This is a genomic window from Amycolatopsis sp. WQ 127309 (assembly GCF_023023025.1).
GTDB lineage: Bacteria > Actinomycetota > Actinomycetes > Mycobacteriales > Pseudonocardiaceae > Amycolatopsis.
In genome coordinates this window covers 9,715,040-9,830,382 of record NZ_CP095481.1, presented here as the reverse complement: position 1 = coordinate 9,830,382, position 115,343 = coordinate 9,715,040, and the positions used below count along the sequence as shown (strand labels likewise).

The 115,343-nt window shown below is 72.0% G+C and carries 85 protein-coding genes and 2 pseudogenes (2 of these 87 running past the window's edge); 48 read left to right on the top strand and 39 right to left on the bottom strand.

Translation table 11 applies throughout. The annotated features are described in order from the left end of the window. The 7 genes from MUY22_RS43170 to MUY22_RS43140 form a co-directional block, all read right to left on the bottom strand. A protein-coding gene (locus MUY22_RS43170; RefSeq protein ID WP_247053286.1) for an amino acid adenylation domain-containing protein crosses the window boundary here: on the bottom strand, window positions 1-2,491 show its 5' portion. Its footprint begins 2,006 nt before the window's first position; only the first 2,491 of its 4,497 coding nucleotides appear in the window; it begins with the start codon at window positions 2,489-2,491; its stop codon lies off the left edge, out of view. A gap of 1 nt (window position 2,492) precedes the next feature. After that, a complete protein-coding gene (locus tag MUY22_RS43165; protein WP_247053284.1) occupies window positions 2,493-7,448 on the bottom strand; it encodes a non-ribosomal peptide synthetase in 4,956 nt (1,651 codons plus the stop codon). A 728-nt stretch (window positions 7,449-8,176) separates the two neighbouring features. Then, on the bottom strand, window positions 8,177-9,007 hold the full coding sequence (locus MUY22_RS43160; RefSeq protein ID WP_247053282.1) for a class II fructose-bisphosphate aldolase: 831 nt from the start codon (window positions 9,005-9,007) through the stop codon (window positions 8,177-8,179). Then, window positions 9,004-9,957, bottom strand: coding sequence for a 1-phosphofructokinase family hexose kinase (locus tag MUY22_RS43155; RefSeq protein WP_247053280.1), 954 nt, complete (start codon window positions 9,955-9,957; stop codon window positions 9,004-9,006). The genes MUY22_RS43160 and MUY22_RS43155 overlap by 4 nt, the downstream gene beginning before the upstream one ends. Continuing rightward, complete coding sequence (locus MUY22_RS43150; protein WP_247053278.1) at window positions 9,954-10,901, bottom strand: DMT family transporter; 948 nt, start codon at window positions 10,899-10,901, stop codon at window positions 9,954-9,956. Before MUY22_RS43150 ends, MUY22_RS43155 begins: the two co-directional genes overlap by 4 nt. Then, window positions 10,898-11,857, bottom strand: coding sequence for an N-acetylglucosamine kinase (locus MUY22_RS43145; protein WP_247053276.1), 960 nt, complete (start codon window positions 11,855-11,857; stop codon window positions 10,898-10,900). The genes MUY22_RS43150 and MUY22_RS43145 overlap by 4 nt, the downstream gene beginning before the upstream one ends. Before the next feature lie 15 nt (window positions 11,858-11,872). Then, complete coding sequence (locus MUY22_RS43140) at window positions 11,873-13,003, bottom strand: SIS domain-containing protein (protein ID WP_247064401.1); 1,131 nt, start codon at window positions 13,001-13,003, stop codon at window positions 11,873-11,875. 432 nt (window positions 13,004-13,435) lie between these two features. Here MUY22_RS43140 and MUY22_RS43135 point away from each other — a divergent pair, with 432 nt between their 5' ends. From MUY22_RS43135 to MUY22_RS43120, 4 genes are all read left to right on the top strand, one after another. Next, window positions 13,436-14,251, top strand: a complete 816-nt coding sequence (locus MUY22_RS43135; protein WP_247053274.1) for a DeoR/GlpR family DNA-binding transcription regulator — start codon at window positions 13,436-13,438, stop codon at window positions 14,249-14,251. Window positions 14,252-14,347: 96 nt separating this feature from the next. Beyond that, window positions 14,348-14,581 (top strand): hypothetical protein, encoded by a 234-nt coding sequence (locus MUY22_RS43130; protein WP_247053272.1) that lies wholly within the window; start codon window positions 14,348-14,350, stop codon window positions 14,579-14,581. A gap of 510 nt (window positions 14,582-15,091) precedes the next feature. Then, complete coding sequence (locus tag MUY22_RS43125) at window positions 15,092-15,409, top strand: hypothetical protein (RefSeq protein ID WP_247053270.1); 318 nt, start codon at window positions 15,092-15,094, stop codon at window positions 15,407-15,409. Between the two features lie 87 nt (window positions 15,410-15,496). Continuing rightward, window positions 15,497-15,856 (top strand): hypothetical protein, encoded by a 360-nt coding sequence (locus tag MUY22_RS43120; RefSeq protein ID WP_247053268.1) that lies wholly within the window; start codon window positions 15,497-15,499, stop codon window positions 15,854-15,856. A gap of 205 nt (window positions 15,857-16,061) precedes the next feature. Here MUY22_RS43120 and MUY22_RS43115 read toward each other — a convergent pair whose 3' ends face one another. Next, window positions 16,062-16,619 (bottom strand): alpha/beta hydrolase, encoded by a 558-nt coding sequence (locus MUY22_RS43115; protein ID WP_247053266.1) that lies wholly within the window; start codon window positions 16,617-16,619, stop codon window positions 16,062-16,064. Between MUY22_RS43115 and MUY22_RS43110 the strand changes: the two genes are divergently transcribed. The 4 genes from MUY22_RS43110 (at window position 16,612) to MUY22_RS43095 (ending at window position 18,816) form a co-directional block, all read left to right on the top strand. Beyond that, complete coding sequence (locus tag MUY22_RS43110) at window positions 16,612-17,007, top strand: hypothetical protein (RefSeq protein WP_247053264.1); 396 nt, start codon at window positions 16,612-16,614, stop codon at window positions 17,005-17,007. The two genes, MUY22_RS43115 and MUY22_RS43110, sit on opposite strands and share 8 nt — an antisense overlap. Before the next feature lie 55 nt (window positions 17,008-17,062). Further along, the gene (locus MUY22_RS43105; protein ID WP_247053262.1) at window positions 17,063-17,476 is read left to right on the top strand and encodes a MarR family winged helix-turn-helix transcriptional regulator; all 414 of its coding nucleotides are present in this window, start codon (window positions 17,063-17,065) and stop codon (window positions 17,474-17,476) included. Window positions 17,477-18,055: 579 nt separating this feature from the next. Further along, window positions 18,056-18,463, top strand: a complete 408-nt coding sequence (locus MUY22_RS43100; RefSeq protein WP_247053260.1) for a hypothetical protein — start codon at window positions 18,056-18,058, stop codon at window positions 18,461-18,463. Beyond that, the gene (locus tag MUY22_RS43095) at window positions 18,460-18,816 is read left to right on the top strand and encodes a hypothetical protein (RefSeq protein ID WP_247053258.1); all 357 of its coding nucleotides are present in this window, start codon (window positions 18,460-18,462) and stop codon (window positions 18,814-18,816) included. The genes MUY22_RS43100 and MUY22_RS43095 overlap by 4 nt, the downstream gene beginning before the upstream one ends. On the opposite strand, the gene MUY22_RS49880 is transcribed toward MUY22_RS43095, so the two are convergent. From MUY22_RS49880 to MUY22_RS43085, 3 genes are all read right to left on the bottom strand, one after another. Beyond that, complete coding sequence (locus tag MUY22_RS49880; RefSeq protein WP_371827711.1) at window positions 18,800-19,030, bottom strand: hypothetical protein; 231 nt, start codon at window positions 19,028-19,030, stop codon at window positions 18,800-18,802. The genes MUY22_RS43095 and MUY22_RS49880 overlap by 17 nt on opposite strands. Before the next feature lie 252 nt (window positions 19,031-19,282). Next, a complete protein-coding gene (locus MUY22_RS43090; RefSeq protein ID WP_247053257.1) occupies window positions 19,283-19,546 on the bottom strand; it encodes a hypothetical protein in 264 nt (87 codons plus the stop codon). A 559-nt stretch (window positions 19,547-20,105) separates the two neighbouring features. Further along, window positions 20,106-20,885 carry a hypothetical protein gene (locus MUY22_RS43085; protein ID WP_247053254.1) on the bottom strand — a complete coding sequence of 260 codons (780 nt, stop codon included), beginning with the start codon at window positions 20,883-20,885 and terminating at the stop codon, window positions 20,106-20,108. Between the two features lie 435 nt (window positions 20,886-21,320). On the opposite strand from MUY22_RS43085, the gene MUY22_RS43080 reads away from it, so the two are divergent. The 4 genes from MUY22_RS43080 (at window position 21,321) to MUY22_RS43065 (ending at window position 26,049) form a co-directional block, all read left to right on the top strand. Further along, window positions 21,321-22,535 (top strand): CdaR family transcriptional regulator, encoded by a 1,215-nt coding sequence (locus tag MUY22_RS43080; RefSeq protein ID WP_247053248.1) that lies wholly within the window; start codon window positions 21,321-21,323, stop codon window positions 22,533-22,535. A gap of 153 nt (window positions 22,536-22,688) precedes the next feature. After that, window positions 22,689-25,019 carry a molybdopterin cofactor-binding domain-containing protein gene (locus MUY22_RS43075; RefSeq protein ID WP_247053246.1) on the top strand — a complete coding sequence of 777 codons (2,331 nt, stop codon included), beginning with the start codon at window positions 22,689-22,691 and terminating at the stop codon, window positions 25,017-25,019. A 9-nt stretch (window positions 25,020-25,028) separates the two neighbouring features. Next, window positions 25,029-25,505 (top strand): (2Fe-2S)-binding protein, encoded by a 477-nt coding sequence (locus MUY22_RS43070; protein ID WP_247053244.1) that lies wholly within the window; start codon window positions 25,029-25,031, stop codon window positions 25,503-25,505. 145 nt (window positions 25,506-25,650) lie between these two features. Then, the gene (locus tag MUY22_RS43065) at window positions 25,651-26,049 is read left to right on the top strand and encodes a molybdopterin-binding protein (protein ID WP_247064398.1); all 399 of its coding nucleotides are present in this window, start codon (window positions 25,651-25,653) and stop codon (window positions 26,047-26,049) included. A gap of 93 nt (window positions 26,050-26,142) precedes the next feature. Here the strand turns inward: MUY22_RS43065 and MUY22_RS43060 are convergent, their stop codons facing one another. Both MUY22_RS43060 and MUY22_RS43055 read right to left on the bottom strand, forming a co-directional pair. After that, a complete protein-coding gene (locus MUY22_RS43060; RefSeq protein WP_247053242.1) occupies window positions 26,143-29,076 on the bottom strand; it encodes an arabinosyltransferase domain-containing protein in 2,934 nt (977 codons plus the stop codon). A 154-nt stretch (window positions 29,077-29,230) separates the two neighbouring features. Continuing rightward, complete coding sequence (locus tag MUY22_RS43055; RefSeq protein WP_247053240.1) at window positions 29,231-29,860, bottom strand: TetR family transcriptional regulator; 630 nt, start codon at window positions 29,858-29,860, stop codon at window positions 29,231-29,233. 475 nt (window positions 29,861-30,335) lie between these two features. On the opposite strand from MUY22_RS43055, the gene MUY22_RS43050 reads away from it, so the two are divergent. Then, window positions 30,336-30,923 (top strand): TetR/AcrR family transcriptional regulator, encoded by a 588-nt coding sequence (locus MUY22_RS43050; protein WP_247053238.1) that lies wholly within the window; start codon window positions 30,336-30,338, stop codon window positions 30,921-30,923. A 310-nt stretch (window positions 30,924-31,233) separates the two neighbouring features. On the opposite strand, the gene MUY22_RS43045 is transcribed toward MUY22_RS43050, so the two are convergent. The 7 genes and pseudogenes from MUY22_RS43045 to MUY22_RS43015 form a co-directional block, all read right to left on the bottom strand. Continuing rightward, window positions 31,234-31,530: a hypothetical protein gene (locus MUY22_RS43045; RefSeq protein WP_247053235.1), complete on the bottom strand. Its 297-nt coding sequence runs from the start codon at window positions 31,528-31,530 to the stop codon at window positions 31,234-31,236. 242 nt (window positions 31,531-31,772) lie between these two features. After that, on the bottom strand, window positions 31,773-32,150 hold the full coding sequence (locus tag MUY22_RS43040; RefSeq protein WP_247053233.1) for a darcynin family protein: 378 nt from the start codon (window positions 32,148-32,150) through the stop codon (window positions 31,773-31,775). Window positions 32,151-32,363: 213 nt separating this feature from the next. Beyond that, on the bottom strand, window positions 32,364-33,854 hold the full coding sequence (locus MUY22_RS43035) for an MFS transporter (RefSeq protein ID WP_247053231.1): 1,491 nt from the start codon (window positions 33,852-33,854) through the stop codon (window positions 32,364-32,366). A 90-nt stretch (window positions 33,855-33,944) separates the two neighbouring features. Next, window positions 33,945-34,139, bottom strand: a pseudogene (locus tag MUY22_RS43030) (SIP domain-containing protein); the annotation flags it as partial. 280 nt (window positions 34,140-34,419) lie between these two features. After that, entirely contained in the window at window positions 34,420-35,313 is an 894-nt protein-coding gene (locus tag MUY22_RS43025) for an SDR family oxidoreductase (protein WP_247053229.1), read from the bottom strand. Window positions 35,314-35,414: 101 nt separating this feature from the next. Next, window positions 35,415-36,407 carry a DUF3500 domain-containing protein gene (locus MUY22_RS43020; RefSeq protein ID WP_247053227.1) on the bottom strand — a complete coding sequence of 331 codons (993 nt, stop codon included), beginning with the start codon at window positions 36,405-36,407 and terminating at the stop codon, window positions 35,415-35,417. 298 nt (window positions 36,408-36,705) lie between these two features. Continuing rightward, a complete protein-coding gene (locus MUY22_RS43015; RefSeq protein WP_247053225.1) occupies window positions 36,706-37,455 on the bottom strand; it encodes an SDR family oxidoreductase in 750 nt (249 codons plus the stop codon). A gap of 88 nt (window positions 37,456-37,543) precedes the next feature. Between MUY22_RS43015 and MUY22_RS43010 the strand changes: the two genes are divergently transcribed. Continuing rightward, on the top strand, window positions 37,544-38,149 hold the full coding sequence (locus tag MUY22_RS43010) for a TetR/AcrR family transcriptional regulator (RefSeq protein ID WP_247053223.1): 606 nt from the start codon (window positions 37,544-37,546) through the stop codon (window positions 38,147-38,149). 25 nt (window positions 38,150-38,174) lie between these two features. Here the strand turns inward: MUY22_RS43010 and MUY22_RS43005 are convergent, their stop codons facing one another. Further along, on the bottom strand, window positions 38,175-39,137 hold the full coding sequence (locus MUY22_RS43005) for an alcohol dehydrogenase catalytic domain-containing protein (protein WP_247053221.1): 963 nt from the start codon (window positions 39,135-39,137) through the stop codon (window positions 38,175-38,177). A gap of 958 nt (window positions 39,138-40,095) precedes the next feature. Between MUY22_RS43005 and MUY22_RS43000 the strand changes: the two genes are divergently transcribed. From MUY22_RS43000 to MUY22_RS42935, 14 genes are read left to right on the top strand one after another with little or no spacing between them, the layout of a single operon-like run. Continuing rightward, complete coding sequence (locus MUY22_RS43000; protein ID WP_247053219.1) at window positions 40,096-41,853, top strand: non-ribosomal peptide synthetase; 1,758 nt, start codon at window positions 40,096-40,098, stop codon at window positions 41,851-41,853. After that, window positions 41,850-43,088, top strand: coding sequence for a cytochrome P450 (locus MUY22_RS42995; protein ID WP_247053217.1), 1,239 nt, complete (start codon window positions 41,850-41,852; stop codon window positions 43,086-43,088). Before MUY22_RS43000 ends, MUY22_RS42995 begins: the two co-directional genes overlap by 4 nt. Window positions 43,089-43,129: 41 nt before the next feature. Next, window positions 43,130-43,897 (top strand): thioesterase II family protein, encoded by a 768-nt coding sequence (locus tag MUY22_RS42990; RefSeq protein WP_247053215.1) that lies wholly within the window; start codon window positions 43,130-43,132, stop codon window positions 43,895-43,897. Continuing rightward, window positions 43,894-45,111, top strand: coding sequence for an MFS transporter (locus tag MUY22_RS42985; RefSeq protein ID WP_247053213.1), 1,218 nt, complete (start codon window positions 43,894-43,896; stop codon window positions 45,109-45,111). The genes MUY22_RS42990 and MUY22_RS42985 overlap by 4 nt, the downstream gene beginning before the upstream one ends. Window positions 45,112-45,145: 34 nt before the next feature. Continuing rightward, the gene (locus MUY22_RS42980) at window positions 45,146-50,506 is read left to right on the top strand and encodes a condensation domain-containing protein (RefSeq protein WP_247053211.1); all 5,361 of its coding nucleotides are present in this window, start codon (window positions 45,146-45,148) and stop codon (window positions 50,504-50,506) included. Continuing rightward, window positions 50,503-51,960, top strand: coding sequence for a M28 family peptidase (locus MUY22_RS42975; protein WP_247053209.1), 1,458 nt, complete (start codon window positions 50,503-50,505; stop codon window positions 51,958-51,960). Before MUY22_RS42980 ends, MUY22_RS42975 begins: the two co-directional genes overlap by 4 nt. Beyond that, window positions 51,941-53,038, top strand: coding sequence for a 3-oxoacyl-ACP synthase III family protein (locus tag MUY22_RS42970; RefSeq protein WP_247053207.1), 1,098 nt, complete (start codon window positions 51,941-51,943; stop codon window positions 53,036-53,038). The genes MUY22_RS42975 and MUY22_RS42970 overlap by 20 nt, the downstream gene beginning before the upstream one ends. A gap of 24 nt (window positions 53,039-53,062) precedes the next feature. Beyond that, a complete protein-coding gene (locus tag MUY22_RS42965) occupies window positions 53,063-54,937 on the top strand; it encodes an HAD family hydrolase (protein WP_247053205.1) in 1,875 nt (624 codons plus the stop codon). Then, complete coding sequence (locus MUY22_RS42960) at window positions 54,930-55,193, top strand: acyl carrier protein (RefSeq protein WP_247053203.1); 264 nt, start codon at window positions 54,930-54,932, stop codon at window positions 55,191-55,193. Before MUY22_RS42965 ends, MUY22_RS42960 begins: the two co-directional genes overlap by 8 nt. Before the next feature lie 29 nt (window positions 55,194-55,222). After that, window positions 55,223-57,019 (top strand): non-ribosomal peptide synthetase, encoded by a 1,797-nt coding sequence (locus MUY22_RS42955; RefSeq protein ID WP_247053202.1) that lies wholly within the window; start codon window positions 55,223-55,225, stop codon window positions 57,017-57,019. A 17-nt stretch (window positions 57,020-57,036) separates the two neighbouring features. Continuing rightward, window positions 57,037-57,222, top strand: coding sequence for an MbtH family NRPS accessory protein (locus MUY22_RS42950; RefSeq protein WP_247053200.1), 186 nt, complete (start codon window positions 57,037-57,039; stop codon window positions 57,220-57,222). Then, window positions 57,219-58,013, top strand: a complete 795-nt coding sequence (locus tag MUY22_RS42945; RefSeq protein WP_247053197.1) for a thioesterase II family protein — start codon at window positions 57,219-57,221, stop codon at window positions 58,011-58,013. The genes MUY22_RS42950 and MUY22_RS42945 overlap by 4 nt, the downstream gene beginning before the upstream one ends. Next, window positions 58,010-59,287 carry an acetyl-CoA carboxylase biotin carboxylase subunit family protein gene (locus tag MUY22_RS42940; RefSeq protein WP_247053174.1) on the top strand — a complete coding sequence of 426 codons (1,278 nt, stop codon included), beginning with the start codon at window positions 58,010-58,012 and terminating at the stop codon, window positions 59,285-59,287. The genes MUY22_RS42945 and MUY22_RS42940 overlap by 4 nt, the downstream gene beginning before the upstream one ends. After that, complete coding sequence (locus MUY22_RS42935; protein ID WP_247053172.1) at window positions 59,281-60,828, top strand: condensation domain-containing protein; 1,548 nt, start codon at window positions 59,281-59,283, stop codon at window positions 60,826-60,828. Before MUY22_RS42940 ends, MUY22_RS42935 begins: the two co-directional genes overlap by 7 nt. An 866-nt stretch (window positions 60,829-61,694) precedes the next feature. Here MUY22_RS42935 and MUY22_RS42930 read toward each other — a convergent pair. Together MUY22_RS42930 and MUY22_RS42925 are read right to left on the bottom strand one after the other, a co-directional pair. Beyond that, window positions 61,695-61,883, bottom strand: coding sequence for a hypothetical protein (locus MUY22_RS42930; protein WP_247053170.1), 189 nt, complete (start codon window positions 61,881-61,883; stop codon window positions 61,695-61,697). 356 nt (window positions 61,884-62,239) lie between these two features. Next, a complete protein-coding gene (locus MUY22_RS42925) occupies window positions 62,240-62,713 on the bottom strand; it encodes a MarR family winged helix-turn-helix transcriptional regulator (protein WP_247053168.1) in 474 nt (157 codons plus the stop codon). Window positions 62,714-62,797: 84 nt separating this feature from the next. Here MUY22_RS42925 and MUY22_RS42920 point away from each other — a divergent pair, with 84 nt between their 5' ends. From MUY22_RS42920 to MUY22_RS42900, 5 genes are all read left to right on the top strand, one after another. Further along, complete coding sequence (locus MUY22_RS42920) at window positions 62,798-64,036, top strand: FAD-dependent monooxygenase (protein WP_247053166.1); 1,239 nt, start codon at window positions 62,798-62,800, stop codon at window positions 64,034-64,036. A 577-nt stretch (window positions 64,037-64,613) separates the two neighbouring features. After that, the gene (locus MUY22_RS42915; protein WP_247053164.1) at window positions 64,614-65,075 is read left to right on the top strand and encodes a DUF4383 domain-containing protein; all 462 of its coding nucleotides are present in this window, start codon (window positions 64,614-64,616) and stop codon (window positions 65,073-65,075) included. 135 nt (window positions 65,076-65,210) lie between these two features. After that, complete coding sequence (locus MUY22_RS42910; protein ID WP_247053162.1) at window positions 65,211-65,618, top strand: SRPBCC family protein; 408 nt, start codon at window positions 65,211-65,213, stop codon at window positions 65,616-65,618. Between the two features lie 502 nt (window positions 65,619-66,120). Continuing rightward, window positions 66,121-66,513 (top strand): hypothetical protein, encoded by a 393-nt coding sequence (locus tag MUY22_RS42905; RefSeq protein WP_247053160.1) that lies wholly within the window; start codon window positions 66,121-66,123, stop codon window positions 66,511-66,513. 281 nt (window positions 66,514-66,794) lie between these two features. Beyond that, the gene (locus MUY22_RS42900) at window positions 66,795-66,983 is read left to right on the top strand and encodes a hypothetical protein (protein ID WP_247053158.1); all 189 of its coding nucleotides are present in this window, start codon (window positions 66,795-66,797) and stop codon (window positions 66,981-66,983) included. On the opposite strand, the gene MUY22_RS49875 is transcribed toward MUY22_RS42900, so the two are convergent. Next, window positions 66,977-67,366, bottom strand: a complete 390-nt coding sequence (locus tag MUY22_RS49875; protein WP_371827540.1) for a DUF4383 domain-containing protein — start codon at window positions 67,364-67,366, stop codon at window positions 66,977-66,979. The two genes, MUY22_RS42900 and MUY22_RS49875, sit on opposite strands and share 7 nt — an antisense overlap. Window positions 67,367-67,646: 280 nt before the next feature. Between MUY22_RS49875 and MUY22_RS42885 the strand changes: the two genes are divergently transcribed. Continuing rightward, a complete protein-coding gene (locus MUY22_RS42885) occupies window positions 67,647-68,366 on the top strand; it encodes a G1 family glutamic endopeptidase (protein WP_247053156.1) in 720 nt (239 codons plus the stop codon). Window positions 68,367-68,444: 78 nt separating this feature from the next. Here the strand turns inward: MUY22_RS42885 and MUY22_RS42880 are convergent, their stop codons facing one another. Further along, entirely contained in the window at window positions 68,445-68,852 is a 408-nt protein-coding gene (locus tag MUY22_RS42880) for a hypothetical protein (RefSeq protein WP_247053154.1), read from the bottom strand. 90 nt (window positions 68,853-68,942) lie between these two features. Beyond that, complete coding sequence (locus tag MUY22_RS42875; protein ID WP_247053152.1) at window positions 68,943-70,085, bottom strand: epoxide hydrolase family protein; 1,143 nt, start codon at window positions 70,083-70,085, stop codon at window positions 68,943-68,945. Window positions 70,086-70,148: 63 nt separating this feature from the next. Between MUY22_RS42875 and MUY22_RS42870 the strand changes: the two genes are divergently transcribed. Next, window positions 70,149-71,120, top strand: a complete 972-nt coding sequence (locus MUY22_RS42870) for a YafY family protein (RefSeq protein ID WP_247053150.1) — start codon at window positions 70,149-70,151, stop codon at window positions 71,118-71,120. A 114-nt stretch (window positions 71,121-71,234) separates the two neighbouring features. Here MUY22_RS42870 and MUY22_RS42865 read toward each other — a convergent pair whose 3' ends face one another. The 6 genes from MUY22_RS42865 to MUY22_RS42840 form a co-directional block, all read right to left on the bottom strand. Continuing rightward, complete coding sequence (locus MUY22_RS42865) at window positions 71,235-73,127, bottom strand: hypothetical protein (RefSeq protein ID WP_247053148.1); 1,893 nt, start codon at window positions 73,125-73,127, stop codon at window positions 71,235-71,237. Then, window positions 73,124-74,242, bottom strand: a complete 1,119-nt coding sequence (locus MUY22_RS42860; protein ID WP_247053146.1) for a VWA domain-containing protein — start codon at window positions 74,240-74,242, stop codon at window positions 73,124-73,126. Before MUY22_RS42860 ends, MUY22_RS42865 begins: the two co-directional genes overlap by 4 nt. Then, complete coding sequence (locus MUY22_RS42855; protein ID WP_247053144.1) at window positions 74,239-76,518, bottom strand: DUF5682 family protein; 2,280 nt, start codon at window positions 76,516-76,518, stop codon at window positions 74,239-74,241. Before MUY22_RS42855 ends, MUY22_RS42860 begins: the two co-directional genes overlap by 4 nt. Next, complete coding sequence (locus tag MUY22_RS42850; protein WP_247053142.1) at window positions 76,518-77,606, bottom strand: AAA family ATPase; 1,089 nt, start codon at window positions 77,604-77,606, stop codon at window positions 76,518-76,520. The genes MUY22_RS42855 and MUY22_RS42850 overlap by 1 nt, the downstream gene beginning before the upstream one ends. Continuing rightward, window positions 77,603-81,208 carry a DUF4132 domain-containing protein gene (locus MUY22_RS42845; protein ID WP_247053140.1) on the bottom strand — a complete coding sequence of 1,202 codons (3,606 nt, stop codon included), beginning with the start codon at window positions 81,206-81,208 and terminating at the stop codon, window positions 77,603-77,605. Before MUY22_RS42845 ends, MUY22_RS42850 begins: the two co-directional genes overlap by 4 nt. Before the next feature lie 271 nt (window positions 81,209-81,479). Further along, complete coding sequence (locus MUY22_RS42840; RefSeq protein ID WP_247053138.1) at window positions 81,480-81,623, bottom strand: hypothetical protein; 144 nt, start codon at window positions 81,621-81,623, stop codon at window positions 81,480-81,482. 322 nt (window positions 81,624-81,945) lie between these two features. Between MUY22_RS42840 and MUY22_RS42835 the strand changes: the two genes are divergently transcribed. The 3 genes from MUY22_RS42835 (at window position 81,946) to MUY22_RS42825 (ending at window position 83,186) form a co-directional block, all read left to right on the top strand. After that, window positions 81,946-82,542: a hypothetical protein gene (locus tag MUY22_RS42835; RefSeq protein WP_247053136.1), complete on the top strand. Its 597-nt coding sequence runs from the start codon at window positions 81,946-81,948 to the stop codon at window positions 82,540-82,542. A 79-nt stretch (window positions 82,543-82,621) separates the two neighbouring features. Then, entirely contained in the window at window positions 82,622-82,795 is a 174-nt protein-coding gene (locus MUY22_RS42830) for a hypothetical protein (RefSeq protein WP_247053134.1), read from the top strand. Window positions 82,796-82,835: 40 nt separating this feature from the next. After that, a complete protein-coding gene (locus MUY22_RS42825; protein WP_247053132.1) occupies window positions 82,836-83,186 on the top strand; it encodes a VOC family protein in 351 nt (116 codons plus the stop codon). On the opposite strand, the gene MUY22_RS42820 is transcribed toward MUY22_RS42825, so the two are convergent. Continuing rightward, window positions 83,164-83,337 carry a hypothetical protein gene (locus tag MUY22_RS42820; RefSeq protein ID WP_247053130.1) on the bottom strand — a complete coding sequence of 58 codons (174 nt, stop codon included), beginning with the start codon at window positions 83,335-83,337 and terminating at the stop codon, window positions 83,164-83,166. The two genes, MUY22_RS42825 and MUY22_RS42820, sit on opposite strands and share 23 nt — an antisense overlap. 497 nt (window positions 83,338-83,834) lie before the next feature. Between MUY22_RS42820 and MUY22_RS42815 the strand changes: the two genes are divergently transcribed. Continuing rightward, window positions 83,835-90,503 carry a LamG domain-containing protein gene (locus MUY22_RS42815; protein WP_247053128.1) on the top strand — a complete coding sequence of 2,223 codons (6,669 nt, stop codon included), beginning with the start codon at window positions 83,835-83,837 and terminating at the stop codon, window positions 90,501-90,503. A gap of 32 nt (window positions 90,504-90,535) precedes the next feature. Then, window positions 90,536-96,328 carry an RHS repeat-associated core domain-containing protein gene (locus MUY22_RS42810; RefSeq protein WP_247053126.1) on the top strand — a complete coding sequence of 1,931 codons (5,793 nt, stop codon included), beginning with the start codon at window positions 90,536-90,538 and terminating at the stop codon, window positions 96,326-96,328. A gap of 56 nt (window positions 96,329-96,384) precedes the next feature. Here the strand turns inward: MUY22_RS42810 and MUY22_RS42805 are convergent, their stop codons facing one another. The 6 genes from MUY22_RS42805 to MUY22_RS42780 form a co-directional block, all read right to left on the bottom strand. Beyond that, complete coding sequence (locus MUY22_RS42805; protein WP_247053124.1) at window positions 96,385-96,678, bottom strand: DUF1330 domain-containing protein; 294 nt, start codon at window positions 96,676-96,678, stop codon at window positions 96,385-96,387. 25 nt (window positions 96,679-96,703) lie between these two features. Then, window positions 96,704-98,104, bottom strand: coding sequence for an MFS transporter (locus MUY22_RS42800; protein WP_247053122.1), 1,401 nt, complete (start codon window positions 98,102-98,104; stop codon window positions 96,704-96,706). Continuing rightward, the gene (locus tag MUY22_RS42795; RefSeq protein WP_247053119.1) at window positions 98,101-98,559 is read right to left on the bottom strand and encodes a MarR family winged helix-turn-helix transcriptional regulator; all 459 of its coding nucleotides are present in this window, start codon (window positions 98,557-98,559) and stop codon (window positions 98,101-98,103) included. Before MUY22_RS42795 ends, MUY22_RS42800 begins: the two co-directional genes overlap by 4 nt. An 18-nt stretch (window positions 98,560-98,577) precedes the next feature. After that, window positions 98,578-99,351 carry a PIG-L deacetylase family protein gene (locus MUY22_RS42790; RefSeq protein ID WP_247053117.1) on the bottom strand — a complete coding sequence of 258 codons (774 nt, stop codon included), beginning with the start codon at window positions 99,349-99,351 and terminating at the stop codon, window positions 98,578-98,580. A gap of 208 nt (window positions 99,352-99,559) precedes the next feature. Next, a complete protein-coding gene (locus MUY22_RS42785) occupies window positions 99,560-100,543 on the bottom strand; it encodes a hypothetical protein (RefSeq protein ID WP_247053115.1) in 984 nt (327 codons plus the stop codon). Window positions 100,544-100,640: 97 nt separating this feature from the next. Next, window positions 100,641-101,537 carry an alpha/beta hydrolase gene (locus MUY22_RS42780; protein ID WP_247053113.1) on the bottom strand — a complete coding sequence of 299 codons (897 nt, stop codon included), beginning with the start codon at window positions 101,535-101,537 and terminating at the stop codon, window positions 100,641-100,643. A 45-nt stretch (window positions 101,538-101,582) separates the two neighbouring features. Here MUY22_RS42780 and MUY22_RS42775 point away from each other — a divergent pair, with 45 nt between their 5' ends. The 8 genes and pseudogenes from MUY22_RS42775 to MUY22_RS42740 form a co-directional block, all read left to right on the top strand. Beyond that, the gene (locus MUY22_RS42775; protein WP_247053110.1) at window positions 101,583-102,059 is read left to right on the top strand and encodes a MarR family winged helix-turn-helix transcriptional regulator; all 477 of its coding nucleotides are present in this window, start codon (window positions 101,583-101,585) and stop codon (window positions 102,057-102,059) included. Between the two features lie 143 nt (window positions 102,060-102,202). After that, window positions 102,203-102,436, top strand: a pseudogene (locus MUY22_RS42770) (GNAT family N-acetyltransferase); the annotation flags it as partial. 321 nt (window positions 102,437-102,757) lie between these two features. Beyond that, window positions 102,758-103,594: an alpha/beta fold hydrolase gene (locus MUY22_RS42765; protein WP_247053108.1), complete on the top strand. Its 837-nt coding sequence runs from the start codon at window positions 102,758-102,760 to the stop codon at window positions 103,592-103,594. Beyond that, the gene (locus MUY22_RS42760; protein WP_247053106.1) at window positions 103,587-104,159 is read left to right on the top strand and encodes a TetR/AcrR family transcriptional regulator; all 573 of its coding nucleotides are present in this window, start codon (window positions 103,587-103,589) and stop codon (window positions 104,157-104,159) included. The genes MUY22_RS42765 and MUY22_RS42760 overlap by 8 nt, the downstream gene beginning before the upstream one ends. A gap of 33 nt (window positions 104,160-104,192) precedes the next feature. Beyond that, entirely contained in the window at window positions 104,193-105,413 is a 1,221-nt protein-coding gene (locus tag MUY22_RS42755) for a low temperature requirement protein A (protein ID WP_247053103.1), read from the top strand. Window positions 105,414-105,496: 83 nt separating this feature from the next. Next, window positions 105,497-107,011: a glycosyltransferase family 39 protein gene (locus MUY22_RS42750; protein ID WP_247053102.1), complete on the top strand. Its 1,515-nt coding sequence runs from the start codon at window positions 105,497-105,499 to the stop codon at window positions 107,009-107,011. Window positions 107,012-107,080: 69 nt separating this feature from the next. After that, complete coding sequence (locus MUY22_RS42745) at window positions 107,081-108,259, top strand: cytochrome P450 (RefSeq protein ID WP_247053100.1); 1,179 nt, start codon at window positions 107,081-107,083, stop codon at window positions 108,257-108,259. A gap of 74 nt (window positions 108,260-108,333) precedes the next feature. Further along, window positions 108,334-115,343, top strand: the 5' end (the start) of a protein-coding gene (locus MUY22_RS42740) for a type I polyketide synthase (RefSeq protein WP_256475021.1). The gene runs 19,897 nt beyond the window's last position; the window shows 7,010 of its 26,907 coding nt (coding positions 1-7,010); the start codon lies at window positions 108,334-108,336; its stop codon lies off the right edge, out of view.

The following is a 115,343-nucleotide window of genomic DNA, read 5'->3' as shown; positions in this document are numbered from 1 at the left end:
AATCGTCACCGGCGACGGGGCTGCTGACGAACCGCCGGGCGGTCAGCCCGGGGTTGCGCACGTACCCGTTGGCGACGCCCGCGCCGCCGACGACCATCTCCCCGGTGATCCCGATCGGTGCCGGCTTCCCGGCCGGGGTGAGCACGGCGACCGACAGGTGCGGCAGCGGCCGGCCGATCACACCGGCGGGGAAGTCCGCGGGGCTGCCGATGTCGTGCCGGGTCACGTGCACGGTGGTCTCGGTGATGCCGTACATGTTGCACAGCCGGGCGTCCGGCGCGTCGGCGTGCCGGAACCAGCCGGCGACGTGGTGCGGGCGCAGGGCCTCGCCGCCGAGCACCACGAGCCTGAGGTCCGGCAGCGCCCGCGGCCGCTCGGCCAGCGCGGCCGTGAGCTGCCCCAGGGCCGAGGGGGTCTGGCTGAGCACGGTGACCCGCTCGTCGGCCAGCAGCCGGGCGAACTCGCCCGGCGTACGACTGACGGCGAACGGCACCAGCACCGCGCGGGCCCCGTGCAGCAGCGCGCCCCACAGCTCCCAGACCGAGAAGTCGAAGGCGTAGGAGTGGAACACGGTCCAGACGTCGTCGGCGCCGAGCCGGAACTCCGGTGACGTCGCGTCGAACAGCGACGCCACATTGTGGTGCGTCACCTCGACGCCCTTCGGACGCCCGGTGGAGCCGGAGGTGTAGATGACGTAGGCCGGATCGTGCGCGGAGACGGGGACGCCGGGGTCGCCGGCCGGCTCCGCGGCCGCGGCCGCCCGCAGGTCCTCGTCGGACAGGACGAGCCGGACCCCGGCGTCGGCGAAGACCAGGTCCGCTCGTTCGGCCGGGTCGACGGTGTTCACCGGCACGTAGGCGGCGCCGGCTTTGAGCACCCCGAGCACGGCCTCGACCTGCGCCGTGGACGGTTCGAGGCGCAGCCCCACCCGTTCGCCCGGTTCGACGCCGAGCGCGCGCAGCCGGTGCGCGACCCGGTTCGCTCCGGCGTCGAGCTGGGCGTAGGTCAGCGAGTCGCCGTTCGCGGAGACGGCGGTGCGCTCGGGGTAGCGGGCCGCGACCCGCTCGAAGCGGGTGTGCAGCGGCACCGTCGCCCGGGCCGGAGCGGGGGCGACGGGGTCGACGATCGCGCGGTCGGCGGCGGTGAGCAGGTCGGCGGCGCCGATCGGCGCGCGCGGGTCCCGGGTGACGGCGTCGAGCAGCAGCAGCCACCGCTGCACGGTGCGGCCGATCGTGGCTTCGTCGAACAGGGCCGTGTCGTACTCGACGTCCACCCCGAGTCCGGTGCCGCGGTCCGACACCGACCAGATGAGGTCGAACTTGGCCGTCGCGGTGTCCAGGGACAAGCGCGTGCCGCGCACCGGTCCGAGGACGATCTCCTCGTGCGCGGTGCGCTCGTCGTGCATCCCGAACACGACCTGCGCCAGCGGTGAGTGGTCGGCCGGCCGGTCGGCGAGCACGGCGTCCACAATGGACTCGAAGGGCACGTCCTGGTGGTCGAGGTCGTCCAGCACGGCGTGGTTGACCCGGCGGACCAGGTCCTGGAACGCCGGGTCACCGCCGGCGTCCACGCGCAGCGGGAGCATGTTCACGAAGTAGCCGATCAGGTCTTCCCACTCGAAGCGGTCCCGGCCCGCGACCGGGCTGCCGATCACGAGGTCCTCCTGCCCGGTGTCGTGTCGCAGCAGGGCGGCGAAGGCGGCGAGCAGGACCACGTACGTGGTGGTGCCTTCGGCGATCGCCAGTGCGCGTACCCGGGCCGCGACCGGTGCCGGCACGTCGGCGGACGAGGTGGCGCCGGCGAACGTCCGCATCGTCGGGCGCGGCCGGTCGGCGGGCAGTTCCAGGACGGTCGGCGCCCCGTCGAGCCGGTCGCGCCACCGATCCAGCCCGGCTTTCGCCTCCGGGGCCGCGACGAGGTCCCGCTGCCGGCCGGCGTAGTCGAGGTACTGCGCCACCGGTGGCCGCGGGAGCACCCCGGTCGCCGCGGCGGTGTAGAACGTGCTCAGCTCACGCTCGAAGACCGTGGTCGACAGTTCGTCGAACACGATGTGGTGGAACACCACCAGCAGGGTCGCTTCCCCGGGCTGCTCGCGCACGAGCGCCGCGCGCAGCAGCGGGCCGCGGTCGAGGTCGAATCCCTGCTGCGTCACGCTTTCCAGGCGCGCGGCCGCCGCGGCCGCGGGGTCGGGTTCCGCGCTGACGTCGTACTCCCGGATCGGCACGGGCACCGCCGGGTGCACCACTTGGCGCGGTTCGCCCGACGCGCCGGAGAAGGTGGTCCGGAGGGCTTCGTGCCGCTGCACCACGGTGTCGAGGCACCGCTGCAGCAGGCCGACGTCGAGCGGTCCGCGCAACCGCAGGGCCCAGGGGATGTTGTAGGTCGCCGTGCCCGGGGCGAAGCTGTCGAGGAACCACAGCGAGCGCTGGCCCGAGGACAGCGGGCCGGTGGTGGCGCCGGCCTTCGTCACGGGTGTCCACGTGCCGGTCATCTCAGCCCACCTCCGTGGTGATCTCGGCGACCGCGCGGACCCAGTCGGCCTCGTCCATCGCCGGCAGCGCGCGGATCGCGCGTGCCCGCTCGTCGATCACCGAGGCCGGGCCGGCTTGTTCCCGCAACCGGCGGGCCTGCTGGCTGATCGTCCGGGATTCGAAGTAGGTCCGGATGGGCAGCTCGGTGTGCAGCGCGAACGTGATCCGCGCCCGGGCCCGCAACGTGTTCAGCGAGTGCGCGCCGGAGGCGAACAGGTCCTGCTCGTGACCCAGTTCGGGCAGGTCCAGCACGAGCGACCAGATCCCGGCGAGGACGTCTTCCACGGCGTGGTCGCTCTCCGGCGCGGGAACCGCCGCGGCCGTCGCGGGGCCGGCGCGCAGGGCCGCGCGGTCCACCTTGCCGTTGGTGGTCAAGGGCAGCGCGTCCAGCACCGACCAGCGGGTGGGCACCATGTGGTCGGGAAGGACGCGACGTACGTGCGTGCTGAGCTCCTCGTCGGCCGGTGCGGGGCCCGGGGTGAGCACGACGTGGGCCCGCACCCGGTGGTCGTGCACCGTCGCGGCCGCCCGCGCGACCCGGGGGTGGCGCTCGAGCACCGCCTCGATCTCTCCCAGCTCGACGCGCTGGCCGCGGATCTTGACCTGGTCGTCGTGCCGGCCGACGAACTCGAGTTCGCCGTCGTCGCGGTGGCGCACGATGTCGCCGGTGCGGTAGAGCCTTCCGCCCGACCGCGAGAACGGGTCCGGAACGAACCGGTCCGCCGTGAGGGCGGGCTGACCCAGGTAGCCCAGCGCCAGACCGGCGCCGCCGATGTGCAGCTCGCCCTCGGTACCGATCGGCACGGGGTGGCCGTCAGCGCCGAGCACGTGGAGCTGGACGTTGTCGATGGGCCGGCCGATCGGTGTCGCGCGGGCGTCGCCGGGCAGGGGACGGCACTCCCAGGCGCTGACGTCGATCGCCGATTCCGTGGGGCCGTAGAGGTTGTGCAGCTCGCCGGGGACCCGGGCGAGGAAGTCGTTGACCAGGGCCGGCGGCAGGGCCTCGCCACTGCAGATCGTGCGGCGCAGCGACCGGCACTCGCGGAGGTCCTCCTGGTCGAGGAAGGCCGCCAGCATCGACGGGACGAAGTGGACGGTCGTGACACCGTGCTCCACGACCACGTCGCGCAGGTAGGCGGGGTCGCGGTGCCCGCCGGGGCGCGCCAGCACCAGCTTCGCCCCGGTGAGCAGCGGCCAGAAGAACTCCCACACCGAGACGTCGAACCCCGCCGACGTCTTCTGCAGGACCACGTCGTCGGGGCCGAGCCGGAAGCGGCGCTGCATCCAGTTCAGCCGGTTGCAGATCGCGCGGTGCTGGGTCACCACGGCTTTCGGCCGGCCGGTGGACCCGGAGGTGAAGATCACGTAGGCCGGATCGAGCGGCCCGGCCGCGGCGAAGGGTTCCCCGCCGGGCTCACCGTGGGGTGCGTCGTCCAGGGACAGTGCGGTGACCCCGGCGGGTACCAGGTCCGCGAACGCTTTCTGGCACAGGACGACGGGGGCGTCGACGTCGGTGACCATCATGCTGATCCGGTCCGGCGGGTACTCGGGGTCCAGCGGCACGTAGGCGCCACCTGCCTTGAGGACCGCCAGCAGCGCCACGACCAGCTCCGGGGACCGGCGCGCGAGCACGCCGACCACCGTTCCCGGCGTCACGCCGTGCTCGCGCAGCCGCCGCGCCAGGTCGTCCGTCGCCGAGTCGAGGGCGCCGCGGGTCAGGACCCGGTCGCCGGCGACCACGGCGACGGTCTCCGGTTCGCGGCGCAGGGCCGCGCGCACCAGTTCGTGCAGCGTGGTGTTGCGGGGGAAGTCCGCCGCGGTGTCGTTCCACCGGTCCGTCCCGGCGTCTCGTGCTGGGGCTGTCATGGTGTCCCTCCTCGTGTCCGCGCGCGGCGCGGCGTCCCGTGGTGCGGTCACGCGGCCCAGCAACGACGTCCAGTCGTCGACGACGGCCCGCGCGGCGTCCCGGTCGAACAGGTCGGAGCTGAACTCCACGACCCCGTCGAGCTCGTCGCCGTGGTCGGTCACCTGCCAGCCGAGGTCGAACTTCGCGGTGCCGGTGGGCACGAGCTCGCGGGTCCCGGTCACCGGCCCGAGCCGGATGTCGCGGTGTTCGTGGGTGTGCATCTCGAACGCGATCCGCACGAGCGGTTCGCGGTTGCCCTCGTGGTTCTGCACGGCGCGTTCGACGACGTCGAAAGGCACGTCCTGGTGGCCGAAGTCGGGCAGGACGGTGGCGCGTACCCGCTGCAGCAGGGTCCGGAAGCCGGGGTTCCCGCTCAGGTCGAACCGCAGGGCGATCAGGTTGACGAAGTAGCCGATCAGGCCGTCGAAGCCCGCCGGGCGGCCGGTGACGGGCGTGCCGATCACGAGGTCCTCCCGCCGGGCGCGCTCGCCCAGCACGACGGCGCAGGCCGTGGCCAGCACCAGGAACGTCGTGACCCCCTCGGCGCGGGCCAAGGCCCGCACCCGCCGGGTGGTGCCGGCGTCGACGACGAAGGCGACGGTGTCACCTCGGTAGCTCTGATCCGCCGGGTGGCGCAGGTCCGGGCCGAGGTCGGGGGCCGGGGCCGGACCGGTGAGCCGCCGTCGCCAGTAGGCGACGTCGTCGTGGAACGCCGCGGTCTCCGCTTTGTCCGCCCGCAGCTCGATGAAGTCCTGGTACCGCCGGGAGAGCGGGGGCGGCTCGGGTGTCCGGCCGCCGGTGCCCGCGGCGTAGAACTCCGCCAGCTCGGCCTCGAACACCGCGAGCGACAGCTCGTCCCACACGATGTGGTGGACGACGACCAGCAGGTCGGACTCCTCGTCGCCGCGCCGCAGGAGTGCGGTCCGCACCAGCGGCCCTCGAGCCAGGTCGAAGGGCGCGCGGGCGGCACTGCGGATGATTCCGGCGGCCGCGTCCCCGGGGGCCTCCCGCAGGTCGTGCTGGTCCAGCGCGACCCGCAGCTCCGGCAGTTCGCTCCGGCGCGGTTCGCCCCAGGAGTCGGGGAACACCGTGCGGAGCGGGGCGTGGCGGCGCACGACCGCGTTGAGGGACTCTTCCAGCACCGCGGGGTCGACCGGTCCGCGGAGGTGAAAGCACCACGGCACGTTGTAGACGGGGCTGTCCGGAGCCCAGCGATCCAGGAACCACAACGACTCCTGGCCACTGGACAGCAGGTGCTTCCGGTCCGGGGTCCGGGCTTCGGGCACCGGACCGGCGGCGGGCGGGGACACCTGGTCCAGCTCCGCCGCGAGATCCGCGAGCGTCGCCGCGGAGAACACGGCCTGCGCGGGCACGTCGGCGCCGTACTTCTCGGTCAGGCGCGCGATCGTGGTCAGCGCCCCGAGCGAATCCCCGCCCAGGGTGAAGAAGTTGTCACCGGGGCCCACGTGCTCGACGTCCAGGACCTCGCGCCAGACGGCGGCGAGCTGTGCTTCGGTCGCGGTCAGCTCGCCCGGGGTGGCCGGGCTCGGCTCGTGGACGAGCGGGGGCAACGCACTGCGGTCGAGCTTCCCGTCCGCGGTGAGCGGGAGCGCGTCGAGGAGGTGGATCCGGGGAACCTGCGGCGGGGGCAGCTTCTTCTGGGCATACGCCAGCAGTTCCGCGGCGTCGCACTCCGGTGCGACGACGTGGGCGACGAGCGCGACGCCGCCGCCCGGCGTGGCGCGGCCGAGCACGGCGCAGGACCGCACGGCCGGATGGCGTTCCAGGACGTGCGCGGTTCGCGCGGGTTCGACCCGGAAGCCGCGGATCTTGAGCTGGTCGTCGATCCGGCCCAGGAACACGAGGTCACCGGCGGGGGAGCGGCGGACGAGGTCTCCCGTGCGGTACATCCGCGCGTGGCCGGTGCCGGAGAACGGGTCCGGCACGAACGCGGTGCCGGTCGCCTCGGGCGCGCCGTGGTACCCGTCCGCCAGCAGCGGGCCACCGACGCACAGTTCGCCCGGCTCGCCGTCGGGTACCCGACGGAGGTGTTCGTCCACCACGTGGAGCGAGCGCTCGCCGCACGCCGAGCCGATCGGGACCTCCGTCGCGTCCTCCGGGAAGGCGTCCGGCACGCGGTAGGTCGTCGTCGTGATCGTGCATTCGGTGGGCCCGTAGGCGTTGAGGAGCGGAACGTGCGGCAGTTTCTCCTGCCAGACCCGCACCGAGCGGGGGGACATCCGTTCGCTGCCCGAGATCATCACCCGGAGCCCGGAACACGCGGCGACGTCCCCGGGGCGCAGTGCGAGCGCGAAGGCGTTCCAGTACCCGGCCGGCAGGTTCGCCACGGTCACCTGGTGCCGCGCCAGCTGGGCGGCGAGGTCGGCGAATCCCGGCGGCGTCGCGTCCCGGAGGACGACGGCCGCACCGACGCTCAGGGGCAGCAGGGCCTGCTCGATCGACACGTCCACGTGCGGCGCGGCGAACCACAGCACCCGATCGCCGGGGACCACGCCGAACCGTTCCCGGATCGACGACAGGTGGGCGGCCAACGCGGTTCGCGAGATCCGGACCCCTTTCGGCGTCCCGGTGGTTCCCGAGGTGTGCACCGTGTAGGCGATGTCCCCGGTACCCGGCGAATTGTGTGGAGGAGGCGCCGGTTCGGGCAATTCGTCCAGTTTCAGTGCGCCGTGCTCGTCGTCGCGGACGATCAGGCGGGCGCCGATGTCGCGGCAGATCTCCGCGTTGACGCCGGCCGGTGCCATCGGATCCAGCGGAACGTGGTTGAGGCCTTTCTTCAGGCAGGTGATCAGGGTGATCAGCGCGTTCTCGCGTTCGTCGCACGAAACCACTATCGCCTCACCGGCGTCAACGTGACGGCGGTCCAGTTCGCGAGCGAGAAGTTCACATCTGTCGTCCAGTTCGCCGTAGGTGAGAATGCGATCCCCGGCTACGACGGCCGTCGAGTGTGAAGGCTGCTTTGACAGCAACGTGCTCAAGTTCACGGGCATGCCGAATGGTCCCCTTGTGAATGAAGAGTCGACCGGATCTTCGGTGCAGGCGCACGCCAACGCGCGGGCCAGGAGATGCGTAGACCTGGCTCGCTGGTCGGAGCGTCCGTGCCGTTCCGCGGTGCATGGAGTGGAATGGCCGGCGCGGGGTCAAGCAACGAGTACTTGTCGGACTATGACGTTTTGGTGAACCGTCGGTTTACCTGAATTCCATGTCCCATTTCCACCTGGAACGATGGTTGTCGCATTGGCGGTTCGACCGCGGCGGTTTTCATGATCACGCTTCAACCGATGCTACCCACGAGATGATCGAGGTGCCACTTGAACTCTGTACATCACTCGAACAGACTCCCGCTGTTTGCGCGACGACGGGTCCGCCGTCTGCACTACTCTCGGTCATGACTCCGGAACTCATCGCCGGATGGAAATAATCGAACGCGCGGCGGGCGATCGAGAACGTGCCGCTCGTTACGCGAGGGAAATCGTGGGACACGGTCGGGGTTTTGCGAGACAGGCGCCGGGGAATTGTCACCCGGCCTCCGGCCTCTGATCCTGCCGGGATCCGCCTCGACTGTCGGAAGGTGCCGTTCGCGATCTGCCGCTGCCTGACGTCTCGCCAACCGAATCATGTCGGGGGAGGATGCTCGACCGCCTGATTTCCGTCCCCGCACGATGGTGCAGCGCGGCCACCTGGCTGAGGCGCCACGGCCGCCGAGCCGCGGCCTGGGTCAGCGAGCCGGGAGTTCGAGGAGCCTGGTGACCTCGTCGCGCATCCGGTCACGTCCGGGGGAGAGGTACTTGCGCGGGTCGGTCAGCTCGGCGCGTGCTTCGAGCGTGGCGCGGACCGCGCCGGTGAGCACCTGGTTGAGGCGGGTGCCGATGTTGACCTTGGTGATGCCGGCGGCGACGGCGTTCCGGATGCCGTCGTCGGGGACGCCCGACGACCCGTGCAGGACCAGCGGCACCGGGACGGCGTCGGCCAGCTTGGCGATGAGTTCGTTGTCCAGCACGGCGTCGCGCCCGGCCATCGCGTGCGAAGAGCCGACGGCGACCGCGAGCGAGTCGACGCCGGTCGTGGCGGTGAACGAGGCGGCTTCGCCGGGATCGGTGCGGACGCCGGGTGCGTGCGCGCCGTCTTTGCCGCCGATCGCGCCGAGTTCGGCTTCCACCCAGCAGTCCGCCGCGTGGCACCGCTGGGTGACGGCGCGGGTTCGGGCGACGTTGTCGTCGTAGGTCTGCGTCGCGGCGTCGAACATGATCGACGGGATGCCCAGCGCCAGGGCTTCGTCGACGAGGGCTTCGTCTTCGATGTGGTCCAGGTGGACCAGGACCGGGACCGTCGCCGCGGCGGCCAGGTGCAGGCACGCGCTGCCGAACGGTTCGAGCGAGCCGTGGTAGCGGATGGCGTTCTGGGAGATCTGCAGGATGACCGGGAGGCCGGCTTGTTCCGCGCCGGCGACGATCGCTTCGGCGTGTTCCAGGAGGATCGCGTTGAACGCCCCCACCGCCCGGTTCCCGGCGCGCAGCCCGGCGAAGACGCTCGCGCCGTCCGTCTTCACACCGACTCCTTCGTGGTGAGGGCGACCAACCAGGTGGCCCGTGCTTCGAGATCGACTTCTCCCGCGACCGGGCGCAAGACAGCGGCCGCAGCGGTCGCGACGACGTCGGCCAGCGCGGTGGGCCAGTCCACTCCCGACACTTCCCCGGCTGCGGCGAGGTGCCGCGCCAGCGCCGCCGCGGCCGCGTCCCCGGCCCCGGTGGGGTTTCCGGTGACCCGGGTGAAGGGCCGGACGCTCCAGTCGCCGCCCGGGGTCACGGCGACGGCGCCTTCTTCGCCGAGGGTGGCCACTAGCGCGGCTGCGCCGTCGCGAACGAGGTGCCGGCCGGCCGCGACGACGTCGCCGGGGGAGCGGACGGGGGCGCCGAGCAGCTCGCCGAGCTCGTCGCGGTTGGGCATCAGCACGGCCCCGGCCGTCGCGACCGCGCGCAGGGCCGGGCCGGAGACGTCGGCGATGACCGGGACACCGACCGCGGTGGCGAGCGCCACCAGCCGAGCGGGGACGTCGGCGTCGAGGCCTGGCGGGACGCTGCCTGAGACGACCACCGCGCCCGCGCCGGTCACCAGTTCGGTGCGCAGGACCCGCTGGATGCCGATCTCGGCGCCGGCCGCCGCGGCTGGGCCGTGTTCCTGCAGGCTCGTCGTGGTGCCGTCGTCCTCGACCACCGCGACGGTCCGGCGCACCGAGTCCAGTGCCGGGACCAGGCGGTGGGGCAGGCCGAGCCGGTCGAGGCCGGCGCGGAACTCGTCCGGCTCCAGGATCTGCGTCAGCCCGAGCACGAGGCTGTCGCTGCCCAGGCTTCGCGCGACGGCGGCGACGTTCACGCCCTTGCCGCCGGCGCGGATGCGCACGCCCGGCACGCGGACGGTCTCGCCGATCTCCAGCCGCGGGACCCGGTAGGTGACGTCGATGGCCGGGTTCAGTGTGACGGTCAGGATCCGTGCGCTCACGTGGCACGCTCGCGCGGCTCGGCGGCGGTGGTCGGCAGCGGCTCGGGCAACGGCTCTTCACCGCTCTTTTCCGTGCTGTAGACCATGAGCGACGACCCGATCAGGGCCAGCACGATCCCGGCGATCTGGAACACCGTCGGCAGAGCCTGGAACAGGATGAGCGACAGGACGATGGTGAGGACCGGCGCGAGGGCGTTGGTGATCGGCGCGACGATCGTGGCCTTGCCGCGGCTCATGGCCATCACGAGGAAGAGCGCGCCGACGGCGTTGAGCAGCTGGGTGACGCCGGTCAACGCGGGCGCCTGCCACGGGAACGACAGGGGCAGGCCACCCATCATGACGAGCGCGACCGGGATCAGCAGGAGGCCGCTGATCGTCATCCAGCCGAAGGTCGTGGCGTCGTTGACCCCGACGACCGCGGCTTTGCGCATGAAGTACGCCTGCACGCCCCAGGCGATGCAGACCAGGATTGCCAGCCAGAGGTAGGTGCCGTTCGTGTCGGTGGCGTCGCCGGAGGAGACCGAGAACAGGACGATCGCGACGAGGGCGAGTGCGACGCCGACCCAGCTGAGTGCGGTGAGCCGTTCGCGCAGGGCCGCGAACGCCATCAGGACGGTGATGGCCGGTGAGAGCGCGACGATCGGGAAGATGATGTAGGCCGGGCCGATGGTGAGGGCCTTGAACAGCACCAGCTGGCCGCCGGCGCCGGTCAGGCCGATCAGCAGGCCGTAGACCGCGGCGATCGGGCGGCGATCGATCTTCTGGCCCCGCAAGGAGAAGTAAGCGGGGATGAGCATGGTGATCGACCAGATCACGTAGACCATCGGGTCGGGGTACTTGTACAGCGACGTCGGCAGGCTGGAGATCGCGCCCCAGACGCCCCAGAACAGCACCAGGAGCCCGGCGTAGGGGATCCAGCCGGCGCGTCGGATCGGTGTGGTCATGACAACCTCTCGAGGGTCGGACCGGCGGAGATCCGCCCGGGTGCGATGGTGTGGCCGGCCAGCCGGGCGGCGTAGACGGCGGCGCCGACGTGCGGCGGCAGCAAGGGCTCGCGCAGGTCGTAGGCGTGCGAGCCGAGCAGGAGCGCTTCGCGGAACGACGCCAGGACGTGCGCCGAGGTGAACATGCCGCCGGAGTAGGAGACCGGGACGGCCTGCGCCGGGCCGAATCCCAGGGCGCGGGCTCCGGCTTCGACGTGGAGGGCGAGTTCCCGCCCGGCGTCGGCGAGGATGCCGGTGGCCGTGGGGTCGCCCGCATCGGCGGCGCGAGTGACGACCTTGCTGAGGCCGGCGATCTTCCCTCGGTCGCCGTGCCAGCGGTTCATCACGACGTCGATGGCGTCGAGGTCGGTGCTCAGTGCGAGCTCGCGGCGCATCTCCCCGGCCAGTGCGCTTTCGGGCCGGCGGCCGTCGGCCATCCGGCTGAAGGCGCCGAGGCCCTGGACCGCCACCCAGTAGCCGGAGCCTTCGTCGCCGAACAGCTCGCTCCAGCCGCCGGCTCGCCAGTGCTGCCCGGCGTGCTCCCCGTAGGCGATCGAGCCGGTGCCGGCGACGACGTTGATCCCGTCGACACCGCCGAGGGAGGCCGCCCAGCCGCAGATCATGTCGTTGCCGCACGTGTAGCCGACCTCGCCCAGGATGCGCCGGGGCAGCTCGTCGAGCACCGGCACGTCGCCGCTGATCTCGCCGTAGCAGGGGATGCCGAAGAACGCGTACGCGAGATCCGGGACGCTGGTGCCCGCGACGTCACACACTTCGTCGATGCCCTGGCGGAGCAGCGGTTCGACGATGTCGATTCCCTGGGCCAGGTAGTAGATCCCGGCCGTCCGGGCTTCGGCGAGGACGGTGCCGTCCGCGTCGATGAGGCAGAAGGCGGTCTTGGTCCCTCCGCCGTCCACACCGAGAAACATGGCTCAGCCCTCCGCGGGGTTCGGGAACGCGTGGATGACGACGCCCCGGACGACGCGGTTGACCTCGCCGCCGGGGAAGGGGTTGTCGGGTGGCAGGCCGCGGGCCAGTGCGCACGCCAGGGCGATCGACTGTGCCGGGATCGCGGCGACGATCGCGCGCGCGGCGTCCGGAAGTCCGGCGATACCGGGGATCGGCCACGTCCGGGCGTCACCCGATTCGCTTTCCGCGCCGATGACCAGCACGCGGTCCGAGCCGAGGGAAGCGACCAGTTCCCGCGTGATGTCGTCGTCGTAGGCGCGGGTGTAGGGATCGCCGGACGGGAAGACGACCGCGATGGTCTCCTCGTCGAGGACGGACTTGGGGCCGTGGCGGAAGCCCAGCGGGGTGTCGGCCACCGCGACCACCCGGCCGGCGGTCAGTTCGAGGCACTTGAGCGCGGCTTCGTGCGCCAAGCCCTTGAACGCCCCGGAACCGAGGTAGACCAGCCGGGCCGGTTCGGTGGCCGCGATCGCGGCGGCGCGGTGCTCGGCGGTGTCGAGCAGGGTGGCGGCCGCGTCCGCCGCGGTTTCGACGTCGACGTCCACGCCGAAGGCCAGCAAAGTGGCCAGGACCATGCCGGTGAACGACGAGGTCATGGCGAACCCGCGGTCGTTGAGGGCGTCGGGAAGCGCGATCACGACGCCGTTCTTGGTGTCCGACCACTGCCGGGCGAGCGCGCCCGAGGCGTTGCAGGTGACGACGACGTGGTGCAGGGCCGGGGCGAGGCGGCCCAGCAGGTCCGCCGCCGCGACGGATTCGGGGCTGTCACCGCTGCGGGCGAACGACACCAGCAGTACGGGACGGTCGGCGACGACGACCGAGCGCGGGTCGGCGACGATGTCCGTCGTCGCGATCGGCTCGACCGGCCGGCCCAGGTGCCGGGCCAGGTCCGGCGCCAGCACCTCGCCGGCGAACGCCGAGGTGCCCGCCCCGGTCAGCACGACCCGGGCGCGGGGGTCGGCCAGAGCCTCGCCGAGCAGCCGGTCGATGCCGGACCGCGCCTCGGCCACCGTCCGCGCCACTTGTCGCCAAGCATCGGGCTGCTGCCGGATCTCGCCGGCCGTGCGGCTGCGGCCCGGCTGCTTCTCCTGCACTGACAAGGACATCACCTTTCGACGTCGAGGCCGGTTCCGGCGGAACACGAGGTGGATGTGACGTCGAGAGTTCGAGCGTCACGAAGAGAGGGTGTGCGACGACGATTCGGAAAGCGCTTCCCGGTTCCTGTCCGATCGGCGGGTCCCCTGTTGGTACGTCGCGGGTGCGTGGCAAGCAAGCATTCGCGGTCAAATGAACATCGCGCATGTTCGTTTGCGGGTGCGAACCCGAGTGACGCTCGTCGCGTCGAAGATCGACCGGGACCCCATTCCGCCGGCTGATCGATTGATCGCTTCAGCACCTGACCTGGACCTCCGCCGCGCGGCAACCCGGGTGTCCTGTGTGGACGTTGAGCGGACCGGTGCGGGGGTGCTGGGTTCCGCGGTTCTTGGTGCTCGAATTTGTTCGAAACGGCCGTAGAATGTGCAGGCATGAGCCTTTCTGACGTCGCCGTTCCCCTGGTGAACGAGCGTCCACGAGGTCGGACTTCCCGCTCCGAGCGGATGTCGGAGATCCTGCGCGAACTGAGCGAGACGGGCTCGCTGCACGTCGGTGACCTGGCGCGCCGGTTCGGCGTCTCCGAGGCCACGCTGCGCCGGGACCTGACCGCGCTGGAAGACCAGCGGCTGCTCACCCGGACGCACGGCGGTGCGCTGGCCCAAGGTGTTGCGTACGAGTTGCCGGTGCGCTACCGGGAGGGGCGATCGCGCGACGCGAAACGCGCGATCGCGCGGGAAGCGGTCCGCCGGCTGCCCGCGGGGCCGCACGTCATCGGGCTGACCGGCGGCAGCACCACGGGGGAGCTGGCGAAGGAACTGCCCGACCGCCTGGACCTCACGGTGGTGACCAACGCGCTGAACACGGCGATGGACATCGTGCTGCGCCCGCGGGTGAAGCTGGTGGTCGTCGGCGGGGTGTCGCGGCCGCGGTCCTACGAGCTGGTCGGGCCGTGGGCGGAGCAGGTGCTGGCGTCGATCAACATCGGCACGGCCTTCATCGGCGTCGACGGGATCGACGCGGAGGGCGGCATCACCACGCACGACGAGAACGAGGCGCGGACGAACCGCGCCATGCTCAGCCGCGCGCAGCGGGTGGTGGTCGTGGCCGACGGCAGCAAGCTGGGCCGGCGCACGCTGGCCCGGATCGCCGACATCGGCGAAGTCCACGAGCTCATCACGGATGCGTCGGCCGGCCAGGAGAACGTCGCGGTGCTGCGTGCCGCGGGGGTGCGCGTGACAGTGGTTTGAGCCCAGGGCTGATTCGGCGCCGTGACACTCCGGCTGCGTGGTCCATTGGTCGCCACCACCCTCACTGCCACCACCCTTACCGCTGCCGCGCTCACGGTGGCCGGTCTGCCGGCGACGGCGGGGTCGTCGTCGGCCGCGGTGAGGCTCCCGCCGCTCGCCGCGGGCTTCGACTATGGGACCCCGTTCGGGAACCACGTGGTCGACATCGAGTGCGGCAACTCCGGGCTGAGCAAGGCGTGCGGGTCGTGGAAGGGCAAGATCAGCGTCGTCCAGCGTGACAAGCAGGTCGTCCCGGCCGACCAGGGCGGCTGCAACCGCAAGACCTGCTGACGACGGGATCCGGTGCCGCCTGGGGGTACGGCGCCCGAAATCGGCTCGCCCGGTCCGGAACCCAGAACTCCGTACGGGCGGCGGAGCGGTCGGCCTCTCCGGTCGCCGAGCGGCCGCCGAGCCGCGGCGATCGTCCTCGAAAGCGAGAAACCCGCCCGTGCCGTCCTCCGGCGGCGCCGGCCGGTAGCTGCCGACCGGAATACGCCGGATGCGGGCGTGCCGCGCACTGGCGCGGTGAACTCGATGGGCGCGCGTCCGTCCGGTTGGCGAAGAACTGGATCTTCTTCGAGCGGGTGTCACTGCGCGTGGTAGGCATAACACCTCTGGGAGAAGGCCGAAGAGGAGTGGTCGAGACCCTTCACGGCCGATGGTCACACGCTGGATGCGAAAGCCTTCGGTGTTGATATCCGGGCTTGGATGCGTGTCAATCGATCATTTTCTAAATTCGGACGTTGGTGATTGACGACTAGATGAGAAATCGCTTTCATGATGGCGATTCGGAGACCGCCGATGACCGACCATGATCCGCTCGCCTACGAGGTGACGTATTCCCTCCGGCTCAACGAGATCGCGGCGACCACCGCCGAGGTCGTGCTGCACCCGGACGAGGTGCGCCCCATCGACATCGAGGTCACCGGACCGTGTCCCGCGTGCGGGGGTGCGACCGTCCACATCGAACCCGTGGAGTTCGTGCGCGGCGCAGCATCGGACGGGGCACTGGACATCGAGGTGATCTGCGCTTGCGCGTTCTCGCACGAGGACGCTCCGGACGGCAAGACGGGCTGCGGCCGCTCCTGGCGGCTCACGGTGGAATGGGACGGCGCATGACGGTCAAAGTGCGGCCCGGTCAGCACCGCGCTGACCCGGTGGCGCGCCGAACGGCTGCAGGAACTCCGGCGCACGGAACTGGAGCACGTGCGTAAGCAGGGGGAGCAGTGGCGGACCGGCCTGGCCGGCTTCGTCACCGTGATCCTGACGGTGTCGCTGGTGTCGGGGCGCACCCCGCTCACCGGACACCGCACGGGCACCCAGATAGCCATCGGGGTGCTGATGCTCGCCGCCGTCGTGGCCACCGCGGCCGGCATCTTCCTCGCCACCCGCGCCGCGAACGGCTTCCCGTCCCGCCCCCGGCGGCTCACCGCGGAGGACCTGATCCTCGACGACCGGCTCGCCGCCCGCCGCGTAGCCCACGACCTCCGCACCGCGGTCCTGGTCTCCGGGGCCGGGCTCCTGCTCATCACCGTCGCAGCCGCAGTTGTCTGGTTCGGCCCCTAGCCGGTCGCCGGAGGAGCGTACGGCGAAGGAATCCGCCCTGGTCGAGGCGGAGCGGGTTCGGCGACCTCGTCCCGGTCCGACCTGGTGCCGGCAAGCGCGCCGTCAGCCTGCGTGGCCACCGGCTCGGCCTGGACCTCTGCTACAAGCTCGACGGCAGCGGCGTCGGCGAGTCGAAAAACCGGATGTGCACGAACCCCGAACCGGCTCAGAGGTGATCGGTGTAGAAAGCGGCGAGTCGGTCGACGGCGGCGTCGACGTATTCGGGGACGTCGTACATCTCGTAGTGGCCGGCGCCGTCGATCACCATCAGGTCAATGGGGTTGGGTGCCAGTTTCCAGAGCTTCATCCCGGCTTCGTAGGAGCCGGTGGTGCCGAGGCGGCCGGCGAGGACGACCTGCAGGGGCTGGGTCATGAGCTCGTCGACCAGGTGGAAGGGGTCGTAGCCCAGCAGCAGCGCGTCGCCGCGGGAGAGACGGCGGTTGGTCGAGTTCTCGTGGCGGCCGCGTTCGGTGCGGTAGAAGGTGATCGCCTGGGTGGTGTCGAGGTCGGTGATCCCGGCGGCTCGTGCGTCGTCGAGGGTGTCGGGCAGCCAGGTGTCGCGGTTCACGTGACCGGTGCGGTTCTCGGCGGTGCGCGCGGCGGCCATGGCGTCCAGCGCGGCCGCCGGGCCGTCGGGCTGGAAGCTGCGGAACGCGGCGCCGATGTCGCTCGGGACGACGGTGCCGACCGCCTTGATGCGGTGGTCGGTGCGGGCGGTGTGCACGGTAGCCACCACCGGCGCAGATGCCGAGGACGCCGATGCGGTTTGGGTCGATGCCGGGCGTCGTGTCGAGCGCGTCGATGGCGTAGGAGATGTCTTCGCCGCGGCGGTAGGGATCTTCGAGATCGCGGGGATCGCCACCGCTCGCCCCTTGGTGGGCGGGGTCGAACACGAGCGCGGCGATGCCCCGGGCGGCGAGGCGGGAGGCGTAGTTCGCGCCGATCTGTTCCTTGACGCTGCTGCCGGGGGTGGCGAGTACCACCGCGCGCAGCGGCTCGCGGCCGGCGTCGTCGGGCAGGTGCAGGTCGGCCGCGAGCTCGATCGGCCCGCGGGGGATCGTCAGGTGCTGGCGCACTCGGTGACCACCTTTCGCGTAGAGTTCGTTCGATGACCTTGCTAGTACGAAACTGAACTAGTTCCGAACTGTACCATCTGAGGAGAGCCGCGTGCCGGTCGACGCCGCCCAGCTGTGGACGCTGAACCACCGCCTGCTGACCGTCGTGCTGGACGCCTGCAGCGGCGAGTTCGGCGCGCTCGGGCTCGATCCCAAGGAGTTCTTCGTGCTCGCCGAGGTCCCGGCGTCGCCGTACCCGGCCGAGCTGGCGACGGCGCTGGTGATCCCGAAGGCGAGCGTGACGGTGTACGTGCGCAACCTCGTCGCGAAGGGGTTCATGCGCCGCGAAATCGACGACGCGGACCTGCGGCGCCACCGGCTCGTCCTGACCTCCGACGGGGAAGCGGCCCGCACCCGCGCGCTCGCGGCACTGGCGGCGGAGTTCGACCGCCGGCTGGCGAAGATCGCGCCGGGTGACCGCGCCGAGCTGCAGCGGATCCTGCTGGAGCTGCTCGGCTCGGCCTGAGGTTGAGACTGCCGGACCTCCGGTTGATCGGTGCTTGACGTTCGACCGATCTGTGACTGTGTAGCGAAGCATCACCGCGCTGCGATCGTAGAAGGCCCCGCCGGTGCTGGCTGGGAGGTCACCACACCGACGAGCAGATGCAGATGATCGAGCGCTGAGCCAGCCGGGCCGGGAAGCTGCTCAGAGTCGCGAGGGTGCTGACCGCCACGGCGCGGCCCTGTCACTGGCCGCGCGGCGCAACCGGGCCGCCGGAGTCATCGCGGGAGCGGCTGAAGTGGCGTCCGGCCTCTGTGCCCGCTTCGGTGTCTACGCGGCCGGGGTCGAGTCGACGAGGGATCCGAAGTACGTCGTCGTGCCCCAGCGAGAACGTCTGGCGCGTCGCGCGCAGGAGCAGGAATGGTCACTTCCGAGGTGGTCGGGACACAATCTTCGTGACACCACTTCCGATTCGCGTTTCGAACAAGGGTTCGGCGGGCATGAATCGCAACAGCGGGTGTCGACAAGGTCAGGGTCGGGAATCGTCGTTCCGATCTGAAGGCCGGTGACCATCTGGCCACGCCAGGTGGCGGCCCGATCGCCGTGAAGGCTGTGCATCGCTACACTGCCACCAACCGGACCTACAACCTGACCATCGAAGGCGTCCACACATACTATGTACTAGTCGGCAACACCCCGATCCTCGTTCATAACGATGGCGACGATGGCGAAACCCTGAGTCGTGACGATCTGAGTCCGGAGCAGCTGAGGAACTTGAAACGCTACGAGAAGAAATTGCCGGCTGGTGCTGAGCCAACGGTGATCACCCGTGGTGCCAATGGTGCAGTTCAGTTCGAGGCGAAGGTGCCTGGGCGAGTGCCAGGTTCGCATGCCAACTACACGAAGACGGTTGACGCTTCAGGTGGCACGATCGGATACTTGAAGACAACGGTTGTTCCTGATGGATCCGTCGCTCACGTCAAGGACAAGATGACAGGAGGCTGTCCGTGAACGCTCGAGATCGGGCCGTGGCTCTTCTGGATATCCTTGAACTGCGCAAATCAGTTTCTGATGCTGTTCGTGAATTATCGCGTTTCGGTTTTGACGGCGAAGAAGATCTCGTCACGTTGACGCCCGCGCACGTGATCGGACTTCTTCGGGAATACCTGTCCGGTGCGCTTACGGAGAAAGACGTCGAAGTATGGGCAGAGGCGCTTGCTGGGCGGGATGACGTCGGACTGCTGGAAGGGTATGAGAATCTCTTGAAGCAGGTTCTGTTCGAGCTTTCCACGCCTGAGATTAATGAGCCAATAGATTTCGAAATGGCGCGACGATGGGCGGAACGCATCAGCACCCTCCCGTAGGGTGCCGTGTTGCTGTGGAGGAAGTATTCGGTCGACTGTTGTCAACCGGGTGAGGCGGTACCGGGACTGGCGGCGGGTGAGGACGGTCATTGACCGCGCATCTGTCGTAGGTGTAGCGGACTACCCGGTTCCGGGCGTCCGTGGTGGTGAGCAGTCGGCTGGCTGCGTCGTGGGTGAAGGTCGTCTTCCCCGTGTCCGGGTCGGTCGACGAGATCTTGCGGTCTTTCAGGCAGGCCGCGCCGGTCGATCGGGCACACCGACAGCTCGACCTGGCCGTAGATCGTCGCTCCCCACCGCAGCTGGATCACCCCGACGCCGGCCCGGACGACGGGCGGGGCCGCCACGAGCGGCAAGCGGCGCCGTTGGACGTGACCTTCGGTGACCTGCGCTTCGGTCGAGGGGGTCGATCAGCGCCCACCTGCCGCCGCGGCCGGGCTGGCTCCCGCAGTGCCGGCACACTTGTGCGCTACCGGTCATGACCAGATCTGACCAGTTCCCGTCCGAGGACGTCTGCAACATCCGGGTCGGCCCCTGCGACGTAGACGAACATGACCGACGACGCCACACCATCGACTTCGTCACCCGAGCCACCGCCGCCCGTCGCAGCTGACCGGCCGGGACGGTTGCCGGAACTGTCGCCGAGGACGATGTGGCTGACCGCGGCCGTGATCGCGGTTCTGACCATGGCCGCGGTCGTGGCGCTGTGGTGGCCGGCGACCGCCGGACTCACCGGTCACAAACTCGTATCCAACCGGCTCGATGCACTCAAGATCGGACTGAGTATCGGGCTGGGCAGCGGCGGCGTCGTTGCGTTGTACCTGTCTTGGCGACGCCAGCATTCCACCGAAGCCGACCTCGACAACCGTGAGCGCACCCCTCGCCCACCAGCAGGAGGTCCACGCGGCCACGCTGGCTTACCAAGGACCGGGTGCTAGCGGCACCGAGTACGACGCCGCCCAGCGGCGGCCGAACGAGCGGCCGCCTGGGGCCGGGGCGGACGGCGCGCGCGAGGACCGGCCGCTCCGGGCTCACCGCTGCAGGTGGTGCTTCGGCCTGGTGGTGTTTCGGTGGCCGGCCCGGGTGTGCGGCGGCGCGCCGGACTGCGTCGCTGGCTTGAGCGCGGCCGGGTGCGGGTTGTACACCGGCTCAGTCCGGACGTCGACGAGCGTGCGGCCACGGCTCTGGCTCGGCCGGCTCGTCGGCGAGCTGAGGGTGGTGGCCTGGTGTCACGTCCCTGCTGGCCGGCTTCCCCGCGATCGGGTAACCCCGGGGCCACCTGCGCCTTCCCGCTACCACCTGGTGACCGCGAGGACCACGCCGTCGTCGCGTTCCTCGGTCACCCTGGCGAACGCGACGCCGCCTTCGGAGGTCGAGGCGCAGAACGCCGTGCCCGTGGTGCTCTCGACGGCGGGGACCGCCGCGCCGTCCAGTGCTTCGCCGCACTCCTCCGCGCTTGGCGTGCCGCTGCCGGTCCACTCGGCGAGCCCGCCGCGGAGGGGCGTGACCAGGTACCTGGTCGAGTACCTGCTGTTGTCCAGCCAGACGTCCGCCGCGGGGTCGCCCGCTCTCGCCTGCCGTCCGGCGTCCAGGTCCGCCGCCTGCGCCTTGAGCAGGATGATCCGGCGTTGCGAGCCGGGCGAGGCCGCGGTCGTCGAAGCGGGCGGGGACGTTGTCGGGGAAGGTGGTTTCCTGGACGGCGGCGTCTCGGAGGGCGGAGTGGTCGAAACGGGCGGCGTCGCCGCGGCGGTCGTCGAAACAGACGTGGTTTCGGTGGAGCCACCGCCGGATCCCCGCAGGTGCACCGCACCCCAGATCGCCACACCGACGCCGACGAGAGCGGCCAGCACCACCACCCCGCGGCGCACACCCAGCAGGCCGGGCACGGCCAGGCCCGCCGTCAGCGCCGTGGCGACCCCCAGCAGGATCGAGTTCTTCGGCCAGTCCTCGCCGGGGACGAGCGAGACCACGACCGTCACCACCGCCAGCACGTCCGCGAGCGTCCCCAGCCAACCCTTGACCGGCTGCGCGCGCGACCCGGGGTTCGTGGTCCTCCCGCGCGGATTTGTCACCGCTGCTCCTTCGGTGTGCCTGTCATGGTCACCGGCGGGAGTCGACGTCGATCACCCCGGTGTTACGAACCGGGGTGTTCTGCCGGAAGCCGCTGAGAGGGCCATCCGGCGGCGGTGGGTTGCCCCGCCTGAAGACGCCTGTCGCGCTCGTGCTTTCCGCTGTGCTCACCGTTTCCCTCGCCGCGCAGGCGACGAGCCGCCGGCACCTTGGAACGCGCCAACAACTCCAACGGTCTCGGATTCGGGCAGTGGGAGCGGCGCGACGCACTGGCACTGGCCGCTACAACAAGCGGCGAGCCATCATCGTCTGATCTCGGCGGTAATCCGGCTGGTCTAACCGCGCTGTGTTTGCGCTGGCCAACATCCTGATGTAGACCGATCCGCGCGGCCATCGGCTCCGAATCTCCGGGCGCGGGGCGACGACGGTGGGTGTGGATGACTGACGTGCGGGCGGACAACGGCGACACGGCGCGGTCGCTCGCGGCCAGCGTGCTGGGCGGGCTCGACGAGCTGACCGACGGCCTGGTCTCCGTGATCGGCGACCAGAACCCGGGCTACCGCCTGGTCGACGTCGTGCCGCGGGACGACCTGTGGCACTCGTGCCACGACAACCTCCGGCGCGTGCTCCAGCTCATCGGTCACGCCGGCGACGCCGAAGACTTCTACGACGCGGCCCGCGCCACCGGGCGTCGCCGCGCCGAGCAGCAGCTGCCGCTCGACGACGTGCTGCGCTCCTTCCGGCTCGGTGGGCGCCTGGTCTGGCAGGCCCTGACCGACCAAGCCCGGGCCACCGGAGAGGTGAACAACGAGGCCATGCTCGACCTCGCGACCCGGGTGTGGGAGGTCGTCGACGCGATCTCGGCCCAGGTCGCCCAGGCCTATCACGCGGCCGAGCGCAGCCTGGTCCGCGCGGACGAGCAACGCCGCGCCTCCCTGTGGGAGGGCCTGCTGCAAGGGCGGGCTGCCGACGCCGGGTTCGCCTACGAGGCCGGCCGGACCCTCCGCCTGCCGATCTCCGGGCGCTACGTGGTCGTCGCGGCGGCCGGACCCGGCGACGCCGATGCCGGCTTCGCCGAACCCCTGGGGAGCGCGCTGGAGGATCTCGGGTCACCGTCGGCCTGGCAGTCGCGTGCCGACGTCCTCGTCGGCCTGGTGGCGCTACCCGGTCGCGACGTCGCCGGCGTGGTCGCGGCCGTCGGCTCGGTGCTGGCCGTGCCGGCCGGGGTGTCCCTGGTCGTCGACGGCCTGGCCGCGGTGCACGCGGCCTATCGCCAGGCGGTCCTGGCGATGCGGACGGTGCCGCCGGGCCGGTCCGAGGTCGTGTGCCTGGCCGAACGGCTGCCCGAGGCGCTGTTGCTCAGTTCGCCGGAATTGACCGATTCGCTGCTGCAGAACTGGCTGCGCGGCCTGCTCGACCTGGGCGGGGACGAACGCGGCCTGCTGCTGGAGACCCTGTCGACCTGGGTGGGCACCGGCGGGTCGGCGACGCGCTCGGCACAGATCCTGCACTGCCACCGCAACACGGTGCTCAACCGGATCCACCGGATCGAAGGGCTGATCGAGCAACGCCTGACCGGTGGCGACCTTTCCTTGGAGCTGGCTCTCGTGGTCCGCGCACTGCCGTTCCTCCCGCCACCGCGCGTGCCCTGACAAGCACCGGCTGTGCACCGTGCACAACGACGCTAGGCCAAACGTAGGCAGCCAGGGCATTCTTTCAGCGGCGTGATCTATGCAACACTCCGGCTCGGCGGCGTCCAGCCCCGCACTTCTCCGACACCGTCGTTCGAGAGGAACCAGCCGCTCATGGCCCACCACGTCCCCGCCGAGCAGCCACCCGAACCCGAACCGCGCACCCTCGGTCGCCGCCGCTTTCTCGGCTTCGTGCTCGCCGCGCCGACGCTCGCCGTCGCCGCGCAGATCGGCGTCGCCGAACTCGCGCCGGGCCAGGCCGAAGCGTCGATCCCGTCGCTGCCGCAGCCCGAGGACATCTTCGACCTCGGCGACCTGCAGAACGTCGCCGCCCTCCCGACCTCGGGCCTGATCACCGTCGGTGTCGGCACCGACGGGCGCGCGTCCTTCGCCGTCCCGCGGGCCGAGGTCGGGCAAGGGATGACCACCGCGGTCGCGATGATGATCGCCGAAGAGCTCGACCTGCCACTGGACCAGATCGACGTCACCCTCGCCGACGCGCGGCCCGAGCTGCTGATGAACCAGCTCACCGGCGGCTCCAACTCGATGCGCAGCATCTACACCCCGGTCCGCACGGCCGCGGCGATCGCCCGCCGGCGGCTGCTCGCCGCAGCGGCCGCGCAGTGGGGCGTACCGGTGTCGCAGCTGACCACGGCGGCCGGGACGGTCCGGCACTCCAGCGGCCGCCAGGCGAGCTACGGCTCCCTGTCGAAGGCCGCGGCGTCCGCGACGACGATCAGCGTGGTCGCCACCTTGAAGGCGCGCTCGGAGTTCAAGGTCCTCGGCACACCGCAGAACCGGCTCGACGCCCACGCTTCGGTCACCGGGACCAAGCAGTTCACCCTCGACATCGACGTCCCGAACGCGCTGCCGACCATGGTGGCCCGGCCACCGACGATCAACGGCACGCCGCGGACGATCGCCAACGCCGCGCAGGTCAAGGCGATGCCCGGGATCACCGACGTCGTCGCGATCGCGCACGGCGTCGCGGTGCGCGGCCGGACCTTCGGTCAGTGCATCGACGCGATCCGCGCGCTGAAGGTCACCTGGGGACCCGGCACAGTGGACGGCGAATCCGACGCGACCGTGTTCAAGAAGCTCAAGGCCGCGCAGCTGCCGATGGCCGTGCCCGGCCTGCTCGACCAGTACATCGACGCGGAGTTCACCTTCGCCGCCGCCAGCAACAGCCCGCTCGAGACCGGCGCCGCGATCGCCGACGTCCGGCCGGACCGCGCGGAGATCTGGTCGTGCCTGAAGGTGCCGATCGTCGCGCAGGAGGACATCGCCAAGCAGCTGGGCCTGCCCCAGGACGCGGTCAAGGTGCACGTGACCCAGGGTGGCGGCTCGTTCGGCCGGCACCTGTTCCACGACGCGGCCGCCGAAGCGGCGGAGGCGTCGCAGAAGATGGGCAAGCCGGTCAAGCTGATGTGGTCGCGCACCGACGACTTCCGCCAGGGCCGCATCCACCCGATGTGCGTGACGCGGGTGCGCGCGACGTACCTGCTGGGCAACGTGATCAGCTTCGAGCAGCGGCACACCAGTGTGCAGACCGAGTTCAGCCACGGGCTGGGGGAGATGCTGACGGCGTTCGCGTCCCGGCTGCCGATCGCCGGCAACCTGAGCTTCGCCGAGTCGATCTTCCTGCTGAGCCAGTCCTCGCCCTACAACTTCGGTGTGACCACCCAGCTGCTCAACGAGATCCCGCTGAAGTTCAACACCGGCAGCATGCGCAACATCTACTCGCCCAACGTCGTCACGGCCGAGGAGCTGGTCGTCGACCAGCTGGCGAAGAAGTTCGGCAAGGACCCCGTCGCGTTCCGCCGCGAGTTCCTCAAGGACACCCGGCTGCGCGCGGTCCTGGACAAGGCCGCGCAGGTCGGCAACTGGGGCCGCGCGATGCCGGCCGGCACGGCGCAGGGCATCGCGTTGCACGCCGAGTACCGCGGCGCGATCGCCGTGCTGGTGGAGATCGACTGCCGGCCCGAGACGGTCAACCGCGAGATCCCCGACGCGGTCACCGGGCCGCGGGTGACGAAGGCGCTCGTGGTCGTCGACCCGGGCTTCGCGATCAACCCGCGTGGCCTGGAAGCGCAGATGATCGGCGGCCTCAACGACGGCATCGCGATGTGCCTGACCTCGAGCGTGCACATCAAGGACGGCATCCCGCTGGAAGGCAGCTGGGACAACTACTTCTACACCCGGGAGTGGAACACCCCGCCCGAGACGCAGGTCGTCGTCATGCCGAACACCTCGGCCAATCCGAGCGGCGCCGGTGAGCTCGCGGTGGCGCCGTCGTTCGCCGCGGTGGCGTGCGCCTACGCCCGGGCCGTCGGCAAGATGCCGACCTCGTTCCCGGTCAACCACGGCACGCTCAGCTTCGAGCCGCTGCCGTTGCAGCCGTCCACCCCGCCCTCGCCCACCGACGGTCTCGACCACGCCTTCTAGGAGCCAGCCGTGCCTCAACACACCTTCAAGGTCAACGGCCGGCAGGTCACCGTCGACGCCGACGACGACCTCCGGCTCCTCTGGGTCCTGCGCGACCTGCTCGGGATCACCGGCCCCAAGTACGGTTGCGGCCTCGACGTCTGCAAGGCGTGCACCAGCCACATCAACGGGAAAGCGTTCAACCCCTGCTCGGTGCGGGTCGCCGACATCAAGGACACCGACGAGATCACCACGATCGAAGGACTGCCCGCGACGGTCGGCAAGGACCTGCACCCCATGCAGGAGGCGTGGCTGCAGCTGGACGTCGCCCAGTGCGGGTACTGCCAGCCGGGTCAGATCATGGCCGCCGTGGCGAAGGTCAAGCAGGCGACCGCCGCGGGGCACGCGATCACCGATGCCGACCTCGACGAGATCCGCAACATCTGCCGGTGCGGCACCTACGCCAGGATTCGGGAGGCGATCCAGGCGGGGGCGGAGAACATGTAGCCCGCACTCCCCGGATTCCCGGCCACCGTTCACTCATCGACCAGCTCAAGTGGACGGACGGGAATGCCGACCCGGCCTGCGGTGGATCATGCGGCGACACTGGAATGACCCAGTGTCGCCGGCATTCGGCGCTTATGCTTCCCCGGTGCCGCACTACCGGATTTCCGAGGCCGCGAGGCTGCTGGGCGTCAGCGACGACACGATCCGTCGTCACATCGACGCGGGGAGCCTCACCGCGGTCAAGGACCGGGTCAACCGGTACGTGATCGACGGTGAGGAACTGGCCGAGTTCGCTCGCCGACAGGGTGAATCCGCTCCCGACCCGACCTCCGTCGGGAGTTCCGCCCGCAACCGCCTGGTCGGGCTGGTCACCTCGATCGTCGTCGACAAGGTCATGGCGCAGGTCGAGATCCAGTGCGGCCGGGACCGTGTGGTCTCGCTGATGAGCGCCGAGGCGGTGAAGGAACTCGGTCTCGAGCCCGGTTCCCTGGCTGTCGCGGTGGTCAAAGCGACCACGGTGATCGTCGAAACTCCGAACGCCTGATCGCTGTGAGCCACTTGTCCGGTCGGCCTGCCTGGCGGTGGCCTTCGACGTGGCAGCGCGGTGTCGGTCTTGCAAGCGTCGCCTCCCGGCGGCTCAGAATGTCCGCCAGCCCATCACCGTGTGGCTTTCGCGGCTCAGCCGGTAGGCGGCGTCGGCGTACGGGCGGTCGAGGCGGTACACCGTCCGCATCGGAGTGGCCGGTTCGGTGTCGAGCCGGGTGTACAGCCTGGTGATCGTCGAGACGCGGTTCTGCGCGCCGAGGATCCCGCCGACTTCCGGGCTCCACGAACCGCCCGCGGTGGCGCTGTGCTCGCTGCCGTCCGGGCCGAACCCGAACCCGACGGCGTAGGAGATCGGCGCCACGACGCCGTTCGCGATGACCGGCTGGCCCTGGCAGGGGTAGAGCCAGTTCAGCTGCCAGTCGACGAGCGTGTGCCCGTCGCGCGGGAGGAAGTCGCCGACCGGGACGACGTCGCGCACCGTGGGCATCGCGAACGACAGCCAGTCCCGCGTCACCTTCGCGGTCAGCCGGAAGGCCGTGGTGCCCGCGGGGAGGGCCGTGCCGTCGCTGATCGCCACGTCCCGCCAGGACAGGCTGTCCTCCGGCGCGGCGAAGTCCGAGCGGGCGACCACGCGGTACCCGCCGCCGGACGCGTTCGCGAACTCGGCGGTGAGGGTGTTGCCCGCACCGGTCACGCCGCTCACGGTCGTCATGAGCTGCTTGTCCGCCGACAGGTCGGCGGGCAGCCGCAACCACGGCGTGGTCATGCCGGCCGGGCCGTCGGCCAGGCTGCCGTAGACCTCGGCCGTCGCGGGGCCCGGCTCGGGCGGGCTGCCCGGCGCCCGGACGTCCCGGTCGAAGCCGTCGGTGGCCGGCGCGCCCGCCAGCACCGCGACCGGACGCGCGGAGCCCGGGTCGGCGGCCCGCAGCACCCGCGCCTCCCCGCAGCGGCGGGCGAGCGGGTCCGCGACGGCGTCCGCCCACGGCGACCACGAATCCCGGGTCCGCACCGTGGCGAGCGCGAACCCGCCGACGAGGAAAGCCAGCTCTCCCACCAGGAAGCAGACGGCGATCGCCCGGGCGAGGTGGATCGCGGTGAAGGCGTCCCGGCGGGGGACGAGCGTGACGACGACGGCTCCGGCGAGCACCACGGCCGGCGCCACCGCACCCGGCAGCGGTTCGCCGGCCAGCGGGACGCCGGGCAGCACGTCGTCGGCCCACGTGTTGCGGCCCTGGGCGGCCAGCCAGATCCAGCCGCCCGACCCGGCCAGGAGCAGGGAGCCGACCACGAAGGCCAGCCGGCGGGTGCCGAGGTAGCGCCGGGCCAAGTCCGGCGCCGACAGGGCCAAGTGGCTGAGGAAGATCGTCGCGACGCCGGCGAACGCCCCGAAGTGCCACGGCCACTTCGACGGGGTGCACACCAGCAGCGCGAGCCCCAGCGTGCAGGTCCACCCGGTCAGCCACAGCGGCCGGGGCAACGGCCGTCGCCGCTGCCGGGCGCGGACGCACAGCAGCACGAAGAACGGCACGACCAGCAGGAGCAGCAGCGCCGGCGCGCGCAGCGCGAAGTTGCCGGTGGACTGGTCGCCCAGCAGCAGCCGGTACCGGTCCAGCTCGTCGCCGAGCGGGTCCGGGGGACCGGTGTCGAGGCCGCCGCCGAAGGACGAACTGCCGCGCAGGAAGTCGTTCAGCGAGCCGTCGGCGAACCCCGCGACGGCGGCGATCGCCGCGCACGACACCACGCACAGCACCGCGGCGACCGCGTCCGTCGTCGAACGCGCGGTCCTGCGGACCAGCCGCGCCGCCGATTTCGCCCCGAGCGCCAGGGGGAGCAGCACGAGGACGCCGGCGGTGTGCGCGATGAGCCCGAGGGACGCCGCGCCGACGGCGAGCCCGAGGTACCCGACCCGTTGCCGGCGGCGGGCGAGCAGCACGGCGCAGACGGTGATCGTCAGGCAGGCCGAGACCGAAGCCTCCTGGCGGGTGCCGAGGCCGAACGGCAGCCACCAGGCGAGGAACAGCAGCACCGGGACCAGCAGGCGCTTCCCCACGGCGACCGGGCCGACCGCGCCGCGGACCCCCAGCCACGTGATGATCCCGAACACCAGCGACGGCACCCGCTGGAGCACGGGAGCCGTGCCGAGTTCGGACCACCACGCGTAGAGCTGCAACAGCCACGTGAACGGGACGTAGGAGTTGTTGTGGTACATGTAGTAATTGCCGAAGTAACCCGCGTGTTCCCGGTTGAGCGCCATCGCGTACATCCAGCCGTCGTCGCTCGTCCGCGGCGCGAGGAACAGCCACGCGAGCAGCGTGACGCCGACGACGACGTCCGCGGCGCGGGGGCGGAAGCGCTTCCGCCGGCCGGGCCGCCGGTACAGCACGATCAGGCAGCCCGCGCACACCAGCAGCCCGGCCACCACGGCCGCCAGGAGCACGAGCTTCACCGGCGTCGGCGCGGAGGCGAACCGGTCGTCGACCCGCACGGTGACGTCGAGGTCCCGGCCGGGCAGCGTGGTGATCGCCGTGATCAACGCGTCCACGTCCGGCAGCGCCGACGTGCCCAGCGTCCGCCCGTCCTTGGTGTAGAACAGCTTCTGGCCCTCGGTGCGGATCCGGTACTGGCAGGGTCGCGCCGTGATCGGTTCGCGGAAGACGACGGCCGGGCCGAGGAACGCCGTGAGGGAGCCGTTTTCGGCGGTAACCCGCAGCCCCTCGGCGGCCGTGGGCTGGTCGGGATCGGTGGTGGCGAGCAGGACGTGCGACGCCCGATCGGCGTCGGCGGCGGCCGCTGCGTCCACGGTGGCGCAGGAGAAACCGGCCGTCAGCCCGAGCGGCTTGCCGGCTTCGAGCGCGAGCAGAGTGGACTGCGGCGCGGCGGGATCCACCGGCCAGGACACCGAAGGATCGTCGACCGCGACCGGCGCCAGCGGCAGTGCGAGCGCACACAGGACGGTCAGGATTCCGGCGCCTACGGCCAGCGTTCTCAGCCGGCGCCGCGGTGGCCGGGTGGGCGGCTCCGCCATCGGTGTTGTCGTACGCGGTTCGAGAACTGCGGGCGAGTGAACGATGACGTCTCCTCGGCTGCATCAAGGGATACTCACCCACGATGCAGGCCCGGGGACTGGGAAAACACCAGACAGTCAGGTAGCCGGGCCGGCGCTGATCAGCCAGATGTGTTCACAGGTCGCCGCGGCCGCGTGCAGCCAGCAGAGCGCACGGGCCAGCGCCGGTGCCTGGTCCGGTCCGGTTCCGCAGCTCGCCGATCTCCGGCACGGTCAACGACAGGTCGATCGCCGTGCGCATGACCAGGCCGTGCTCGGTCCACAGTTCGACCGTGCGCCGCACGGCCGCGGCGATGGCCTCGCGCGGCTCACCGCACTCCGCGGCGACCCGCGAGCGTTCCCACAGGTGCCCGACGGTCCGGGCGACGAGCGCCGTGACGACTTCTTGCTTGGAGCCGAAGTAGAAGTACAGCGCGCCGCGGGTGATGCCGGCGCCCTGGGCGGTCGTGCGGGAGAGCGGCTCCCACGCGCGGATCTCCTCGTCCACGGCGGTGCGCGCGGCGGCGACCAAGCGCAGCGCGTCCGAGCCCAGGACGAGGTGGGCCGGTGGCCGGTCGGCCGCCGCGATGCGCACGACGGCGTCACCGGCCTCGGCCGGGTTGCCCAGCTGGTTACCGCCGGCCTTACGCCGCGCTTCGCGGATGGGGGTGAACAGCTCGTCGTAGTCGTCGACGGTCCGCGTGGCGCGGGACATGGACCGGCCGGCCCAGTCGGTGCGGAAGGAGCCGGGCTCGATCGCCGTCACGTGGATCCCAAACTGCGCGACCTTCTTGCGCAGCGCTTCGAGAATGCCCTCCAGGGCGAACCTTGCTGCCGCAGTAGGCGGACATGCCGGGCACGGCCATCAGGTGCCCCCGGCGGCTATGACGCTGCTCGATTCGAGCTGCATTTCGTTGACGAAGCCGGCCGCGCCCTGGGCTCAGGCGACCCGGCGCAGCGGCGACCACGAGGTCACCTAGGCCCTGCGGTCGCTGACCGCGACGGTCAAGGGGTAGCAGGCCTGAGCAAAGGGTGACCAGGTGTCGAAAACGTAGCGAAGGGAGCATGGCGCCATCGGCGAGCGCGACCGGAAATCCGGCGGCCGGCAGGCCCGGCAGACGCTGTGCGCTGCACACCTTCGGCGGAGTCGATCATGGCCAGACCCTCATCGTTATCGATGCAGTATGTCTCGTTATGAGAGCAGTGGATATCGGCCCACCGTGCATCGATACAATGGTGGAATGACCGACGAACCCAGCGCGAGCAAGGCGGGGCGGCCGCGCAGTGAGGCCGCTCGGACAGCGGTGTTGCACGCGGTGGACGACATGCTGGTCGACATCGGCTACGCCGCGATGACGATGAAGGGCATCGCGGAGCGGGCCGGGGTCGGTCGGCAGACAGTGTATCGGTGGTGGTCCAACAAGGCCGAGATCCTGCTCGAAGCCAGCGCCACCGATGCGACCCAGGAGCTCGGCAGCGCTCCGACCGGTGCTCCGGTGACCGACGTCGTCGCGCACCTCAGCGCGCTGACCGCGTTTCTCCTGCACTCCCCGGCGGGCCTCGCCTACCGGGCACTGATAGGAGAATCACAGCACGACTCAACCGTCCGCGACCTCGTCGCCGCAGCCGACCTGCTGAGCCGCCCGACCCAGCTGCTACTGGACCGCCTCCGCCCAGCCGCCCCCGGAATGCCGCCGAGACGCCTCGCCGCGGCTCAGCTCAACGGCCCCGTACTCGGCACTATCCTGGAATGCGGGCGACCGCTGAGCGACAGCGACCTGACCGAACACGCACGCTCACTGCTTTTCAGCTGGCGGGTCGAAAACTGAGCGGTTCGGTCACGCGCCCAACGCAGCGCAATCAGGATGACAACGTGCCCGCGGCAGATCCGGCACCCGCGATCCAGGCGGTGACGGATTCCCCAAGGCGCGTGTTGCCCGGCGGAGTGCCTGCCGGCAGCCACTGCGGCTCGGCTCGGGGCCATGGTGCACGACTGCCGACGGGCTTTCCCGGACCGAACCCGACTTTCGGCCGATGTCTCAAGAGGCCTTGACGGTCCGGGGGACGCATCCGTCGCCCTCTCGCGCCGAGGCCTCGGCCGCGGGTGCAGGTGTCCAGCTCACCCGCTGCAGGCCTCGGTTACGGCATCAGCCATCGGGATGTCAACGCTCCCGTGAAGCTCAGGCTTCCGTTGCGTCCGTCGTCGTTCACGGACGGCGCCGGCCGCACGACGACGCCGCGCACGCCCTGGTCGGCCAAGCCCAGCACAATGGTCAGGGTCCCGATGCGCGACGTGCCCGCCGAGCTTTCGTCCGGCTGGTCGTGCTCGATCGCCGGCCGTCCCGGCCGGATCCCATGCGCCCGGCAGGCAATCACGAACGGCCGGCCGGTGCCGGCGAACTCGCTTCGTTCACCAGTGGTGAGATCAAATCTCATCACTGATGGCAGTACCTCTTCCCGCAATGGACGACCAGCTGAGTCTTTGGGCGCGCGATCCTGGACCGGAGGCCGTGACCCGAGCGGCTTGGTGTGCTGACCATGGTCTGGCTCAGGGCGATCGACGCCGCGGCCGCCGGGATTGATCGGCCGCCGCTGGCCCGCTGCGGTTCGAGTTCCCGGTCCGTTGTGCGCATCGGGCCGCGCGCGGGGGTGGCGGCCGTGTGCGCGGCCCGTGGCGGTCAGGTGTTGATCGAGGTCACCACATCGGTGCTGTAGTGCTTGGCGTAGCCGTTCTCGACGCCGACGAGGATCTCCACGATCTCGAAGTAGTGGTCCCAGAATAACGTTTCTCGCAGCGCTTCGATCACCAGTTGAAAGGCTTCGTGGTCGCGAGCCTCCCAGACCCAGATGTCGGTCACCCGTGCGGTGTAGAACTCTGTGTCGTAGAAGGTCGAACGGACGCCCTTGACCTTCTTGAGCGCGGGCGTGACGTGCTCCTCGAACGCAGCGATCCGGTCGGCGACGGTCAGGTCCAGCCATGCACGGGTGGTTTTCACCAGAATGAAACCGGTGGCGGTGGCCTCGAATCCGTTCTCGGGCTGATTGGTTTTGGCCATGGCTTATCCTCTCTATTTACTACTTCGATTTATACGGTCGGGTTCCGGGGGCGAAATGCCGGCAGCGCACTCCATTATGGACACTCCATGATGGAGCCGCAGGGACCGGTGACGGCGCCGTTTGCCGACCATGTCCACGATGGTGATCCGCTCGTAGCCATCCGGTCGTCAGGCCGGCGATAGCCGGAGTAGTTCGGCGCTTCTCGTCTTCGTTCACTCGACCGAGTGAGGCGAGCGGCGGATGGCGAGCGCAACTACGATCGCCCCGGCGGTCAGTGTGATCGCCGCTCCGACTTGCAAGGCGGTGCTGCCACCGGTGACGAAGGCGTCGGTGATCCGGCTGCGTTGAGCCGGCGCCGCACGCACTGCTTCGATCACTGTGCGGGGCACCGGGGTCATTGCCTGCAACGCACTGGGCAAGTGCCTGGAAAAGACGGCCACGGTGATCGTGCCGACGACCGCGATGCCGAGTGCGCTGCCAAGCTCACGCGTCGCCGACTGCAACCCACCCGCGACCCCGGCCTGTTCCGGTGGTAGTCCGGCGGTCAGCTCCGTGGTCAGCGTCGGCAGCGAGAGCGCGAAGCCGATCCCCAGCACCACGAGCCAGAGCGCGTAGACGACGAAGGACTGCTTGGTGGCGAAGGAAAGCCCGAACAACCCCGCGCTGATGGCGAGGAAGCCGGCCGCGAGGGTGGCCGGGATACCGATCCGGGCGACAATCCGTGGTATGAACCGGGAGCAGACGAGGATCGGGATGGCCAGCGGCAACGTGGCGAACCCGGCGCCCAGCACCGAGAAACCGCGACCGTACTGCAGCAGCGAGGCGTTGAGGTAGAACAGTCCGAAGCTGCCGAACCACGTCACCAGCATGCCGAGACTCGCGCTGGTCAGCAGAGGCGCACGGAACAGGCGCGGATCCAGCAGCGGGTGCTTGACGCGCAGTTCGACCAGGACCCAGGCAACGGCGAGCACGACGGCGAGCCCGAAAACGGTCAGCACAACCGGGTTGAGCCAGCCTTTCTCGGGGGCTTCGATGATACCTGCCAGCAAGGAGACCGAGGCGGCCACCAGCAGCAAGGTGCCCGCCGGGTCGAGGCTGCGGAAGGTGCGCTCGCTCGCCCTCGCAGTCACCGCGATCGCCACGGCGCACACCAGCGCGAGGGGCACCACGCTCCAGAACAGGGTCTGCCAGTCGCCGCTGTCGAGCAGCGCACCACCTGCGGTGTTGCCCAGGATGCCACCCATTCCGGAGATGGCGCCCCAGACCGCCAGCGCACCACGGCGGCGTTCCGGGCGGGTCGCGTGTACCAGCACGCCGACGCAGTTCGGCAGGACCAGCGCGGCGCCGAGCCCGGAAACGACCCGGCCGGAGAGCATGGCCGGGATGCTCGTGGAGAGCGCTGAAACGGCCGCGCCGCCGGCGAACAGCACGAGTCCGCTCATCAGTGCGCCCTTGCGCCCCAGCCGATCACCGATCGCGCCGCCGGGAATCACCAGGCAGGCGAAGATGATGACGTAGGTGTCGACGATCCACAGCAGTTCCGAGGAGTCGGGATGCAGGCTGCTGCCCGCCAGCAACGGCACGGCCAGGTTGATCGCGGCGACGAAGCCGACCACCAGGATCGTGCACAGGCAAACGACTATGAGGACCAGGCTCTCGCGGCGGCGGGTGTCGGCCGCGGGCTCGGTGGTCTGGGCAATCATGCGTGTTCTTCCCTGGTCGAGTGACGGGCGCCGCTACTGGCGCGGCCAAGGCGCCAGCAACCGGACAGTTCGAAGGCATTGCGGTCGTAACTAGGCGACGATGCTGGACTCGGCCGTTGCCCGGACGTAGGTACTGTCACGGGTGACTGGGGTCGCTTCGGTAAGCGCGGGCAGTTCGCGCCGGGCCGCGGCCGGAGCCGGTACGAAGGCGTCGATCCGCGCTTCGCGCGGGGCCTTCTCCAACCACCGTTCCAACGCGGGCAACCTGGTCTCATCGGCCGCGAGCGCGTACCGCCGGTAGCCCGACGGGTATGTGGTGAAGCCGCGCGTGCCTTGGACGCGGAACTGATGCGGACAGTCCGCGTTTGCCCGGTGCGGGCAGTACGGCCTCGCCGTTTTCCTGCGGCACCACCATCTTCACGTGAGTGGCCGTGGTCGTCGGCGCGACAGGGAACCCGGTTTCGGGCTCGTGGACGGCGAACACGAACCGCCGCATGGTCGTCCGTCCAGGTGTCGCCGGCACTTGGCCGGCGCCGGCGACACCGAAGTGGGTACGAATGGCTTGTCAGTCGGTGTAGGCACCGGAGGTGATGTCCTCGACCAGATCGGGACCGGTCGGCTTCCATGACAGCTGCTCCCGAGTGGCGTCGCTGGACGCACTCATCGTCAGGCCGAAGAAGTTCGCGATGAAGCCGAAGTGCTCTCCGGCCTTGTCCGCCTCGATCGAGGTCACCGGCACGTCGAGGGACTTGCCGATCGCCTCGGCGATCTCCTTGGTGGAGATGGCCTGCTCGGCCACCGCGTGCATGCGGGTGCCCGCCGGGGCGTTTTCCAGGCCGAGGCGGATCAGCTGCGCAGCGTCGCCGACGTGCACGGCCGACCACTGAACGCTTCCGTCACCGATGTACCCGGACACGCCGCGCTCCTTGGCGGCTCGAGTGAGGAAGTTGACGAAGCCCCAGTCGCCCTTGCCGTGCACGCTGGGCGCGAAGCGGACCACCACCGTACGAACGCCCCGGGACACCGCATCCAAGGCGAGGTTTTCCGAGCCGCCACGGTCGGAGCCGGGGCCAACTGCGGGGGAGGCGTCGCTTTCCAGTACCGGCCGGCCCTCGGGGAAGCCGGAAAGGCCGTTGGCGATCACGAATGGCTTCGAAGAACCCTCCAGTGCCTCCAGCATCGCCTCGACCGCTGCTCGCTCGGCCCTGTCGGTGCCCTCCGAGTCGGCCCAATCGTGCTTGTTGGCCAGGTGCACGACGCCGTCCGCCGCTGCGGCGGCCGCGCGGAGGGAGTCGAGGTCGTCGAGGTCGCCGCGGTGTACCTGGGCGCCCTTGGCGGTCAGCTTCGCCGCGGACTCCTCCGAGCGGGCGAGCCCGAGCACCTCGTGGCCGGACCGGAGGAGTTCGTCGACCGTGGCGGAGCCGATCCAGCCGGTGGAACCTGTCACGAAGACGCGCATCGCACGTTCTCCTATCTGCCCTGCGGGCTGTTCGTGGACCGAAACCCGCTATTACGAGTCAAGGTGTACTGAAACTGTAGCACGATAACGGTTCAGCGTGTCTAGAAACTCTGGTGTGGGAAGTCACGTCCTCCGTAGTCGGTCAGCCGGTCCCGCCAGACGGAGTGGGGATGCGGTGTCGTGAGCACGATCCCCTCGTGCATGGACAGCTCGATCCAGACTCGCGGGCCGTCAATGCGGGCATAATCGCCTGGGCGTGTGATCTTCGGCTTGCCGGCGAAGGCGAGGTGGGTCTCCTCGATCGCGCCGGCGTAGTCCGCCAGGATCTCCGCGGCGTCCCTGTCGGACGTGTCTCGCACCCACTCGGCCATCGCGGCAATCAGCAGTTTCCGTTGTGCTGCAGACAGATCGGCCCCCGTGATTCCTTTCGAGGTCGTCGGGAACCGGTGGTCGTCGCCCGGGCCGAGCACTACGTCCGGCCAGGAACCGCGCAGCCTTGCCTGCTCGAGCTGTGGCTTGGTCAACGAGTGCAGAAGCTCCGCGATCGCCGTGCACTTGCGGGTCATCGGGGTGTGTCGGCGACCGTCGAACTCGAACGACGGGAACGGCTCGATGCCACGGAAGGACGGGGTCGCACCGACCAGCTTGCCGTGGTGGTAGGAGTTGGAAACGGCCAGGTGGTGGCCGCCGAACTGCAACTGCCAGGCGCCGGCGTTCGAAGGTTTGCCCAGGTACGCGACGAAGAAGTTGCCGCGGCCGTAGTGGTCGCCCGCGCCGATGGCGTGCAGGTAGTCGTCCGCGGCCAGGTGCTGGCTGAGCTGGTCGAAGCCCTGCTCGCGGCCCTTGCCCAGGGCTGCTGCCAGCAGGTCGTCCAGCGCTCGCCATTGGGATTTGTCGAGCTTGCGCGTCGGCAAGCCGATCCGCTTGTGGCGCTTGCCGAGGTAGCCCTGCGGAAAGTTGGACCAGGTGGCCGCGGCGGCCGCGGAGTAGGGCTGCTGCAGCTTGTCGCGCTTGCCTGGCTCGAGGGTGGCTGCGAACGCGTGTGCGAAGCCGGCGACCTCGTTGCCGGGAGGTGGGTAGTTAGAAGACACCATGTCTCGCAATGTACCCTAATACGAGGCACGGTGTCTAGAAAATGGTCCTCCGGCCACCGCCGACGCACTCGCGCACTGCCGTCGGCGGTGACGCGCACGAGGGCGTCGGTGGGCAGCTTGATGGCGGAATCCGGCACGTTGTCGACGCGGACATCGCCCGCGCTGTACATGAGGGTCGCGCGCATTGCTGTGAAGGGGGATCACCCTTGCCGTGCTCGATTCGGGTCGCATGTGGACGGTCAAGGGATGCGGGTGTGCCTCGTCCGACGCGGCAACCCGCGCGGACGAGGCGCCCCGCTCACGCCGCGAGTCCCCCGTCGATGTTGAAGGTCGCGCCCGTGATGTAGCCGGCCTCCGGACCGGCCAGGAAGGCGACCAGTGCGGCGACCTCCTCGGTCGTGCCGTAGCGGCCGAGGGCGCCGCGGGCCTTGAGCAGGTCGGCCAGCTCGCCCTCGTCGGGGTTCATGTCGGTGGTGATCGGGCCCGGCTGGACCACGTTGACGGTGATGCCCCGCGCCCCCAGGTCGCGGGCGGCGCCCTTGGAGTAGGCGGTGACGGCTGCCTTGGTCGCGGAGTACTCGGCGAACCCGGGGAACATGATCGAGCCGGTGGCGGTGGAGGTGGAGATGTTGACGATCCGTCCGTGGTCGGCCATGACGGCCGCGGCGGAGCGGACGGCGTTGCGCACGCCTCGGTAGTTGATGTCGATCTGCCGGTCGGAGGTCTCCAGGTCGAGACCGCCGGGGCCGACCGGGCCGGTGTGGGTGACGCCGGCGCTGTTCACGAGGACGTCGAGCCGGCCCAGTTCGCCGGCGACCTGCCGGACGGCGGCGTCGACCGCGGCCGGGTCGGCCTGGTCCGCCCGCAGGACCAGGGCCTTGCGACCGAGATCGGCGATCTCCTTGGCGACAGTGTTGGCCGCCTCCTCGGCCGCGGTGTAGGTGATGGCGACATCGGCGCCCTCACGGGCGAGGCGGAGTGCGATGGCCGCGCCGATGCCGCGTGATCCGCCGGTGATGAGGGCGACCTTGGTGTCGAACGTTCCCATATGCCTGTCTTCCTGCGTCGAGTTAGTTATGTACCGTGCGGTATTGAATCATCATGACAGGTTTCGTACCGCGAGGTACAGTTGGGGTATGGCCAGGCCTCGTGAGTTCGACATCGACACCGCCCTCGACCGTGCGGTCGACGTGTTCTGGGAACACGGCTACGAGGGCGCGTCGCTGGCGCAGCTGACCGAGGCGATGGGTATCAACAAGCCGTCGATGTACGCCGCCTTCGGCGACAAGCGTCAGCTGTTCGAGAAGGCGGTGCAGCGCTACATCGCCGGCGGCCCGGCGTGGGAGATGGAGGCTTTCGCGCTGCCCACGGCGCGCGAGGCCGTCACGACCTTCCTGCACCGCACCGTCGACGTGGTCGCGAGCGACGACCACCCGCACGGCTGCCTCGTCGTGCAGGGCATCGGCAAGTGCTCGCCGGACAACCGGCCGATGCGCGACTACGTCGCCCAGCAGCGCGCCAACGCCGTCGAGTTCATCCGTGAGCGCTTCGAGCGAGCCGTGGCCGAGGGGGATCCGACGATGAACGCCGACCCGGAGACGCTGGCGCTGTACACGGCCGGCCTCAGTGAGGGAATCGCGGTACGGGCCAACGACGGCATCCCGGCCGAGAAGCTGCACCGCATGGTGGACCTCGCGGTCCGGGGGGTGTTCGCCCAGCCCGTCGCGAACGCCGCGCGGTGACGCCCGCGCGGCGTTCGGCCGCCGGTCAGGGAATGAGAACCGGAGCCGGGCCCGTGGAGCGCGACTCGACATCACGATGGGCCCGCACCACGTCCGCGAGGGGATACCTGCGGACTTCGCGCGCGCCGAACACACCCTTGCGCAGCACGCCGAAAACCTCGTCGGCGGCATCGAGCAGGGCCTCGCGGCCGGGCAGATGATCCCCGGTCGAGGATCGGGTGACGTGCACGCCCGCCGCTTTGGTCCTGAGCAGGGACGCGTCGATCTCCCCTGACGCGCTGCCCGCCAGGTCGAGCCGGCCACCCTTGTCCAGTACGCCCGCCACTTCGTCGAAGACCGCTTGTCCGACCAGGTCGTAGACGATGTCCACGGGCCGCGCCTCGTGGGCCACCAGTCGCGCCAGGTCGCCCGTGCCCGCCACGGCGACGTTCCCCAGCCCTCGGGCATTGAGCGTCGCGACCTGCTCGGGGCGAGCCACCACGGCGATGACCGTCGCGCCGAGATCCGACGCCCAGTAAGCCAGCAGCGAGCCGACACCACCCGTGGCCCCGGTGACCACGGCCAGGGTTCCCGGTCCGACGGGGTGGACGCGCCGCACCCGTGCCCACGCGGTGAGCCCCTTGGCCAGCACGGACGCGGCGACGTCGGACGGGATGTCGTCGGGAACGGGAACGAGCTGCGCCTCCGCGATCAGCCGGACCTCCCGGTAGGCACCGGGCGCGAAGTAGTAGCCGACGCGCTCGCCCGGCGCCACCGAGGTGACACCGGGCCCGACGGCGTCGACCGTCCCCGCCGCCTCGACACCGATCACGGCGGGCAGGGGGCGAACCGGAAACGCCCCGTTCCGGAAGTACGTGTCGACGTAGTTCAGCCCGATGGCCTCCTGCCGGAGCCGGACCTGACCGGGTCCCGGGGCTCCGACGTTTTCGCTCTCCAGCCGCAGGACCTCCGCATCGCCCTGGTGGTACATGCGCACAACGTCACTCACGGCCTTCTCCTTGCCACGCCTGGAACCTCCAGGTTATGTACCTGACGGTATAGAATTCGCCCGGCAAGTTCTGTACCGAGAGGTAAGGATCACACCTGTCGACGTGGCCAGATGTGAACGACAGCCTGGGACTAGCTTCGCGTGCGCGGAGACGACAGCATCGTGCTCTTGCCCACGCCGCCCATGTCGGGATCGAGCGGCGCGCCCCGGGTCACGGACGCGTCCGCGGCGCCATGGGTCACTCCTGCGGATCCGGAGCTTCCGCCTGCGCGATCCCGGGATGGGCCTGCCGTCCACGACCAGGTGCGACAACACATCCAGGCGCGTGGCCTCGGGATGATGCGTCGCGATGACCATCAGGTCGGCCATCGCCTGAGGTAGAGAGCCGGCCCTGGGTGACTGCGCCAAAGGAACGGCACGGGCGGGGGTGGTCGGTGAATGCGGCCGGGCTCCGGTTGGCCGTGGTGGGTGCGCGGTGGACTGTTACCAGGGCAACGGCGGACGGGGATACGCCGTGTGAAGACGTCGCCGTCCGCTGAGTGAAAGTGGTTCATTCCGATGATTGACGGCAAATCTTCGGGGACCGTTGCTCGTGGGTGTGTCAAATTCTTTTACCAATCCGGCTCTCCATTGCTCGCAATACTGTGACGGTGGAGCTCGCAATGCAACATGACCGCCCGCGTGAGGCGGCGGCACGGTCACACGGTCGGACTAGTCTTGGTGGGCAATTTTCCGGTAGTCTTCCGGTGACAACGAACTTTGGGGGTTCATCGAACTATTCGCGAAGCCGCGGCAGAGCTCTGGGGAGCCCTGTGGGGGTGGCGCAGGTGCGCCGCCTCAGGGGAACAGTCGCTCTGGACCGTGTGCTTCGCCTTGACGTCATCACTGTGAGGACATCTCGTCGGACAGTCGCGCCCAGATTAATGGCGCCGTCTTGGGATGGGCTGAAAGGAGTGTAATGAGTGACGCCTTTGTTGAGCATTCCACTACTATTGTTTCCCGGTTCACCGAGGTCGCCCGGCTTTCGCCGGAACGGATAGCGCTTGCCGCCGGAGAGGGTGAACTCACCTACGCCGCTCTCGACGACCGGTCCGATCGGCTCGCCGCCGCATTGGTCGCCACCGGGGTGCAATCCGGGGACGTGGTGGCCGTCGAAGCCGGTCGCGGAATCGCGACGATCGTGGCTCTGCTGTCGATTCTGAAGGCCGGCGCGGCCTATCTCGCGCTGGATTCGCGGTATCCGGCGCGGCACCGGGAACTCCTCCTCGGGGACGCGGGCGTGAAGGTGCTCCTCGTCCCGGACGACCGGGCGATGGTGCTCCCGGCGGGCGTGCGGGCCGTGCGTTCGGACGTCGAGCACCCCGCCCTCGGCTTCCTCCGGCCCGAGGTGCGCGCCGAAGACGTCGCTTACCTCGCTTACACGTCGGGGTCGACGGGGGTGCCGAAGGGCGTGTGCGTGCCGCACCGGGCGGTCGGCCGGCTGGTCGTGGGCGCGGACTTCCTCCCGATCGGCCCCGACGACGTCTTCCTGCACTTCGCCCCCGCCGCGTTCGACGCCTCGACGTTGGAGATCTGGGGCCCGCTCCTCAACGGCGCCCGTCTGGTGCTCGCCCCGCCGCACGACCTGCCGGTGACCGAGCTGACGAAGTTCGCCGGGCAGCACGGGGTCACCATCCTGTGGCTGACCGCGGGATTGTTCCACCAGGCCGTCGAGACGGGGCTGGACGACCTGCGCGGCCTGCGGTACCTCATCGCCGGCGGCGACGTCGTGTCGCCGGCCCACGTGCGGCGGGCGCTGGCGGCGCTGCCGGGAACCAGCGTGGTCAACGGCTACGGGCCCACCGAGAACACCACCTTCACCTGCTGCCACCGGGTGACCGGGCCGACGTACGATTCGGTGCCCATCGGGCGGCCGATCCGCGGTACCGGCGTGCACGTGCTCGACGAGAACCTCACCCCGGTACCGGACGGGACGATCGGCGAGCTGTACGCCACCGGTGCCGGCCTCGCGCACGGGTACTGGGGGAGTCCGGCGCTGACCGCCGAACGCTTCCTGCCCGACACCGTGAGCGGTGCGCCGGGGCAGCGGATGTACCGCACCGGTGACCTCGTCCGGCGCCGCCCGGACGGTGTCCTGCTCTACCACGGCCGCACCGACCAGCAGGTCAAAGTGCGGGGTTTCCGGATCGAGCTCGGTGCGGTCGAAGCCGCGCTGGCCGAGGTGCCCGGTGTCGCCGACGCGGTCGCCGTAGTGGAGGCCGGGAGCAGGCTGGTGGCCTGGGTCGTCGCCACCCCCGGCACCCGCCTGTCCACTTTGGACATCCGGCGACAGCTCGGGGACGTCCTGCCGGCCTACGCCCTGCCCGCGCGCATCCGGCTGGCGGCCGAGCTGCCGTTGACGGCGAACGGCAAGGTCGACCGGAGTGCGCTGGCGAGCGAGACATCCGCGGACCGGCCGGAGCTCAGCGCCGAGTACCGGGCGCCCGACGGCGAGGTGGCGCAGGCGGTGGCAACGGTGTGGATCGACCACCTCGGCGTCGCCGGCATCGGCGCCGACGACGACTTCTTCGAGCTCGGCGGCCACTCGCTGCTCGGGGTGCGGATCATCGGCGAGCTCGCGGGCCGGTTCGGCGTCGAGGTCTCACCGATGGACTTCTACCTCGAGCCGACCCCGGCCGGTCTTGCGCAGGTCATCGAGAAAGCGCTATCAGCGTGAGGATCAGCGCCGGCCTGGGCGCGTTCCCCGTCGCCAAACTGTCCACTGTGGATCTGTTCGACGCGGATTTCTTCGCCGAGGGCGATCCGCACCCGGTGTGGGCGGCGATGCGCGCGCGGGCGCCGTTGCACCGCCAGGTCCTGCCGGACGGCCGGTCCTTCCGGTCGGTCACCCGCTTCCACGACGCCTGCCGGGTGCTCGGGGACCACCGGGTGTTCACCTCGGAGCGGGGCAGCGTGCTGACCCAGCTCGGGGTCGACGACATCTCCGCCGGACGGATGCTGGTCTCGACCGACCCGCCGCGTCACGGCGAATTGCGCCGCCCGCTCAACGCCCGGTTGTCGGCCCGCACGCTCGCCGCGTGGGACGACCGGATCCGCCGGGCCGTGCTGCGATTCCTGGAGCCGGCTCTCGACGGCGGCGAATGGGACGTCGCCGAACGGGCCTACGAACTGCCGATGACGGTGGCCGGGTCGCTGCTGGGCATCCCCGAGAGCGACTGGGGCGAGCTGGTGCGCTGGACGGCGATGGCGGCCGCACCGGACGACACCCGGTTCCGGGTCCGCAGCAGCGGCGCGACCCTCGCGATCGCCCACCACCAGCTGTTCGAGTACTTCGGCGCGCAGGTCAAACTCCGCCGGGACGACGACCAGGCGCGGACCGACCTGATCGGCCACCTGATGACCATGACGGCGGGCGGCGCCCCGCTCACCGACGAGGAGGTCGTCTACAACTGCTACAGCATCCTGCTCGGCGCCAACGCGACCACACCGCACACAGTCTCGGGAACGATCCTCGCGCTCGCCGAGCACGAGGGCCAGCTGCGCCGCGTCCTCGACGATCCGGGCCTGGCCCCGCAGCTCGTCGAGGAAGGGCTCCGCTGGACTTCGGCGGCGAACAGCTTCCTCCGGTACGCGGTCGCCGACACCGAGCTGAGCGGGGGCCGGGTCGAGGCGGGCGAGGCCGTCGCGGTCTGGATCGGGTCCGCGAACCGGGACGAGTCCGTGTTCGCCGATCCCTACCGGTTCGACGTCACCCGCACGGACAACCGGCACATCGCCTTCGGCCACGGCCCGCACTACTGCCTCGGCGCCACGCTGGCCCGCCTGACCTTCCGGATCCTCTTCGACGAGTTCTTCCGGCGGTTCGGCACCATTGAGGTGACCGGACCACCGCGGCATCTGGCCTCGGTGTTCATCGCGGGCCTCACCAGCCTTCCCGTCCGCACCAGGTGACACACCACCGAACCCCTTCAGACCACGGAGGACACCCCGTAGTGAGCTCGAACGCCGCCACCGCAGCCGGCAAACCCGGCCGCTGGCTCCTGCGCACCCCCGCCGCCACGTCGGCCGCGCGTCTCTTCTGCTTCCCCTACTCCGGTGTGGGTGCGTCGATGTTCAACGGCTGGCCCCGGTCGATCGGCGAGGTCGAGGTGTGCCCGATCCAGCTGCCCGGCCGGGAGAACCGCATCCGCGAAGGGCACTACGGCAGCTACGCGGACTTGGCCGGTGCACTGGCCGAGGCGCTGCTCCCGCACCTCGACCGGCCGTTCGCGTTCTTCGGGCACTGCGCCGGCGCGCTGCCGGCCTTCGAAACGGCCGCCCTGCTGGCCGAGCGCGGCGATCCGGTGCCGGAAACGCTGTTCGTCTCCGCGCAGGTCGCCCCGCATGACTGCCCGCACGACCGCTTCCTCGACCTCGGCGACGACGAGCTTCGCCGGGAAATCGAATTCCTGACACTGAGCCGCGGCGGTGAGGTGTACCCGCCGCTGGTCGAGCTCGGCCTGGCGATCCTGCGCGAAGACCTGGCAGCGAACCGCGACTACCGGCGCCCGGCGCCGGTGAGCACCATGCCGTTCCCGATCACCGTCTTGCACTGGTCGCAAGACGCGGAGGTGACCCAGGAGCAGTTGCGCGGCTGGAGCCGGTACGCCGACCGCGTCGACTTCCCCGTCGTCGACGGCGGTCACTACGACTTCCTGTCCGCTCCGCCGCAGCTGCAGGAGCGGCTGGCCGCGCCGTTCGCAGCGGCGGTGCCCCGGTGACCCGAGTGGCCGTCCCCGTCTTCACGCTCCCCGGCTTCCGCCGGCTGCTGGCCGGCCGGAGCCTGTCGTTCCTGGCGACCGCCCTGGTGCCGACCGCACTGACGCTGGCGGTGCTCGACGCGACCGGCAACGCGGGGGACCTCGGGCTGGTGCTGGCCGCGGAACTGGTGCCCCAGCTGGTCCTGCTGCCCGTCGGCGGCGTGCTGGCGGACCGGTTCCCGGCCCAGCGGGTGGCTTTCGCCGCCGACCTGCTGCGCGGTGCCGCCCAGCTGGGCATCGGGATCGAGCTGCTGCTGGGGTTCGTCCGGATCACCGACCTGGTCGTGCTTTCGGCCGTGACCGGAGTCGGCATCGCCTTCGGCACGCCCACGATGTCGCCCCTGGTGTCGGCCGTCGTGCCCGGTGACGCCCGGCTGGCCGCGAACGGCCACCTCGGTGTCGCCCGCGGGATCGCGCTGGTCGCCGGGCCGGGCATCGCGGGCGTCCTGGTGGTCACCGTCGGCGCCGGCTGGTCGTTCGTGGCGACCGCGGCGCTGTTCACCGCGGCTGCCGCCACCCTCGGCGGCGTGCGCGCCGACCGGCCGGACCCGGCCGCGCGGGGCACGTCGTTCTTCCGGGAGCTGGCCGACGGCTGGCGCGAGGTGCGGATCCGGTCGTGGTTCTGGACGAACCTCGTCGGGCACGGCGTGTCGAACCTGGCCGCGGGGGTGCTCATGACCCTCGGCCCGCTGATCGCCGTGCGCTCGCTCGGGGGCGAGGTGACCTGGGTGATCATCTACCAGGCCGGGATGGCCGGCCTGGTGGTGGGCGCGCTGGCCGCGCCGCGGCTGCGGTTCGGCCGGCCGCTGGTCGCGACGTCGGTGTGCGGGGCTCTGTTCGCGTTGCCGCTCCTCGCGTTCGCGGTGCCGCTGGCGCCGTGGGTCGAGGCGGTCGCCTACGGCGTCGGCATGCTCGGCGTCGGCACCCTGAACACGGTCTGGCAGACCACCATGCAACGGCACTTCCCGGTCACCGCCCTGGCGAGAGCGGACTCCTACGACGCGCTGCTCTCCTTCGCCGCGCGACCGCTCGGGCTCGCGATCGCGGCCCCGATCGCCGCCCTCACCGGCGTCGCCCCGCCGCTGATCGTGATGGCCGCGCTGGTCGCGGCGGTGAACCTGGCGATCATCGCGGTCCCGGAGGTCCGCTCCATCACCGGCTCGGGACCGCGTTGAGCCGTCCGAGCACTCAATCGATCGGGGGACAGGCATGACAAGCACGGCTGTTGCGGTGATCGGCGTCGCCTTCGACCTTCCGGGCTGCGCCGGCTGGGACACTTTGACCGAGGTGCTCGCCGCCGGTCGCGACGCGATGCGGCCGCTGCCGGCGCGCCGGGCCGAGCGCACGGGCGTCGTCACGTCGGAAGCCGACCGGGAGGGCGGTTGGGTCGACGACGTCACGGAGTTCGACCACCGCTACTTCGGCCTTTCGCGCGCCGAAGCGGAACTGATCGACCCCCGCCAGCGGCGCATGCTCCAGCTGGCCGTGGCCGCGGTCGGTGACGCCGGTTACGCGCCGGGGGAGCTCGCCGGCACGAACGCCGCGGTGCTCGTCGGTGGTTACGGCGGACCGCACCCCAGCCTCTCGGACCTGCTGCCGCCGGAGGCGCGCGCCACCGGCCCGGCCGCTACCGGCAGCCTGCACGCCTACGCGGCCGGCCGCATCGCCTACCACCTCGACCTGCGCGGTCCGGCGCAGGTGCTCGACACGTCGTGTTCGTCCTTCCTCGTCGCGCTGCACGAAGCCCGCTGGAAACTTGTCCGCGGCGAGAGCGACCTCGCACTCGTCGGCGGCTACGAACTCGTCCTGGGCGAGCTGCCCCGGCGCGCCGCCGGCGCCGACGGGCTGGGCGTGCTGTCCGCGTCGGACCGGTGCCGCCCGTTCGACCACACCGCCGACGGGACGGCCTACGGCGAGGGCGGCGGGTTCGTGGTCCTCAAACGGCTCGACGCCGCGCTCGCCGACGGTGACACCGTGCACGCGGTGCTGCGGGGCAGCGCGGTGAACCAGGACGCGCGCCGCAGCACCGGGCTGACCGTGCCGAGCCCGGCGGCCCAGGCCGAGGTCGTCACCGCCGCGCTGCGGGACGCGGCGCGGACGCCGGCGGAGATCGGTTACGTCGAAGCACACGGGACCGGGACGAAGATCGGCGACCCGATCGAGATCGAAGGGCTCGCGGCCGCGTTCGCGCCGTACGGCCGGGGAACCCCGGTGGTGTCGTCGGTGAAGGGCTCCTTCGGGCACCTCGGCTGCATGGCCGGCTTCGCGGGCCTGGTGCGGATCCTCGCCCAGTTCCGCGTGGGCGAGATCTTCCCGACCGCGCACTTCGAAGCGCCCAACCCGCTGCTGCCGGAGGCGCCGGTCCGGATCGCCGCGCACCGCGAACCGTGGCCCAACGCCGACGGGCCCCGGTGCGCGGGGATCAGCGGGTTCGGGCTCAGCGGCACGAACGCGCACGTGATCGTCGAGGAAGGGCCCGCGGCGGCGAGCCCGTCGATCGAGGCCGGCGACGAGCAGCTGGTCGTGCTCTCGGCCCGCACCGCCGACGGTCTGCGGCAAGCGGCCGGCGCGCTGCGCGACCGGATCGCCGAAGACGTGCCCGGCTTCGACCTGGCCGCCGCGGCCGAGGTCCTCGGGACCGGCCGCGAGCACTTCGCGTACCGGTCGGCCTGGGTGACGTCGGATGGCAAGGACCTGGTGGACCAGCTCGCCGCCACCTGGCCGGTGCACCAGGTGGAGAACGGTCCGGGAGCGCGTCCGGTGGTCGTGGCCCTCGGCGAGCCACCGGACGTCCCGGCCCGCCGGCTCCGGGCGGCGGCCGCGGAGTTCGCCGGGTTCGCCGAAGTCGTCGCCGAGGCCGCGGCCGCCGTCCCCGAGGCGGGGTGGACCGCGGCTCAGCGCGGGCTGGTCTGGCTGCTCGGCGCGCACCGCGTGCTGACCGGCGCGGGCGTGCGTCCCGCACTGGTGCTGGCCCACGGGATCGGCGCGGCCGCCGCCCGCGTGCTGCGGGGTGCGCAGCCGACGGCCGACGCGCTGGTGGCCGCTCCGGCGACGCCGGCGTCGCCGGACCGGATGGCGCTCGAGCGGGCCTTGGCCGGGTTCGACGACCCGTGCGTGCTCGACCTCGCCCCCGGCAGCGCCCTGTCCGAAGCGCTGCCCGGACCGGCGAGGGCGACCGGCCTGCTCGACGCCGTGCGCGTGCTCTACCTGGCCGGCCACGACCTCGACTGGCGAGGCCTGCGCGGGCGGCGTCCGCGCCGGCGGCTCCGGCTGCCGGTGGCCCCGCTCGCCGAAGAGCACTGCTGGCCCGCGCTCGCGTCGCCCGGGAAAGCGCTCTCAGCCGGTGAACCGCCCCCGGCGAAGCAGTCCGGGGAAGACGACGTCGCCGCGGTCGTGCTCGGGTTCGTGCGGGAGGTGCTGAAGGAACCCGAACTGGGTCTCGACGCCGACTTCTTCGACGTCGGCGGCAACTCCCTCAACGGCACGCAGCTGGTGGCCCGGATCAACGAGCGGTTCGGCACCGATGTCGAGGTGCTCGACCTGTTCGACCACGGTGACCTCGCTTCGTTCGCGACGGCAGTCGCCGAACAGGCGGCGCTGTCCGCCCTCGAGCCGCCCGCGGTTCCCGTGGCTCCCACCGCTCCCGCCGGCGCGCGAAGCCCGTTGTCGGGCGAGCAGCTCGCGATCTGGGCCGGGTACCGGCTCGACCCGGAAGCGGCCACCTACCACCTGCCCGCGGCGTTCCTGCTCGCGGACGACGCCGACCTGCCGGCCCTGAGCACCCTGCTCACCGGCCTCGCCGCCCGGCACCCGATGGTGCGGGCGTACCTCGAGGACAGCCACGACGGCACGCCCGAGCAGGTGATCGCGCCGGCGGAACCGGTGCGCCCGGTGATCACGGAGCTCGACCTGACCGCGTTCCCCGAGCGGGGACCCGAAGCGCGCCAGGCGTTGCTGCGCGCTTTGCGCGGCCTCGTGGCCATGCCCTTGTCGCCGTACACCGGGCCCGGGCGGTACGAAGTCGTGCGGGCCCGGTTCGCCGACCGGACGCGGGACGTCCTGCTGCTGACGTTCCACCACCTGTTCGTCGACGGCTGGTCGTGGCGACTCTTGTTCGACGACCTGGGCGGCGCGGGGACCACCCCCGCCCGGCACTACTTCGCGCACGTCGCCGACCAGCGCTCCACTTTGGACGGTCCGGAAGGGGCGGACCTGACCCGGTTCTGGCAGGACTACCTGGCCGGCAGCCGCTACGTCCCGCTCCCGGCCGACGGGGCCGCCACGGGCACCGGCCACGACGAGGTCGTCTTCGGGCTGGCCCCGGACCTGGCCGCCGGGCTGCGGGAGCTGTCCCGTCGCTCGCGCCGGACGCCGAACATGGTGCTGCTCGCCGCCTGGGCGGTGCTGCTGTGGCAGCTCACCGGTGACCCGGACGTCTGCGTCGCGGTCCCGGCGGCCGGCCGCCGGCCGGAAGACGAACCGGTGGTCGGCAACTACGCGACCACGTTGGTGGTGCGGGTCCGGGTGCGGCCCGAAGAGCCGTTCAGCGCGCTGGTCGACGCGGTCCGGACGGCGTCGCTGCGAGCGGTCGAGCACCAGGGCTTGCCCACTGACCGGCTGCGGCGGATCGCCCGTCCGGGCTCAGCGGACCCGCTGGCCGCCACGATGTTCAGCCTTTCCACCGACGTCGCACCACTGACGCGGCTGGGCACGGACGGCCCGGGAGTCGAACTGCTCGACGTCGGCCAGGGCGGGCAGGCGTTCCCGGTCGGGCTCGTGCTGCTGGAGTACGGCGACGAACTGCGCGGCCGCCTGCAGTACGACACCGGTTCCTTCGAGGCCACTACCGCCCAAGAGTGGCTCGACGCCTACCTCGGGCTGCTCGGCCGGGTCGTGGCCGAGGACGCCGGGTTCCGGGTCGGGTCCGTCGCCGGGACAGCGGCCGTGCGAACCGCACCGCAACGGCCACCGGTCCCGGGCCGGCCGGCCCACGTGCCGCCTCGCACGCCGATGGAGGAGCGGCTCACCGCCCTGTGGGGCGAGCGGTTCGGGCCGGGACGCCTCGGCGTCCTCGACGACTTCCTCGAAGCGGGCGGCGACTCGATGACGGCGATCGCCCTGGCGTCCGCCGCGGCCGCGGCCGGGCTTTCGCTGCGGCCCAAGCACATCCTCGACCACCGGACGATCGAGGCCATCGCCCGGGTCACCACCGAACTCGAACCCGAGCGGACCGCGGAGCGCGTGAGCGAGGCGGACGACACGGACATCGGTGCTTCGCCGGCCCAGCTGGAGTTCCTCGCCCGGGAGGTACCTCGACCCGACTACTGGAACCACGGCGTCGGCTACGCCCTCCGGCGATCGGTCGGTACGGATGAGCTGGACCGGGCCTTGCGGGTACTCGCCGAGCGCCATCCCGTGCTCCGCGCGCGGCTGCGCCCGGCCGGGGACGGCTGGACGCAGACCGTGGCGCCGGAACCGCCGTCGTCGACCGAGTTCGACCTGCGCGACGTCTCCCCGGCCCGGTGGGCGGCAGCGGTGGACGACCTCGCGACCGGGTTGCACGAGACCCTGAGCCTCGCCGAGGGGCCCGTCTGCCGCGCCGGCGTGTTCCGGCGGGCCGCGGGGGATGGCCCGGACGACCTGGTCCTGGCCATCCACCACGCCGTGGTGGACCTGTACTCGTGGAACGTCCTGACCGAGGAACTGGCCGCGCTGCTCGACGGCCGGCCGTTGCCGCCGCCGGGCCCGGACTTCCCGAGCTGGACCCGGCGGCTGGCCCGCACGATCCGGGAAGAGCCGGACCGGCTGGACGTCGGCTACTGGCTGGACCGGTCGTGGAGTGCGCAGCTGAGGCCACTGCCACCCGGCGGGTTCGGCGTCGAGGCCGCGACCCGGGAGCTGGACACCGGGTACCCGCTCGCCGCGGTCACCGCCGGGGCCACGCGGTACGAGCAGCTGCTGGCCGGGCTCGGCACCGCGCTGCAGCACTGGCTCGGGGTGCGCGGCGGCGAGGTCGCGATCAAGCTGGTCGGCCACGGCCGGGAGGACCTCTCGGGCGACGTGGATCTCGGGCGGACGGTCGGCTACTTCAACGCGACCCACCCCTTCGCGCTGAGCTTGCCCGGCCGTCGCACGGGCGAGGCCCACACGGCGGCGGTCGCGGCGGAGCTGCGTTCGGTGCCTCGCGGCGGCTTCGACTTCGAGCCCGCGCTACGGCTGCACCCCGACCCGCTGGTCCGCGGCCGGCTGGCCGCGATTCCCGCACCGGCCCTGCTCTTCTCGTTCTGGGGCGCCCCGGCGTTCCTGGGCACGGGCCGGGACGACCCGGCCGGGACGCTCGGTGACGTGCGCACCGACCTCGTCGGCCGGGACCGCTCGCACGACCTGCCCCGCACCTGCGGGCTGGAGATCTACCCGAGCGTGGCCGGCGACCGGCTCCACGTGCGGTGGCGCTACAGCGGCGACCTGCTGGCCGAGGACTCGGTCCGGCAGCTCGCCGAGCACTTCGGGGCCGCGATCGAGCGATCGTCCCCGTCCGAAGAAAACGACGAAGGAGTCGAGAACCCGTGAAGAGAACACCGAGCCGCACCCCGCTGCGGCGCAAGCCGCTGGTCGTGCTGACGGCCGCAGCCACCCTGCTTTCGCTCGCCGCCGCGGGCCCCGCAGGCGCCGGGGGCCGGTCGCTGGCCGACCGGATGGCCGAGGAGGTGACCGGCGCGAACGCGTGGAACCACCTGGCCACCCTGGCCGACCTCACCGCGGCCAACGGCGGGCACCGGGTCTCCGGGTCCCCGGGGTACGAGGCCTCGGCGGATTACCTGACCAAGACGCTGAAGCGCGCCGGTTACGCGGTCCAGCGCCAGCAGTTCAGCTTCCCCGACTACCGGATCGACGCCGAGGCGGCCGCCGAGACCGCGCCGCAGGCCCGGACGTTGCACCCGCAGATCGCCCGGTTCTCGGTGTCCACCCCGGACGCCGGGCTCACCGCGACGGCGGCCGTCCCGTCCGGAAAGGACACCGGCTGCACGGCGGACGACTACGCCGGCACCGACGTCCGGGGCAAGATCGTCCTGGTCCGCGTCGGCGACTGCTTCATCACCCAGAAGCAGCTCGTGGCCGCGGCGGCGGGGGCGTCGGCGATGCTGATGAACGCCGATTCGCCCAACCCGGACCTCAACCTGCGCTACCGCATGGTGCCGCCGGAGGACGCCCGGATCCCCACCGCCACCCTGCCCCGCGGTGAAGCCGAGCAGCTCGTGGCGGACGTCGCGGCCGGCCCGGTCACGCTGCACGTCGACCTGCGCGGCGGCGGGATCACCACCACGACGTACAACCTCATCGCGGACACGCCGACCGGCCGCGCCGACAACACGGTCGTGATGGGCGCGCACCTCGACAGCGTCGACACCGCGCCGGGGATCAACGACAACGGCGCGGCGGCGGCGATGCTGCTCGAGACCGCGCTGCGCCTGGCCCCGCACGCGGCCGAGGTCCGCAACCGGGTCAGGTTCGCCTGGTGGGCGGCCGAAGAGAAGGGGCTCGCGGGTTCGCAGTACTACGTCGACCAGCTGAGCACGCAGCAGCGCGGCCAGACCGCGCTGTACCTGAACCTCGAGATGATCGGGTCGCCGAACTTCGCCCGGCAGGTCTACAACGGACAGACCGCGACCGGGCCCGGCCCGGCCGGATCCGACCAGATCTCGCGGCTGGTGAACGGCTTCTTCGCCGACCGGAAGCTGCCCACGGTCGGGCTGGAGCTCGACGGCCGGTCCGACCACAGCGCGTTCGTCAACGCCGGCATCGCCGCCGGCGGGGTCAACGCCGGCGCCGACACGATCAAGTCGGCGGAGTGGGTGAAGCTCTTCGGTGGCACCGAAGGGGAGATGCTCGACCACTGCTACCACCAGGCGTGCGACACCCTCGCCAACGTCAACAAGACCATCTTCGACCAGAACGGCCGCTCGATGGCGTGGGCGATCGGCCGGTTCGCGGTGAGCACCGCCGATGTCAACGGCGTGGGCTGAGCCCTCGCCGGGAGACCCGGGCCCCGGCACGTCCGCGGGGCCCGGCATCCCGGCAGGCCCTGGATCTCCCGGGGTACCGGGACTGGGGATCGTCGCGCTCGGCCAGGCGCTGGGCACCCCCTGCGAACCCGGCGACCTGCCCGGCGCCGACGTCGCCAAGCTGCGGAACTGGGGGTACCGGCGGCTGCACCGCGCCGAACCCGCGGTGGGCTTGACGGACCTGGCCGTCCAGGCGGGCGAAGCCGCGCTCCGGCGGGCCGGAGTGGCCGCCGCGGACGTCGACCTCGTCGTCCTGGCGATCACGGACATCGCCGAATACCTGTACTGGGACCCCGCCGCGGCGGTGCAGCACCGGCTCGGCGCGGATCAGGCCGAGGCCCTGCTGCTGACCCAGGCCTGCGGCGGCGGGGTGACGGCGTTCGACACCGTCGCCGGGCGGTTCGCCACCCACCCCGGCTACCGCACCGCGCTGGTGGTCGCGGCGAACCGGATCGTCGAAACCTACTGGGACCGCGTCGAAACGGGTTCGTCGCTCGGCGCGGACGGCGCCGCGGCGGCGGTGCTGCGCCGGGACCACCCGGGCTGCCGGTGGCTGGTGAGCGAGACGATCAGCGACGGTCGCTACGCCGGCTTCATGCGGATGGAGGCCGGCGGCGCGGCCCGGCCGTTCACCGGGACGCTCCCGGTGGGCATCGCGCCGATGGCCGAGCGGATGGACCGGTTCTTCGACGGCGACGGCCGCGCGGCCCTGGCCTTCGCCGACGGGCTCGGCGCGCGGACCCGCGAGGTGCTCCAGCGGGCCTGCGACCGGGCCGGTGTCCCGGTCGATGAGCTGGAGCGCGTGCTCTACCTGCACGACAACCGGCCCGCCTTCGCAGCATTGGCCGAGGAACTGGGGATTCCGCTCGACCGCACCAACGTCGAGCAGGCCCTGGCGCACGGCCACTGCGGCCCGGCGGACCAGCTGATCAGCCTGGAGCGGCTGCTGTCGGGCGGGGAGCTCGTGCCCGGCGACGTCGTCGCCCTGCTGAGCACGGGCAGCGGCATGCACTGGGCGTGCACGCTGCTGCGGATCTGAACCCGTTCCCGAGCGAGGACAAGGATGATCGTGGAAGATCTGCTCGCCCGCGTGCGCCGCCTGGCCGAGCCGGGCGCCGCACCCGATCCCGGCCTGCCGGCGCTGCTGACCCGGACCGGCGACGTCGGCCGGGTCCGCGAAGCGGCCCGGCTGCTGGCCGGCACGGACCCGGCCCTGCTGTTGCCCGCGGGACGTGCGCCACGCACGCTGCGGGTCGCGGTCGCGGCCTCCTTCACCGCGGACGGCGTCGTGCCGCTGCTGCGGGTCGCCCTGCTCGCGGCAGGCATCGACGCCCGGATCGAGCTCACGCCGCCGGACCGGCTGCTGCTGCAGCTGGAAGCCGGCGACTCCGCGCTCGCCCGCTTCGCCCCCGATCTCACGCTGTGCCTCACCGACGAGCGGCTCTTCCTCCCGGACGAGTCCAGCCCGGAGGACCTCGACGACGCCCGGACGCAGACCCGGGACCGCTTGGCCCGCTTCACTGGTGCCGTCGGGGCGTTCGCCCGGCACGGCACCGGCCGGATCCTCGTCCACACCGTGCCGCTGCCGGCCGAGCGGCCCCGGACCCTCATCGCGCACCGGGACCGCGCGACACTGGGCCGGCTCTGGCGGGAGCTGAACCTCGGCCTCCTCGACCTGGCCGAGCCGGGCGGCCGCGTCGACGTGCTCGACCTGGAGACGTTGCTCGCGAGCTCGCCGGTGCCGTTGCGTGACGAGCGGCTGCACCGCTTCGCCGGCATGGCGTGGTCGCCGGGGCTCGAGTGGTGCTACGCCCGGGAAGCCGCGGGGTACGCCCGCGCGCTCGCCGGGACGTCGCGCAAGTGCCTCGTGCTGGACCTCGACAACACCGTGTGGGGCGGGGTGCTCGGCGACGACGGCCCGGAGAACATCGAGGTCGGCCCGTTGTACCCGGGCAACGCCTTCGTCGCGGTGCAGCGCGCCGCGCTTGCACTGCGGCGCCAGGGAATCCTGCTGGCCATCGCCAGCAAGAACGACCCGGACCTGGTGGAGCGGGTGTTCGCCGAGCACCCCGCGCTGCTCCTGCGGCGCGGCGACTTCGTGGCCGTGAAGGCGGGCTGGGACGCCAAGGACGGCAGTCTCGCGGAGATCGCCGCCGAGCTGAACCTCGGGCTCGACAGCTTCGTCTTCGCCGACGACTCGCCGTTCGAGTGCGAACTGGTCCGCGGTGCGCTGCCGGAGGTGGCGGTGCTCCGGCTGGACGGCGATCCGGCGGACCACGTCGGCACCCTGCTGGCCGGCGGTCACTTCGACGTGCTCGCGACGACCGACACGGACCGGCGGCGCACCGAGCTCTACCAGGCCCGCGAAGAACGGCACCGGTGGCAGGAAACCCGTCCGTCCACAGAGGACTACCTCGCCGGCCTGGAGCTGGTGGTGCGCGTGCGGGCGGCCGATGAGTACCAGCTGCCCCGGGTGGTGCAGCTGGGTGCCCGCACCAACCAGTTCACCTTCACCGGCCACGCGCATTCCGAGCAGCGGACCCGGGAGCTCGCCGCGGCACCGGACGGGCTCGTGCTCGCCTTCGAAGTCGCGGACCGCTTCGGCGACGAGGGCGTCGTCGGCGCGGTGTGGGTCGCCGGGCACGAGGGGTGCTGGCTGATCGAGAACATGGTGATGAGCTGCCGGGTTTTCGCACGCGGGATCGAGTTCGCCGTGCTGCAGACCGTCGCCGACCTGGCCACGGCCGCCGGCGTGGACCGGCTCGAAGCCGGGTTCCGGCCGACCGGCCGCAACGGGCCGGCGGAGAAGTTCCTCACCGACGCCGGGTTCACCGGGCACGAGGCCGGCCGGCGAGTCCTGTCCTTGCCGCGGGAACACCCGCTCACGCCCCCGTGGCTCACGCTGCACTTCGGAGAACGGACAACCGCTCATGCCTGAAACCACCACGGACCTCGCACCCGAACTGGCCCGGCTGGTCGCCACGGTGACCGACGTGCCGGCTGCCGAGATCACGCCGGACCGGCGCTTCGCCGAGCTGCCGGGCTGGAGCAGCCACACCGCCCTGCGCCTGTTCACCGCGGTGGAGGACGCCTTCGGGGTCCGGCTGGTCCTCAAGACCTACCTGGCCACGGAATCGGTGGGCGCGCTCGCCGAGCTCACCGCCGCCGCTCACCGCTCCGGTCTGAGCCGATGACCGCGGGCCGCCCGACCGAAGGAGTGCCCATGCCCGGCCCGTCCGACCCGCTGCGCCGGGTCCCGACCGGAGCGCACGCGTTCGCGGCGGCCGCCGCGAACGCCGGCGACCGTCCCGCACTGCGGCAGGACGCCGCGGTCCTCGGTTACCCGGAGCTGGCCGGCGCCGCCGGCGCCGCCGCCGACTGGTTGCGCGCGCGGGGAGTCGGCCGCGGTGACGTGGTCGCCACCCTGCTCGACCGGTCCCACCGCTCGATGATCGCCGTGCTGGCGGCCTGGGCGGTCGGGGCGGCGTACGTGCACATCGAGACGACCGACCCGGACCCGCGGATCGCGGCACTGCTGGCCACGACCGGAGCGCGGGCGGTCTTCACCGACGACCGCAACCTCGCCCGGCTGCCGTCCGCAGCGCCCCCGGCGACCGTCGTCGACGAGACCGCGTCGGCGCCCTACCGCGTCGCGCCCGGGGTGGCACCCGGCGACGTCGCCTACCTGGTGTGCACCTCGGGGTCCACGGGGGTGCCGAAAGCGGTCGTCGTCACCCACCGGGCGGTGCTGAACTACACGGCGGCCTTCTTCGAGCGGGTGGCCGCCACCGGCCTCGCGAGTTTCGGCCTCACCACGACGTTCGCGGCCGACCTCGGCAAGGTGTCGGTCTACGGCGCGCTGCTCTCCGGCGCACGGCTCGACGTCTACAGCCGCGACACCACGCTCGATCCACGCGCGCTCGCCGCCGACCTCCGCGACCACCCGGCCGACTGCCTCACCTACACCCCGTCCCAGCTGGAGGTGCTGGCCGCGGAGGGCGACCTGGCCGCGCTGCTGCCCCGGACCCTGCTCGTCGTGGCGGGGGAGGCCTTCCCGCCCCGGCTGGCCCGGGCGATCTTCGCCGTCCGGCCCGACCTGGAGGTGCACAACGGTTACGGGCCTTCGGAAGCGACGATCCTCGCGACGACGCACCGGGTCCGCCCGCAGGACGCCGACCTGCCCCGGGTGCCGGTCGGCACGCCGCTGGCGGGCGTGCGGGCGCGGGTGCTCGACGGGGACGGCGGTCCGCTCGCCCCCGGCGAGGCGGGCGTGCTGTACCTCGGCGGCGACTGCCTCGCCGACGGCTACCTCGGTGAACCCGAGCTGACCGCGGCGAAGTTCGTCGAGCTCGGTGACGGGACGTACTACTGCACCGACGACGTCGTCGTCGCCGGCCCCGGTGGCGAACTCGACTACCTCGGCCGGGCGGACCGCCAGCTCAAGGTGCGTGGCAACCGGGTCGAGCCGGGGGAGGTCGAGGCCGCGCTGCTGGCCCGGCCCGGCATCCGCCAGGCGGTGGTGACCGGTGAAGAGCCGGTGGCCGGCGGTCCGGTGGAGCTCGTCGCCTACGTCACCGGAGCCGGTGACCCGGCCGAGCTCAGCCGCGCGCTGCGCGAGGTCCTGCCGTCCGCGCTCGTGCCCAGCCGGGTGCACTTCGTCGACACGATCCCGGTGAACCTCAACGGCAAGACCGACTTCGCCGCGCTGCGGAGTGCGGCCGGCCGGACCGCCCGGGCGACGGTCGCCGGCGACCCCCCGCGGTCGGCCACCGAGCGGCTCGTGCTGGACGCCTGGGCGGACGTGCTCGGCCGGCCGGGAATCGGCCGCGCGGAACGGTTCCTGGAGATCGGCGGCGACTCCTTCAAGGCACTGACCGTCTTCGCCCGCCTGCGACGGTCCTATCCGGACCTGGTGATCACGCAGCTCTACCAGCACGCCACGGCCGCCGAGCTGGCGGCCGCGCTCGACGGCGGGGCCGCCCCCGTGGCCGAGCCCGCCGTCAGCGTCGTCGAGCTCTGAACCGGAGGTACCGACCCATGGACTACGTGATCGTGGTCGACGCCGAAGACCGCCATTCGCTCTTGCCGGTGTCGACGCCGGTGCCGCCGGGCTGGCGGGCGGCCGGCTTCCGCGGCAGCAGACAGGACTGCCTCGACCGGATTTCCGAGGTGTGGAAAGACATCCGCCCGGCAAGCATCCGGCGCGAACCGGAGCGGAGGTGAACCGGCAGCGGCTGTGCCCCGAGCTGTGGCAGCTGGGGGACACGGGGCCGGCCGGGGCCGCGCGGACGTTCGTGTTCGCTCCCTTCGGCGGCGGCAGCGCCTACGCCGTCGCCGAGTGGGCTGGAGAACTGGTGCGGCCGGGGGAAGCCGCGGTCGCCCTGCAGTACCCGGGCCGCGGGCCACGCCACCTCGAACCGAACGCCACCGACCTGCCCCGGCTGGCCGGGCAGTGCGCGGCGGCGATCCACGATTGCTGCCCGGGTCCCCTCGTCCTGGTCGGGCACAGCCTGGGCGGGGTGCTCTGCTACGAGATCGCGCTCGCGCTCGACGACCTCGGCGCGGACGTCGAGCTGCTCGCCGCGTCCGCGGCCCGGGCGCCGGACGACCAGCGGCTCGACGCCGGCACGGTGCTCGCGATGAGCCGGGACGACTGGCTCGCCGAGGTCGCCTCGGGCGGGCACCTCGCCGTGTCGGACGCGGAGCTGGCCGACGTCGCGGACCTGATGATCCCGGTGCTGCGCGCGGACTACCTGCTCCTCGCCCGCTACGCCCCGGCCGGGTGGCGCCCGGTCCGGGCCGGGCTGCTGGCGCTCGGCGGCCGGGACGACCCGTGGGTCACCCCGGCGCACCTGGCCGGCTGGAGCCGGTGGACCACCGGCCCGTTCGGCTCCCTGATGCTCGACGGAGGCCACTTCTACTACCGCGACCGGCTCGACGCGTTCGGCCGGGCGATCCGTGAACGGCTGACACCGGCCCGCAACCACCTCGCCGGTGCGGAGAGGACCCGATGAAACCCACTTTGGTGGTCGTGTACGACGACGGCGCGGCCCATCCCGGCGACATCGCCGTCGGGCTGGGGGACTGGGCCCGCTGCGTCTTCGTCGTACCCCCGAACGCGCACACCCGCGAGATGGAACCGCTGCTCGCGCGGTTCGGCACGGTCCTGGTCGCCGAGGCGGCGCCCGAAGCCGCCGTCCAGCTGGCCCGGCACCACCCCGGCGGGATCGTCACCTACGCCGAGCGCGGCCTCGCCATGGCGGGGGAACTGGCCGGGCTGCTGGGGCTGCCCTTCCACGACGAGGCGACTTTGGCGCGCCTGACGGACAAGTGGCACCAGCGGGAAGCCTTGCGGGCGGCCGGTGTGGACGCGGTGCGGTGCCGCCGCATCGAGACCGCGGCCGACTGGCCGGAGGCGGTCGCCGAGACCGGGCTGCCGGCGGTGCTGAAGCCGGCGCACGGCGGGGGCAGCCGCAACACCTTCCCGGTCCCGGATGAGGAAACCGGCCGACGGCTCGTCCGGCAGCTGCTCGGGGAGTCCGCGCCCGGACTGCTCACCGGCGGCACGCTCGTGCTGGAGGAGTACCTCCCCGGGCGGGACTGCGGGCCGTTCGGCGACTACGTGTCGGTCGACAGCGTCGTCCAAGGCGGCGAGATCACGGACCTGTCGGTGACCGGCAAGTTCCCGATGGTCCCGCCGTTCCGGGAGACCGGGCGGTTCTGGCCTTCGCCGCTCGATCCCGGCGAAACGGCCGAGGTGCGGGCACTGGCCGGGGCGGCGGTCACCGCGGTCGGCGTCCGGATGGGCCTCACCCACACCGAGATCAAGCTGACCCCGGACGGGCCGCGGGTGATCGAGGTCAACGGCCGGCTCGGCGGCGGGATCAACGAACTGGCCGGCCGGGCCTTCGGGCTCAGCCTCGTCGAGGTCGCCGGGCGGATCGCGCTCGGCGAGCGGGTCGAGGTGCCCGGGTTCTACACCGGGCGCGCGTACTTCCAGCTGTGCCACCCGGCTCCCCGCCGGGAGGTGACGGTGCGGGAGATCGAGGGCGCCGAGACCGTGCGGGACATCCCGGGCGTGACGCTGTACCGGCCGTACGCCAGGCCGGAGACTCCCTACCCCGGCGGGGTGCAGACCCTGGAGCTGGACATCGTGATGGGGGAGACGGCCGACGTGGCCGGGTTGGCACCGATCATCGCGAAGGTGGATGCGGCGCTGCGGTACCGGTTCGAGTTCGCGGAAGGGGACCGGCACACCGTGGCGGCGACGGAACTGGGGGCGTGGTGAACACGGAAGGGAAGCGGGCGAACGTGGCCGAGGCGGAGACGGTACTGGCCGAGATCTGGGAACGGATCCTGCGGGTGGAGAAGGTGGGACCGGACGACGACTTCTTCTCGCTCGGCGGCGACTCCCTGCTCGCGCTCAAGGTGATCGGCGAAGCCGAGCAAGCGGGACTGGGCCTGTCCCTGATCGATCTGTTCCGGAACCCGACGCCGAGGGGCGCGTGTTCGGCCCTGCGGACACCCGAAGCGGGCGGCAGCCCGGCCGCGGACCTGCTTTCGCCGCTCGACCGGGCCAGAGTCCCAGACGGCGCCGAGGACGTCTATCCGGCGGCCCGGTTGCAGCTGGGGCTCATCTTCGAGGGACTGGTCAGCCAGGGCGCGGCGTACCTGGACGTGGTGGCGCGGACCGTGACCCGGCCGCTGGACCCGGCCGTTCTGACCACCGCGCTTGCCCGCCTGTCCGCCCGGCACCCGGTGCTGCGGACCAGGTTCGACCTGACGACGTTCAGCGAGCCCATGCAGGTCGTCGAAGCCGAGGCGGCGATCCCGCTCGCTGTCTCCGACTGGACTGGACTCGGCGAGGCGTCGCGCACGTCGCGGTACGAAGAGGTCATGGGTGAGCTCGCGCTCCCGTTCGACGTGGAGCGGCCCCCGCTGCTGAGGGTCCACGCGGCGGCGGCCGGCGCGGATTCCTTCGTCCTGGCCTATTCGTTCCACCACGCGATCCTCGACGGCTGGAGCGAGGCGGTGTTCTTCAACGAGCTGGTGCGGACCTACGCCGGCCTTCTCGACGGCGTGCCGCCGGAACTGCCCGTCCCGGCCCGGTACCGCGAGTTCGTCCGGCTGGAACGGGAAGCGGCGGCCGATCCCGAGGCGGTCCGGTTCGCCGAGGGGCTGCGAGACACACTGCCGCCGGCACCAGCCTCGAGCGACGCGCCGCCGGTGCACCGCAAGGTGAGCGCGAAGATCCCATCGGGTGACGCCGCCCGGCTCGAGGAACTGTCGGCGGCCTGGGGCGTGCCGTTGAAGAGCCTGCTGCTGGCCGTGAACTGTGCAGCGGTCGGCGTCGTACGGCGCACGGACGACCCCGTGGTGGGCCTGCTCCTCAACGGCCGTCCCGAACAGGTGGGCGCGGACGTGACGCTCGGGCTGTTCCTCAACCAGCTCCCCGTGCGCCCGGGCGTCCCGGACGGCGACTGGCGCGCGGCAGCCCGCCGGTGTCTCGCCGCGGAGAACGAGTTGCTGGCCCACCGCCGGTTCCCGCATTCGGCGGTGCGCAAACTGCTGGCGGGCGACCCGTTCGAGGTGATGTTCAACTACGTTCACTTCCACCCGCGCGACGAACTGCTGGCCGCCGGGCTGGTCACCGAGGAAGAGGACATGCGTGACCACACGAGTCTGCCGATCCGCGTGGAGGCCCTGAACGACGCCGGGTTGAGCGTGCACGTCACGGCCGACACCCGCCGCTTCGGCATCGACTTCCCGGAGCGGCTGGTGGCGGAGCTGGTGAAGGCGATCGGAGAGCTGGCGTCGACCGCGGTTTGAGGCAGCTGAGAGGGCGTCCGCCGGCCGCAGGTCCATCGCGAACTGGGGCGCCGACACCGTCGACGGCAGCGTCTGGCGGCGACCTTCACGGGCGAGCCCGCCTGGAACTGCAGCCCGAACGGGCCCGCCGGAAGTCCCGGCGGGCCCGTTCGCAGCAAGCTGGAGCGCGCTCGCACCGAGTAAGACAGCCGGCCGGCGGTCTGGCAACAGTGGGACGACGTCGCCGAGGCGGCTCACGGCACCCCGGCGAGCTGCCCGTGTCAACAGGCTTGGACGCCGCGCAGATGTGGCCACTACGGTCGGCCAGGATGGCTGTCACTCGACACGAGGTGTTGTCAAGCGTCAGTGGAGTTGGCCCACCGTCACTCGAGGCACCTACTTGGCGCGTACGTCACCGGATCTGGCGTGGCACCGAGCAGCGTCGCCCGTCGCGAGTACAACCTGCTGTGGCGCGGGCCGGAACAACAAGTCCTGCCGCTGTGCGAAGAGCTCGGTATCGGGTTCGTCTGCTGGGCGCCGCTGGCGTACGGTTCACCACCGGCACGATCAACCCCTACACGCGGTTCGCCCAGGGTGACTTCCGTCGGCACCGGGTGATCGGTGCGCGGTCGTGGCGATCAGTTCGACCACCGGGACGACCGGTCGCTCCGGTGGGTAGCTGCTGATCGTTTCGCGGAGTTTGCGCGCGGCCTCGGTCAGATCTCCTGTCATGGCCCCGAGTGCGGCCGAGCCGGGTGCGCCGCAGAAGCCGACCAGGAGAGAAGCCGGTGCCGTGGGTGGCCTGCGGTTTTGCCCTGGGGTACCACCGGCGGATGCCGCGCTCGCGAGGGACAGGGTGAGCAGCAGCCGGCGGTTGACGGTCGTCTTCAGTTGCGGGTCCCGTTCAGGCTGCTCGCGACCAGGGAGGCGCACTGGCCCAGGGAGATGTGGCGTTCGCGCGCCATCTCGCACAGGGTGGCACGAGCCCGGCGGGGGTGCACACCCTGCCTGGCCAGAACGGCGATTGCCTGGTCGATGTCTCCGACACGAACGGCGATTTTCTTGCGGACCTGCACCACGAACCCCCGGAAAGGCGACCAGCGAACAGTTGCTGGTACCCGGTCGCGCCAATCGTAAACCTGCCCGGCCGTCTGCCGCTGTCGACTCTGTCCTGCCCGGACACGCGAGGTGTCCGTCCGGAAACTGTCCGATGTGGACGAGGCGGGTCCAGTCTCGACCATGGAGGACGCTGCTCCTGCCGCCAAGCGACCGCCCATCGTTCAGCCAGCACACGCGGGATCGACGATTCCTGGTGGGTGGCGCCGGATAAGTCCCCAGGCCGGTGCCGCCCACCTTCACCGGCGGTTCGGTATCCGGCTGGTTGACGGTGGCCGGCCGGTGACTGCAGCAGGCTCGACGGCACCCTGTGGTGTCAGTCGTCGGTCGGTGGGTGTTCCACGAAGTCCTTCACAACCCCGGTCAACCGGTCGACGACGGTCTCGACGAGGGACAGCTCGGCGTCGGTGTAGCCGGCCAGGACAGCGTTCTGTCGCTGCGCGAGCCCGGCGAAGAACGCGTCGGCTGAGGCGTGGATGGCGGGCGTGGAGTGCAGCGTGACGACCCGGCGATCGCTGTGTCCGCGGGTGCGGATGATGTGGCCGGCGTCTTCGAGCCGGTTGAGCAGTGTCGACGTGGCTCCGGTGGTGAGAACGACGTGCTCGGCGAGGCGGGCCGGAGTCATGGGTGCGCCCTGGTCCTCGGCGGTGAGGATCGCGACCATGGCGGCGGCGTCGGTGGTGTGCATCCGCTTGGTGCGGGCGAACAGCCTGCCCAGCTCGTCGCCGGCGGCGGCGAACTCCCGAAGCTGGGGCACGACGCGCTGATCCGGCGTCCGCTCGTCATCCATGACACGACCTCCTTGTTCGGGTGGCAACATATCATTCGGTCAAGTAGCTTGATGGCGTAACTACTTCACCGAAGAGGAGTTCAGGTGTCTGCACAAACCCGTCCCCGCGTTCTCGTCACCGGCGGCAGCATCAGTGGTCCCGCCCTCGCCTGGGGCCTGCTGCGCGAAGGCTTCCAGCCCGTCGTCCTCGAACGATCGCCGCAGCGTCGCGGCGCCGGGCAGAACATCGACATCCGCGGCCTCGGCCACGAGATCGTGCGGCGGATGGGCATCCGCGATGCCGTGCTCGGCCAGCTGACCGGCGAGTCCGGCACCCGGTTCATCACCGAGCAGGGCCGCGTCTACGCCGAGATCGAGCGCCAAGAGGGTCGCGATGGACCTACGGCCGAGCTGGAGATCCTGCGGGGACGGCTCGCTGACATCCTGCTCGGGACCATCGCCGACGGCGTCGAGGTCCGTTACGGTGACTTCGTCGCCGGCGCCGACCAGGACGCCACCGGCATCGACGTGCGGTTCGACTCCGGGCGCCGGGAGCGGTTCGATCTGCTGCTCATCGCCGAGGGCCGCAGTTCCCGCACCCGGCGGTTGCTTCTGCCCGAGCAAACCCACTACCGCGACAAGGGCCTGAACGTCGCCTTCGGCACGATCGACCGCCGCCCCGAGGACGACGACTGGTGGTACTTCATGACCACCACGCGGGGCCGGGTGGTCAACGCCCGCCCCGACAACGTCGGCACGATCCGGGCCAGCTTGAGCTTCCCCGACCGGTCTGCAGGGTTCGCCACACTGCCGGCCGCCGCCCAGATCGACTTTCTGCGTGCGAGTTTTCGTGGTGCCGGATGGCAGACCGAGCGCATCCTCGACGGGTTCGCGGCCCGGCCCGAGGAGTTCTACACCGACCGGTGGGGCCAGGTCGTGATGTCGCGGTGGAGCGCAGGCCGGATCGGGGTGGTCGGTGACGCCGCGTGGGGGTCGGGACCGACGGGAATGGGCACCACGCTGGCGCTGGTCGGCGCGCACGTGCTCGCGGGCGAGCTCGGGCGCAGTTTGCGCGAGCCAGGTGACACTCACGTCGGCGCTTTTGCCCGCTACGAGCAGCTCCTGCGGCGTTATGTCGACAGCGCGCAGGGACTCGCTCCCGGTATGCCCCGGCTGATGCACCCGGAGACCTCGGCCGGGTTGGTCCTGACACGGGGGCTGCATCGCGTCGTCACCTCCAGGGCACTGCGCCCGGTCGTGGAGAAGATGGTGATCACGTCGCAGAAGCACGAGCCGCGGCTGCCCGAGTACTCCAGGCTCCGCGCGCGGACTGCGGTCTCGTAGTGCGTACTCCGCACGTCCGGTCGATGAGGCTCGACGCAGATCCCGTCGAGTCCCCGGTCTGAAGTTGCATCGCGTCCGCTTCGGAAGCCGGCCGCTCTCGCCCGGAACCGTGGGTACCACCGCCGCGAAGGTGCCGACGCCGGTTGCGGCGGAGGCGTTGCTGCAGTGGTGACAACGCCAGGCCGCTCCACCTTTGTGAAGTGATGGGCGGAGGGGGCCCACCTGCCGGCTGAGGGTTCCACTTGCCGTCTTGCATCGTTCGTGCAACGCTGGATATCGGTCCAGGTGTTGACGTTCCACTCGGTCGACACCACCGCCCCAGCCCCTGGCGGCACTCGCCCAGCCGAATTCGGAGTGCCCAGGAGGTGGGTGGTCATGATCGTTCCCGTGCCACAAGTCCCTGTTGGGGCGGCTGTTTTGTGTGCCCTATAACAGATCGCGCGCGACTCTGTTGATCGTTCCGCTCTGCGTCCCCGCTGGTGTTGTTCAGCTGTCCCGTGCCTGTCACGTGGACTGACGTCCGCCACGAGATCGACAGTTCTGCCGATCCTCCTGAGGCGGCACGGAAAGGATGATCATGACTCGTTCGGCCGAATCGACGAGAACGACGACGCGTTCCCCTGGCCAGGTGATCGCCGCAGTGGTCGGGGTGGTTTTTCTGCTTGTCGGCCTGGGCGGATTCATTCCCGGCTTGACCACCGACTACGACCAGCTGACCTTTGCCGGGCACAACTCGATGGCGATGCTTCTCGGGCTGTTCATGGTCTCGGTGCTGCACAACATCGTGCACTTGCTGTTCGGGGTGGCCGGCCTCGCCTTGGCCCGCACCCCCCACGGCGCCCATCGCTACCTGATCGGCGGTGGCGCGATCTACCTCGTCCTGTGGGTCTACGGCCTGATCATCGACCACGACTCCGCTGCCAACTTCGTTCCGGTCAACACCGCCGACAACTGGCTGCACCTCGGCCTCGGTGTCGGCATGATCGCCCTGGGCGTCGCCACCGCAGCCCGGAACCGGACCACGCCGCGCCGCGCCTGACCACAGCTCGCGCAGGCTGCGGCTCGCCCGCCGCGCGAGCCGGGGGCTCTCACCTCCTTCCCCCGGCCCGCGCGGCATTACGACCTGCGACGTACTACCAGACCGGCAAACCAAATGACGGTAGAGGAGAACAAGATGTCCGAGTTTCGTGCGGCAACCAACGTGAACGCAGGAAAAGAAGCACTGTTCGACTACTTGTCCGAAGTGGGCAATCTGCCTCGATACTTCGAGAGAATGACGTCGGCCGGCCGCGGCGAAGGCGACGAGGTGGTCACTTCGGCGAAACTCCCGGACGGCCGGCAGGTCCAAGGAAGCGCATGGTTCCGGGTCGACGCCGCCGCCCACCGCGTCGAATGGGGCGCCGAAGGTGCCAACAGCTACCACGGCTCGTTGGAACTTCGAGAGGCCGGAGACGGCACTGAAGTCGAGGTCCGGATGCACACGACACGCGTTCCCGACGGGGACGAAACTGTGCAGCAGGGCCTCGAGGGAACTCTGGCGAACATCAAGCGCCTCGTCGAGCAGCACAGTGCTGTCGGCTGATCGACAAGGCTGCCCAGCCCCGCCGGCCTCCGCGCCCGGACCCAGCGCCTTTGCCACATCCGATGTCTCTCCGTCGCTGTCACTGTCGCGATGGTGCCTGCTCCCGGCAAGACGAACGGTGGCGGATCAAATGACCCTGCTGCGCGGCCGGTCCGATCGATCGGATTCGGCTTCTGAGGTGCAGGCCTCGGCCACGAGTGGTCAGCGCGATGCAATTCACCCGATCCGGTGATCCTTGGGAGTGGACGTCATCTGGGGCACCAGGACGCCTCTTGGCTGGGTGTTGCGGTGGCCGGGCGGCACGCCCCCCGACCGGTCGGCCACCGCACACATCAGAACCGGTTGCGTCAGCCGAGCGTCCGGCGCCGTGATCCGACCCCGGCCCGGCACGCTCCGAACTCGATGCGGCCTTGGTGAGCGGTGGCGGTCTGCGGGGCAGGTGTAGGCGTCGCGGATGCCGGGTACGCCTGGGTGAAGTTTCCCGACCGGAGGAGCGGAGACCATGGGCCATGCCCCGCCCGCCATCGTCACCCTGCGTCCGTCGTGCGATGACCTGCCGTCCGATGGCCTGGTCGGCGTGGAAGCACGCCGGTTGACGGCGCGGATCTTCGCGGATCTGTCGCCGGCGCGCCTGACCGATCTCCTCCTCCTCGTGGACGAGCTGGTGACGGACGCGCAGCGGCACGGCAGCCGGGTGCGTGAGGTCCACCTGTGCCGGTTCGACATGCCGGTCGCCGCGCACGTCGAGGTGATCTCCACGCCGGCAGCCACGCCGTCCTGCGCTGCTTCCGCCGGTGCCGAAGCCGAGTGGGGTCGGTTGCTCGTCGAGGACGTGGCGACGGCGTGGGGCGTGCAGCGGGAGGGCGACGATTGGATGACGTGGGCCGAAGTGTGACGCCGTGTGCCGGCGGCCGATGGCCGGCGCGGGCCAGTGCCGTGGTGGAGGACGCCATGCGTCGGAAGAACTCCGCGGACCTCTTGGTTCGGGCCGCCTTGCTCAGCACGGCAAGGGTGCACGATCACGCCGCCGAGCGGCATGACCGGCTGGCCCGGCGAGGCGGTCCCGCGGACGGAGAACACCGGTGCCGAGCAGAGGCGTACCGCGCGGCCGCGGCCGCTGCTCGCCGGTCCGCGGCCGATTTGGTGGCACCACAGCGAAGCTGATCCGCGCCTTGGTTGCTTCCGCCGCAGCGGTCCGGATCGGCGGCGGACGAGGATCGTCGTCAGGTCGATGGTGCCGTTGGTGATCGCGGCGGCGAGGTCGGTCAGGCGCAGGTGCTGCGCGGAACGGGGGCCGGAAAGACGAACAAGAAGGTCGTCCGTCACCTGGGACTGTCCGAGGACACCGCCAAGTCCTTTCAGTGACCTTGTATTTCCGGTTCCGGGTAGTGGCCGCAGGATCGGTCGAGCGCTGTGGTGGCGACCCGGAGACGATCATCGCGAGGCCGAGGCCGAGGCGCGGCCAGCACGCCGGACAACAGGTGAACCAAGTTGTGCAGCACGGACACGGTGAACGGGCCGAACAGGCGCGCCCCCGAGTGCGGCCCGGCGAACCGCGGATCCGCGTACCCCGCCGTGATGCCGGCGAACCGGTGCGTTGGATGCTCGGACGCTGCTTTCGAGACGATTCTTCCAGGTACTGTCTCGCAATAGCTGTGTACGTCTCCGTCGGCCACGGAAAGCTTCCTGGAAAACCAGATCTTGTTGCTCCGACCGGAGATCGCCGGGGGTCTTGGGCGGTTGTTCATGGGTTGTTCCGGCGGTGGCGGCGCGCGGGTGTCCGGCAGCGGATTCTGACCGCGTTGCAGGCTCCGGCCGGGCGGATCACGTGGGATGTCAGTGTGGACTCCACGATCGTGCGGGCGCATCAGCAGGCGGCGGGGTCTGCCCGGCGGCTGGTTGCGTGCGAGGACGTCTTCGTCCCGGTCGGCGGTGACGGCGGCACTGTCGACGGATTGTCGACGGCCAGTGTCACGGTGGTCCCGTCACCAGAGGCGCCCAGAGGTGGGAACCAGGGGAGAGGGTCCGATGTCCAGCAAAGTCCTGCGTGCTTTCGCGGTCGTGGCGGTCGCCGCGGCCGGTGTCGCGTTCGGCGTGGCTCCGGCCGCCGGCGGTGCCGCGAACGCCGCCTTCGCGCACGCCCACAACGCGTCCACGTCCACGAACTGGTCCGGGTACGCGCTCACCGGGACCTTCACCGCCGTGACCGGGCACTGGACCGTGCCGACGGTCTCCGGTTCCGGAAACCACTACTCGTCGCAGTGGGTCGGCATCGACGGGTTCGCCAATGCGAACCTGTTGCAAACCGGTACCGCGGCCTACGTCGAGAACGGCAGGGCGACCTACCACGCTTGGTGGGAGATCCTCCCGGCCGCCGAAACCCGGCTTCCGCTGACGATCCACGGCGGCGACGCGATGACCGCCACGCTGACCAAGAGCCGCACCAGCACCGCCTGGCGCATCACGCTCACCGACGACACCACCGGCGAAGCCTTCCGCGGCGCCCTCGACTACGCCGGCCCGGACGCGTCGGTGGAGTGGATCGAGGAAACGCCCACGGTCAACGGTGCCGTGGGCCCGCCGCCGCGGTTCACGACGTTCAGCTTCACCGGCGCCACGGCCAACGGCGCCAATCCCGGTCTCACCGCGAACGACAAGATCACGCTGGTGCAGAACGGCGTCGCCTACTCGACGCCCTCCGATCCCTCCGGCGGCAACTCGTTCTCGGTCTCCTACACCGGGCCGTGACACCGGCCCGGAGAGGGCCGGCATCGGGTTCAGGCGATAGGCGCCGTTGGTCATGGCCTGCAGATCGTGAGCGCGAGGTCACTGCTCCGGCTCGTCGCCCGCTCGGCGTGCCGGGTTCGCAGCCTGGTGCCTTGATCGGCAATGGGTGGCCTTGCCGCCTCGGACGCGGTCAAAGCGGGCGCGCGCCGCCACGGTGAATTCCGTTCGAAGGTGACGGCGATCGCCGGCGGCGTTGTCCCAGATGGTGCGGTTGGGTGCGATGCCGAAGCACTCGTCACCGTTGCCGGCCTGCCAGTCGACGACAACGACGTAGGTGCCGAGCTTGCACGTGCCGATGTAGTTGTCGCAGTTGACCTTGCCGTCGCCGGTCACCAGTTGGCGGTTGAGGATGGTTGCGTTGGTGCGCGCGGGCTGCGTCGGCGCCATGGTGAGGGCGATTCCGGCGGCCGCCGCAGCGTTCCGCACGGCTCGTCGGGTGAACGTCACCAGTGTTCTCCCCTTGCGGAGGCCCCGGCCCAGGTCGAGCCGTGGCGACCGTCCACGCGCGAATGGGGATTCGTAGTGGAGCCGTGAGACTCAGGAAATGCTGCGGAAGAAGGTGCGGATGTCGTCCGCGAGCAGCTCCGGCTCCTCCATCGCGGGGAAGTGACCTCCCTCGGTGAACTCGCTCCAGTGGCCGATCGCTTTCCACGGGTCCATCGCGCGGCGCACGAGCGGGTGGGTGTCGAACACGGCCCATCCGGACGGCACACCGGAGGCCATGACCAAGTCGGGTCCGGAGTGCTCGGACTCGTAGTAGAACTGCGCGCTCGACGCGCCGCTGCGGGTGAACCAGTAGAGGCTGATGTTCGTGAGGAGCTGGTCGCGGTCGACCGACTCGTCCGGTGTCCGGTAGGTGCCGCCGGTCCTGGTCTTGAACTTCTCGGCGATCCACGCGAGCTGGGCGACCGGCGAGTCGGTGAGCGCCGCGCCGATCGTGTCGGGACGGTGGTCCTGCATCAGGAGGTACCCGTGATCGGCCGCGTCCTCGGTGCGCACTGCCTCGATCCGGGCGATCTCGTCATCGGACAGGCCCTCGGGGAAGGGGAACTTGACGCCGAGCAACCCGAGCAGCCGGGGGTCGCAGCCGATGTGCGTGCCGATGACACGCTCCGGGTGGATCGCCGCGAGGCGGCCGGTGGTGCCCGCACCGACGTCGGTGCCGTGCGCCGCGAACCGCTCGTAGCCGAGACGCGTCATGATCTCGGCGTAGGCGTCCGTCGTGCGCGCCAGCTCCCAGCCGGTCCCGGCCAGCGGGGTGGACAACCCGAAGCCGGGCAGCGACGGGATGACGACGTGGAACTCGTCGGTCAGCAGCGGGATGAGTCGCAGGTAGTCGACGAACGATCCCGGCCAGCCGTGGTTCAGGACCAGCGGGGTGGCCCGCGGGTTCGCCGATCGAACGTGGACGACGTGGAACGTCTGGCCGTCGACGACCGTGGTGAACTGTTCGAGCTCGTTGAGCTTCTCCTCGTGCGCACGCCAGTCGAATCCGTCGCGCCAGTACTCGGCGAGCTCCTTCAGGTACACCAGCGGGATGCCGCGGCTGAAGTCGGTGCGGTCGTCCCGGCCCGGCGTGGGGATCGGCCAGCGGGTGTGTGCCAGCCGGGTGCGCAGGTCGTCGACGTCCGTCTGCGGGATGTCGATGCGGAACGGCGTGAGCGTGTTGTTCTCGGTCATGACATCGACGTTCGCAGGCAATGCGGCAGGTTGGCTTCCGCTATTGCTGACATGATCGAAACCATGTTGGAGACCTCGGCGCGTCTGCTCGAACTGCTGTCGTTGCTGCAGCTCAAGCGCGACTGGACGAGCACCGAGCTCGCCGGCCGGCTCCATGTGAGCACCAGGACCGTGCGCGCCGACATCGGCAAGCTGCGGTCGCTCGGGTATCCCGTGGACGCGCGCCGCGGCGTCGCGGGCGGGTACCGGCTGGCCGCCGGGACGGCGATGCCCCCGCTGCTGCTCGACGACGATGAGGCCGTCGCGGTCGCGGTCGGGCTGGGTGCGGTCGCGGTCCAGAGGCTGGGGGTCGAAGAGACATCGCTCACCGCGCTCGCGAAGCTGGAGCAGGTGCTGCCCTCGCGTCTGCGTCGGCGGGTGGAGGCGGTACGCGAGGCGACGAGCGTTGTTCCCGGGGCCGGGCCGCCGCTCGACCTCTCGGTTCTCGGCGCGGTCGCCGCCGCGATCCGCGGCCGCGAACGGCTCCGGTTCGGGTACACGAAGCGTGGGGGCGACGAAGAGGCGCGCCACGCCGAACCGCAACGGCTGGTGAACTGGGAAGCGCTCTGGTACCTGCTCGCGTGGGATCTCGACCGTGACGACTGGCGGGTCTTCCGGGTCGACCGCATGGTTCCGCACGCACCGACGGGTGCGCGGTTCCGGCCGCGCGTGATCCCGCAGGACAATGTCGTCGAGTTCGTCGTCGGACGCATCAGCAAGGGAGCCTGGAAGTACCGCGCCCGCGTCCTGATGCGTGCTCCCGCGGCCAAGATCGCCGCGAAGATCCCCATCCCGGTCGACATCGAGGTGGTCGACGAGTCCACGTGCCGCGTCGAGGTGGGTTCCGACGACCCGGACCGGCTCGCGTTGTGGATGACACAGCTCGACGTCGACATCGAGGTGATCGACGGGGACGAGCTCGCGGTGGCGTTCGATCGCCTCGCGACGAGGTTGCGCCACGCGGCGGGCGAGGGACCTCGCGACAGTTCTCGGTGATCGATTCCTCGCGGGCGCCCGGCGCCCACTCATCTCGTCCGTCGGCCTCGTAGCTGACCGACGTTCTGGTCTCCGTACGCCGTCACGTGGTCGAGTGCGCGCGGTCCGGGCCCGTCAGTGCAGCTCGTTCGCCGTGAGGAGGCGGATCTCGGCGCGTAGCCAGGTGGCGGGGTCGGCCGGCGCGGTGCCCCACGCCCGGACCGCCTCGGCGCAGCGGGTCAGGCCCGTGCGGGTCAGGGCGGCGGCGACCGGGGTGGCCCTGGCCGGGAACGTGGGCGGCAGGCGGTTCAGGCCGCGGTGCGCGGCTTCGGCGAGCAGGGCCAGCGCGCCCTCGATCGCGGCGGCCGGTGGGGGTGGCTGGACGGGACCCGCGGCCGGCGGGACGGTGCCGGTCGCGGGCGCCAGGTCGGGCACCACCACCCCGGCCGCGGTGCGCACGGCGAACGGCTCGACGACCAGCCCGCCACCCGCTCGCCGGATGGCGCCGGACACCTCGAGCGGGTCGCCTGCCAATGCCTCGGCCAGTGCGTCGAGGGCGCCGGGTGCGGCCGCGCGGTGGGTGAGGCTGACCGTGGCCTCCGCGCCGCCGGGGTCCACGACGACCGCGTCCAGGCGCTGGGCGCCCGCGAGGTAGCGAACCTGCCGCACCCGGGCTATCGGCACCACCCGGACCAGCTCGGCCGCGACCCGCGGCCGGACCACCCTCGGTGGCAGGCCGGTCAGCTGGGCCAGCGCCTCGGTGACCGGCGGACGCAGCGCGGGCGGCAGCCCGGCCCACGACTCGCCCACCGGGCTGACCGTGGTGCGGGCCAGCCGGCCCGCCCCGAACCGCACCACCCGGCCCGCGCTGCGCACCGCCGCCTCGCTGACCACGTTGCCCGCGGCGAGCGCCGCCAGCGTCGTGCCCGCGAGCCGGCGGGACCGCATCGGCCCCGTGCCCGCCGGCCAGCGGTGCTGCACCACCAGCACCGTCTCCGTGCCGGGATGGGCGAGGAACACCTCAGCGGTGTCGGCATCGTCTTCGTGGTCCACGCGGCACCCCAGCGCCACCAGGCGCACCTGCCGCAGCGGGGTCTCCGCGGGCTCGTCGGTGCCCAGCACCCGCGCGGGTGCTCGCGCACCGGAGTGGTGGCGGGCGTGCAGTTCCGCGATCAGTTCCGCGACCCGCACCGGTTCGTGCCGGGCGGATCGTGTGCCGTAGGCGGTCAGCTGCTCGACCAGCTCCGCCAGCGCCGCGGCGGGCCAGCGCAGGTTCGCCCGCTCGCACGCGGCGTGCTCGCGGCGCAGCGCGGCGACCAGCACCTCGTCGGCCGGCACGACCCCGGTGCGCAGCAGCTCACCGGCGGCCGCCGCGGCCGCGGCCATCGCGCCGGTCGCCGCCCCGGCCGCGGGCCGGTCCACCCGGCCGGCGAGCTCGACGGTCACGTCGGGATCCGCGGGTGCCAGCACGTCCGCCTGCCGGAACGCCCACACGGCGACCACGACGAGGACGTCCCTGGCTTCCGCGCGGGCGTCACAGTCGACGAAACCCAGCTCGCCGGGCACCAGGAAGCGCACCGTGGCGGCCGGGGTCTCCACCGTCATGGCCGGCCTGCGCACCCGCGCGGTGAGCCCGCCGCCCACCGCGCGCCGGGCCGCGGTGAGGGTGCGGGCCCCGAAGCGGGCGGTCAGCTCCTCGTCGGTCACCGCCCCCGGCCACCCCGCCGGGACCTCTCCGGCCGGTGCCGCCGCCGGGGCGGCGGCGTGATCGCGCTGGTAGGCGAGCACGGCGCCGAGGCGGTGCCGGCACATCCCCGGCGCGCCGCACGTGCAGCTCGCCGCGTCCAGCCCCCGGCCGGGCGGCAGCACCACCCGCGTGCCGTCGGCGAACACCGCCTCGACCGTGCCGTCCCCGGCCGACGTGACCGGCGGGACGCCGTCGAGGTCCCGGGTCGCGCGTTTGACCAGGCCCCGGTTCGCGAGGGCGGCGAGCGCGTCGGTGCTCAGCGCGAGCAGGTCCGCCCTCACCGGCCGATCCTCTCCGCCACGAACTCGGCGAGGTGGCCCGGGGTCATCGCGCCCACGTGCGCCCCCACGTCGGCGAGCCGCCGGCCGAGTGCCCGGTCGTAGTCGGGGTTCGCGGTCTCGTCGAGGGCGGCGAGGCACAGCACGTGCGTGCCCTGCCCGACCAGTCCGTGCACGGTGCGCACCAGCGACCCCTCGTCCCCGCCTTCGTGGAAGTCGGACACGATCGCGACGATCGCCCGCCTCGGCGCGTCCACCAGGCCGGCGCCGTAGCGGACCGCGCGCGCGATGTCCGTGCCGCCGCCGAGCTGCACCTTCATCAGCAGCTCCACCGGGTCGGTGACCTCCGAGGTCAGGTCGACGACGTTCGTGTCGAACGCGACGAGGTGGGTGCGCAGGCCGGGCACGCCCCACAGGCAGGCGGCGGTCACCGCGGAGTGGATCACCGAGCCCACCATCGAGCCGGACTGGTCCACCAGCAGCACCAGCTGCCACGGCTGGGTGTGCCGCCGCCCGCGCGAGGTGAACCGCGGCTTCTCGATCAGCAGGCGCTTCGAATCGGGCTGGTAGTGCGCGAGGTTGGCCCGCACGGTGCCCCGGAAGTCGAAGTCGCGGGCCTGCCGGAAGGTGCTCGGCCGGCGCAGCCGCGTGCCGGTCAGGCCGTGCTTCACCTCGGTCGCGAGCCGCGCCACCAGCTCGCGGACCACCTCCGCGACGATGCGCCGCGCCAGCGCGAGCACCTCCGGGTTCATCAGGTGCTTGGTGCGCAGCACGGCCCGCAGCAGCGCCGGGTTCGGCTCGACCCGGGCCAGCACCTCCGGGTCGGTGACGATCTCGTGGATGTCGTAGCGCTCGACCGCGTCGCGCTCCAGCCGCTCGACGGTCTCCTGGGGGAACAGGCGGTGCACGTCGTCGAGCCAGTCGACCGCCGTGAGGTTCGAGTCCCCGCTCCCGCCGCCGCGCACCCCGCGCTCGGCGAGCTCCGGATCGCGGCCGTACAGCCACGACAGCGCGGCGTCCATGGCCGCGGTCTCGCCGTCGAGACCGGTCATGCCCGCCGCCGGGGCGCCGAGCACCAGCCGCCAGCGCTCCAGGTCGCTGCTCGGTCCGTCGTTCACAGGTCCGCCAATCCCGCCCGTGTGAGCATCTCGTCGATCGCCTCCTCGATGGCCGCGCCCTCGGCCACCAGTACCGGGTCGGCCCGCACCCGCAACAGCCCGCGCCCCGACCCCTCGCCGCCGTGCCGCGCGACGAGCGCGGTCGCGAACCGCTCCCGTTCGGCGGGCGGGAAGAACTCGAACGCCTGCCGCAGCGCGGGCAGCGCGATCAGGAAGTCGTGGGCGGTCAACGTGCTCACGACTTCGTCGAGCACCGCGGTGAGCCCGCCGTCGTCGAGCACCTCCTCCCGCGCCACCGCGAACAGGCCGGCGAGCCAGTCGCCGAGCACCGCGGGTGCCCGGGGCACGGCGTCGCTCGGCACCACCGCCGCGCCCAGCGCCCGGCACAGGCCGAGCCCGGCGCCGCGCAGGTCGGGTGGCACGTCCCGGCTCGCGACGAGCCGGCCGCCGACGCCGATCGCGATCTCCGCGTCGAGGCCGAGCGCGGCGCCGCCGTCGCGGACCGCGTCCCGGACCGCCGCGAGCGCCCGCAACCGGGCCGGCTCGGCGGGGACGTCCCCGCCGCGGATGCCCTCGGCCAGCCACAGCGCCTGCGTGGCCGCGGTGGTCACCACCGTGCCCAGCAACGCGCTGCCCGCGGTGCCGAGCAGCCGGTCGTGGCGCCACAGCCCGAGCGCCACCCGCAGCGCGGCACCGAGCGGCCCCAGTTCCCGCGCCGCCGCCACCCCGGCCGCGACCCGGGTGGTCAGGTCACCGGCGAGGTCGGCGAGCCCGCACAGGGCCGCGTCGTACAGCAGCCCCGCGAGCGAACCGACCTCGTTCCGCCGGTCGGCTCGGCCGGCGAGCGTGGCGGTGGCGGCGTCGGCCGGGGTGCCACCCCGGGCCGCCGCCTCGATCAGCGCGGACTCGCGCTGGTCGGAGGCGGTGAGCTGCCAGCGTTCGGCGGCCGTCGCGTCCCGGCCCGCCGACGGGCCCGACTTCCGTTCCACACCGGGGACGCCGAGCACGCGCAGCCGGTGCAGGACGCGGCTGCGCCGCAGGTCGGTCGCGTCGGTGAGGTCCAGCCGGACGTCCCGGGTGCCGTCGAGCCCGAGCGCGGCCAGCTCCGCGGCGACCGCGCCGACCAGCGGCGGTGCCGGGGTGTCCGGGTGCAGGCGGCCGGTGCGGTCGCCGGTGAGCGCGGCGACCATCTCCACGACCACCGGGTGCGCGCCGGGCGACAGCGGGCCGCGGGCCGACCACGGCAGCGGCTGGTCCAGCGCGTCCGAGACGAGCGCGCTCACCAGGCCGTCCAGCACGTCGGTGCGGGCCGGGTGCGGGTGCCCGCGCAGCGCCGCGAGCCCCTCGCCCAGCGCGTTCGCCGAGATCAGGTCGGCGGTGGACACCGGTTGCCTGCGGGCCCGCAAGCGCGTCACCACGTCGGCCACCAGCCCGGTCGCGGCCTCCTGCGGCCCGTCTTCCCAGAGTCGCTGGTAGTAGCCGGGGGAGGGCATGCCGGAGGCGTAGCCGGTGAACGCGTCGAGTCTGTGGTTCGAGTACGGCACCAGGTAGCTGCCGGCCTCCGTGCCCGCCGGCACGTCCGGGACCGGCGGCCAGTCCGGGTTCGCGGTGGTGGTGCCGCCGGCGTCCGCGAGCCTGGCCACCAGCGCCGGGCGGTGGAACCCGCCGACCACCACCACGACCGGCCCCTCGTCCCGCGCGGCCGCCGCGGCGACCCACCGCGCCATGTACTCCTCGCGTGCGGTGTCCTCCGCCCCCGCGTCCGCCTCGCCGCGAACGAGGTCGAAGTACGCGGCGAGCCGCTCCGCCAGCCCCTCGTGCGGGTGCGCCTCGACCAGGTGGTCCCACAGCACGTCGACGTTGTCCACCGACAGCGCTCGGCACAGCCGTTCCGTGGCGTCGGTGTAGCGGCGTTCCGCGTCGGCGTAGACGTTTTCCGTGTCGGTCGCCCGCCAGCCGGGCAGGTCGATGAACCGCACCTGCGCGCCCACGGCCCGGCCTTCGGTGAGCGCGATCCACTCGGGGGAGTAGTCGCAGAACGGGGCCCACGACAGCCGGGTGCGGGCGGCGTCGCGCACGTAACTGAAGATCGCGAGCGGCGGGGTGTGCCCGAGCAGCAGCTCACCGATGCGGCCGGTGAAGTCGGCCGGTCCCTCGACCAGCACGTGCGCGGGCCGGTGCTCGGCGATCGTCTCGCGCACCAGCCGCGCGCACGCCGGGCTGTGGTGGCGGACCCCGATGACGTGAACGGCGCCCCCGTGTACCGGTGCCGCCATCAGCCCGGCAGCCGCAGCCGGGCGCCGTGCAGCTCCGCCCACGCGGGCGAGCCCTTGCGCCGCGCGGCGTCGTGCTCGAGGTAGCGGCGCAGCTTCGCGAGGTCGTCCGGGCTGTCCTTCGCGGCCGTCCCGGCCAGGCACTCGACGACGTCCTCGCCGGTCCCCGCCTCGCCGCGCAGGTACCAGCCGCGCAGGCCGACGGCGTGCGCGACCGACACCGCCTCCGCCGTGCTGAGCACCGTGGACAGCCGTTCCCCGCCACCACCTCCGGTGCCCGCGCGCAACTCCCGGAACGTGGTGACCAGCACCTCGAGGACGTCGCGCCGCTGCGCCACCGGCACCCCGGAACGGCGCAGCAGCTCCGCCGACTCGGTCGCCACCAGCGCCAGTTCGGTGTCCAGGTCGGGGATCGGGAACACGGTCTCGAAGTTGAACCGGCGCTTGAGCGCCGCGCTCATCTCGTTGACCCCGCGGTCGCGGGTGTTGGCGGTGGCGATCACGTTGAACCCGTCGGTGGCGAACACCATCGCGTCCCGCCCGGTCAGCTCGGGGATCGCCAGGACCCGGTCGGACAGCGGGGAGAGCAGCGAGTCCTGCACCTCCAGCGGGCAGCGGGTGATCTCCTCGAACCGGACGACCTTGCCCTCGGCCATGCCGCGCAGCAGCGGCGCGGGGACCAGCGACCGCGTCGACGGGCCCTCCGCGACGAGCATCGCGTAGTTCCACGAATAGCGGATCTGGTCCTCGGTGGTGGCCGCGCCGCCCTGGATGGTCAGGGTCGACACGCCGCTCACCGCGGTCGCGATCAGCTCCGACAGCAACGACTTGGCGGTGCCGGGTTCGCCGACCAGCAGCAGCCCGCGGCTGGTGGCGAGGGTGACCAGGGCCCGGTCCACGAGGGACGGGTCGCCGACGAACTTCTTGCGCACTCCCAGCTTCGCGTCGCCGACGACGAACCGGCGGGCCGCGTCGAGGCTGAGGGCCCACCCCGGCGGGCGGGGCGCGGTGTCCTGGTCGCGCAGGCGGACCAGGTCGTCGGCGAACCGGACCTCCGCGGGCGGACGCTGCAGGTCCTGCCCGGCGGTCACGGGGCGCCCACCAGTTCGGTCAGGTCGGCCAGCAGCTCACTCGCCGACACCGCGTCGAGCGTGCCGAGCGGCGTGTCCTCCCGGCCCCACCAGCCGTCGTGATCGGGCGACAGGAACACGCGCCGGATCTCCTGGTTCTCACCGAGCATGGTGGGCTCGCCCGCGACGATGCCCTCCTCCAGCTCGAGCACCCCGAACCAGCCGCCCGCGAGCGGTTTGACCACACCGGCCTCCACTCCGCCGTCCTGCGGCGCGGTGCGTTCCCAGCCGCGCTTGGTGAGACCGAGGACCCGGCTCACGCTCACCGGAACCTTGCCGAACCGCGCCAGGGTGAGCGCGGTGCGTTCCTCGCCGGTCAGCGCGAGAACCTGCCGGCCGAGTTGCGGGAACGGTTGCAGGATCTCGTAGTCGGCGAACACCTCCGACCACGCGGTGAGCGCGTCCCCGAGGTGCAGCGGATGGGCGACGCCGACGGTGGTGCCCGCGGCCGGGGTGTAGGTCTCGTCGCCGGCGTCGGCGAGCGTGCGGTCCTCGGCCAGCCGGAACGCGCCGGCCAAGGAGTCCTGCTCGTCGTAGACGCCCCACACGAGTCTGCGCACGACGTGCCGGAGCAGCGGGTGCCCGGAGAAGTAGCGCGCGAAGTCCTCGTGGCTCCACCGGCGTCCCGCGACCATGGCCCGCTCCAACCGCGTGATCTGGTCGCTCGCCAAGGTGCGGACGTCCTTCTTCAGCGCGGAGAACCGCTGGTAGGCGGCGGTTGCGAGGTCCGGGTCGTCCTTCGCGCCGGGCTTGGGCAGCGACTTGCGGCGGGTGCCGTCCTCGTCGGAGACGGTCGGGCGCAGCGCCTCGTCGAAGCCGACGACGAACCGGCGCGGGCCGTAGCCGAGGACCATCGTGCCGTCCTCCGCGAGCCCGAGGTCGGGCACCAGCCGGTCGGCGAGCTGCTCGGCGGTGAGCCCGAGCTTGGCCGCCACCAGTTCGATCTTCTCCCCGGCGCGCTGCTTGAGCCCGGAGAACTTGACCTTCTGCGCGATGCCGTTGAGGTGCATCAGCGCGACGTCGGTGCCGATCTCGGCCAGCACGTCAAGCCCGGTGACGGCGCGGGCGTGCCCGCCCTCGCCCGGCCAGGCACGGATGACGGGCGACAGCCGCCGCACGGTCTCGTCGTCGCCGACGGCGGCCAGCGCGGTCAGCGCCCAGCCGTCCTTGGCCGGCAGGCCCGCCTTGCGCCACGCTTCGAACACCGCCCACCCGAATCCGGCGAGCGAGCCCGGGTCGCACACCTCGGCAACCTGCGCGATACCGCCGTACGGCTCGTCGGGGGTGCCGAGCACGAACATGGTCAGCAGGTCCGCGGTCGACGCCGTGGGCAGCGCGACGTCGGCACCCCGCAGCCGGATCTGCGGCAGCGCGGCGGGGTCGGCCCACGCGCCGGGCGCCGGCATCTTCTTCGGCAACAGCTCCAGCGGGTCGGCGGCGAGGACGCGCGCCACCCCGTCGCCCGCATCGAGGCCGGCCAGCCGGCCGGCCTCGGCGACGACGGTGCCGGTGCCCTCGTGCGCGGCGAGCGTGCGGAGCATGGCCTCCGCAGCGTCCCGCGCCTTGCCCGCGCGGCCGAGCGCGGCGGGCACCAGGTAGGGCAAGGTCGCCAGGCCGTGCCGCAGGAGCCACGCCCGGACCACCGGCCGGGCCGGCTTGCGGCGGGCCATCGCCGTGGCCATGATCGCGGCGACCTCGGTGTCCAGGACGGGCAGCAGCGCCTTGAAGTCGTCTTGCCCGTTGTTCATGGCGACCGCGGTGACGACCACCGGGACCGCGGCGGTCCCGAACCGGGCCAGCAGGGCCGGACCCCACACATCGAGGTTGTAGAGCCGCTTCGGCTGCCAGGCCGTGAGCGCGGGCAGTGCCAGTTCCTCCGGCGCGTGCAGCAGTATCGAGGGCAGCATCCAGTCGCTGCCGCGGTGCTTCTCCAGCTCCACTGCCCAATCGGTGCCGGGACGGGTGTGGCGGCCGGAGGAGTCGCGCGTCCCCCGCGCGAGAACCTGAGCCCGTTCTCCGTCCTCCCACACGACACGCGTCGGCGCGGCCACGTCCAGGTCGGTCAGCACCACCGGCGGCGCGGTGTCGCGCGGACGGGTCCAGGGCGGACTGACCAGCACCGGCGGCAGCAGCTCGGCCGGCGCGTCGGGCAGCCGGACGACACCTTCCTGGGTGGCGAACGCGGCCTGCCTCGCCGCTTCCGGCAGCGTCGGCACGACGTCGGTGAGCAGCTCGGGGCGCGCCATCAGGTGGGCCCGCAGCAGCTCGGCGGCCACCTCGCCGCTCTCGCCGCCCTCGGCGGCCGCCTCGGCCAGCAGCCGGGTGGCGCGAACCGGGTAGCGCGGCACGGCCTCCTGCAGCGCGGCGCGGAACGGTGCCTTCACCGCGTGGGCGACCAGCCCGCGGAACGCGTCGTCGGTCGGCATCGCGACGATCGCCGCGAGCAGGCGCTTGAGCATGTCGTTGTCGGCCTTCGCGGTCCACCGCACGAGTACCGGCGCGGCGGCGGGGCCGACCGTGCGCACGATCGTCGGCAGCGTCCTGGACTGACGGTGCAGGCCGTAGGCGTCGCCGAGCCCCTCGAGCTGCTCCACGCTGTGCACGGCGCACAGGTACATCCACCCCGCGAGGTGCCCGTGGTCGTCGACCTCGGCGGGCAGCTCGTCCACCCACGCTCGCTCGGTGGGCGCCAGGAACGCCGCGACCAGCCGGGTGCCGGGGCTCTTCCGGAAGCCGCCGAGCACCTCGACGACCCGCGCGTACTCGGCGTCGTCCGCCGCCGCGACCGCCGTGCGGACCTCCCCGAGCACCTCGGGGCCCGCCCAGCGCCACGGCAGGTGCTCGCCCTCGGCCAGGTGCCGCACCGCGTTCGCTGCCTGCCGGCCGCCGAGGCCCTGGGGGGTGAGGGTGGCCAGCCGCATCGCCGCTTCGGCCGCGAACAACAGCCCGTGCTCGGCGAGCCAGTACGGCCCGAACCGGCCGAGGTCGTCCCGGTCGTAGTAGGTCACGCAGGCGCTGAGGACGGTGAGCACCGCCGCGGCGCCCAGCGGGTCCGCGGTACCGCCGAGGTGCGCCCGCGCGGCGGCGGCGACCGGCTCGTCGGTGTCCGGTGCGTCGAGCACTTCGTCGATCTTGTGCCGGTACGAGGCCAGCAGCTTGCCGGCCGCCGCGTGCGCGTCGGGGGAGGGGCGGTACCGGGGCTTGCCCAGGTCCCGGCGGGCGTAGGCCATCCGCACCACGCCCGCCGGTGGGTCGAAGGTGTCTTCGTCGACCGCGGTCACCGCGGTCACCTCGGTCTTCGCGACGGGCGTGCTCTGGACGGCCGGCTCCCGGACGGACGGTGCCTCGGTGGCCACCGCGCCCGTGTCGGTGTAGCCCTTCTTGACCTTCTCGTCGACCTGTTTGGCGAGGAACGCGGCCGCGTCGGGGGCCGAGCCGAACCCCTTGCGCTTGGACTGCCCGCCGGTCCCGATCCGCCCCCACGTCACGACCACGTCGGTGCCCTGCACCACCCCCTCCCAGAACTTCGCCGAGCCACCGCCGATGTACTCAAGACGCCGCACGTTCCACTCTTCCCTGCCGTACTTCTCCGACCGTGTGCCCAAGCTAGCCGGACCCACCGACAGTCCGGAGTGGATCGCGCGGATCGGGGTCCGCGAAGGTGCCTGGTGAAGATCACGACGGGGGCGTTCCGACGGTGGCCGGGCGCTCGCGGAGATCAACGTGAATCCCGCACAGGGGGCTGATCGCTGACCCGGGCAGCAAAGGCGGAACCGTTGGCACCGCACGACAGTTCCTGAAGTTGTACGGCGGCGGGGGAGCGTTCCACGCTCGTTACAGCTTGATGAGGACTTTCAGGTTCTTGTGGTCGGCGATGTCCTGGTAGGCGGCCGGAACACCTTCGAGGTCGGTGCGGGCTCGGTGGCGTCCCATCAGGACGATCTGTTCGGCGCGGGGCTGGACCGGGTCCCCGGGCATCACGACTCGGTGACGCGCCGCTTGCAGCGGTGTCGGCAGTGGGGCCGGTTTCCTCCGCGGCGGCCGCTCCTTCACCGCCGCCGGTGCGGTGGGAGGCCGCGTCCACCGTCAGCGCGGGGAGCTTCGCGGAACGTCCCCCTGCGGCGGAGAACGCGGAACCTGCGGTGTACCCGGAGCAGTGGAACAGATCCAGGTCGAGCCCGTCCGGCCGCTCGTCGCTGCACCGCCCGCCCATCCCCGCGATCGGCCGGTGGCCTTAATGCTGTTCGCATGAGCAAATAGCTCCGTGTCGTTTCGGCAGGTCCGGGCTTAGGTTCGGGCGGTGGCGAACGAACTGACCATTCCGCTCCTGCCCTGTCCCTCCATCGACGAGATCGCGTCGTTCTACGAGATGCTCGGCTTCGAGATCACCTATCGGCAGACGCGGCCGAACCCGCACGTCGCGGTGCGACGGGAAGACATCAACCTGCACTTCTTCGGGATGGAGGACTACGACCCGGCGCAGTCGTACAGCACGTGCCTGGTCATCGTGGACGACACCGGCGAGCTGTTCGAGGCCTTCGCGGCGGGGATGCGTTCCGTGCACGGGAAGCTGCTCGTCTCCGGCATTCCGCGGATGACCCGGCCGCGGCTGCGCAACGACCGGTACACCGGGTTCACCGTCGTCGATCCGGGCGGTAACTGGATCCGGATCTCCAAGGCTGCCCAGGAACCCGAGGCGCGGACGAAGCTCGCCAGAGCGTTGGAGAACGCCGCGAGGCAGGCGGATGCGCGCGGCGACGAACGTCAGGGTCTGAAGATCCTGGAAGGCGCGTTGAAGCGGGCGACCGGCGATGAACCGGAGCTTCCGGCGGTGCGGGAGTTCCGCGAGGAGCTCGTCGAACGGATCAAGGGGTCTGAGCCGCGTCCAGGCGCTTGAGCGCGGCCCTGACCACCTCAAGGTTCGCTCTGCTGAGCCTGTACTCGGCGACGAAGTGAACGCTTATTGCCCGGGCGCCGTGGGCACCGACATGTGGATCACGGTCGATCGCGAGATGGCTCGGCACACCGGCGCCGAGCCGGGCGCGACCTACGCCCAGTACGTTGACGGGGTCGCGCTCGGCCGCGACGGGACACCCGACGACGTCGCCGGGTTCGTCTCGTACTCGCCGGTCCGGACGCGAAGTACGTGACCGGGCAGGCGCCCCTGATCGACGGAGGACTGGTTCACCGATGAACGACAAGCCGCAGCTGCGGCAGGTGCAGCACCCGGTCGCCGACGTCGGGGCGGCGGTCGAGTTCTACGCCGCCGCTTTCGGCTTCGCCGAGAAGTTCACCGACGGCGACCGGTACGCGGCGCTCGACGCCGGTGGCATCACGCTGGCCCTCGCCGGGCCGGCGGAAGACGTCACCGGCGGCGTGCCCGCGGCGTCGATCAAGGTGCCCGACGTCGCGGCGGCCGTCGACGCCGTGGTGCGCGCCGGTGGCGTGGTCGTGCGCCCGGCCGAGCGCGGGCCCCACGAAACCCGCGCCGTGGTGCGGGATCCGTGGGGCAACGCGCTCATCGTGTACGGCCCGGCCTGATCGTCAGAAGACGACGCTTGTCGAGCGGGAACCGCCCCTGTTCCCACAGCTTGACGAGCGTCGGGATGAACCGCTGCGGGACGGAGCTGCCCTGGATGACCGTCTTGAACGTCCAGCCCTTCACCAGGGCCGCTCCGATCTCGAACGGCACCGAGGTGCCCGGCGCGGGGTTCTCGCGTTCAGCCTCTCGGTGAGGTCCTCACCGCCGCTGTGGGTCGCGCCCAGCACCGCGGGCAGGGGAGTGGGGTAGACGCCGGCCCGCCGCGTCCACGCCGTCGCCGTTCGTGCGGTCCACACCGCCGTTCCGGGCAGCGAGAGCCACGAGAAGCCGCAGATGCCGGCCGTCATCGGCACCCGGACGCTTCCGTGGTTCCCCGACCCTCCTGCGAGCCGCTGGTATCCGGTTCGAGTACGCGCGTGTGTGCGACGGGCAGTTCATCGAGGCCGGGCGCAGCTACCAGCAGGCCCTGCTGATCCGGGAGCGCTTTAGCGGTTTCCCGGCCTGGCCACCAGGAGTTTCGGCGTGGGCTGAATCGTTGGCCCGCACGATGACCCGGCTGCGACGATTCCGCTCGCAAGAGCCGAGGCCGTGACGCTCGCGGCTTCGGCTCACTCACGCGCGGACGGCGCGACCCCAGGGAGCTCAACGTGCGACTACGTCGGTTGGCGTGCGCGGCGACGATCACCGCGCTGGTGGCGTCGATGGCCACGATCCTGGTCCTGGACGGCGGGAGTCCGCCGCCACCGGCACCGGTCACCCAGGCGCCCGACCAGGCTTCGGCGAAGCTGGCGGCGTTCCGGCAGGGCACCCGGGTCGAGGTGCTCGACCAGCGGACCCCGACCCGGGCGGTCTTCGCGAACCCCGCCGGCGGGATGACCGCCGAGCTCACGGCCGTCCCCACCCGGGTGCGCCGGGGCGACTCCTGGGTGCCGGTCGACGTGACGATGCACCGCCGGGCCGACGGCACCGTCGGTCCGGAAGCCGCGGTGGGCGAGCTGACCCTGTCCGGTGGCGGCCCGGCGGGTGCACTGCTGACCCTGCGGCGCGACGGGCACTTCCTGGAGCTGACCTGGCCGGGCCCGCTTCCCGCACCACGGCTCTCGGCGGCCACGGCGACCTATCCCGAGGTCCTGCCGGGGGTCGACCTCGTGCTGATCGCCGGCCCGAACGGCTACCAGCAGCAGCTGGTGGTCAAGACCGCCGAAGCGGCGAAGAACCCCGCGCTCGCGTCGATCCGGCTGGCGGTGCGCACCGACGGCCTGACCCTGAAGGTCGACGGCGCCGGCTCGGTGCACGCGGCCGCCGCGGGTGGTGGTGACGTCTTCGCCGCGCCGCCGTCGACCATGTGGGACGCGAAGGGCAGGACCGCGAAGGTCGCGGTGTCCACAGCGGACGGCGCGCTCACCCTGTCCCCGGACCGGGCGGCGCTCACCGGTGCCGGCGTCGCCTACCCGGTGACGATCGACCCGAACATGGTGACGTTCGACAAGAACGCGTGGGCCACCGTGCTGTCCGGCAAGAGCAACCAGTCCTACTGGTGGACGAGCGGGTCGCCGCCGTGGGCCCAGGTCGGCCAGTGCTACGAAGACGGCTGGTGCGAGGGGATCGGCGAGGCGCAGACCTACTTCCAGTACGACACCGGGTTCCTGGCCGGCAAGACGATCACCCAGGCGAGCCTCGACACCACGGTCGTCTTCAGCCCCAACTGTTCGGGCCGGACCCACCGGCTGCACCTGGCCAACGGGCAGATCAGCCCGGAGACGACCTGGAACGTCCGGCCGGGCAGCCGGTGGTACCGGGAGTTCACCGCGCCCGGCGCGTACAACCCGGGCGGCTGCGGTGACTTCAAGACGGTGGGCGTGAACGTCGCCGACATGATCGACACCGGCGGCGTCACGACCTTCTTCCTGACGGCCGCGGACTCCGGCGACCAGATCGCCTGGCGCAAGTACGACCCGGGGGCGACCAAGGTCGTGGTGACGTACAACCAGGCGCCCGACGCGCCGTCCGACCTGGCCACCGACCCGCCGCTGCCCGCGCCGTGCAAGTGGTGCGGCGGCGCGCGCTACCTGGCCGGCGACGACCTCCGGCTGATCGCCCGGCTGTCGGACCCCGACCAGGACCTGGTCGAACCGCAGTGGGACATCTGGCGTGACGGCGTCCTGGAACGCCGCCTGGGCAACGGTTTCCAGAGCTCCGGGGCCTTCCACGACACGGTCGTCGACCTGAAGGGACTGCGGGACGGCACCGGCGTCGACTGGGTGGTGCGGGGTAGCGACGGCAAGGCGTCCGGCCCGGAAACGCACGGGACCGGGGCGTTCTACGTCGACCGCGTGGGGTTCACCGACCAGCAGGTACCGAACGTCTCGGCCGTGCTCTACCAGCCGGACAACCGCTGGCACGGCGGGACCGGGGTGCCGGACACGTTCACCTTCACCGCCAACAACGTCGGCGACGTCGACCACTACCTCTACGGCTGGCAGGATCCGCCGGCCACGCCGGTGGACGCCCAGTCGCTCGGCGGCCCGGCCAGCGTCCGGCTGACGCCGCCCGGCGACGGGCCCCGTGAGCTGTTCGTGCAGAGCGTCGACCGCGGCGGGCACCGCAGCAAGTCCCAGGTGCACCGCTTCTACGTGCGGCCGGGCAACGGCCCGCTCGCCCAGTGGTCCTTCGAAGGCAACGCGAAGGACAGCGCGCACCTCGGCGACCACCACGGCACGCTGGCCGGCGCCGCCACTTATACCTCGGGCGGGGCCGCGGGTTCGGCGGTGCACCTCGACGGCGTGGCCGCGCAGGTGTCGGCGCCGAACGCGGTCCGCACCGACACGAGCTTCTCGGTGGCCACCTGGCTGAAGCTCGACCGGCTCCCCGCGGCCGGCACCGGCTTCACCGCGGTGTCCCAGGACGGCGGCCGGCTCAGCGGGTTCCTGCTCGGCTACCGCGACGAAGGCGGCGGCAAGTGGGAGTTCACACTGCCCGCCGCGGACACCGCGCAACGCCCGGCGGGGGAGAGCGTCCGCGCGAACGTGGCGGCGTCCGCGGGCACGTGGACCCACGTGGCCGCCACCTACGACTCCCAGGCCAAGCAGATCCGCCTGTACGTCAACGGGGTGCTCGCCGGGACACAGGCCCGGACGAGCGGGTTCAACGCGACCGGGCCGCTGGCGATCGGCCGCGGCATGTGGGCCGGCGCCCCGGCCGACTTCTGGCCGGGCTCGGTCGACGAAACGCAGCTCTACGACCGGGTGCTGAGCGCCCCCGAGATCGCGGCCCAGGTGGGCGCGAGCGGAGTGCAGGTCGCGCACTGGAAGTTCGAGGAACGCGGCGGCAGCACGGCCGTCAACGCGGTCGAGGGAGCGCCCGACGGCGTCCTGGACAACGGCGCGGCCTTCGTCGCGAACGGTGCCGTGGGCGGCGGGATCAAGCTCGACGGCGTCGACGACTCGGTGTCGGCCGCGGGCCCGGTCGTGCGCACGGACCAGAGTTTCTCGGTGGCCGTGCAGGTGAAGCTCGACCGGGCGGACGCGGGCACCTACACCGTGCTCAGCCAGGACGGCGAGCGGATCTGCGGGTTCTGCCTGCAGTACCAGGGGAACCGGTGGCAGTTCATCTTCCCGGGGTCCGACGCGGACAGCCCGGCCGAGTACTTCTGGGTGGCCGGGGCGTCGCCGCCGAAGGCCGGTGAGTGGACGGCTCTCGTCGGCACCTACGACGCGTCGACCCGCAAGATCCGGCTGTACGTGGACGGCGCCCTCGCCGGGGAGTCGACCCGCACGACGGCGTGGCAGGCGCTGCGGTCGTTCCGGATCGGCCGGGCGATGATCCGGGCCGAGCAGCGGCAGGCGTTCCCCGGCACCCTCGACGAGGTCCGGGTGTACAACCGGGCGATCGGCGAGGACGAGGTGCGCGGGATCGTCAGCCGCGACAACGTCACGGCGGGCACCTGGCGGCTGGACGGGACCGCCGTGGACGCGAACGGGAAGCTTCCCGGTGTCCTCAACGGCGGCCCGGACTGGTCGGCGGGACAGACCAACTCGCCGGACCCGGCCGACCTCGCGGTGCAGCTGAACGGGACCGGGGCGCACGTCAGCACGCCCACCGCCGTGCACACCGACCAGAGCTTCTCGGTCGCGGCGTGGGCCCGGGCCGACAAGACCGGTGCGCCCGCGACGATCCTGTCGCAGGACGGCACGAAGGTCAGCGGCTTCGCGCTGCAGGCGACCGCCGACCGCTGGGCGTTCACCGCGATGCCCTCGGACGGCACCGCCGCGGGCGATCAGGCTCTCGGGGGCACCGTCCAGGCCGGGGTGTGGACGCACCTGGCCGGCGTCTACAGCAAGGACCGCAAGCAGCTCGACCTGTACGTCAACGGGGTGCTCGCGGGCTCGGCGGCGCACACGACCGCGTTCGACGCCACCGGCGGGTTCCAGATCGGCCGGGGCAAGCGCGCCGGAGCGAACGCCGACTTCTTCGCCGGCGCGGTCGACGACGTGTCGGTCTACAGCCGCGCGTTGTTCGCCGGTGAGGTCGCCACCATGGCGGGGCAGGACCTGAGCCTCGGCCACAACTGGACGATGGACGAAGGCAGCGGCACCACGACCGGGGACGCCGTCGGCCCCCGGCAGGCGACGCTGCGCAACGGCGCCACGTTCACCGCGGGCCGGATCGGCAACGCCGTCAAGCTCGACGGCGTCGACGACGTGGTGACCACCACCGGGGTGGACGTCCGGACCGACGGCAGCTTCACGGTGTCGGCCTGGGTGAACCTCGAAGGCACCACCTGCGACTTCGCCACCGAGACCAGCTGTTTCACCAGCGCGGTGTCGCTGGACGCCGGAGACGGCAAGCCGTTCGACAAGTTCCGGCTGGGCTACGTCGAGGACACCGCCGGGCACGACGGCAACTGGACGTTCGAGATGCCCGAACGCGACGGCACCGTCACCAAGGCGGCGGTCGCGGCCGAGCCGGGGGAGCTGTGCCGGCCGGGCGAGCAGTGCAAGTGGGTGCACCTGACCGGTGTCTACGACGTCGGGGCCCGCGCGATCTGGGTGTACGTCAACGGGAACCGCAAGGACGACGGCACCCTGCTCACCAGCTGGCCGGGCACCGGCGGCCTGCAGATCGGCGGCGGCAAGGCGATCGGCGAGCAGCCCAAGTCGTGGCGTGGTGGCGTGGACGACGTCCGGATCTACAGCGGCGCGCTGACCGCCGACCGGGTGTCGGCGCTGGTGCGGTCCTACCCGTTGCCCGGCGGCCCGGCCACGCTGCCGGTCGCCGACGCGGGGGCGTGGAAGTTCGACGAGAACACCGGCACCACCGTGGCCGACTCAAGCGGCCGGGCCAAGACCGCGACGCTGAAGGGCGGCGCCGGGTGGTTCGCCGGCCGGATCGACAGCACCGGGTGGTTCGACGGCACGAGCGGGTACGCCGAGACCGCCGGCCCGGTCGTGGACACCAAGGGCAGCTTCTCCGTCGCCGGCTGGGCGTTCCTCACCGACGGCGCCCGCAACGCGACCGTGCTGGGGCAGGACGCGAACCAGGTGAGCGCGTTCCAGGTGCGCTACGACGCGGCGACGAAGAAGTGGGCCGCCGTCGTCGCCCTCGCCGACCAGGCGAACGCGGGCTCCGTCGTGCTCGTCTCCAGCGAACAGGCGCAGCTCAACGACTGGGCGCACCTGGCGCTCGTCTACGACGTCCGGCTCGCGCAGCTGCGGCTCTACGTCAACGGGGCGCTGTCCGCGGTCCAGGTGGGGGTCACCGTCCAGGACGCCACCGGCAGGTTCGCGGTCGGCCGGGCCCGGGTGAACGGCACCACCGCGGACTACTTCCCGCGGGGCGTCGACGACGTGCGCGCCTACGGCCGGGCCCTGACGGACGGCGAGGTCCGCCGGGTCCACGACGAAGCCCCCGCGGCCGTCCACGGCTTCTGGCGGTTCGACGACGGCACCGCGCGGGACTACTCGTGGCGGCAGAACCCGACGACGCTGTCGAGCGCCGGAACGTCGTTCGCCCCCGGCGTCTTCGGCAAGGCGCTCGAACTGGACGGGGTCGGCGGGGCCGCCAGGTCCACGAACGTCGGAGTCCCCATGCGGGACAGCTTCACGGTCTCGGCCTGGGCCAAGCTGACGCGCACCGACAAGGTGGCGACCGTGCTCGCGCAGGACGGCGTCCGCCGCAGCGGGTTCGCCCTGCAGTACCGGCCCGAGGTCGACCGGTGGATGTTCGGCGCCGCCACCAGCGACACGGACACCGCACCGCTGGTCTACGCCAACTCCCTGCAGCCGCCGACGGTCGGCGCCTGGACGCACCTGAGCGGCGTCTACGACTACGCCGCCCGCCAGCTGCGGCTCTACGTCAACGGCCAGCTCGTCGGGACGAAGGACAACGTGCTGCTGTGGGTCGCGGGCGGCGGGCTCACCATCGGCCGCGGCCGGGACAAGGGCGCGACGACGGAGTACTTCCCCGGCCTGATCGACGAGGTCACGACCGACAAGGGCGTTCGCCCGGCCGACAGCATCCGGCTGGCCGGGACCTTCCAGCCACCCTCCGGCGGGCAGCTGGGCCGGTTCGTGAACGACGCCGGTGAGCGCTACACCGCCAGGTCCGCCACCGGGTCCGACGCGCCGTTCGCCGGCGCGCCGGCGGGCTTCCGGTTCGACCGCCCGCTCGGGGTGGCGCTCGGCGGCCCCGGAGCGGACACCGTGCCGCTCTACACCTGCCGGGGCCCGGCCGGGCCGTTCACCTCGGCCGAGCCGGGGTGCGAGGGACAGCCGAAGATCGGCGCCCTCGGCTGGGCCTACGCCACCCCGCCGGCGGACGTGGCGACGGTGCCGCTGCGGCGCTGCCTGGACGGGTCCGCCCGGTTCGACTCCACCGACGTCGCCTGCGAGGGTCGCGCCACGGACCGCGTGCTCGGCCACGTCGCCGCCTACACGCCGCTGACCCGGTACTTCCACGACCTGTCGGGCCAGCACTACGCCAGCAGTCTCGGTGCCCCGCCGGGCTTCCGCTACGGCCGCTCCCTCGGACTGCTGGCGACGACCGACCAGCCGGGCACCGAGCCCCTGCTGTCCTGCACGGACGCCGCGGGCCAGTTCGTGACGCAGGACCCGGGCTGCGAGGGCAAGGGGACCGGCGTCCCGGTGGGCCGCGTCTTCACCCAGCCGCCGCCGGGACTGGCCGGCAGGCCGCTCTACAAGTGCGCGGTGGCCGGCGGGATCCGCTTCACGTCCGTCGTCGCGAACTGCGAAGGCCAGACCGTGCTGGGACAGCTCGGGTACGCGCTGACCACGCTGCCCGGCCCGTCGGCACCCTGACCGCCACCCGACCGAACCCAAAGGGGAACTCTGTGCGCAGGACCTGGTTACGTCGCGGGCTCACCCGCGGTCTGGCGGCGGTGCTGTTCGTGACACTGGCGCCGGCCGCCGGCGTGCCCGGGGTGGCCGCGGCCGCGGGCGGGGGCCCGTCGGTCGAGCTGCCCGGCACGGCCTCCACGCCGGTGACCGCGGACGCCGTCGGGACCCGGCCCACGGACCAGGCGACCGCGGACGCGTTGCTCGGCAACCAGCCCGCCAAGCCCGCGCAGGAGGGCGCGGGGACACCGACGGCCACCTCGCTGGCGCCGTCGGCCACCTGGGAGGTCGCCCCGCACACCGGGGACTTCAGCTGGTCCTACCCGCTTCGGGTGCCGCCGGCGCCGGGCGGGCTGGCGCCGTCGCTCGCGCTGTCGTACCAGTCGTCCACTGTGGACGGCCGGACGAGCGCGACCAACAACCAGCCCTCCTGGGTCGGTGAGGGCTGGGACCTCTCCCCGGGGTTCGTCGAGCGGTCCTACGGCGGCTGCGCCGACGACACCGAGGGCGACGTCAAGCCGCCCGTGGTCGGTGACCTCTGCTGGCGCAGCGACAACGCCACGGCCGCCTACAGCGGGGGCGGCGGGATGCTCATCCGCGACGACGACACCGGCGGCTGGCGCACCAGAAGCGATGACGGCTCCCGCGTCGAACGCCTCGACGGCGCCGGGAACTCCGATGACAACGGCGAGTTCTGGAAGATCACCGCGCTGGACGGCACCCAGTACTTCTTCGGTTCGCAGCCGGACGCCAAGTCCACCTGGACCGTCCCGGTGTTCGGCGACGACGCGGGCGAGCCCTGCCACGGCGGATCGTTCGCCACGTCGCAGTGCGCGCAGGCGTGGCGCTGGAACCTGGACAAGATCGTCGACCGCAACGGCAACGTGGTGCGGTACTTCTACGAACCGGAGGCCAACTCCTACGGCCTGAACGGCAAGGACACCGCGGTGTCCTACATCCGCGGCGGCACGCTGGCGCGCGTCGACTACGGCCTGCGGGAGGACTCCGCCGTCGCGCCGAGCGGCCGGGTCGTGTTCGCCACGGCCGACCGCTGCGTCCCCGGCAGCACCTGTTCCCGCGACGACGAGAACAACTGGCCGGACGTGTTCTGGGACGGCGAGTGCGCCACCCCGACCTGCAAGGACCAGCACGCGCCGTCGTTCTACTCGACCAAGCGCCTGTCCACGATCACCACCCAGGTCCTCGGCGGCACCGTGCCCGTCGACGTGGACCGCTGGACACTCGACCAGCAGTACCCCGACCCGGGTGACGGCGAGAAGGCCGTGCTGTGGCTCAAGGCGATCACGCACACCGGACTGGTCGGTGGCCAGACCACCCTGCCCCCGGTCACCTTCGAGGGCACCAAGTTCGCCAACCGCGTCGACACGGTCGAGGACGGCATCTCCCCGCTGGTCCGCTACCGGCTCACCGGTGTCGTCTCCGAGGCAGGCGGGGTGACCTCGGTGACCTACAGCCCGGAATGCGCGGCGGGTGGGCCCCTGCCCGACAAGGACCATCCGGAGACGAACACGTTGCGCTGCTTCCCGGTGCGCTGGGCCAAGCGCAACTACGAGGAGCGTACGGACTTCTTCCACAAGTACGTGGTCACCGAGGTGACGCAGTCCGACCGGCTCTCCAGCAGCACCCGGCAGTCCACCCGGTACGAGTACCTCGACGGCGCGGCCTGGCACTGGGACACCTCCGAATTCGGCAAGGAGGACAAGAAGACCTGGAACGAGTTCCGCGGCTTCGGCCGGGTCAGGACCCGGTCCGGCTCGCCGAGCGACCCGGCCGGCCCGGTGAGCATGACCGAGCAGCGGTTCTACCGCGGCATGGACGGCGATCGGAAACCGGGCGGCGGTACCCGGGGGGCCGAGGTGAAGGACTCGGAGGGCGTCGAGCGCGACGACAAGGACTGGTTGCGCGGCTTCGGGTTCGAGGCGTCGAGCTTCGAGCGGGCGGTGCCGTCCGACCAGCCCGATCCGCCGAGGCTGACCAAGACGATCACCGACCCGGACTGGAAGGGCCCGACCGCGACCCGCGGTGAGTACCAGGCCTACATCGTCTTCGCCGGCACCCAGCGGCTCTTCACCGCACTCGCCTCCGGCGGCACGCTCACCACGAAAACCGTGACCACGTACGACGACCAAGGCTTGCCGCTGAAGTCCGACGACCTCGGTGACGTGACCAGGACCGACGACGACCAGTGCACCACCACCGAGTACGAGCGCAAGCCGGCGAAATGGCTGATGAACCTGCCGTCCCGGGTGCAGGTCGACGCCGTCGGCTGTGGACAGACCGCGCAGTATCCGCGGGACGCCGTCTCGGACGTCGTCACCACCTACGACGGCAACGGCAACGCGACGTCGGTCAAGACCGCCAAGGAGCGCCCGGCCACCGGCCCCGTTTATGTCACGACCACGAACGAATACGACGTGCACGGCCGCGTGATCGCGGCCACGGATGGCCTGGGCGACAAGACGAAGACCGCCTACACACCCGCCGTGGGCGGCCCGGTCACGCAGGTCGCGTCCACCAGCCCCGGCATCGCCGCCGCACCGGCCGGGCTGGTGACCACCAAGGCACTGCACCCGGCCTGGGGCCTGCCGACCCTGGTCACCGACCCCAACCTCCGCAAGACCGAGACCACCTACGACCCACTCGGCCGCCAGGCCGGGGTCTGGTTGCCCCAGCGGGCCAGGGCCGGCAACCCGAAGCCCAGCTACGCCTTCGCCTACCAGATCCGCAACGACGCGCTGACCGCGGTGACCACGACCAAGATCGGGCCGAAGGGCAACGAGATCAGCGGTGTCGCACTGCTCGACGGGTTGCTGCGGCCGCGGCAGGCGCAGGCGCCGGCCCAGGGCGGCGGCCGGTTGCTGACCGACACGCGGTACGACTCGCAGGGCCGGGTCTGGAAGACGACCCAGCCGTACTTCCAGGACGGCCCGGTGGACACGACCCTGTGGGTCGCCGCCGACGCCGCGGTGCCCGGCCTGACCCGCACCGAGTACGACGGCATCGGCCGCACCGTGGCGTCGATCCACTACGGCGGAGCCACCGAACGCTGGCGCACCACGAAGAAGTACGGCGGCGACCGGGTCGACACGGTTCCACCGGCCGGCGGGACCGCCACGACGTCGATCAACGACGCCCGCGGCCGCACGATCGAACTGCGGCACTACACCACGCCCGCGCCGTCCGCCTCCTACGAGACGACGCGCTACACCTATCACCCGTCCGGGCCGCTGGCCACCCTCACCAGTCCCGCCGGTGCCGTCTGGCGGTACACCTACGACCTGCTCGGCCGTCAGGTCCGCGCCGAAGACCCGGACGTCGGGGCCACGACGAAGACCTACGACGACGCCGGGCGGCTCACCACGACCCGGGACGCCCTGGGCGTCACGATCGCGCACGCGTACGACAGCCTCGGCCGGGAGACCGGCACGTTCCTCGACCGGATCGGCGGGACGAAGCTCACCGAGATGACGTACGACACCGTCAAACTGGGCAAGGGCCGGATCGCGTCGGCCACGCGGTGGGCCGGCGGCCGGGCCTACCGCAACGATGTGCTCGGCTACCACCCGTCGTACCAGCCCACCGGCACCTCGGTGACGATCCCGGCGGAGGAAGGACTGCTCGCGGGCACCTACAACAGCTACGTGGGTTACAACCCGGACGGCAGTGTGTCCAGCGAGACGTATCCGGCCGTGCGGGACCTGCCTTCCGAGACCGCCACGTACTCCTACAACGACCTCGGCCTGCCGACCACGAGCACGGGCGAGGCCGGCGGGGCCACCGTCGAGCACGTCAGCGCGACCAGCTACACCCGGTACGGCGAGGTGCAACGGATGCAGCTGGGCTCGGGCACCGGCCACGTCTGGCTGTCGTCCTACTACGACAGCAACACCCGCAGGCTCAGCAGGTCCATTGTGGACGCCGAAGTGCCGTCGCCGATGCAGTCCGACGTCCGCTACACCTACAGCCCGGCCGGGTCCATCACCTCGGTCGCCGACAAGTCCGCGGCGGCCGACATCCAGTGCTTCCGCCAGGACCAGCTCCAACGGCTCACCGAGGCGTGGACGCCCGCGGCGCAGACCTGGTCGGAGACCGCGGGCTGCCAGAGCGAGCCGTCCGTCGCCGGACTCAGCGGCCCGGCACCGTACTGGCACTCGTACAGCTACGACGCGGCCGGCGACCGGCGGGCCGAGGTCCAGCACACGGCGTCGGGCACCACCACCCGCGACTACACCTACGAGACGCCGGGCCACGCCCACGCGCTCAGTTCCGTGGCCACCCGCGGACCGGGCGTCTCCGGGGTCGAGCAGTTCGGCTACGACGCGGTCGGGAACACGAAGAGCCGCAAGACCGCCGGCGCGGAGACGACGATGACGTGGGACGAGGAAGGCCACCTGGCCGCCTCCACCGCCGCCGACGGCAAGCAGACGTCGTTCGGCTACGACGCCGGTGACGGCCGGCTCATCCGGCGCGACCCCGACGCGACCACCCTCTACCTGGGCAACCAGGAAGTGCGGGTGAACCGCAGCGGCGGCAACCCGATCGTGACGCGGTACTACACGTTCGGCGGCAAGACCATCGCGACGCGCGTGGACACGGGCCCGCTGACCTGGCTGGCCGCGGACCACCAGGGCACCGGGCAGATCGCGATCGACTCGGGCCAGAACGTCACCCGCCGCCGTCAGCTGCCGTTCGGCGGCCCGCGCGGCACGTCGGCGGCGTGGCCCGGAGATCGCGGATTCGTCGGTGGCACCACCGATGCGAGCACCGGGCTGACCCACCTCGGCGCCCGCGAGTACGACCCGTCGACCGGCCGTTTCGCCTCGGTCGACCCGGTGCTGGCCCTGGCCGACCCGCAGCAGATGAACGGCTACGCCTACAGCGGCAACAGCCCGGTCACCTACAGCGACCCGAGCGGGCTGACCCGGACCATGTGCCCGGACGGCGAGTGCGCCGGTGGCGGCTGGGCCCCCAACACGAGCCCGGCCAGCACCTACAACCCGCCGGTGAGCTGGATCCCGCCGTCGATCGCCGCCCCGGCCAACCCCGGCCTGACCCTGCCCAAGAACAAGCTGTTCATCGGGCCGATCGCCAAGGACAAGGGCCCTCGGCCGACGATCGGCTGCACCCCGGGCAAGGCGTGTGGCGTGGTCCCGAGCTGGCAGCTCACACCCGACTCGTGCAAGAGCAAGGGCGGTTTGTTCGACACGTCCGGCATCAGCGCGGCGTGCGGAGCCGACAAGGCCGTGCAGGCCGAGGCCAAGAAGGCGGCGACGCCTCCCGGGCACGGCCCCAACGTCAACCTGATCGAGGAGTTCTTCCGTCCCATCCGCGAGGCGTACGAGTGGAAGGAGGAGATGAAGGAGAAGTTCTTCGACCACTTCACGATCGCCGACTGCTTCACCGGAGCCGCCGGTGCCGCCGCGGTCGCCTCGGTCGAGGTGTGCCACGGAATCGACAAGTACGGCGACGGCGTCTCGGCGTCCGGAAAGATCGCCATGTCGCCGTCCGTCGGCGTCAGAGCCACTTACGGCTTGAAGATCGCCGAGGGGACGGTCGAAGATCTCGGCGGCACGGGCTGGGCCGTCAGCATTCCGCTCGGAGTCGGGAGCATAGATTTCGGCGAGGGGGACAGCGGGAAGTGGTGGGGTGGCGTGGGTGTCGGCATCGGCACCATGCCGATGTTCGGGAAGCTGGGTGGGCTGGACGCCAGTGCGGGTCTCGAGTACGCCGACTCGTGGCGGCTCAGCGACAGCCGCAAGCCCAAGTGACACCGCGGCTCGAGCACGACGGGCGGGGACCGGGCCACGTGCCCGGTCCCCGCCGGTCAGCCGAGGCCTTCGATGATGCGGAAGTCGCGCTCGACGCCGTCACCCAGTGCGGTCAGCGCCTCCTGGTAGGGCGCACTCGCGCGGGCGGCGACGGCCTGGTCGAAGCTGTCGAACTCGATCAGGATGGTGCGCTGGGCGATTCCGGCTTCGTGTGCGACGACCCGGCCGTCGCGGGCGAGCACCCGCCCGCCCGCGGCCTTGACGGCCGGGCCGGCCAGTTTGTTGTAGGCAGCCAGCTTCTCGGGGTCCGAAATGGAGCGGTAGACGCTGACCCAGTAGCCCTTGGGCATGGGAACCTCCAGTGTCGGGACGAACTTACGGGGTGGTCTCGGACGAGCGCCGCCGGGCGAGGGCGAGGCTTGTCAGCGTCGTGATCGCCATGGCGCCGACGCCGACCAGCGCCGCGGTGGTGTAGGCGCTGTCGTCGGGGAAGAGGCGGTCCGTGGCGGTGCCCGCGGCGAGGATCAGGCCGCCGATGGCGCTGCCCAGGGAGTAGCCGACGCTGCGGACGACGTAGTTGAAGCTCATGGCGCTCGACGTCTCGCTCTGGGGGGTGACGGCCAGGATGACGCCGGGCATGGCGGCCGAGAAGCTGCCGACGCCGAAACCCAGCACGCCCATGGCCGCGAGCAGTTCGGCCACGGTGGACCGGGCGGTGGCGAACAGGACGAACCCGCCGCCGACGATGGCGGCGCTGACGGCCAGGAGCAGGGGGCCGTCGATCCGCTTCCGGACCCACGGCGTGAGCTTGCCGGCGACGAACCCCAGCACGGAGAACGGGATGAGGACCAGCCCCGCCACGAAGGTGGTCAGCCCGAAGCCGTAACCGGCGCTGTGCGGCGTCTGCGCGTAGCGGGTGATGAGCGTGAGCAGGAGGTACATGCCGCTGCCGCCGACGAACATGGCGATGTTCGCCCCGGCGACCGCCGGGTGCCGCACCGCCCGGACGTCGATCAGGGGCGTCTTGGTCCGCAGTTCGGAAACGGCCCAGACGCCGAGCAGGAGCACGGCGGCGACGGCAAGGGCCACCGCCACGGCGAGGTGCCGGCTCCACAGGCTCCGCTCGCCGGCCAGGAACAGGACGAGGAACAGCCCACCCGCCAGGACGAGCGCACCGGCCGCGTTCACGCGGGCGGAGCGGCCTGCGGGAGCCGCGGGCATGGAGCGCCACGCGGTCACGAAGGCGATGGCGGTGACGAGCAGGCCGAGGCCGTAGGCGGCCCGCAGCCCGCCGAACTCGGCGAGCAGCGCGGCCAGCGGGTAGCCGACGCCGGCGCCGATGATGGAGACCACCGAGATCAGGGCGATCGTGGCCGCGCTGCGCTCCTCGGGGAGGTGGTCGCGGGCCACGCCCATCATCAGCGCCGTGAGACCGAGCCCGGCGCCTTGGGCCGCTCGGCCCACGAGCAGCCAGGCGAACGGCAGCGGCAGCACGGTGAGCGCGCTGCCGGCGACGACGATCGCCAGCGTGGCGAGAATCGTGGCCCGCCGGTGCGGCCCGGCGCCGAGCCGGCCGAGGACGGGGGTGGCGACGGCGCCGCTGAGCAGCGCGATGGTCAGCGTCCACTGCGCGCTGTCGAGGGAGACGCGGAACGTGGTCGCCACGCTGGTGATGAGCGGCGTCCCGAGGCTGGCGACCGCCGCCACGACCAGGGCGATGAACATCAGGGCGGGGACCAGCAGACGTGCCTCGGAACGTGTCTGGGCCTCGGTCACCGGTCCGCCCCTTCTCGGGCGTGGGTTTCCAGCTCCGCCAGGTGCCGCAGCGCCGGGAGGGCGGCGGCCAGGGCCTCGACCTCGTCACCGGTGAGTTCGTCGATCAACCGCGCGTACGCGTCGACGCCCGCCTGGCGTCGCGTCCGGACGTACGACGCGCCGGCCTCGGTCAGGCACACCAGCGTGACCCGCTTGTCGGACGGATCGCCCTTCCGCTCGACCAGTCCGGCTTCCTCCATCACCCGGACCAGGACGGTCATCGCGGGCTGGGTGACGCCCTCGGCCACCGCCAGATCGGTGATCCGCCGCGGGCCGGTCTTGTCCAGGGTGGCCAAGGTGGCGGCGGACGTCAGGCTCATGTCGCGGGGAAGACGTCTCACGGCCCTGGTGGCCAGCCCGTAGAGGGCGGACCCGATGGCATCGGAAGCGCCGCGCGCGGCGTCTCGGCGACTCATGCCCGAAGCATAGCAGATTTATATTAATTCTTTATGCATCTCCTGACCGGAAGGGAGAAGCTCCGGTGGTGCCTGCAGGTCGTGGGCGCGGAACAGGACGGCGTGCTCGACGCCCATGGCCTTGCCGCTCATCGCGGTGAACTTCGGGATGAAGTCCTCCGGGGCCGGGTGGTCCGGGAGCGCGGCCAGGTACGCGGCGTGCGCTTCGAGCGAGGCGATGCCGCGGCGCAGCGGCTCACCCGTGACCTCGACGCCGTGGGTCGCGAAGCCGGCCAGCCCGGGGAGGATCAACCAGCGCACCGAGTGCGGTTCGAGGTCCTCGTCGTCGACCTGCTCCGGGAAGACCCACCGGTTGCCCGCGTCGCGCACCGCGTCGAGCGTCGCGAGGCCGGCCGCGCGGTGGTCGGCCTGGTCGAAGCTGAAGGGCGTCTCGATCTCGTAGCCGGTGCCGAGGACGACGTCGGGCTTGAACCGGCGGATCTCCCGGCAGATGTCCCGGCGCAGGTCGAGGCCGTAGACGAGCACGCCGTCCGGGTGTTCGAGGACGGTCAGGTGCGTGACGCCGACGGCGGCACAGGCGGCCCGCTGCTCGGCGACGCGCAGGCGTGCGGTCTCCTCGGGAGGGTTCGGCATGCCGGCTTCGCCGCGGGTGAGCAGGAGGTAGCCGACCTCGATGCCGCGCGCGGTCCAGCGAGCGACGGCCGCGGACGCGCCGTACTCCATGTCGTCAGGGTGCGCGACGACGCAGAGCACGCGGTGGAAGGACTCCTCGGGAAGCGCAGGCACTGTCATGGCGCCAACCTTCCACACCGCAGAACCGGCCGCCGGTTCTCGCGGGTGGGGCGGGCCGGGCTGCATCGCCTGGTGCTGTTGCCCGGTGCTCGCGGCCTTGGGCGCGGCCACTTCTTCGGCCGGACGCGGCTCTGCGTGCCTGGCGAGCGGCTTCGCCGATCCCGCCGGGCCCCAGCCGAAAAGCGGCTGGGGCCCGGCGGGTGCGAGGTCAGTTCCGGCACGTCCAGAGCGTGCCGATCTGCCGGGTGTTGTCGGTGCTGACCCCCGCGATCTGCCGCCCGTCCGCGCTGATCGCGGTCGGGTAGAGCGGGTAGGTGGTCCCCAGCTGGGGCAGCTGCAGCTGGCGGCCGTGCTTCCAGCGTGCCGGGAACCCGGAGCGGTTCTTCGCCGCGACCACGCCGTTCGCCGTGAGGACTCCGCCCTGGGCGTACGTGCTGTCGGGCAACGGGCGCTCACCTCCGGTCACCACGTCGATGAAGGTGAGCTCGTCGCCTTCGGCGCCGCCGCGGTCGGCGATCAGCACGCCGCCCGCCAGGTCCGACGCGCGGTGCCCGCCCGGGCCGATCACCGGGAACGACCGCACGACCGTGCCGTCCAGCCGGTAGACCGTCTGCACCTCGTCGCCGGCGAACCCCGCCGAGCCGAGGACGAATCCGCGGTCGTCCACCTTCAGAGCCATCGTGTACACCGGCCCGTTGTCGAGCACCCGCGGCGTCCGCGTGCCCGCCGGCCAGACGACGGCGCGGGACAGGCCACCGACCCAGGCGTACCCCGAGACGTCGCCGCGGGCGTTGACGCCGGTCGCCCCGGAGCCCGGCTCGCCCGGCTCCGGCAGGAACGTCGTCACGCCGGCCGACCGGATCGCGGCGTGCCGCGTCCCGTCGGCGAACTGCGAACCGGCCATCACCCCGCGGGAGTTGATCGCGGACGGGACGAACGTCCCGAGGTCCGTCGTGACACCGTCGCGCCACAGCAGTCCGTGTTCGTCGTCGCCGAAGTGCGACCGGCCGAGACCGACGAACGTGCCGTGGTCGTCCGTATCGGCCGGGTAGACCTCCTCCCCGGCGACCGACCCGGGCAGCTCGGTCACCCGGCACACCGCGGCCGGAGCGAGCTCCGCCGCGGACGCCGTCGCCGGTGCGGCGATGGCCAGCACGCTGACGGCGGCCAGTAACTTCAGTCCTGCTCCCACGTTTCCTCCCCTGTGAACCGGCGGGGCCCGCGCGGACCCCGCCGAACCCCTCACGCGCGAGCCGGTCCTTCGGTTGATCCGCGAGTCTCGGAGCGTGTCAGCCGCGGACGCGCTGGCGCAGGAAGAGCGCGGCCCGGTCGAGGGCTTCGCCGGCTTCGTCGAGCAGGCCGGTGAACGACTGGAACACGTGCGGGACCTTCGCGGTGATGTCGAGGACGACGTCGACTTCCGCGTCGGACGCGCGCAGGGCGAGCCGGCGGGCGTCGTCGAGGAGCATCTCGTTCGTGCCGACCTGCACCAGAATGGGCGGCAGGCCGGTCAGGTCGGCGGTCACCGCCGGGCTGAGCAGCGGGTCGCGACGGTCCTGGTCCGCGACGTAGAAGCTGCTCATGCGGTCGAGGCCGGCGCGGTCGAGCAGGGGATCCGCAGCCGCTTTGGTCACGATGCTCTCGCCGGTCCGGGTCGCGTCGAGGCCTGGTGAGAACGCGACGATCGCGGCGGGCACGGGGAGTCCGGCGTCGCGCGCGGCGAGTGCGCCCGTGATCGTCAGCCCGCCGCCGGCGGAGTCGCCGGCGAAGGCGATCGATCCGGGCGCGTGGCCTCGGTCGAGGAGTTCGCGGTAGGCCGTGACCACGTCCTGGACGTCCGCCGGGAACGGGTGCTCCGGCGCCAGCCGGTAGTCCAGGGAGAGGGCGGGGATCCCGGTTCTGACGACCAGGCCCGCGGTGAGGCCGAGTGCCGTGCGGGGCGAGCCGACGACGTGCGACCCGCCGTGCAGGTAGAGCAGGGTCCCGGAGCCGGGTTCGGTGTCCGGGCTGACGTGCAGCGCGGGGCGTCCGCCCAAGGACGTCTCGCGCGTGTGGATGCCCTCCGGTACCGGCAGCGGGTTCGTCAGCTTCACGAAGTTTTCGCGGAGTTCGGCGACGGACTGCTCGGCCCCGACGCCGGTGCCGCGGAGCTGCGCGTCCAGGCGTTCACGCTGATCTGTGGACATCGTCCTGCCTTCCACTCCGGAGTTCCTGCCAGTACAGTATATGCCATGGCAGATAGTGCAGCGGCAGATCTTGTGGCTCTCGACACGCTGTTCACCGACCTCGTCCGGGTGGAGACGCGGCTCTACAACGCGGTCACCGACCGCGTGAAGGCGGAGGCCGGTGTCGCGGGCGGGTACTTCGAGCTGCTGCGTCATGTCCGCGACCACCCGGACGCCCGCGTCGCGGATCTCGCCGCCGCCTTCGCGATCGGTGTCGGAACGACCAGCAAGATCGTCGACCGCCTGGAGAAGCAGGGCTGGCTGGAGCGTCGCCCGAACCCGGCCAACCGCCGCTCGTCCCTGCTCGCGCTGACCCCGGCGGGCGAATCGGCCGTGTCCCGGGCGGAGCCTGTCTGGCGGGCGGCGATTCAGGAGATCCTCGGCGGGGCGGTCGCGGCTGATGAGCTGACAGCGCTTTCAGCGGCGCTCCGCGTCGTGCGCTCGAACTTGGAACGACGGCAGCTGGGACTCCCGGCCGGATGAGGTGCCACGGTTTCGACGTCCGCCGGGCCGGCGTTGAAGGCCGGTGATCGCTGGGCGGCTACGCCTGCGGGTGCAGGACGATCCGTCCGAACGGGCGTGTCTCGGCGAGTGCGTGATAGGCGGCTTGCACCGCGGCGGGGGAGCGCATGCGTCCCGCCGGCTGGGTGGAGATCAGCGCCGTGTGCACGGCTCCGGACCACCGGGGCCAGGGGCTGGGCAGCAGCCTCGTGCGGGCGCTGATCGCCGGGATCGCGGGCCGGGGAGAGCGGGCTTTCCTGCACGTGGCGGCCACCAACACGAACGCGATCAGGTTGTACGAGACGCTGGGGTTCGCTGTCCGGCGCGAGCTCTTCATGACGGTCCTGCGCCCGAGGTAGCGGCCGCGCCGCCGGATCATCTCGGAGCGGGCCGTGCGTCCTCATGGTTCAGCGGGTCCCAAGGCGGTGGTCGGGACGAAGCCGTCGGGGCGAGGCTCCTTCAGCTACGCGCTGCCGGCGTCGTCGATCACCTTCCCGATCTGGCTGGCCGCCCTGGGTCGTCGACGGCGCCGACGACGGCCACCGCCCTGGCCACGCGCACTCGGCGTGCCGCGGTCTGCGTCACCACTCGGATGGTCGAATCCCCGGAGGCTTGACGTCCGTTGGCTAATTGCATTAGCTTGACGGCGAACAGAGTTAGCCAACGTTGCGGAGAACGTCATGACCGAGTACCTGGACATCGCCGGCAACACCCTCGCCTACGACGTGACCGGGCAAGGACCTCTTGTCGTTCTGGCGCACGGCATCGGCGACAGCCGGCACTCCTACCGCTTCCTCGCCCCGGCCCTGGCCGCGCAGGGGTACCGGGTCGCCAACGTCGACGTCCGTGGTTGTGGGGACTCCAGCGTCGGCTGGGACGGGTACAGCCGGACCGACATCGCCGGTGACCTGGTCGCCGTCGTGCGTCAGCTGGGTGGTCCGGCCGTGATCATCGGCCAGTCGATCAGCGGCGGCGCCGCTACCATCGCGGCCGCGACCGCGCCCGATCTCATCGCCGGCGTCATCGAGCTGGCGCCGTTCACCCGTGCGCAGTCGTTCGACCTCGGCGGACTGGTGCGGGTGAAGCGGTTCCGGGCCGGTTACACGCAGATGGCGCAGGTCATGCTGCGAGGGAGGCTGGAGAGCTGGCTGAAGTACCTCGACGTGGCGCTGCCGGTCAAGCCCGCCGACTGGGACGGCGAGTCGGCCCGCATCGCGGCGAAGCTGCGTGAGCCGGGCCGGATGAAGGTGCTGCAGGCCATGTGCAAGACCAGCCCGGCCGACGCCGGTGCCCAGCTGGCCAACGTCACGTGCCCGGTCTTGATCATCGAGGGCAGCGCCGACCCCGACTGGGCCGACCCCCGCGCCGAGGGCGAGAAGATCGTCGCCGACCTGCCGCGCGGTCTCGGTGAACTGGCGGTCGTCGAGGGTGCCGGGCACTACCTGCACGTCCAGACGCCCGATCAGGTCGTCGCACTGGCCCAGCCGTTCCTGGCCAAGACGCTGACCCGTGCCTAGGGCCGGGCTCACTCCGGCCTCGGTCACCGAGGCCGGGGCCGCGCTGGCCGACGAGGTCGGGTTCGACCAGCTCAGCATGGGCCTGCTGGCCGAGCGGCTCGGGGTCCGGACTTCCTCGCTCTACAAGCACGTCGCCGGCCAGGCCGACCTCGTCCACCGCATCGCCGTCCAGTCCGGGCACGAGCTCGCCGACGCCATCCGCGACGCGACCCAGGGCCGGGCGGGCAGTGACGCCTTCACCGCCGGCGCCCAGGCGATGCGGACGTACGTGAAGCAGCACCCCGGCCGGTACGCGGCGGGCAACGCCGCCCGCTCGACCGGGCCCGACGACCCGCTCCTCGCGGTGGTCGACCGGGTGCTCGCCTCCTGGGCGGCCATGGTGCGCGGGTACGACATCGGCCCCGGTCAGGAGATCCACGTCCTGCGGATGGTCCGCACCATGCTGCACGGGTTCGCGACGTTGGAAGTGGCCGGCGGATTCCGGATCGACGTCGGTGTCGAGGACAGCTTCACGTGGATGATCGACTTCATCGATCACGGTCTGCGGTCCCTGGACGAGGCCTGATCCGATGATCCTTCGCAAGGAGTCACCAGGTCCGTGAACACCCCTGACGAAGCCGAGGACGCGAGGACCGAGCGGCACGCGAGCTGGGCCGAGCTGTTCTTCGACCTGGTGGTCGTGGCCGGCGTGGCGGCCCTGGCCCACGTGCTCGGGTCCGAACCGGACGCCGCGGCGCTCGGTCTCTACACGCTGCTGTTCCTGGCCTTCTGGCTGTCGTGGACGACGTTCATGTTGTACAGCAACGTCGCGGCCGGGAAGACCCGCGTGGTCCGCCTGATGATCGGGATGTTCGGCCTCGGGGTGATGGTCGCGTCCGTGCCGGGGGTCACGCATTCGGTGCTCGGCCACGACGGCGACACCCACCCGCCGATCGTCTTCGCGATCGCCTACATCGCCACACGCGTCTACGGGTCCCGGTCGTGGCGCCGGGGCGAAGTGCTGCTGGACTTCCCGGTCGTGCAGTACTCGGCGGGGCTGCTGCCGTGGATCGCGTCGATCTGGGTCGACGGGCGGTGGACGCTCGTGCTCTGGGCGGTGGGGATCGCGCTCGATCTGCTGCTGATCCTGGCCGTGTCCGGCGACAAGCTCCTCAAGCAAGCCCAGACGGCACTCACTACGCGAGCAGGTACCCGGCATGGCGCACGCCCCGAGGGGAAGCTACCGGTGATCCACGGGGTGTCGGTCGATCCGGCGCACTTCTCCGAACGGCTCGGGCTCTTCATGATCATCGTGCTCGGTGAATCGGTGGTGCAGGTCATCGGCGCCGCGGCCGAGGCGCACTACGACGTCGGCGTCCTGGCCACCGGACTCGCGTCGTTCGTGTTGCCGGCCGGGATGTTCGGCTTGTCCGTCGTCTTCGGGTACGCCGGCCTGCCGCACCTGCGGGCCGGCCGGATCCCCGCCCGCGCGGCGCTCGGCCTGCACTGCCTGGTCACCGGCGTCGTCGCCACCGTGGCGGTGTCGCTCTCGTCGGTGATGAAGCACGGGTCCGATCCGTTGCCCGGGCAGGGACGCTGGTTGCTGTGCGGCGCGGTCGCGACCTACTTCGCCCTCGGTGTGATCACCGGTGTGGCCAGCCGCAGCTCCGACATGCAGCGGACGATCTCGCGGATCATCACGGGCATCGTGGTCCCGCTCCTGCTCGGCCTGCTCGCCCACGGTCTTGGCGGCCGGACGTTGGTGGCCTGCATGGCCTTGGTGGTGCTCGCCCACCTCTGGTTCGAACGGCGCACGGCACCGGCCGAGGGCGGGGCCTGACAAGCGGAGACTAGGCAAGTTCCGGTGCTTCCGCCGGTAGCGTGCTCGGTGCTCGTCGCCCGGTTCGTTCGATGGGAGTGACCTTGACCGCCCTTTTCGCGGCCCCCCGGAAGGTCAGGGACACGGCGCCCTTCGCGCGGACGCCCGTGTTCGTCGTCGCGGGGCTGCTCGGGCTCCTGCTGATCGCCGTGGCGGGGCGGTACGGCTACTTCGGGGACGAGCTCTACTTCCTCGCCGCCGGAAGGCATCCGGCCTGGGGGTACGCCGACCAGCCACCGCTCGTGCCGCTGCTGGCGCGGGCGATGGAGGCGATCGCGCCGGGCTCGGTGTTCGTCCTGCGGCTGCCGGCGATGGCCGCGATGGTCGTGTCCGTGGTGCTCACGGCGCTGATCGCCCGGGAGATGGGAGGCGGGCGCCGGGCGCAGGTGCTGGGCGCGGCGACGTTCGCGGTGTCCACGCAGTTCGTGGCGAGCGGCCACTACCTGGCGACGTCCACCTTCGATCCGTTCCTGTGGACGCTGCTGGTGTGGCTGCTCGTGCGCTGGGTCCGCACCCGCGCCGACGGCCTGCTGGTGTGGTCGGGCGTCGTCACCGCCGTAGCGCTGAACACCAAGCTGCTGATCGGCGCGTTCTGGCTGGTCGCCGTGATCGCCGTGCTGGCGTGCGGCCCGCGCGACCTGCTGCGGCGGCCCGCCCTGTGGCTCGGCGGGCTCATCGCGGTGGCCGCGGTCGTGCCGACGCTCGTCTGGCAGGCCACCCACGGCCGGCCCCAGCTGGCCATGAGCACGGCGATCTCGCAGGAGGTCGCGGCGATGCCGGGTGGCCGGGCGATGATCCTGCCGGTCATGCTCGCCCTGACCGGGCTCCCGGTCGCGGCACTGCTCCTCGGGTACGGCGGCTGGCGGCTGCTGCGCGCACCCGAGCTGCGGGAATACCGGTTCCTCGGCTGGACGACCGCCGGGCTCACCGTGCTGTTCGTCGTCGTCGCCGGGCGCCAGTACTACGTCGCGGGCCTCTACGGCGTGTGCTGGGCGGCCGCGGCGGTCGAGCTCGAGCGCGGGCGGGCGGCGCGCTGGTGGCGGTGGGCCGCCACCTGGCCGGTGTACCTGCTCACGGTGCTGATCATGCTGCCGACGACGTTGCCGATCTGGCCGCAGGCGTGGCTGCGGGACCACCCAGGGCTGCCGAAGTCGGTGTTCGCCGCCGAAGAGGTCGGCTGGCCGGAGGTGACGGCGTCGATCGCGAAGACCTACCACGCCCTGCCCGACCCGGCCCACACGGCGATCGTGACGCGGATGTACTGGCAGGCCAGTGCCGTCGACCACTACGGCCCGGCGCTCGGCCTGCCGGAGCCGGCGAGCCCGAACCGCGGCTACCACTCGCTCGTGACGCCGCCCGATTCGGCGACGAGCGTGCTCTACGCCGGCCCGGATCCGCTGGCGCTGCAAGGGCATTTCGCGAACGTCCGGCGCGTCGGCACGATCGACGAGGGGCTCGGGATCGCGAACACGAGCCAGGGCCTGCCGTTGTGGCTGGCCACCGGCCGGGCCGAGAGCTGGGCGACGTTGTGGCCGAAGCTGCGGGACTTCCACGTCTGATACCCGGGAATTCCCCAGTGTCACCGGTGTTAGCGTGCCGCCCGTCCGGGCACCGGCGAAAGGGGTCAGGTGGATACCACTGTGTCCTACCCGTTCAACCACGGCGACGGCTTGGCGCTCGACGACGCTTACACCGAGGCGCGGGAGCGGCCGGGGCTGACCCGGGTGCGGCTGCCCTTCGGCGAACCCGGCTGGCTCGTCACCCGCTACGCCGACGCGCGGCAGGTGCTGGGGGACCGGCGGTTCTCGACGCAGCTCGGCACGCAGCACGACTGGCCGCGCGTGATCCCGATGCGCGCCGAGATGGGCATCCTCGGCCTGGACGCGCCCGACCACCCGCGGCTGCGGCGGCTCGTGGCGAAGGCCTTCACCGCCACCCGCGTCGAACAGCTGCGGCCGTGGGTGCGGAACCTCGCGCGTGAGCTGCTCTCCGGCCTCAAGGAGCAGGGTGACACCGCGGACCTCGTGGAGCAGTTCGCGTTGCCGTTCTCCGTGCAGGTGATCTGCGAGCTGCTCGGCGTGCCCCCGCAGGACCGGCCGAAGTTCCGCGTCTGGACCGACTGGGTGTTCTCGACGACGCCGATCAGCCCCGAAGAGTTCATGGCCAACCACGCGGCCTTCCGCGGCTACATGGCGTCCCTCGTCGAGGCGCGCCGGGAAGAGCCGCGCGACGACCTGATCTCCGCCCTGATCCGCGCCCAGGACGACGAGGACCGGATCAGCGCGGACGAGCTGGTCGACCTCGGCAACTCGCTGCTGCTGGCCGGGCACGAGACGACCGCCGCGCAGGTCGGCAACTTCGTCGACGTCCTGCTGCACACCCCCGGCGGCTGGCAGCGGCTGCTCGACGACCCGGACCTGGTGCCGTCCGCGGTCGAGGAGCTGACCCGGTTCGTGCCGCTGATGTCCGGTTCGGTCTTCCCGCGGTACGCGGCCGAGGACATCGAGGTCGGCGGCACGCTCGTCCCGGCGGGCGAAGGGGTGCTGGTGTCGCTGGGGTCGGCCGACCGGGACCCCGCGCGGTTCCGTGAGCCCGACACGCTCGACCTCGGCCGCGAGCAGAACCCGCACCTCGGGTACAGCCACGGCGCGCACCACTGCTTCGGCGCGGCGCTGGCCCGCGTCGAACTGCAGGAGGCGCTGCGCGCGCTGCTGGACCTGATGCCCGGGTTGCGGGTCACGGGGGAGATCGCCTGGAAGCCGCAGGTCGCCGTGCGCGGTGTGAGCAAGTACGTCGTGGGTTGGTGATTCTCTAGGGATTCCCCCACCTCGTTCACGGTTAGCTCGCGGGGTCGGATCGCCGCATCGACGCCGGGAGCAGCATGACGCCCACGCACCGCCCTGCCGCACGCCCGGAACCCGTTGCGGTGGTGGGGATGGCGTGCCGGTTCCCCGGGGCCGACGGCCCGGCGGAGTACTGGGACCTGCTGCGTGACGGCGTGTCCGCGGTCGGGCCCGCGCCCGGCGACCGGCCGGACACCGGCCCGGCGGGCTACCTGCGCGACGTCGACCGCTTCGACGCCGCGCTGTTCGGGGTGTCCCCGCGCGAGGCGCGCGAGATGGATCCGCAGCAGCGGCTGGTGCTGGAACTGGCCTGGGCCGCGCTGGAGGACGCCCGGACCGCGCCGGATTCCTTGCGGGGCAGCGAAACCGGCGTGTTCGTCGGCGTGACCGCGGACGACTACGCGGCGCTGGCCCGCCGTTCCGGCGCGCGGATCGGGCACCACACGATGACCGGGGTGAACCGGGCCATCCTGGCCAACCGCGTCTCCTACGTCCTCGGCCTGTCGGGGCCGAGCATGTCGGTGGACACCGGGCAGTCGTCCGGTCTGGTCGCGGTGCACCTGGCCGGCGCCGCCCTGCGCTCCGGCGAAGCGGACCTGGCGCTGGCCGGCGGGGTCCAGCTGAACCTGGCCGCGGAGAGCACGGCCGCGCTGGCCGAGCTGGGCGCGCTGTCCCCGGACGGCACCTGCTTCACCTTCGACGAACGCGCGAACGGCATCGTCCGCGGCGAGGGCGGCGGCATCGTCGTGCTGAAGACGCTCTCGCGCGCGGTGGCCGACGGTGATCGCGTGTACTGCGTCATCGAGGGCAGCGCGGTCAACAACGACGGCCCGAGCGCGGGGCTGACCGTCCCGAGCGCCGAGGCCCAGGAACGCGTGCTGCGGTCGGCGTGCCGCCGCGCGGCGGTGGACCCGGCCGACGTCCAGTACGTCGAGCTGCACGGCACCGGCACGGCGGTGGGGGACCCGATCGAGGCCGCCGCGCTGGGCGCGGTCTACGGCGCGGCGCGGACGTCGCCGCTGTGGGTCGGCTCCGCGAAGACCAACCTCGGCCACCTCGAAGGCGCGGCGGGCGTCGCCGGGCTGCTCAAGGCGGTACTGGCCGTGACGCACCGGGTCGTGCCGCCGAACCTCAACTTCGGCCGGCCCAACCCGGCCATCCGGTTCGACGAGTGGCGGCTGCGGGTGCCGCGCGGGCTCGAGCCGTGGCCGGACGCCGAGCGCGCGCGGGCGGCGGTGTCGTCGTTCGGCATGGGCGGCACCAACTGCCACGTCGTGCTGGCCGAAGGCCCGGCGGCCCCGGTGGCCGGTGCGCCGCAGGACGGCCCGGTCGCGTGGGTGCTGTCCGGCCAGGGTGACGCCGCGCTGGCCGCCCAGGCGGGGCGGCTCGCCGAGCACGCCGAAGGCACCCGCCACGACGTCGGCTGGTCCCTGGCCGCGACCCGCGCGGCGCTCCCGTCGCGCGCGGTGCTGGTCGGCTCGTCCGCGGCCGAGCTGCTCGGCGGCGCGCGAGCGCTGGCCGGCGGCGGTATCGCCCCCGGGCTGGTCCGCGGCGGCGCCGACCCCGGGATCACGGCGGGCGCGCGCGGCGGCGCGGTGTTCGTGTTCCCCGGCCAGGGTTCCCAGTGGGCCGGGATGGCCGACGAGCTGCTGACGACGTCGCCGGTGTTCGCCGAGTCCCTGCGCGCCTGCGCGGACGCGCTCGCGCCGCACGTCGACTTCTCGCTGCTGGACGTGCTGCGCGAGGGCGAGGACTCGACCGGCATGGCGCGGACCGAGGTCAACCAGCCGGTGCTGTGGGCGGTGATGGTCTCGCTGGCCGCGTTGTGGCGCTCGCTGGGCGTCGAACCGGCGGCGGTCGTCGGGCACTCGCAGGGTGAGATCGCCGCTGCCTGCGTCTCCGGCGCGTTGACATTGGAAGAGGGCGCGCGAGTCATCTCCGTGCGGGCGCAGGTCGCGGCGCGTGAGGTGCCCGCGGGCACCGGCATGGTGTCGGTGCGGCTGCCCGCGGACGTCGTCCGGGAGCGTCTCGGCCGCTGGGACGGCCGGCTGTCGGTGTCGGTCGTCAACGGGCCCGGGTGGGTCCTGGTCGCCGGGGACGACGAGGCGCTGGGCGAGCTGGTCGAGGACTGGGAAGAAGAGGCGCGCGTCCGGCGGATCGCCGCGGACTACGCGTCGCACTCGCCGTGGGTGGCGCCGATGGAGGCCGGGCTGCGCTCCGGCCTGACCGGCCTGCGTCCCGGCCCGGCCGCCGTGCCGTTCTACTCCACGGTGACGGCGGGGCCGGTCGACGGCGACGCGCTCGACGCCGGGTACTGGTACCGCAACCTGCGCGAGACGGTCGACTTCCACGGCGCGACCAGCGCGTTGCTCGCCGCGGGTTTCACGGCGTTCGTCGAGGTCAGCCCGCACCCGATGCTGCTGGGCAGCGTCCGCGAGGCGATCGCCGCCTCGGGCGGCGGCGCGGTCGCGACCGGCACGCTGCGCCGCGGCGAAGGCGGGCTGACGCAGGCCCTGACGTCGCTGGCCGAACTGCACGTCCGCGGCGTCCCGGTCGACTGGTCCCGGCACTTCCCGGGCGCGGCCCGGGTGGACCTGCCGACGTACGCCTTCCAGCGCGAGCGGTTCTGGCTCGGCGACACCGGCCCGGTGGCCGCGCCCGCGGCGGGGCCGGTGGACCTGCACGCGCTGGTGCGCCAGGAAACCGCCGTCGTCCTGGGCGCGCACGACGTCGCGCAGGTGGAACCGTCCGCGTCGTTCAGCGAGCTGGGGTTCGACTCGGCGATGGTGGTGGAACTGGCCGGGCGCCTCGGTTCCGTCACCGCCGCGGCGGTGTTCGACCACCCCACACCCGCGCGGCTCGCGGATTTCCTGGCCGCCGAGGCCAAGCCCGTCTCCGCCGAACCCGAGCCCGCGCCGGATGTTTCCGGTGCCGACCCGATCGCCATCGTCGGCATCGGCTGCCGCTTCCCCGGCGGCATCGACTCGCCGGAGACGTTCTGGTCGGTGCTCACCGACGGCACCGACGCGATCTCGCCCATGCCCGCCGACCGCGGCTGGAGCGCCGACGTGCTGGCCACCGCCCGCGGCGGCGGTTTCCTGCACGACGCGGGCGACTTCGACGCCGCGTTCTTCCGGATCTCCCCGCGCGAAGCGCAGGCCATGGAACCCCAGCAGCGGCTGCTGCTGGAGACCACGTGGGAAGCCCTGGAACGCGCGGCGATCGACCCGACGTCGTTGCGCGAGAGCGCCACCGGCGTGTTCCTCGGCGCGATGGCCCAGGACTACGGCGTCCGGCTGCACGAGAACACCGGCCGCGGCGAGGGGTACGCGCTGACCGGGACGTCGACGAGCGTGCTGTCCGGCCGGATCGCGTACCTGCTCGGCACCCGCGGCCCGGCGCTCACGGTGGACACCGCGTGCTCGTCGTCGCTGGTCGCGCTGCACCTGGCGGCGCAGGCCCTGCGCAGCGGGGAGTGCACCCTGGCCGTGGCGGGCGGCGCGACGGTGATGGCGAACCCGGGCGTGTTCGCGGAGTTCGCGCGGCACGGCGGCCTCTCCCCGGACGGCCGGTGCCGCTCGTTCGCCGATGACGCCGACGGCACGGGCTGGGCCGAGGGCGTCGGCGTCCTGGTCCTGCAACGTCTTTCCGACGCGCGTCGAGTAGGGCGTCCGGTGCTGGCGGTGCTGCGCGGCAGCGCGGTCAACTCCGACGGCGCGTCCAACGGCCTGACCGCCCCGAGCGGCGCGGCGCAGCGCGCGGTGATCCGGCAGGCCCTCGCCGCCGGCGGGCTGTCCCCGGCGGACGTCGACGCGGTCGAGGCGCACGGCACCGGCACGCCGCTGGGCGACCCGATCGAGGCCGAGGCCGTGCTGGCGACCTACGGCCGGGACCGCGGCGGCCGTGCGCCGGTGTGGCTGGGGTCGCTGAAGTCCAACCTCGGGCACACCCAGGCCGCGGCCGGCGTGGCCGGGGTGATCAAGATGATCCTCGCCATGCGGCACGGGGTGCTGCCGCGGACGCTGCACGCGAGCGTCCCGTCGACCCGCGTGGACTGGACGTCCGGCGCGGTGCGGCTGCTCACCGAGGAGGCGCCGTGGCCGGGGGAGGGCCGGCCGCGCCGGGCCGCCGTCTCGGCGTTCGGCATCTCCGGCACCAACGCGCACGTCGTCCTCGAACAAGCACCGCCGGTCTCGGAACTGGTGCCGGTGCCGGAGCCGACGGGGCGGCCCGTGCCGCTGGTCGTGTCCGCGAGGTCGCCCGAGGCGTTGAGCGAGCAGCTGGCCCGGCTGGAGTCCGTTGTGGACGCCGACCCGGGTTCGCTCGCGGTGTCGCTGCTGCGCACCCGCGCGACGTGGGAGCACCGCGCCGTCGTGCTCGGATCCGGGGTCGAGCGGGGGATCGCGGGTCCGTCGGGCGACGTGGCCATGGTGTTCACCGGCCAGGGCGCCCAGCGCGTCGGGATGGGCCGCGAGCTGTACGCGGCCTTCCCGGTGTACGCGGCGGCCTTCGACGAAGTCTGCGCCGAACTGGACCGGCACGGCACCGGGAGGCCCGTCGCGGAGGTCGTGTTCGGGGCCGAAGAACTGCACGAGACGCAGTACGCGCAGGCCGGGCTGTTCGCGCTCGAGGTCGCGCTGGTCCGGCTCCTCGCGTCGTTCGGCGTCCGGCCGTCGGTGGTCGCCGGGCACTCGGTCGGCGAGCTGACCGCCGCGTACGTCGCGGGTGTCTTCTCGTTGCCGGACGCGGCCCGGCTGGTGGCCGCTCGGGGCCGGTTGATGCAGGCGCTGCCGTCCGGTGGGGCGATGGTCGCGGTGGCGGCGTCCGAAATGGACGTCCACAGTGTACTCGGCGACGGCGTCTGGCTGGCGGCGGTGAACGGGCCCGCGTCGGTGGTGCTGTCGGGCGCCGCGGAGCCGGTGGCCGCAGCCGCGGCGACGCTCGCGGAGCGGTGCCACAAGACGACGTCCCTGACCGTCAGCCACGCGTTCCACAGTGGACTGATGGAACCGATGCTCGCCGACTTCGCCGCCATCGCGGCCGAGATCGACTACCGCACGCCGACGCTGCCCGTGGTGACCGGCGCGGACGGCGACCCGGCGTCGGCGGACTACTGGGTCGAGCAGATCCGCCGTCCGGTGCGGTTCGGCGACGCCCTCGCCGAGCTGGGCGCGCGCGGGGTGTCGGCGGTGGTCGAAGCCGGCCCGGACGGCGTGCTGACCGCCATGGCCCAGACCGTCCTCGACGGCGGACCGGTCGCGGTCGCGCCGCTGCGCCGGGACCGGCCCGAGCCGGAGACGCTCCTGACGGCACTCGCGCGGCTGTTCGTGCACGGCGCCGACGTCGACTGGACGCCGGTGCTGCCCGAGCGCGCGGCGCTGGTGCCGCTGCCGACGACGGCGTTCCGCCGTGAGCGGTACTGGCAGGAGTCGCCGCGCGCGGCCGCCGACGTCGCGGCCGTCGGCCAGACGCCCGTCGAGCACCCCGTGCTGGGCGCGCTGGTGACCGACCCGGAGACCGGCCGGGCGCTGCTGACCGGCCGGTACCCGGCGACGCTCCCGGTGCGGCGGGTGGCCGGGACGGCGGTCGTCCCGGCGGCGGCGCTGCTCGAACTCGCGTTGTGGGCCGGACACCGGATCGGCGCGCCGGTGGTGCGCCGGCTGGTGGCCGGGACGCCGCTGACACTGCCCGAGACGGGCGGCGTCCCGGTCCGGGTGGTCGTCGGCGCGGAGGCGGACGGCGAACGCGCGATCACGGTGCACGCCGAGCAGCACGGCACCTGGACCCGCCACGCGACCGGCGTCCTGACGGCGTCCGCGGCTCCCGATCTCGCGGGTTACGCCGTCGACCCGGACCTGCTGGAGGCCGCGCTGCTCGGTGTCGCCGCGTCGGACGACGTGCTGGCGTGGACCGGGGTGACGCGGCACGCGGCGGCTTCCGGCCCGCTGGAGGCCCAGTTCGTCCCGGCCGCCGAGGGCGGGTTCTCGCTGTCCGTGACGGACGCGGACAGCGTGGTGGTGCTGTCCGCGGAGTCGGTGACGCTCGGGCCGGTCGAGCTGCCCGTCACCGTCGCGAGCTGCTTCCACGCGCTGGAGTGGCGCGAAGTGACGGCCGAGCCGGGCCCGGTGTCGCACCGGGTCGTTCACGACATCGACGACCTCGCGGCCGCCGACCGGCCGTCATGGCTGGTGCTGCCGGTCGACGCGACCGGCGCCGATCCCGCCCGGGCCCACGCCGTGGTCAGCCAAGTTTTGGCTCTGCTGCAAGCTTTCCTCGCCGAACCGTCCCGAGTGGACACCCGGTTGCTGGTCCGCGTCGGCGACGAGCCCGTCGCGGCGGCCGTCGGCGGCCTGGTCCGCGCGGCGCAGGCCGAGCACCCGGGCCGCATCGTGCTCGCCCACAGCGACCTCGCCCCGGCGGACCTCCTCGAAGCCGTCGGCGCGCTCGACGAGCCCGAGGTCGCCGTGCGCGACGGGCGCGTCCGGGTACCGCGGCTGACCCGGGTCACGCCGCCGGAGCCGGTGCGGTGGGATCCCGCGGGCACCGTGCTGATCACCGGCGGCACCGGGGTGCTCGGCTCGCTGGTCGCGCGGCACGTCGTGGCGGAACGAGGCGTCCGCAGCGTCGTGCTCGCCTCGCGCCGCGGCCCGGACGCCGACGGGGCGGCCGACCTGGCCGCCGAACTGCGGGCCCACGGCGCCCGCGTCGACGTCGTCGCCTGCGACGTGGCCGACCGCGACCAGGTCCGGGCCCTGCTCGACGGCATCCCCGATCTCACCGCCGTCGTGCACACGGCCGGGGTGCTCGCCGACGGCGTCCTCGCCGCGCAGGACGGGACGCGGCTGGCCGAGGTGTTCCGGCCCAAGGTCGACGCCGCCGTGCACCTCGACGAGCTGACCCGCGACCGGGATCTTGCGGCGTTCGTGCTGTTCTCCTCAGTGTCGGGGGTGTTCGGCGGCGCCGGGCAGGCGAACTACGCCGCGGCCAACGCGTTCCTCGACGCCCTCGCCGTCCGCCGCCGCGCGGCCGGGCGGCCCGCGGTGTCGCT

What these genes read in the sequence shown, in the direction of transcription:
- MUY22_RS42795 (WP_247053119.1), bottom strand. Translation starts at nt 98,559, where the DNA reads ATGAGTCGCCGAGACGCCGCGCGCGGCGCTTCCGATGCCATCGGGTCC.
- MUY22_RS43080 (WP_247053248.1), top strand. Translation starts at nt 21,321, where the DNA reads ATGACTGACGTGCGGGCGGACAACGGCGACACGGCGCGGTCGCTCGCG.
- MUY22_RS43075 (WP_247053246.1), top strand. Translation starts at nt 22,689, where the DNA reads ATGGCCCACCACGTCCCCGCCGAGCAGCCACCCGAACCCGAACCGCGC.
- MUY22_RS42885 (WP_247053156.1), top strand. Translation starts at nt 67,647, where the DNA reads ATGTCCAGCAAAGTCCTGCGTGCTTTCGCGGTCGTGGCGGTCGCCGCG.
- MUY22_RS42840 (WP_247053138.1), bottom strand. Translation starts at nt 81,623, where the DNA reads ATGCCCGGGGACCCGGTCCAGCCCCGCGCCGAACAGATCGTCCTGATG.
- MUY22_RS42960 (WP_247053203.1), top strand. Translation starts at nt 54,930, where the DNA reads ATGCCTGAAACCACCACGGACCTCGCACCCGAACTGGCCCGGCTGGTC.
- MUY22_RS43020 (WP_247053227.1), bottom strand. Translation starts at nt 36,407, where the DNA reads ATGGTGTCTTCTAACTACCCACCTCCCGGCAACGAGGTCGCCGGCTTC.
- MUY22_RS42875 (WP_247053152.1), bottom strand. Translation starts at nt 70,085, where the DNA reads ATGACCGAGAACAACACGCTCACGCCGTTCCGCATCGACATCCCGCAG.
- MUY22_RS43045 (WP_247053235.1), bottom strand. Translation starts at nt 31,530, where the DNA reads ATGAGATTTGATCTCACCACTGGTGAACGAAGCGAGTTCGCCGGCACC.
- MUY22_RS43060 (WP_247053242.1), bottom strand. Translation starts at nt 29,076, where the DNA reads ATGGCGGAGCCGCCCACCCGGCCACCGCGGCGCCGGCTGAGAACGCTG.
- MUY22_RS42775 (WP_247053110.1), top strand. Translation starts at nt 101,583, where the DNA reads ATGGCAGATAGTGCAGCGGCAGATCTTGTGGCTCTCGACACGCTGTTC.
- MUY22_RS43000 (WP_247053219.1), top strand. Translation starts at nt 40,096, where the DNA reads ATGAGTGACGCCTTTGTTGAGCATTCCACTACTATTGTTTCCCGGTTC.
- MUY22_RS42940 (WP_247053174.1), top strand. Translation starts at nt 58,010, where the DNA reads ATGAAACCCACTTTGGTGGTCGTGTACGACGACGGCGCGGCCCATCCC.
- MUY22_RS43125 (WP_247053270.1), top strand. Translation starts at nt 15,092, where the DNA reads ATGACCGACCATGATCCGCTCGCCTACGAGGTGACGTATTCCCTCCGG.
- MUY22_RS43015 (WP_247053225.1), bottom strand. Translation starts at nt 37,455, where the DNA reads ATGGGAACGTTCGACACCAAGGTCGCCCTCATCACCGGCGGATCACGC.
- MUY22_RS42950 (WP_247053200.1), top strand. Translation starts at nt 57,037, where the DNA reads ATGGACTACGTGATCGTGGTCGACGCCGAAGACCGCCATTCGCTCTTG.
- MUY22_RS42765 (WP_247053108.1), top strand. Translation starts at nt 102,758, where the DNA reads ATGACCGAGTACCTGGACATCGCCGGCAACACCCTCGCCTACGACGTG.
- MUY22_RS43035 (WP_247053231.1), bottom strand. Translation starts at nt 33,854, where the DNA reads ATGATTGCCCAGACCACCGAGCCCGCGGCCGACACCCGCCGCCGCGAG.
- MUY22_RS42910 (WP_247053162.1), top strand. Translation starts at nt 65,211, where the DNA reads ATGTCCGAGTTTCGTGCGGCAACCAACGTGAACGCAGGAAAAGAAGCA.
- MUY22_RS42855 (WP_247053144.1), bottom strand. Translation starts at nt 76,518, where the DNA reads ATGGCGGCACCGGTACACGGGGGCGCCGTTCACGTCATCGGGGTCCGC.
- MUY22_RS43050 (WP_247053238.1), top strand. Translation starts at nt 30,336, where the DNA reads ATGACCGACGAACCCAGCGCGAGCAAGGCGGGGCGGCCGCGCAGTGAG.
- MUY22_RS43010 (WP_247053223.1), top strand. Translation starts at nt 37,544, where the DNA reads ATGGCCAGGCCTCGTGAGTTCGACATCGACACCGCCCTCGACCGTGCG.
- MUY22_RS42825 (WP_247053132.1), top strand. Translation starts at nt 82,836, where the DNA reads ATGAACGACAAGCCGCAGCTGCGGCAGGTGCAGCACCCGGTCGCCGAC.
- MUY22_RS43150 (WP_247053278.1), bottom strand. Translation starts at nt 10,901, where the DNA reads ATGACCACACCGATCCGACGCGCCGGCTGGATCCCCTACGCCGGGCTC.
- MUY22_RS49875 (WP_371827540.1), bottom strand. Translation starts at nt 67,366, where the DNA reads ATGAACAACCGCCCAAGACCCCCGGCGATCTCCGGTCGGAGCAACAAG.
- MUY22_RS42925 (WP_247053168.1), bottom strand. Translation starts at nt 62,713, where the DNA reads ATGGATGACGAGCGGACGCCGGATCAGCGCGTCGTGCCCCAGCTTCGG.
- MUY22_RS42805 (WP_247053124.1), bottom strand. Translation starts at nt 96,678, where the DNA reads ATGCCCAAGGGCTACTGGGTCAGCGTCTACCGCTCCATTTCGGACCCC.
- MUY22_RS43025 (WP_247053229.1), bottom strand. Translation starts at nt 35,313, where the DNA reads ATGCGCGTCTTCGTGACAGGTTCCACCGGCTGGATCGGCTCCGCCACG.
- MUY22_RS43135 (WP_247053274.1), top strand. Translation starts at nt 13,436, where the DNA reads ATGAGCCTTTCTGACGTCGCCGTTCCCCTGGTGAACGAGCGTCCACGA.
- MUY22_RS42790 (WP_247053117.1), bottom strand. Translation starts at nt 99,351, where the DNA reads ATGACAGTGCCTGCGCTTCCCGAGGAGTCCTTCCACCGCGTGCTCTGC.
- MUY22_RS42955 (WP_247053202.1), top strand. Translation starts at nt 55,223, where the DNA reads ATGCCCGGCCCGTCCGACCCGCTGCGCCGGGTCCCGACCGGAGCGCAC.
- MUY22_RS43165 (WP_247053284.1), bottom strand. Translation starts at nt 7,448, where the DNA reads ATGCCCGTGAACTTGAGCACGTTGCTGTCAAAGCAGCCTTCACACTCG.
- MUY22_RS42780 (WP_247053113.1), bottom strand. Translation starts at nt 101,537, where the DNA reads ATGTCCACAGATCAGCGTGAACGCCTGGACGCGCAGCTCCGCGGCACC.
- MUY22_RS42980 (WP_247053211.1), top strand. Translation starts at nt 45,146, where the DNA reads ATGACAAGCACGGCTGTTGCGGTGATCGGCGTCGCCTTCGACCTTCCG.
- MUY22_RS42905 (WP_247053160.1), top strand. Translation starts at nt 66,121, where the DNA reads ATGGGCCATGCCCCGCCCGCCATCGTCACCCTGCGTCCGTCGTGCGAT.
- MUY22_RS42965 (WP_247053205.1), top strand. Translation starts at nt 53,063, where the DNA reads ATGATCGTGGAAGATCTGCTCGCCCGCGTGCGCCGCCTGGCCGAGCCG.
- MUY22_RS42915 (WP_247053164.1), top strand. Translation starts at nt 64,614, where the DNA reads ATGACTCGTTCGGCCGAATCGACGAGAACGACGACGCGTTCCCCTGGC.
- MUY22_RS43040 (WP_247053233.1), bottom strand. Translation starts at nt 32,150, where the DNA reads ATGGCCAAAACCAATCAGCCCGAGAACGGATTCGAGGCCACCGCCACC.
- MUY22_RS42870 (WP_247053150.1), top strand. Translation starts at nt 70,149, where the DNA reads ATGTTGGAGACCTCGGCGCGTCTGCTCGAACTGCTGTCGTTGCTGCAG.
- MUY22_RS42970 (WP_247053207.1), top strand. Translation starts at nt 51,941, where the DNA reads ATGTCAACGGCGTGGGCTGAGCCCTCGCCGGGAGACCCGGGCCCCGGC.